97 protein-coding genes and 1 pseudogene (1 of these 98 only partly in view) are annotated in these 108937 nt (G+C 53.9%); 30 read left to right on the top strand and 68 right to left on the bottom strand.

From position 1 onward, the window contains the following. The 22 genes from MKX42_RS32430 to MKX42_RS32535 form a co-directional block, all read right to left on the bottom strand. A protein-coding gene (locus MKX42_RS32430; RefSeq protein WP_036695607.1) for a toxic anion resistance protein crosses the window boundary here: on the bottom strand, positions 1-440 show its beginning. 655 nt of this gene lie to the left of the window's left edge; only the first 440 of its 1095 coding nucleotides appear in the window; the start codon lies at positions 438-440; the stop codon falls past the left edge of the window. Between the two features lie 13 nt (positions 441-453). After that, on the bottom strand, positions 454-1152 hold the full coding sequence (locus MKX42_RS32435; RefSeq protein ID WP_340757504.1) for a hypothetical protein: 699 nt from the start codon (positions 1150-1152) through the stop codon (positions 454-456). Between the two features lie 36 nt (positions 1153-1188). Next, a complete protein-coding gene (locus MKX42_RS32440) occupies positions 1189-2244 on the bottom strand; it encodes an ATP-grasp domain-containing protein (RefSeq protein WP_340757505.1) in 1056 nt (351 codons plus the stop codon). Next, on the bottom strand, positions 2241-3077 hold the full coding sequence (locus tag MKX42_RS32445) for an HAD family hydrolase (protein WP_340757506.1): 837 nt from the start codon (positions 3075-3077) through the stop codon (positions 2241-2243). The genes MKX42_RS32440 and MKX42_RS32445 overlap by 4 nt, the downstream gene beginning before the upstream one ends. After that, a complete protein-coding gene (locus tag MKX42_RS32450; protein WP_340757507.1) occupies positions 3074-4228 on the bottom strand; it encodes a cysteine protease StiP family protein in 1155 nt (384 codons plus the stop codon). Before MKX42_RS32450 ends, MKX42_RS32445 begins: the two co-directional genes overlap by 4 nt. Further along, entirely contained in the window at positions 4225-5517 is a 1293-nt protein-coding gene (locus tag MKX42_RS32455; protein WP_340757923.1) for a phosphoribosyltransferase family protein, read from the bottom strand. The genes MKX42_RS32450 and MKX42_RS32455 overlap by 4 nt, the downstream gene beginning before the upstream one ends. Before the next feature lie 76 nt (positions 5518-5593). Next, positions 5594-6802 carry an HpcH/HpaI aldolase/citrate lyase family protein gene (locus MKX42_RS32460; protein WP_051477877.1) on the bottom strand — a complete coding sequence of 403 codons (1209 nt, stop codon included), beginning with the start codon at positions 6800-6802 and terminating at the stop codon, positions 5594-5596. A 233-nt stretch (positions 6803-7035) separates the two neighbouring features. After that, positions 7036-7779, bottom strand: coding sequence for a TerC family protein (locus MKX42_RS32465; RefSeq protein ID WP_036695602.1), 744 nt, complete (start codon positions 7777-7779; stop codon positions 7036-7038). A gap of 27 nt (positions 7780-7806) precedes the next feature. Beyond that, positions 7807-9138, bottom strand: coding sequence for a TerD family protein (locus MKX42_RS32470; RefSeq protein ID WP_340757508.1), 1332 nt, complete (start codon positions 9136-9138; stop codon positions 7807-7809). 94 nt (positions 9139-9232) lie between these two features. After that, positions 9233-9814, bottom strand: a complete 582-nt coding sequence (locus tag MKX42_RS32475) for a TerD family protein (protein WP_340757509.1) — start codon at positions 9812-9814, stop codon at positions 9233-9235. Positions 9815-9865: 51 nt separating this feature from the next. Continuing rightward, positions 9866-10441: a TerD family protein gene (locus MKX42_RS32480; protein WP_076161755.1), complete on the bottom strand. Its 576-nt coding sequence runs from the start codon at positions 10439-10441 to the stop codon at positions 9866-9868. A gap of 35 nt (positions 10442-10476) precedes the next feature. Beyond that, positions 10477-11073: a TerD family protein gene (locus tag MKX42_RS32485; RefSeq protein WP_209876309.1), complete on the bottom strand. Its 597-nt coding sequence runs from the start codon at positions 11071-11073 to the stop codon at positions 10477-10479. 111 nt (positions 11074-11184) lie between these two features. Then, positions 11185-11631, bottom strand: a complete 447-nt coding sequence (locus MKX42_RS32490; RefSeq protein ID WP_340757510.1) for a tellurite resistance TerB family protein — start codon at positions 11629-11631, stop codon at positions 11185-11187. A 257-nt stretch (positions 11632-11888) separates the two neighbouring features. Continuing rightward, positions 11889-12620, bottom strand: a complete 732-nt coding sequence (locus tag MKX42_RS32495) for an amino acid ABC transporter ATP-binding protein (protein ID WP_340757511.1) — start codon at positions 12618-12620, stop codon at positions 11889-11891. Positions 12621-12624: 4 nt separating this feature from the next. Further along, entirely contained in the window at positions 12625-13272 is a 648-nt protein-coding gene (locus MKX42_RS32500) for an amino acid ABC transporter permease (RefSeq protein WP_340757512.1), read from the bottom strand. 96 nt (positions 13273-13368) lie between these two features. Next, on the bottom strand, positions 13369-14184 hold the full coding sequence (locus tag MKX42_RS32505; RefSeq protein WP_340757513.1) for a transporter substrate-binding domain-containing protein: 816 nt from the start codon (positions 14182-14184) through the stop codon (positions 13369-13371). A 219-nt stretch (positions 14185-14403) separates the two neighbouring features. Continuing rightward, positions 14404-15279: an N-carbamoylputrescine amidase gene (aguB, locus tag MKX42_RS32510; RefSeq protein WP_340757514.1), complete on the bottom strand. Its 876-nt coding sequence runs from the start codon at positions 15277-15279 to the stop codon at positions 14404-14406. 28 nt (positions 15280-15307) lie between these two features. Then, entirely contained in the window at positions 15308-16336 is a 1029-nt protein-coding gene (locus tag MKX42_RS32515) for an agmatine deiminase family protein (RefSeq protein WP_340757925.1), read from the bottom strand. 240 nt (positions 16337-16576) lie between these two features. Beyond that, positions 16577-17128 (bottom strand): phosphodiesterase, encoded by a 552-nt coding sequence (yfcE, locus tag MKX42_RS32520; protein ID WP_340757515.1) that lies wholly within the window; start codon positions 17126-17128, stop codon positions 16577-16579. A 494-nt stretch (positions 17129-17622) separates the two neighbouring features. Further along, a complete protein-coding gene (locus tag MKX42_RS32525; RefSeq protein WP_340757516.1) occupies positions 17623-19107 on the bottom strand; it encodes a glutamate synthase subunit beta in 1485 nt (494 codons plus the stop codon). Positions 19108-19399: 292 nt separating this feature from the next. Continuing rightward, on the bottom strand, positions 19400-20380 hold the full coding sequence (locus MKX42_RS32530; protein ID WP_340757517.1) for a permease prefix domain 1-containing protein: 981 nt from the start codon (positions 20378-20380) through the stop codon (positions 19400-19402). Between the two features lie 5 nt (positions 20381-20385). Continuing rightward, complete coding sequence (locus MKX42_RS32535; RefSeq protein WP_036723569.1) at positions 20386-20712, bottom strand: PadR family transcriptional regulator; 327 nt, start codon at positions 20710-20712, stop codon at positions 20386-20388. 229 nt (positions 20713-20941) lie between these two features. Here MKX42_RS32535 and MKX42_RS32540 point away from each other — a divergent pair, with 229 nt between their 5' ends. Together MKX42_RS32540 and MKX42_RS32545 are read left to right on the top strand one after the other, a co-directional pair. After that, the gene (locus MKX42_RS32540) at positions 20942-21463 is read left to right on the top strand and encodes a TetR/AcrR family transcriptional regulator (protein ID WP_340757518.1); all 522 of its coding nucleotides are present in this window, start codon (positions 20942-20944) and stop codon (positions 21461-21463) included. Between the two features lie 113 nt (positions 21464-21576). Then, positions 21577-22425, top strand: coding sequence for a hypothetical protein (locus MKX42_RS32545; protein ID WP_340757926.1), 849 nt, complete (start codon positions 21577-21579; stop codon positions 22423-22425). Between the two features lie 64 nt (positions 22426-22489). On the opposite strand, the gene pulA is transcribed toward MKX42_RS32545, so the two are convergent. The 3 genes from pulA to MKX42_RS32560 form a co-directional block, all read right to left on the bottom strand. Further along, positions 22490-24445 (bottom strand): type I pullulanase, encoded by a 1956-nt coding sequence (gene pulA / locus MKX42_RS32550; RefSeq protein ID WP_340757519.1) that lies wholly within the window; start codon positions 24443-24445, stop codon positions 22490-22492. A gap of 562 nt (positions 24446-25007) precedes the next feature. After that, positions 25008-25634 carry a C39 family peptidase gene (locus tag MKX42_RS32555; protein ID WP_340757520.1) on the bottom strand — a complete coding sequence of 209 codons (627 nt, stop codon included), beginning with the start codon at positions 25632-25634 and terminating at the stop codon, positions 25008-25010. Beyond that, positions 25631-29104, bottom strand: coding sequence for a PAS domain S-box protein (locus MKX42_RS32560; protein ID WP_340757521.1), 3474 nt, complete (start codon positions 29102-29104; stop codon positions 25631-25633). The genes MKX42_RS32555 and MKX42_RS32560 overlap by 4 nt, the downstream gene beginning before the upstream one ends. A gap of 305 nt (positions 29105-29409) precedes the next feature. Here MKX42_RS32560 and MKX42_RS32565 point away from each other — a divergent pair, with 305 nt between their 5' ends. The 3 genes from MKX42_RS32565 (at position 29410) to MKX42_RS32575 (ending at position 32063) form a co-directional block, all read left to right on the top strand. Continuing rightward, positions 29410-30240: a hypothetical protein gene (locus MKX42_RS32565; RefSeq protein ID WP_340757522.1), complete on the top strand. Its 831-nt coding sequence runs from the start codon at positions 29410-29412 to the stop codon at positions 30238-30240. A 104-nt stretch (positions 30241-30344) separates the two neighbouring features. Beyond that, entirely contained in the window at positions 30345-31451 is a 1107-nt protein-coding gene (locus MKX42_RS32570) for a glycosyltransferase family 4 protein (protein WP_340757523.1), read from the top strand. Positions 31452-31736: 285 nt separating this feature from the next. Then, complete coding sequence (locus MKX42_RS32575; RefSeq protein ID WP_076161725.1) at positions 31737-32063, top strand: P-II family nitrogen regulator; 327 nt, start codon at positions 31737-31739, stop codon at positions 32061-32063. 128 nt (positions 32064-32191) lie between these two features. Here MKX42_RS32575 and MKX42_RS32580 read toward each other — a convergent pair whose 3' ends face one another. Further along, positions 32192-33433 carry a DUF445 domain-containing protein gene (locus MKX42_RS32580; protein WP_340757524.1) on the bottom strand — a complete coding sequence of 414 codons (1242 nt, stop codon included), beginning with the start codon at positions 33431-33433 and terminating at the stop codon, positions 32192-32194. A 263-nt stretch (positions 33434-33696) separates the two neighbouring features. Here MKX42_RS32580 and MKX42_RS32585 point away from each other — a divergent pair, with 263 nt between their 5' ends. Beyond that, positions 33697-34572: a Cof-type HAD-IIB family hydrolase gene (locus MKX42_RS32585; protein ID WP_340757525.1), complete on the top strand. Its 876-nt coding sequence runs from the start codon at positions 33697-33699 to the stop codon at positions 34570-34572. A gap of 13 nt (positions 34573-34585) precedes the next feature. Here MKX42_RS32585 and MKX42_RS32590 read toward each other — a convergent pair whose 3' ends face one another. Beyond that, positions 34586-34711 carry a hypothetical protein gene (locus tag MKX42_RS32590; RefSeq protein ID WP_340757526.1) on the bottom strand — a complete coding sequence of 42 codons (126 nt, stop codon included), beginning with the start codon at positions 34709-34711 and terminating at the stop codon, positions 34586-34588. Between the two features lie 141 nt (positions 34712-34852). On the opposite strand from MKX42_RS32590, the gene MKX42_RS32595 reads away from it, so the two are divergent. After that, positions 34853-35323 (top strand): Imm30 family immunity protein, encoded by a 471-nt coding sequence (locus MKX42_RS32595; RefSeq protein WP_340757527.1) that lies wholly within the window; start codon positions 34853-34855, stop codon positions 35321-35323. Between the two features lie 93 nt (positions 35324-35416). Further along, the gene (locus tag MKX42_RS32600; protein ID WP_340757528.1) at positions 35417-37762 is read left to right on the top strand and encodes a UvrD-helicase domain-containing protein; all 2346 of its coding nucleotides are present in this window, start codon (positions 35417-35419) and stop codon (positions 37760-37762) included. 150 nt (positions 37763-37912) lie between these two features. Here the strand turns inward: MKX42_RS32600 and MKX42_RS32605 are convergent, their stop codons facing one another. The 3 genes from MKX42_RS32605 to MKX42_RS32615 all read right to left on the bottom strand — a co-directional run bounded on the left by MKX42_RS32605 (position 37913) and on the right by MKX42_RS32615 (position 39788). Next, a complete protein-coding gene (locus tag MKX42_RS32605; protein WP_340757529.1) occupies positions 37913-38494 on the bottom strand; it encodes a 50S ribosomal protein L25 in 582 nt (193 codons plus the stop codon). Between the two features lie 84 nt (positions 38495-38578). Then, a complete protein-coding gene (locus MKX42_RS32610; RefSeq protein WP_340757530.1) occupies positions 38579-39526 on the bottom strand; it encodes a DUF1861 family protein in 948 nt (315 codons plus the stop codon). Then, positions 39492-39788, bottom strand: coding sequence for a helix-turn-helix domain-containing protein (locus MKX42_RS32615; RefSeq protein WP_211721882.1), 297 nt, complete (start codon positions 39786-39788; stop codon positions 39492-39494). Before MKX42_RS32615 ends, MKX42_RS32610 begins: the two co-directional genes overlap by 35 nt. 201 nt (positions 39789-39989) lie before the next feature. On the opposite strand from MKX42_RS32615, the gene MKX42_RS32620 reads away from it, so the two are divergent. From MKX42_RS32620 to MKX42_RS32630, 3 genes are read left to right on the top strand one after another with little or no spacing between them, the layout of a single operon-like run. Then, positions 39990-41171 carry a glycosyltransferase family 4 protein gene (locus tag MKX42_RS32620; RefSeq protein WP_340757531.1) on the top strand — a complete coding sequence of 394 codons (1182 nt, stop codon included), beginning with the start codon at positions 39990-39992 and terminating at the stop codon, positions 41169-41171. Beyond that, positions 41171-42277 carry a glycosyltransferase gene (locus MKX42_RS32625; protein WP_340757532.1) on the top strand — a complete coding sequence of 369 codons (1107 nt, stop codon included), beginning with the start codon at positions 41171-41173 and terminating at the stop codon, positions 42275-42277. The genes MKX42_RS32620 and MKX42_RS32625 overlap by 1 nt, the downstream gene beginning before the upstream one ends. Continuing rightward, the gene (locus MKX42_RS32630) at positions 42270-43352 is read left to right on the top strand and encodes a mannose-1-phosphate guanylyltransferase (protein ID WP_340757533.1); all 1083 of its coding nucleotides are present in this window, start codon (positions 42270-42272) and stop codon (positions 43350-43352) included. The genes MKX42_RS32625 and MKX42_RS32630 overlap by 8 nt, the downstream gene beginning before the upstream one ends. An 816-nt stretch (positions 43353-44168) precedes the next feature. Here the strand turns inward: MKX42_RS32630 and MKX42_RS32635 are convergent. Beyond that, complete coding sequence (locus MKX42_RS32635) at positions 44169-44405, bottom strand: DUF6953 family protein (RefSeq protein ID WP_209876251.1); 237 nt, start codon at positions 44403-44405, stop codon at positions 44169-44171. 196 nt (positions 44406-44601) lie between these two features. Here MKX42_RS32635 and MKX42_RS32640 point away from each other — a divergent pair, with 196 nt between their 5' ends. Beyond that, positions 44602-45195: an RNA polymerase sigma factor gene (locus MKX42_RS32640; RefSeq protein ID WP_340757534.1), complete on the top strand. Its 594-nt coding sequence runs from the start codon at positions 44602-44604 to the stop codon at positions 45193-45195. Next, positions 45161-46312: a DUF4179 domain-containing protein gene (locus MKX42_RS32645; protein WP_340757535.1), complete on the top strand. Its 1152-nt coding sequence runs from the start codon at positions 45161-45163 to the stop codon at positions 46310-46312. The genes MKX42_RS32640 and MKX42_RS32645 overlap by 35 nt, the downstream gene beginning before the upstream one ends. Before the next feature lie 110 nt (positions 46313-46422). Here MKX42_RS32645 and MKX42_RS32650 read toward each other — a convergent pair whose 3' ends face one another. From MKX42_RS32650 to MKX42_RS32660, 3 genes are all read right to left on the bottom strand, one after another. Further along, positions 46423-47544 (bottom strand): TolB family protein, encoded by a 1122-nt coding sequence (locus MKX42_RS32650; RefSeq protein ID WP_340757536.1) that lies wholly within the window; start codon positions 47542-47544, stop codon positions 46423-46425. Between the two features lie 103 nt (positions 47545-47647). After that, complete coding sequence (locus tag MKX42_RS32655; RefSeq protein WP_340757537.1) at positions 47648-49120, bottom strand: sensor histidine kinase; 1473 nt, start codon at positions 49118-49120, stop codon at positions 47648-47650. Further along, positions 49117-49809, bottom strand: a complete 693-nt coding sequence (locus tag MKX42_RS32660; RefSeq protein ID WP_036723597.1) for a response regulator transcription factor — start codon at positions 49807-49809, stop codon at positions 49117-49119. The genes MKX42_RS32655 and MKX42_RS32660 overlap by 4 nt, the downstream gene beginning before the upstream one ends. A 237-nt stretch (positions 49810-50046) precedes the next feature. Between MKX42_RS32660 and MKX42_RS32665 the strand changes: the two genes are divergently transcribed. Together MKX42_RS32665 and MKX42_RS32670 are read left to right on the top strand one after the other, a co-directional pair. Beyond that, positions 50047-50457, top strand: a complete 411-nt coding sequence (locus MKX42_RS32665) for a hypothetical protein (RefSeq protein ID WP_340757538.1) — start codon at positions 50047-50049, stop codon at positions 50455-50457. 108 nt (positions 50458-50565) lie between these two features. Further along, positions 50566-51009, top strand: coding sequence for an SMI1/KNR4 family protein (locus MKX42_RS32670; RefSeq protein WP_340757539.1), 444 nt, complete (start codon positions 50566-50568; stop codon positions 51007-51009). A 110-nt stretch (positions 51010-51119) separates the two neighbouring features. Here MKX42_RS32670 and MKX42_RS32675 read toward each other — a convergent pair whose 3' ends face one another. The 7 genes from MKX42_RS32675 to MKX42_RS32705 form a co-directional block, all read right to left on the bottom strand. Continuing rightward, positions 51120-51644: a helix-turn-helix transcriptional regulator gene (locus MKX42_RS32675; RefSeq protein ID WP_340757540.1), complete on the bottom strand. Its 525-nt coding sequence runs from the start codon at positions 51642-51644 to the stop codon at positions 51120-51122. Positions 51645-51753: 109 nt separating this feature from the next. After that, positions 51754-52881 carry a DUF4037 domain-containing protein gene (locus MKX42_RS32680; RefSeq protein WP_340757541.1) on the bottom strand — a complete coding sequence of 376 codons (1128 nt, stop codon included), beginning with the start codon at positions 52879-52881 and terminating at the stop codon, positions 51754-51756. A gap of 207 nt (positions 52882-53088) precedes the next feature. Next, entirely contained in the window at positions 53089-53646 is a 558-nt protein-coding gene (locus MKX42_RS32685; protein WP_340757542.1) for a hypothetical protein, read from the bottom strand. 15 nt (positions 53647-53661) lie between these two features. Then, a complete protein-coding gene (locus MKX42_RS32690) occupies positions 53662-54546 on the bottom strand; it encodes a DegV family protein (RefSeq protein ID WP_340757543.1) in 885 nt (294 codons plus the stop codon). A gap of 240 nt (positions 54547-54786) precedes the next feature. After that, positions 54787-55011 carry a hypothetical protein gene (locus MKX42_RS32695; protein ID WP_340757544.1) on the bottom strand — a complete coding sequence of 75 codons (225 nt, stop codon included), beginning with the start codon at positions 55009-55011 and terminating at the stop codon, positions 54787-54789. A gap of 70 nt (positions 55012-55081) precedes the next feature. Continuing rightward, positions 55082-56095, bottom strand: coding sequence for a S66 family peptidase (locus MKX42_RS32700; protein WP_340757545.1), 1014 nt, complete (start codon positions 56093-56095; stop codon positions 55082-55084). A gap of 100 nt (positions 56096-56195) precedes the next feature. Continuing rightward, positions 56196-57230, bottom strand: a complete 1035-nt coding sequence (locus MKX42_RS32705; RefSeq protein ID WP_340757546.1) for an AI-2E family transporter — start codon at positions 57228-57230, stop codon at positions 56196-56198. A 235-nt stretch (positions 57231-57465) separates the two neighbouring features. On the opposite strand from MKX42_RS32705, the gene MKX42_RS32710 reads away from it, so the two are divergent. Then, positions 57466-58305: an SDR family oxidoreductase gene (locus MKX42_RS32710; RefSeq protein ID WP_340757547.1), complete on the top strand. Its 840-nt coding sequence runs from the start codon at positions 57466-57468 to the stop codon at positions 58303-58305. 59 nt (positions 58306-58364) lie between these two features. Here the strand turns inward: MKX42_RS32710 and MKX42_RS32715 are convergent, their stop codons facing one another. The 8 genes from MKX42_RS32715 to MKX42_RS32750 all read right to left on the bottom strand — a co-directional run bounded on the left by MKX42_RS32715 (position 58365) and on the right by MKX42_RS32750 (position 65040). Continuing rightward, positions 58365-58811: a hypothetical protein gene (locus MKX42_RS32715; protein WP_340757548.1), complete on the bottom strand. Its 447-nt coding sequence runs from the start codon at positions 58809-58811 to the stop codon at positions 58365-58367. Between the two features lie 53 nt (positions 58812-58864). Then, positions 58865-59782 carry an ABC transporter ATP-binding protein gene (locus tag MKX42_RS32720; protein ID WP_340757549.1) on the bottom strand — a complete coding sequence of 306 codons (918 nt, stop codon included), beginning with the start codon at positions 59780-59782 and terminating at the stop codon, positions 58865-58867. After that, positions 59779-60789 (bottom strand): ABC transporter ATP-binding protein, encoded by a 1011-nt coding sequence (locus tag MKX42_RS32725; protein WP_340757550.1) that lies wholly within the window; start codon positions 60787-60789, stop codon positions 59779-59781. Before MKX42_RS32725 ends, MKX42_RS32720 begins: the two co-directional genes overlap by 4 nt. Before the next feature lie 14 nt (positions 60790-60803). Beyond that, on the bottom strand, positions 60804-61649 hold the full coding sequence (locus tag MKX42_RS32730) for an ABC transporter permease (RefSeq protein WP_340757551.1): 846 nt from the start codon (positions 61647-61649) through the stop codon (positions 60804-60806). Between the two features lie 4 nt (positions 61650-61653). After that, the gene (locus tag MKX42_RS32735) at positions 61654-62604 is read right to left on the bottom strand and encodes an ABC transporter permease (protein ID WP_340757552.1); all 951 of its coding nucleotides are present in this window, start codon (positions 62602-62604) and stop codon (positions 61654-61656) included. An 85-nt stretch (positions 62605-62689) separates the two neighbouring features. Further along, positions 62690-64303: an ABC transporter substrate-binding protein gene (locus tag MKX42_RS32740; RefSeq protein WP_340757553.1), complete on the bottom strand. Its 1614-nt coding sequence runs from the start codon at positions 64301-64303 to the stop codon at positions 62690-62692. 96 nt (positions 64304-64399) lie between these two features. Next, positions 64400-64825, bottom strand: a complete 426-nt coding sequence (locus MKX42_RS32745) for a peptidylprolyl isomerase (protein WP_340757554.1) — start codon at positions 64823-64825, stop codon at positions 64400-64402. After that, positions 64822-65040: a hypothetical protein gene (locus MKX42_RS32750; RefSeq protein ID WP_036723633.1), complete on the bottom strand. Its 219-nt coding sequence runs from the start codon at positions 65038-65040 to the stop codon at positions 64822-64824. The genes MKX42_RS32745 and MKX42_RS32750 overlap by 4 nt, the downstream gene beginning before the upstream one ends. Before the next feature lie 231 nt (positions 65041-65271). Here MKX42_RS32750 and MKX42_RS32755 point away from each other — a divergent pair, with 231 nt between their 5' ends. The 5 genes from MKX42_RS32755 (at position 65272) to MKX42_RS32775 (ending at position 69744) form a co-directional block, all read left to right on the top strand. Further along, positions 65272-67125, top strand: coding sequence for a glycosyltransferase family 2 protein (locus tag MKX42_RS32755; RefSeq protein ID WP_340757555.1), 1854 nt, complete (start codon positions 65272-65274; stop codon positions 67123-67125). 307 nt (positions 67126-67432) lie between these two features. Next, a complete protein-coding gene (locus MKX42_RS32760; RefSeq protein ID WP_340757556.1) occupies positions 67433-67774 on the top strand; it encodes a sigma factor-like helix-turn-helix DNA-binding protein in 342 nt (113 codons plus the stop codon). Then, positions 67717-67938, top strand: coding sequence for a hypothetical protein (locus MKX42_RS32765; RefSeq protein WP_340757557.1), 222 nt, complete (start codon positions 67717-67719; stop codon positions 67936-67938). The genes MKX42_RS32760 and MKX42_RS32765 overlap by 58 nt, the downstream gene beginning before the upstream one ends. A gap of 177 nt (positions 67939-68115) precedes the next feature. Further along, positions 68116-69006, top strand: coding sequence for a MerR family transcriptional regulator (locus MKX42_RS32770; protein WP_340757558.1), 891 nt, complete (start codon positions 68116-68118; stop codon positions 69004-69006). 33 nt (positions 69007-69039) lie between these two features. Beyond that, entirely contained in the window at positions 69040-69744 is a 705-nt protein-coding gene (locus tag MKX42_RS32775; protein ID WP_340757559.1) for an MBL fold metallo-hydrolase, read from the top strand. A 116-nt stretch (positions 69745-69860) separates the two neighbouring features. Here the strand turns inward: MKX42_RS32775 and MKX42_RS32780 are convergent, their stop codons facing one another. From MKX42_RS32780 to MKX42_RS32800, 5 genes are all read right to left on the bottom strand, one after another. Further along, positions 69861-70241, bottom strand: a complete 381-nt coding sequence (locus MKX42_RS32780) for a hypothetical protein (RefSeq protein ID WP_340757560.1) — start codon at positions 70239-70241, stop codon at positions 69861-69863. Positions 70242-70795: 554 nt separating this feature from the next. Then, on the bottom strand, positions 70796-73438 hold the full coding sequence (clpB, locus tag MKX42_RS32785; protein WP_340757561.1) for an ATP-dependent chaperone ClpB: 2643 nt from the start codon (positions 73436-73438) through the stop codon (positions 70796-70798). A 77-nt stretch (positions 73439-73515) separates the two neighbouring features. Beyond that, positions 73516-74511, bottom strand: a complete 996-nt coding sequence (locus tag MKX42_RS32790) for a DnaJ C-terminal domain-containing protein (protein ID WP_340757562.1) — start codon at positions 74509-74511, stop codon at positions 73516-73518. Positions 74512-74758: 247 nt separating this feature from the next. Then, the gene (locus tag MKX42_RS32795; protein ID WP_340757563.1) at positions 74759-75238 is read right to left on the bottom strand and encodes an Hsp20/alpha crystallin family protein; all 480 of its coding nucleotides are present in this window, start codon (positions 75236-75238) and stop codon (positions 74759-74761) included. A gap of 213 nt (positions 75239-75451) precedes the next feature. Beyond that, entirely contained in the window at positions 75452-76006 is a 555-nt protein-coding gene (locus MKX42_RS32800; protein ID WP_036723653.1) for a GNAT family N-acetyltransferase, read from the bottom strand. Between the two features lie 106 nt (positions 76007-76112). Here MKX42_RS32800 and pdxR point away from each other — a divergent pair, with 106 nt between their 5' ends. Further along, on the top strand, positions 76113-77570 hold the full coding sequence (gene pdxR / locus MKX42_RS32805) for a MocR-like pyridoxine biosynthesis transcription factor PdxR (RefSeq protein ID WP_340757564.1): 1458 nt from the start codon (positions 76113-76115) through the stop codon (positions 77568-77570). Positions 77571-77835: 265 nt separating this feature from the next. Here pdxR and MKX42_RS32810 read toward each other — a convergent pair whose 3' ends face one another. Beyond that, a complete protein-coding gene (locus MKX42_RS32810; RefSeq protein WP_340757565.1) occupies positions 77836-78798 on the bottom strand; it encodes a helix-turn-helix transcriptional regulator in 963 nt (320 codons plus the stop codon). Positions 78799-78912: 114 nt separating this feature from the next. Here MKX42_RS32810 and MKX42_RS32815 point away from each other — a divergent pair, with 114 nt between their 5' ends. Further along, the gene (locus MKX42_RS32815; protein WP_340757566.1) at positions 78913-79338 is read left to right on the top strand and encodes a VOC family protein; all 426 of its coding nucleotides are present in this window, start codon (positions 78913-78915) and stop codon (positions 79336-79338) included. 290 nt (positions 79339-79628) lie between these two features. Here MKX42_RS32815 and MKX42_RS32820 read toward each other — a convergent pair whose 3' ends face one another. Genes MKX42_RS32820 through MKX42_RS32830 form a run of 3 tightly spaced genes read right to left on the bottom strand, consistent with a single transcriptional unit; the run spans position 79629 to position 81664 of the window. Continuing rightward, positions 79629-80528, bottom strand: a complete 900-nt coding sequence (locus tag MKX42_RS32820) for a DNA-3-methyladenine glycosylase family protein (RefSeq protein ID WP_340757567.1) — start codon at positions 80526-80528, stop codon at positions 79629-79631. After that, positions 80509-81093 (bottom strand): methylated-DNA--[protein]-cysteine S-methyltransferase, encoded by a 585-nt coding sequence (locus tag MKX42_RS32825; RefSeq protein WP_340757568.1) that lies wholly within the window; start codon positions 81091-81093, stop codon positions 80509-80511. The genes MKX42_RS32820 and MKX42_RS32825 overlap by 20 nt, the downstream gene beginning before the upstream one ends. After that, positions 81074-81664: a bifunctional transcriptional activator/DNA repair enzyme AdaA gene (locus tag MKX42_RS32830; RefSeq protein ID WP_340757569.1), complete on the bottom strand. Its 591-nt coding sequence runs from the start codon at positions 81662-81664 to the stop codon at positions 81074-81076. The genes MKX42_RS32825 and MKX42_RS32830 overlap by 20 nt, the downstream gene beginning before the upstream one ends. Positions 81665-82055: 391 nt before the next feature. Between MKX42_RS32830 and MKX42_RS32835 the strand changes: the two genes are divergently transcribed. The 3 genes from MKX42_RS32835 to MKX42_RS32845 all read left to right on the top strand — a co-directional run bounded on the left by MKX42_RS32835 (position 82056) and on the right by MKX42_RS32845 (position 84683). After that, on the top strand, positions 82056-82907 hold the full coding sequence (locus MKX42_RS32835) for a GNAT family N-acetyltransferase (RefSeq protein ID WP_340757570.1): 852 nt from the start codon (positions 82056-82058) through the stop codon (positions 82905-82907). A gap of 322 nt (positions 82908-83229) precedes the next feature. Next, positions 83230-83616 (top strand): hypothetical protein, encoded by a 387-nt coding sequence (locus tag MKX42_RS32840; RefSeq protein WP_340757571.1) that lies wholly within the window; start codon positions 83230-83232, stop codon positions 83614-83616. A 161-nt stretch (positions 83617-83777) separates the two neighbouring features. Beyond that, positions 83778-84683 carry a copper amine oxidase N-terminal domain-containing protein gene (locus MKX42_RS32845; protein WP_340757572.1) on the top strand — a complete coding sequence of 302 codons (906 nt, stop codon included), beginning with the start codon at positions 83778-83780 and terminating at the stop codon, positions 84681-84683. A 5-nt stretch (positions 84684-84688) separates the two neighbouring features. Here MKX42_RS32845 and MKX42_RS32850 read toward each other — a convergent pair whose 3' ends face one another. After that, complete coding sequence (locus MKX42_RS32850) at positions 84689-85321, bottom strand: copper amine oxidase N-terminal domain-containing protein (RefSeq protein ID WP_340757573.1); 633 nt, start codon at positions 85319-85321, stop codon at positions 84689-84691. A 353-nt stretch (positions 85322-85674) separates the two neighbouring features. On the opposite strand from MKX42_RS32850, the gene MKX42_RS32855 reads away from it, so the two are divergent. The 3 genes from MKX42_RS32855 to MKX42_RS32865 all read left to right on the top strand — a co-directional run bounded on the left by MKX42_RS32855 (position 85675) and on the right by MKX42_RS32865 (position 91892). Then, positions 85675-86868, top strand: a complete 1194-nt coding sequence (locus MKX42_RS32855; protein WP_339249823.1) for an IS256 family transposase — start codon at positions 85675-85677, stop codon at positions 86866-86868. Positions 86869-87216: 348 nt separating this feature from the next. Continuing rightward, positions 87217-88854: an SWIM zinc finger family protein gene (locus MKX42_RS32860; RefSeq protein WP_340757574.1), complete on the top strand. Its 1638-nt coding sequence runs from the start codon at positions 87217-87219 to the stop codon at positions 88852-88854. Beyond that, positions 88851-91892 (top strand): DEAD/DEAH box helicase, encoded by a 3042-nt coding sequence (locus MKX42_RS32865; protein WP_340757575.1) that lies wholly within the window; start codon positions 88851-88853, stop codon positions 91890-91892. Before MKX42_RS32860 ends, MKX42_RS32865 begins: the two co-directional genes overlap by 4 nt. 134 nt (positions 91893-92026) lie before the next feature. On the opposite strand, the gene MKX42_RS32870 is transcribed toward MKX42_RS32865, so the two are convergent. Continuing rightward, complete coding sequence (locus tag MKX42_RS32870) at positions 92027-92821, bottom strand: hypothetical protein (protein ID WP_339312357.1); 795 nt, start codon at positions 92819-92821, stop codon at positions 92027-92029. A gap of 572 nt (positions 92822-93393) precedes the next feature. Between MKX42_RS32870 and hflX the strand changes: the two genes are divergently transcribed. Continuing rightward, a complete protein-coding gene (gene hflX / locus MKX42_RS32875; RefSeq protein WP_340757576.1) occupies positions 93394-94665 on the top strand; it encodes a GTPase HflX in 1272 nt (423 codons plus the stop codon). A 656-nt stretch (positions 94666-95321) separates the two neighbouring features. Here the strand turns inward: hflX and MKX42_RS32880 are convergent. From MKX42_RS32880 to MKX42_RS32915, 8 genes and pseudogenes are all read right to left on the bottom strand, one after another. After that, positions 95322-97445 carry a hypothetical protein gene (locus MKX42_RS32880; protein WP_340757577.1) on the bottom strand — a complete coding sequence of 708 codons (2124 nt, stop codon included), beginning with the start codon at positions 97443-97445 and terminating at the stop codon, positions 95322-95324. Continuing rightward, on the bottom strand, positions 97442-98782 hold the full coding sequence (locus tag MKX42_RS32885) for a glycoside hydrolase family 88/105 protein (RefSeq protein WP_340757578.1): 1341 nt from the start codon (positions 98780-98782) through the stop codon (positions 97442-97444). The genes MKX42_RS32880 and MKX42_RS32885 overlap by 4 nt, the downstream gene beginning before the upstream one ends. 35 nt (positions 98783-98817) lie before the next feature. After that, entirely contained in the window at positions 98818-100509 is a 1692-nt protein-coding gene (locus tag MKX42_RS32890) for a glycoside hydrolase family 3 protein (RefSeq protein ID WP_340757579.1), read from the bottom strand. 138 nt (positions 100510-100647) lie between these two features. Continuing rightward, on the bottom strand, positions 100648-104115 hold the full coding sequence (locus MKX42_RS32895) for a carbohydrate-binding domain-containing protein (protein ID WP_340757580.1): 3468 nt from the start codon (positions 104113-104115) through the stop codon (positions 100648-100650). 132 nt (positions 104116-104247) lie between these two features. Next, positions 104248-105801 carry an ABC transporter substrate-binding protein gene (locus tag MKX42_RS32900; RefSeq protein ID WP_340757581.1) on the bottom strand — a complete coding sequence of 518 codons (1554 nt, stop codon included), beginning with the start codon at positions 105799-105801 and terminating at the stop codon, positions 104248-104250. 52 nt (positions 105802-105853) lie between these two features. Beyond that, positions 105854-106747, bottom strand: a complete 894-nt coding sequence (locus MKX42_RS32905; RefSeq protein WP_340757582.1) for a carbohydrate ABC transporter permease — start codon at positions 106745-106747, stop codon at positions 105854-105856. A gap of 46 nt (positions 106748-106793) precedes the next feature. Continuing rightward, on the bottom strand, positions 106794-107783 hold the full coding sequence (locus MKX42_RS32910) for an ABC transporter permease (protein ID WP_445669351.1): 990 nt from the start codon (positions 107781-107783) through the stop codon (positions 106794-106796). Positions 107784-108375: 592 nt separating this feature from the next. Beyond that, positions 108376-108937, bottom strand: a pseudogene (locus tag MKX42_RS32915) (collagen-like protein); the annotation flags it as partial.

Below are 108937 nucleotides of genomic sequence, written 5' to 3' on the forward strand. Positions count from 1 at the left end.
CGCTTCAGCTGGCGCATATTAACGATGCTCTCCTCCAGCGTATCCCGGCCGTCACGCAGACCGGTGATAATGGCATCAATGTTGGTGCGGACCGACTGATATTTGTAGACATAATTCTTAAGCGGGCTTTTGCGCAGCATTTTGCCGAAGAAGCTGACATTCTTGCTCTGCTGAAGTGTCTCGCACTCACCCCGCAGCTTCATAATCATATTAGGCACTTCCACCCGCTTGCCGCTCATCAGGTCATTGACGGGGCGATCCAGCAGCTTCAGCGTCTGGCCTGCCTTCTCCTGTGTCTTCACCCCAAGCTTCCCGATATCATCCATCAGGGAATCCAGTGCCACCGTGTCAGTCTTGGCCACTTGCTCAATTAGCTGGGAAGCCTCCTGAACTACCTTCTGCTCATCTTCTTTTCTAAGCTCAATTAACTGCGTAGACATGGTTCTCCTCCTCCTATAATTCGGAACTGCTATATCGCTGATGTATCAGTTCCGCCTTGGTCTGAAGTTCCATCAGGTCTTTGTGCTCGATCGTGGACGCAATATCGGAAATTTTGGCATCGACATCACGCAGACCGTTCAGCAGCATTCTCCGGTTTCTTGTCTTGGCCTCGCCGCCCAGGCGCAGGAATGGGTTGATTACTCCATTAAGGTCCTTCAGCACCAGCCTGCGGACGGTATGGTTGATCTCGCCGTTACCCAGCTCCTGCAGCAGCGGAATGACGCGCTGCAGTCTGGCGAACAGTGCCAGCGACTTCTCGACAATCTCATTGTCCAGCGTATCCTTCTGCCCTTCGGAGATAATCATATCCTCCAGAATACTAAGATACTCTACCACCGGGGCGAACTCTGCCCCGATCTGTATTTCCTCCCTGTGTCCGGCTCCCGGAGGGACCGGGGAGGCCTGTCCTGCAGCAGCAGACGAAGCTTGCGGCGCGGCGGCGGATGCCGCCGGAATCGCCTTCGGCTCCTGCCCGGCAGGAATCACCTCCACCGGCAGATTCACTCTTGTACGCCTGAGCTCCGGCACTGCAAGTGCTGCCCCGATTACCGGAAGGAGCAGCGAGACCAGCTCAGGCAGGAAGCCGCTGGTCAATACGGCTACGACATAACCGGCACCGGCATACGCCAGTACTTTGAATTTAGCTTGCATTCCTTCTCACCTCTTATGAGCGTGAATGCTACACGCTCAATTCACGGAATCCGTAATGACGGATTCTCCGTTTATTCTCATGATCAGCGGCTGCTCGACATGGCTGGCCAGGACGTTATGCTCGAACGATGCAGGCAGAACCTCGCCGCCGAGCGCGCTTTTGACAGCCAAATAGGGGAAGTTGATTCCGGACAAACAGGAGATATGCAGGCCGCCGGACATCCGCGGGTTAATCTCCAGCAGCTTGGGGACGCCGCCGCTGTATTTCATCTGGATATTGAAATTGAACGGAATCCGGTACGTCTCAGCCACCCTGCGGGCCACCTCCGCAAGCTCCGGGATATACTCCATCAACCGCAGGCGCCCGCCTGCCTTCCGGCGGGGGACTGCAGCCAGCAGCCTGCCCTTCTCATCCGCCAGGCAATCAATACTATATTCATATCCTTCCAGCAGCTCCATCACCATCAGGTTAGGGAAGCTACCGGCTTCTGCAAGGATGCGGTAAGCCTCCTCGAAGGAGATCAGCGGAGTCACATGGCCGAACAGCTCCTCCACGGGACTGCGGTCATTATCTATGATCCGGAATCCGAGTCCGCCTTCCGTCTCGGTAGGCTTGAAGCAGACCTTGTGGCCTTTGGCTGCGAGATCTTCATAAGCTTCCCTGAACTGCTGCGCATTACTAACCACATGATAATCAGGAATCGTCATAATCCCGGTGGTCTTCACACTCTCATAGAACTTACCTTTGTCCATGATCATCTCCAGCAGATCCAGATCACGGCAGACCAGCACCTTCGTCCCGATCTCATCGAACAGCGAAGCATGCAGCGCGATATCGAGCATATGCAGCCGGGGGATGAAGATATCAATCTCGTTCCGGCGGCAAAAATCAACACAGAACTGCACGTATTCAATGCCTTCGAGCGCCGGCTCGGTTCCAGCTACATCCGCGCCTTGCAGCGACATATGGTGGATATCCGGGTGGGTGGCGAAGATTTGCACCGGAATCCCGTCTTCATTGCGTCGGATGAGATTCATATAATGATAGGCAACAGAGAACCAGCGGTTGAAATATATATTTACCTTTTTCATGGTGGCGGTCCAACTCCCAATGCTGTCGAATGTGTATAAATCCTGTGAACATACTGCATAATCTCATCCGCGGCAAATACTCCCGGCCGCACAGTAAACGGATACTCTAAGTGTACTAAACCCGCCTGCTGCTCGGCAAATATCTCTCCGTGGCAGGGGGCTATCGCATAGTCGGCGGCGGCGAGCAGGCTCTTGTCCAGAAGAGAGTCGCCGGAGGCGACCATCGGCTCCGAATGCACGGTGCGGCGCACATGGAGAATGGCATCGCTTTTGTTCACTGCCTCCGGCACGATATAGAGCTTGCGCCCCTGCAGGGATACTCTCCAGCCAAGCTCACCCAGCCGCTGCGCCATCCGGGCAATCTCTTCCAGCGGCAGCAGATCCCGGTGAACCACGAAGGTATAGAACAGCTCATCGCAATAACGCCGGCTAATGATCCATTCTTCCCGGACAACAGCGCGCACGATGCTCTCGGCCTCTTCCGCCGCAGCGGAGCCGCGGTCCACCGCTCTGCCGACAGCCGTCCGCCAATCCTGGTCCACTACCCCGTTCACAAGAATATTGCCGCCATTGCTGGTGATGGCATAATCCGGAATGACCGTCTCCTGGAACAGGTTAATCCGCCGGTACTGGGCAATCGTACGTGTAGTCACCGGCATGAAGACAATCTTCGCCGCCAGCTCTTTCAGTGTATCCAGAGCCTGCTGTGAGATATACGATACCGTCCTGCCGTCAACAACCTCTGCCGGAACCAGACCGGGGGTATCCTCAGGAACGCCTACCGCGCTAAGAGAGTAGATCAGCGTACGGTCCAGATCGCTGGCGTAGATCATTCACTCTCCCCTTTCAGCGGCTTGATGATTCCGCAGCAGGAGTAGGTCAGCCCGGGATAGACCTCTACCGGCACGCCCCGGTCCTCCGCCAGCAGCAGAATATGCCGCAGGTTGGGATTGTCCAGCCTGTCGACAAGGATTCTCCAGGGCACTCTGCGCAGCAGTACACGCGTCGTCTCACCCACTCCGGGCTTTACCAGATTGATATTATCAATACCGAAGGTATCCTGGATACTGCGGATATCGGCCAGCCCCTGCCAGGTAATCTCCGGCGGATGCTCCAGCATCTCCGCAGCCTGCGCAAATGCCTCTGCTGCTACTTCCGTGAAATACGGGGTAATCGCTTCAACGAATACGTTGGACAGATCACTGTCCAGCCATTCCTTGTAGAATTTGGCCCCGTGGAATTCCTCTGGCCCGATCAGATCATCGCGGAGCACCGTACGGCTCATCAGGCCCGATACCGTGGAGTTCAGGCAGGCACTTGGAATCAGATAATCCTCCCGGGTACCATAGGTTCCCGAGCAGTGACCGGGATCAGCAAGTACTGCCAGATCATCATTTAGCGTAATGCCATATTTCTTATACATACTCTCACAGGCCTCTATCAGCACCTGCCGGATGGCCCCCTTACCGGTCCAGCCATCGATGAATTGCAGTTGGGCATCCCGTCCATGCTGCTGCAGCATATAGAGCACCGCATTCTCATCAATCCCCTTGCCGCGGATAATCGAGATGCTGTAATGCGGAAGATCCGCTCCATATTTCTCAAGAATATATCGTTTGATCAATACCCCGATAGGTGTGCCCGCTCTCGCCAGAGAGACCAGCACGGTATTCGCCGTTCCCCGCCGGGCAACAATCATCTCGGACACCACAGCTACAGCCAGCGCCACCTTCCTCGCAGTCTGCTGCAGCGTCTCATGAAACAATTCGATATACTGCTCTGTCGGCTGGTATTCCACCGGAAGCATCTCCGAATAATGCACGCCGGACTGGATCGCTTCCTCCCGCTCGGCCGTCCCCCGCTCCAGAGACACATCGCTTAGATCCTTGAGCAGGAAGGTAACGTCGGAAGCAGGGTAGCTGCCCAGTGCCACCGGAGGAGATATTCTTCTATTGTGAATGGCTTCGATATCTATTCCCTTCATAGCTCTGAGCCTCCCGTAACTGGTTCTGGGCTGAGCACAACAAGATGTACCTTATTGCCCGCCAGCCTCTGTAAAATATCCGTCATCGGCGCAATCCGCTGCCGGGGCACCTCGCGCTCCAGCAGGACGAAGATATCGTCATACTGGCCGGGGTCCACATTATAGATGAAATTCGTGATCTCCGTATCGCCTGCGGACGGATAGGCAGCGGCGCTGTGCACGCCGTAATCCGCACGCCGCTCGGGATGGATCGGACTACGGGTCGAGGACTGGTACAACACGCCCTCTCCCATCTCTGCGGCGATCCGCATCGGCAGATACATGAACTCGCCTACACCCATCACCAGCGTACGGGCACCTTCACGCAGTCCCCGGAGCTGCCTGGCCACGCGGCTTACAGCTGCATCAATCTGCGCATTATCCGCAGACTCCAGACCGAAGCGGCCGCTCTGCTTCAGATATGGCGCTGGATTGATAACGCCCTGCCCATCCGCCGAGGTCACCGGAAGCCGCTCTAAGCCGTCGAATGCATAAGTGGTTACAAGCTCTGCGCCTGTGGATGCAGCGGCCCCGCTATCAGCTGCGGCTTGCAGCTGAGGTATTCCCTCAACCTTGATGCTTCCCTGAAGCAGGGACAAAGCGGTGATACGAATTCCAAGCTCCTGCTCCAGATCATGGTAAGCCTGGATATTAGCTTCACTCCGCCAGTCCAAGAGAGAGGCCACTACATAGTCCCTGCGCGGGAATTTGGACTGGATGTCCCGGATCGTATTAATCGCTGTATTCCCGGTCGTAATCTCGTCATCCACCAGTACAATCGGCTCTGTCCCCAATAACAGTTCAGCATTCAGGGCATAGCAGAGATGATCTACGGCGTGGGAATGCTCCTCTTCAAAGGTGACCACCGATTCCAGCTCAGGAATCATCTCACGCGTGGTATGAATATAAGACGCACCGCCGGCGAATGCATTATACATGCTATGGCCGAGGGCGGTAGCGGTTTCGGCGAATCCGATAAACAGAACCGGCTGCGGCAGAACCAGACGCGCAGCAAGCAGCGCATGATAAGCTTCTTCCGCAACTTCAGGATGGATCAGACCATGCACGGCCTGGTTCATCAGCGGGTCCATAACCTCCCGGTCAGCGGTATCCGCGCTCATCTCCAGATACAAAAGCAAGGCGAGTGCCGCTCCGCTGAGCAGCGGGGTATACGGTCCTACGGGAATATGCTTGCCAAGCACTTTGCTGACGAACAGGAAGGAGCGTTTCTTATTGATTCGTGCAGCCATGGAGAACAAGGACTCCACAGGCATATGAAAAGGATTCGAGGTTTCTGTTACCGTAACCTGCAGATTCTCGACGATATTAAACGTGTGTGTATTCGTTCTCGGGTAGTAATCCGACAAAATGCTGTTGTTCATGTAACACCCCGTATATTTGAGATCGTAATAAAATTCGTCTGGCCCAGTTCAAATGAGGCTTGATTTCATTCATTTTGTTATAGTATTCACTCTTGAACACGCCGCGGCTGCCATCGTTGCTGTCTACAATACTTAAGGCATCCACATACTCTTCATGCATTACCGTATACATTGCCTGCACCGGTCTGAGGTGGGAGGGGTGGATAATGGTTTTGCCTACAATGCCGTTCTCCTTGTCCAGAATCACTTCCCGGATCAGCCCGTCCATCGAGCTTGAAATGAAGCTGTTGCGCATCTCGCGGCCATGCTTGCCGTAGGTATCCTCGAAGGGCGTCTCCCGCAGCTGCGGGCGGAGGACCCGGTGTCCTTTGCTGGCAAAATACTCCCACACAGGCCCAGAGATCACGTATCCTTCCTCCACACGGCCAAAGACGTTAATGATATCCGACATGCAGTCACGGATCGGCGTCAGGTCATAAATACTGATATCCGGGCTGCGCCGCAGTCCGAACAGACTGGAGAAGTCCGTCGCCCCAATCCGGACATTCAGCACATACTCGCGGTATTGCCCGAGCAGATCCCGGACCCCAAGCAGAGTGTCCATCCGGCTCTCCCGGTAGATGATCGGCGCATTCTCCAGAATCGGCATCCCGTACAGCACCGGGGCGGAATAGCTGCGTGTGTCGTTGTAATCGGCAATAGCCTCGAAATAATCCGTACCGTTCTCTACGGAGAATTTGGGGAAGACGAAGCCGGTCAGCATGGTGATTAATGATCCCAGCCGAAAGATCAGATCCCGCAGCTGTGCAGGGTTACGTACGCGGATGAACAGCAGCGGAAGGCTGCCGCGCTGGTCCGGCTCATTCTCCGCATAAGCGGACAGGAACGCCAGATGCCTGACGATGGATTCTTCGGCATAATCCACTTCACCGTCCCCGATGGCATCCTCCAAATCTATGATTACCGTAATAAGCCCCGAGGCTCTCAGCTTAATAATATCTTCGGCAACACTGGCACGGGTGGCCGGCATATAAAGGGCTGCTCCGACGGCATAAGCCAGTAAATCCTTGCGGGTAGTATGATCAAATGAAACCGGCGGAACATGGAATAATGAGGCTTCCTGTTCTTGTGTGAGGTAATCGAAATATCTCAAGGCCCTTCCCCCTTAATGTTGTGCCAGCACAATCCAAATGGCCTCTGGCTGCGAGCAGAACCAGCTATGCCGTCCTCTCGGGGACGGTATCCGGCTTGCTTTGAACCCAAGCAAAGGCCATGCTATAAACCTATTACGATTACCCGAAAGGCGTGCCGGAGTCCACCCTTCCCGTGAACCCCGCGCCTTCCTGCACAGCTATAAAGGATAAATAGATGAAGCACGCAGATCAATCAGGCCTTGTGGTTCTCAGCCTTCTTGCGTTTGCTTGCGCTATACACGATAGTACCTGCAAACACCGCAATTAGAATACCGAAGAAAATTACATGCGGCAATTCATAGCCGAAGGCTCCGGCAAGCATTTTACCGGCAATCAGTGCAATAAGCAGGAATGCCGTTTGTTCCAGTTCAGGATATCTTGCGATCAGCTTGAGGAACACCTGTGCCACACCGCGCATCATCAGTACGCCGAGAATACCGCCCAGGAAGAGTACCCAGACTTCAGAGCTAAGACCAAATGCTGCTACCACACTATCAATACTGAAGGCAATATCCATTAATTCAACCAGGAGTACCGTCTTCCAGAAAGAGGCGCCTTTATTCTTAATCTCGCCATCTTCACCGCTGCCCTTGAACAACCCTTTGTAGGCAATATAGAAGAGATACAAGGCCCCAAGCACCTTAACCAGCGTGAATTTGACGAGATAGGTCCCCAGACCAATCGCCAGGAATCTGAATAAATAAGCGCCGAGTATCCCGTAGAACAAAGCCTTACGCTGCTGCTCCTTCGGCAAGTGCTTAACCATAACCGCCAGCACGAGCGCGTTATCCGCAGAGAGCAGACCTTCCAGCAGGATCAGACTCCCGATAATCCCCCAGCTGACAGGGTCGGATAGCGTCCCTGCAATATCACTCCATGAGAAGAAATGCCCGTAATTCTCACCGATACTCCTAAAAAAATCACTGAACCAGTCCATTCCACTTGCGCCTCCGGTAATATCAAATTATTTGCTTCCCGCTACCCAGCGAAGCCCCCAGCCATAAGCCTCATCCATCTCCCTATGACCGCTGAAATATTGCACGAGCCGTTCAATACTGAAGGTCTCATTGTCCACATTCCGGATCAGCGCGATGGCGCACATGCCTTTACGGTTGTTATGCTCGTCCAGATTAACGATAATATCCGGTCCTCCATCCTGCTTCAGGGTAACCACTCCATCCGCCTCAGACCAGTTGGTAACTCCTTTGTAAATAAAGGCAAACACCAGAATCCGTTCGATCTGGGCGACCTTACTTCCGTTTATACGCAGATTCTCGCCAGATGTTACGGAGCCGGTCCGATCATCTCCATCAAGCATCATATAAGGCTGCTGCTGCAGGTTGCCGAACGCATTGCCCAGTGCCTGCACCACGCCTTTACTGCCGTTCTTCAGCTCATACAGACAGGCCAAATCGAGATCCACCCCGCCCTTGTTACGGCTGAACAGTCCTCCGCCCTGCTTCTGGTTCCAGTTCAGGTTAATGAGCAGCTCACCCAGACCGGAGGCGGATTTCTTCAGGTTAATCGAATCGCCCTTCTTCTTCAGCTCAATCTTCTTCAGATTGAGATTCAGCGCCGGTGCGGGAGCTGCCTCCTGCTTAGGCGGTGCAGGTGCCGGTGCAGGCGGTGGCGGAATCACAATATTCGGTCTGGATGACTCTGCGCGGGGCGGCGGCACTTGAAGCGGCGGGCGTCCCGGCGGAGGCGTCTGTTCAGGCGGCTTCGGTGCCGGTGCAGGCTCGTCCTCTACTTCTATGCCATAGTTGCCGCAGAGCGCCTTAAGCCCGCCCGAGAAGCCCGCAACAATCGCACTGTATTTCCATTCTTCGCCATGTCTATATAATTCTCCAACTACAACAGCCGTTTCCACAGAGAACTGATTTCCAAGGTTACACCGCAGAAGCTGCGCACCTGTCGCCTGATTCACGATCCGGCACTCCGCTTCACTCATTTGTCCGAACATCTGCTTGCGGTTTTCTCCGTCATACAGAGTAAGCGTGAAGGCAATCTTCACTATGTTTGCCGGAATCCGCTCCAGTGAGACCTCGAACTGCTTCAGTCCGCCCGAAGCTGTACCCGGTACATCTTTATAGGTGATAAAGGGAGTAGACGGGTTATTGTAAAAGATCAGATCGTCATCACTGCTCACTTTACCGCCCGCTCCAAGCAGGAATGCGGAAGCATCAATATCCATGGAAGACGGAGCTTTCCACCCGATCTCAACCGTAATGCTACGGAGCCCCGGGTTCCCTTTGGTCAGGTCTGCTTTCTGCCCTTTGACTACTTCTGTATTCATTCTTACGCCACCTTTATACATGGATAAGAGCGCAACTTATCAGATTTTGTGTATAAAAAGGGCAGGATCGATGATGATCCCGCCTTTGAAGCTCTTATTGCGCGTCCAGCCCGTAGTTTTTGCATAATGCGCTTAGTCCGCCGGCGAAGCCGCTGCCGATCGCCTGGAATTTCCAATCCGCCCCCTGGCGGTAGAATTCACAGAAGACTACAGCCGTCTCAGTGGAGAAATCCTCGCCGAGATCGAACCGCAGAACCTCACGGTCGCTGGATGCATCCACTACGCGTACGAAAGCGTTGGAGACTTGTCCGAAGTTCTGCGCCCGGGCCTCATAATCATAGATCGTGACCGTAATCCCGATCCGCTGAATATTGGCAGGCACCAGACTGAAGTCTACGATGATCTGCTCATCGTCGCCGTCGCCTTCACCTGTACGATTATCGCCTGTATGGGTTACAGAGCCTGTACCGCCGCTTGGATTGTTATAGAATACAAAGTCATTTTCGCTTTTGGCTTTGCCGTCCTCATGCAGCAGGAATGCTGATGCATCGAGGTCGAAATCCTTGCCGCCGCTGTACTTGTTTGTATCCCAGCCCAGTCCTACAACTACTTTGGTCAGACCCGGATTGGTCTTGGTAAGATCAATCCGCTGTCCTTTGGAAAGACTGATCGTCACTGTCAAAAACCCTCTTTCCTTACAGATTTAATTCCCGAAACTATCAGAGCCTTATTGCAGGCCGTAATCACGGGTCAAGCCGGCCAGACCGTCCTTGTAGCCGCTGCCAATCGCGTTGAATTTCCATTCTGCGCCGTTACGGTACAATTCACCTACAACTACGCCTGTTTCAACGGAGAAATCTTCACCCAGGTCAAAGCGGATCAGTTCCTCGCTATTCGCATCATTGACGATACGCACATAAGAACGGGAGACTTGTCCGAAGTTCTGGCTTCTGGATTCTGCTTCATAGATGGTAATCGTGAAGGCAATCTTGTCCACATCTGCAGGAACATTAAGCAAATCGACTTGAACCTGCTCATCGTCTCCGTCGCCTTCCCCTGTGCGGTTATCGCCAGTGTGCACGACAGAAGCGTTCTCGTTCTGCTTGTTGTTGAAGAAGATGAAGTTGGACTCCTTGTCCACTTTACCGCTGGCATTGGTCAGGAACACAGACACATCAAGGTCGAAGTCCTTGCCGCCATCATATTTATTCGTATCCCATCCGAGGCCGACTGTGATTTTGGACAAGCCTGGATTCGTTTTGGTTAAATCGATTTTTTGTCCCTTGGATAAGTTAATAGCCATGAATAGAGCCCTCTTTTCTCAAATTGGATTTAGATTTAGATGTACCGTTCTGCCAGCTGGTTGATATGCGCGGCGTGGGCCGCTTCACCGATGGCTGCGAATTTCCACTCTTCGCCATGACGGTACAGCTCGCCGCAGATCAGTGCCGTGAAGCCTGTATAATTGTCTGTCAGATTAAACTTAACCAATTCTGCATTCCCTGCCGCATTAATAATGCGGATATACGCAGATTTGATCATTCCGAAATCCTGCTTGCGGTTCACCGCATCGTAGATGTTAACCACAACAAGGACCTTATGGACATCGGCAGGAATCTGCTTCAGATTCACCATGATCTGTTCGTCGTCCCCGTCGCCCTCACCCGTCAGATTATCTCCCGAGTGGACTACAGAGTTATTCGCATTCTGTTTGTTGTGAAAGCAGACGAGGTTCAGCTTGTTCGTCAGCTTGCCGTTCTCATTCAGCAGCAGCGCTGAAGCATCGCAGTCCACATTCGCCTGTTTTTTAACCCCAAAGAATCCTCTTGCCGGTTCGGCAGGGTCCCAGCCCAGTCCTACAATTACGTTAGACAGTCCGGCATTGCCTTTGGTTAAATCGATCTTCTGACCTTTTACCAGATTAATTCCAGCCAACTTGAAGTACCTCCGTTTCCAGATAGAAGTGTGCTTGCGGGTGTTACATCAGTGATACGGCGATGAATCGCCTAAAGTTTCAGTAATTAGCAAATGAAATCCAGCCTGTAATTACAGGCTGAATTCGCTTGGGCTAAGTCCCAGTACATTGCAGATATTCCGCACAACCGCTTTCTCATGCTCATCGAAGTCGCCGTCTGCTGCACCAATCGCCGAGCATACGCCCACGATTAAGCGTCCAACCTCCGGTTTGCCGTTAAACTTCCCGATGGCCTTCAGCGCTTCCTGCTTGCCGATCTCTGGCGAGAACTCGAAGTTGCTCACATAGTAATTGAACTGGGTGATGACATCTCTCATGTCAAATACCTTCAGTTCATTGCTGAGATTCATATATCCCGCCATCTTGTTCTTCTCAGCTTCCTCAATCTTGCCGTCAGCCGCAGCGACCAGTGCGCAGCCCGCTACTACCGCGTTCATAAAGTCTTTATTTTTAAATTTCTTCACTTGATCCGTCAGTCCGTTTTTGGTGGTATTCAGCCAATTCTTGAATGTGCTCATCGTATTCTCCTTCTATCATTATGGAATTATGACCAGCAGAAAGCCTATGCCGTCTTATTAAGCACCCTATCCTTTTCTGCCGGAAATATAAGGATCAATCATTATGCAGAACCGCTGACATCCTTATACTTTAAAAAAAGATATCCCCGAGCCTCCTCCCCGCCACCCTGGGCAGCTATTCACGCTTGGACTTATTGCCTATTTCTTACTCTTCTAATATAACCGATTAAATAACAATATTCTACTTTGGGCGATTCTTACAGCACCTTGGACAGAAACTCCCGAGTACGCTCATGCGACGGGCTGCCGAACAGCTGCTCCGGCGCACCCTGCTCCACTATGGCCCCTTGCTCCATAAAAAGCACCCGGTCCCCCACTTCACGGGCGAAGCCCATCTCATGGGTCACCACAACCATAGTCATCCCCTCAAGGGCCAGCTCCTTCATTACGGCCAGCACCTCGCCCACCATCTCGGGGTCCAGGGCCGAGGTCGGCTCGTCGAACAGCATGATCTTCGGCTCCATCGCCAGCGCCCGGGCAATCGCCACCCGCTGGGCCTGACCGCCGGAGAGCGAGGCAGGATACATTTCCGCCTTCTCACTGAGGCCCACCTTCTGCAGCAGCTCCACAGCCTTCTGCCTCGCTTGATCCTCCGTCCATTTCCGCACCTTCATCGGGGCCAGCATGATGTTCTCGATCACTGTGCGGTGCGGAAAAAGATTGAACTGCTGAAAGACCATCCCCACCTCGGTACGGATATCGTTAATCCTTGTGCTCTTGGCCATCAAGGAAGTACCTTCAATAATAATATCGCCCGCTTGCGGCTGCTCCAGCAGATTCAGGCAGCGCAGAAAGGTCGATTTGCCTGAGCCCGAAGGCCCGATGACCACCACAACCTCCCGGCTGTGAATGTCGATGCTGATATCCGTCAGTACCTGATGGGCACCAAATGATTTGTGCAGATGCTGGATTGAAATAACCGGTTCCATAGGGTTACACCTTCCGTTCGATATAATTAAGCAGCTTGCTGAGCGAATAAGTAAGGATGAAATAGATCAGTGCAGCGGTCAGATAAGGCTCCCAGATCCGCAGATATTGGCCTTTCATGGTATTGCTCCAGTACATAATCTCAGGGGCGGCAATCAGCGCCAGCAGCGAGGAATCCTTAACCAGCACGATGAATTCATTCCCGAAAGCGGGGACCATCCGTTTGATGGCCTGGGGCAGAATAATGAAGCGCATCGCCTGCTGCCGGGTCATTCCTAGGGATAGGGCCGCTTCCCGCTGACCGGGGTCGATGGACTGGATACCGGCGCGGAAGATCTCCGCAGAATAGGCAGCGGAATTGAGCGACAGCGCCACGAATGCACTCATCAGCGCGTAGGTTTTGCCGTAGAACAACGGGATCAGCCCGAAGTGGACGATCAGAATCTGCACATAGAGCGGCGTACCGCGGAAGAGGTTAATATACGCGTGAAACGGCCAGCGGAAATACCATCTTGGCGCCATTTTGCCGAAGCCGATAATCAGCCCCAGCAGGGAGCCGCACAGAATGGAGACCAGCGATACGCCGATGGTGAACAGGGTCCCTTTTAGCAGAACCGGTAAATAATGAATGATGATGTCGAATCTGAAATCCATAGAATTCTTCCCTTCTCTTCTGCTTGTGGCTTGCTCAAAAAAAGAAGCACGCGCAATAGCAATCATTACGCATGCTTAGTTGTTGCGGTTCTTAGGCTACTTCGCGTTCATAAGCGCCGCCGTGTCCGGCTCTTCGCCGAACCATTCCTTGTAGATCTCCGCATATTTGCCGTTCTCGATGACCTTCTTGATCGCCGGGTCCAGCTTCTCCTTCCATTCGCCGCCCTTCGGATACAGGATACCGTAGTACTCGGAGCCGAAATTCTCCTTGTCTATAATGCCTGTCAGCTTCTCCTTCGGATTATTCTTGATGTATTCGTTCACGATGGCGATATCCGCGACCACCGCATCCGCCCCGCCGCCGTTCAGCTCCATCAGCGCTACCGCATTGCTGTCGAACCTCTTCAGGTTGCCGTTGTCGACGCCCATAATGCCGCTCATCAGCTCATCTGCTGTCGTGGCTGCCTGAACCGCAACCTTCTTCCCCTTCAGGTCCAGAGCGGATTTGATATCGCTGCCTTCCTTCACCATGATCATGTTCGTAGATTCGAAATAAGGGATGGAGTAGTCATAAGTCTCCTTGCGCTCATCTGTAATCGATACCGAGGATACACCCGCCTGATATTCAGTGCCCTGCTTCACACTGGTCAACATGGTATCCCAGCCTGTGTTGGTGACCGTGTAATCAATGCCGGCCTCCGCCATCACCGCCTTAATGAAATCAATGTCAAAGCCCTTGATCGTATCAGTATCCATATACTCCATTGGTGCATAGCTGGCATCGGTAGCGATTTTGAGGCTTTGCCCGTCCGCACTGCCGCCTTTCGCATCATTATCAGAGCCACAACCCGCTATCGCCAAGACCAGGAGTGCTACCATACCTGACATCGCCCATGTTTTCCGGATTCCCATTCTCCAATCCCCCTACTTATTTGTCAAATAACTTAAGGAGATTTTATCAGATTAAAGTAGTGATGACAATTAACTTTATCCTTTTGTGTTATATAATATGACACTATTATCGATATATTGTAACATCTCATGCAAATAAGCAGCCGAAATGCCCCGGAGAGAGCTCCGGCAGCATTCTGGCTGCTTACTGAATGGTCAATGTTTATATTAGCGCATAAGTTAGAAGGTTAGATCGCCGTCATAGGAAGCAATCATCCGGTACAGCTCCGGACGGCGGTCACGGAAGATCCCCCATTCAATCCGGCCGACCTCAAGGGCATCCAGATCAAATTCGCTGACCAGCACGGCCTGCTCATTCCGTCCAGCTTCGACAATCTTGTTGCCCTGCGGACCAGCGATGAACGACGAGCCGTAGAAATCAATGCTGGAATCCTCGTCAGTCTCCTTCCCGATCCGGTTGGAGGCCACGACAGGAATCAGGTTAGCGGCCGCATGACCCAGCATGCAGGTCTGCCAGTGATCCTTGGAATCAATCGACCCATCCTGCGGCTCCGAGCCGATAGCTGTAGGGTAGAACAGAATCTCCGCACCCATCAGGCTCATCACCCGGGCAGCTTCCGGGTACCATTGGTCCCAGCATACGCCGACTCCGATTTTGGCATAGCGGGTATTCCACACCTTGAAGCCGGTATCGCCCGGGTTGAAGTAGAATTTCTCTTCATAACCTGGACCGTCAGGAATATGGCTCTTGCGGTATTTGCCCATCACGGTTCCGTCCGCATCAATGACCGCCAGCGAGTTGTACCGCGCATAATTCTTCTTCTCATAAAAGCTGATCGGCAGCACCACCGCAAGCTCCTTGGCAATAGCCTTGAAGTGGTTCACCGCCTTGTTCTGCTCCAGCTCCGTAGCATAGGAATAGTAATCCGACTTCTCCTTCTGGCAGAAATACGGCGTCTCGAACAGCTCCTGCAGCAGAATAATCTGCGCACCTTGTGCGGCCGCCTCTCTAACCAGGGTCTCCGCCTTGCGGATATTCTCATCAATGTCGCCGGAACAGCTCATTTGCGTCGCGGCTACTTTTACTTGTCTCATGGTTGTTCCTCCTTATGATTAGGTTGGTCTACTCCACCGCAGGCATCTGCTGGGTGGTGCAATGCACGTTCCCGCCTTCGCCGATCACGGCCATTCCGTTCACGGTCCGAATGCGGCGGTCTGGGAACAGCCCGGCCAGCGTCTCTTCAGCCAGCTTGTCCGTCTCAGCCGCCGTACCGCCGAAGACCGGCAGGATAATTCCGCCGTTCACAAAATAAAAGTTCAGATAGCTCAGCGTCAGACGGCTGCCCTCGAAGTCCACGCGGGGCGGCTGCTGAATGCGGATAATCTCCAGTTTCCGGCCTTTGGCATCAACTGCCTGCTCCAGAATACGCAGATTCTCCTGCGTAATCGCGTAGTTCTCATCCTGCGGGTCCTCGCAGACCTGGATAATCACCTTACCCGGTGCCGCGAAGCAGGCGATGTTATCGACATGTCCGTCCGTCTCATCCCCGCTGAGGCCGCGCTTCAGCCAGATGATGGACTCGGTCCCGGTATATTGCTTGACATATGCAGCAATCTCCTCGCGGCTTAAGCCCGGATTGCGGTTGGTGTTGAGCAGGCATTCCTCGGTGGTCAGCAGCGTGCCCTCGCCATCCGTATGAATGGAGCCGCCCTCCATCACCAGCGGAGCATCGAACGCGCTGACCTCCAGGTGCTTCAGAATCTGCGGAGCTACCTCATCATCAAGATCCCAAGGCGAGTATTTTCCGCCCCAGGCATTGAATTTCCAGTTGACCCCGGCCAGCTTCCCGTCAGGACCCGTGAGGAAGGTCGGTCCGTTGTCCCGCAACCAGGCATCATTGTGCCGGATGGGGAGCAGTGTTACATTCCCGCCGAGCGCCAATTTCTCTACCTGATCCAGCTCCTCTGGATTGACGATAACCGTCACCGGCTCGAATTCGGCAATCGCCCGGATAATCTCGGCATAGCCCCTACTAACCGCTTCATGATTATCAGGGTGTACCATAGAGTCCTTCACCGGCCAGGAAATGAAGGTCCGTTCATGCTTGGCCCATTCGGCAGGCATTGTATAGTGTAAATCACGTGGATGCATCATTTAGTTACCTCTGCTGTTTAGTTTTTGAAGCCGGGGATCTACCCGCAAGCTCCTCACCCATCATACATGAATATGCCGGCAGGCTCAATTGCTGCGCAGCAATAATCCCTCTGGAAATATCCAGAGGGACTGCCATAGAAGCATAATAATCTGCGGTACTGTAATCAGAAAAACTGTGAGACTCTAATCAGAGAGATTGCGGGACTACAATCAGAGAACCTCGGGGATGGATCGATTTTACAGAGTGATCTGCTTGATTATATTGCCCTCAAAATCCTTAATGCTGAACTCACCGTTCTCCAAAACGCCGTAGGAGTTCGGGTTGTTCTCCTTGGGTAGCGCGATCGATCCGGGGTTGAGCAGGGTAATGCCGTCCTTCACCTCTGCCACCGGCAGATGTGTATGCCCCTGAATAAATATATCCTGCGGGGACAGCGCCGGTAAGTGGTCGATGCTGAAGCCATGCCCGTGCGTGGCGTAGATTTTGCGGCCTTCATGCAGAATAAGTACATAGTCGCCCATCATCGGGAAGTGCAGCAGCATCTGATCCACCTCGGCATCACAGTTACCTCTCACCGCCGCCAGCGATTTGCCCGATTCGCTATAAGCATTCAGTCTGTCGGCGACCCCCTGCGGATTATACCCCTCCGGCAGCGGATTCCTCGGTCCGTGATACAGGAAATCCCCCAGAATAACCAGCGTGTGCGGCTGCTCCTCCTCCGCCTTCGCCAGCGCCTGCTCCAGCCAGTACAGTGATCCGTGAATATCGGAAATGAACATTAGTTTCATGTGGGTGCTTCCTCTCTGTGAATATAGATTAAATTGTAACTGCTGGTGCTACTCTAACTCCTACTTCTAATCTAGCTGCAACTTCTAATCTAACTGCAAACTATCACTAACTTCTACTATAACGCTTTTTTGCCCAACCCGTTGATGCTCTAAGCCAAAATCCTGCCAAAAATGCAACATTCTATTTACAGCCACAGGCCCAATCCAAAAATGTTGCATAAAAAGCAGCATTCCTTCTCCTCAGGGCGAAATAACAGGCTGAATCCTGCATTATGTGCAACATTAGACGCGAACGCTACACCCCACACCTGCATCCTACTATAAACGAGCAGCTGAGGCGGGGAACGCAAAGCAAGACGCCCGGGAAGGGCGTCTCTTGGGGGACATACTTGGCAAAACACACTTTATCAGGCGTTCCTTGATGGACATCGCTTGACTGAGCGCCTCACAATGGAGCACCACACTCAGACTCGCTTCCCTTACTTCGCCATGCCTCAAGGCAGATTGGACGAGCCCATCAGGAAGCGGTCTACCTCGCGGGCGGCCTGGCGGCCCTCGTTAATCGCCCAGACCACTAGACTCTGGCCGCGCCGCATATCACCAGCGGTGAAGACTCCCTCCACGTTCGTTGCCTGCGCGCCGAACTCTGCCTTAACGTTGGAACGCTCATCACGCTCCACGCCGAACTGTCCCAGCACTGTCTCCTCCGGTCCAGTGAAGCCCAGCGCCAGCAGCACGAGCTGCGCTTGAATGACTTCTTCGCTGCCCGGTACTTCTACCGGGGCCATCCGCCCGTCCTCCGTGCGCTTCCATTCAATGCGCACCGTATTCAGCTCCTGCACATGGCCGCCCGCATCGCCCACAAAGCGCTTCGTATTCACCAAATAGCGGCGCGGATCTTCTTCATACAGAGAAGCCGCCTCCTGCTGTCCGTAGTCCACCTTCAGCACCTTCGGCCATTCCGGCCAAGGATTGCCCGGCTGGCGGGTCAATGGCGACTGTGGCATAATCTCCAGCTGGATTACGCTGCGGCAGCCGTGGCGGATCGAAGTGGCTACACAGTCCGTCCCTGTATCTCCTCCGCCGATCACGACCACATCCTTGCCCGCTGCCGACAGATACTCCCCGTCAGCCAGTTCAGAATCCAGCAGGCTCTTCGTATTAAGTGTCAGGAACTCCATCGCCTGATGGATACCCCGCAGCTCCCGGCCTTCCAGCGGCAGGTCGCGCGCCTTGGTCGATCCGCCGCAGAGGACGACAGCATCATGTTCTTCCTGTAATTGAGCCGCTGCAATATCCCTGCCGATCTCAGTACGGGTGACGAAGGTCACGCCTTCCGCCGCCAGCAGATCCACCCGGCGCTGCACCTTCTTCTTATCCAGCTTCATGTTCGGAATGCCGTAGGTCAGCAGTCCGCCGATCCGGTCAGCCCGCTCATATACCGTTACACTGTGTCCCGCCTTGTTCAGCTGGGCGGCGCAGGCCAGCCCGGCAGGGCCGGAGCCGACGACAGCAACCTTTTTGCCCGTACGGGTAAGCGGCGGCTCAGGAACGATCCAGCCTTCGGCAAAACCTCTATCTACAATCGCTTTTTCGATCGATTTTATCGTTACCGAATCGCCGTTCTTCCCTACTGTGCAAGCACCTTCACATGGTGCAGGGCAGACGCGTCCTGTAAATTCAGGGAAGTTGTTCGTCTTATGCAGGCGCTTCAGCGCGACCTGCCAGTTGCCGCGATAGACCATGTCATTCCACTCGGGAATCAGATTATGCAGCGGACAGCCGCTGGCCATCCCTGACAATATACGCCCGACATGGCAGAACGGTGTTCCGCAATCCATACAGCGGGCACCCTGCTCACGCAGCTGTTCTTCCTCCATCGGAACCGAGAATTCATTCCAGTTCTTAATCCGCTCCATTGGCTCGCATTCAGCAGGCGTCCGCCGCTGATATTCTATAAATCCGGTTGTTTTACCCATCCCTGTCATCCTCCGAGTCTCTCTGATTGGCCGCCGAAATGTAATAGACGGCATTCATGCCCACACCCGGCTCCAAAAAGAAACACACTCTTCTGTCACCGTCCGTTATTCTGTCACTGTAAAGCAGCGAAGCAAGAGGCTGTAACGGGGCTTAAGATCACCCCGGTACAGGCTCTTGCACGGTTATAATAAGGGGAATAAATGCCTTCATATTATCACCTATCCGCAGAGAGGGAACATGAGCAATATCACCTTTTGTGTTAACGTTATGTGGCAAATCGCGTACACAGACTCAGGCTGCATCTTTTTTCTTGAACATATTGTAGACCGAGCTGAACACCCCGAACAGAATCCCTGTTAACGGGAAGACGATCCAGTTGATCTCCCACTGGTCGAACACGAAACCGCTGACCAAAAAAACACAGGTAACCAGCGGCCAGACCACAGCGGCAACTGCACCGACAATCCGGCCCTCCTCCTGCTTCGCCTCACTGAAATCGCCTGTCTTCAACAGCTGCTGGTACGCACTCCGGATATTCCCGTAATACACGAAGAGGAACACGGCTACAGCCACCATTATCGGCAGAACGGCCACCCCGTATGAGCTGAATTCATCTCCAAACGCAGAAGTTACAAAGATGGCAATCGGCGACAACACGCATAAACACACACCCATGATAAGCGATAACGTATACGTGGCGGCAAAAGCGGCCTGTCGCTGCTCAATATACGCCTTCAGAGGATGCGGCAGACTGAACCCGGACTCCATGTATTTGTATTTCTCCATTTTCGTGCCACTGTAGATGAATAACGCAATAGCAGGACCGAGCAGCAGTAACAGGGAGACCAGCCCGATCATACTCATCGCATCTTCAGAGAATACATTTCCCATGACCCCGTTCTCCCCAAGACCCGAGAAAAGGATAAGCAGCGCAGCACCCAGCAAAATCAGCCCTACGCCCCAGCCTACGAGCAGGCCGGATTTTCTTTTGGCAGCAATGAATTCTTCTACAGCAAGCTCATCCAGCATGGGCAGCCGTAGTCCTTCCTCCTTACGATCCTCTCCAAGCCCCAGCTCGCTGACCAGCTCATCAATGTTGCCGAACTCGGAAATAACGATGCCCACCGCCTCATTCTCCGACTTCCCTTCATGCTTCAGTTCATAGTATTTCTCTTCCATGTTGCCAAGCAGCTCCTGCTTCAGCATCGCCATCTGTTCCGTTCTGGGCAGAGATGCGAACATATTGTTCAAGTATCCAATGATGGTATCCAAGTTCCTCACAGCTCCTTTATGAATTTGTTGATAACTTCCTGCGTGATCTGCCATTCCTCGCATTTGGCACGGTAGTAGGCAAGACCCTGGGGAGTGATGCGGTAGTAGGTACGTCTCTTGCCAAACGTCTCATCCAGATAAAAGGAATCAATATAACCGTTCTTCTCCAGCCGGGTGAATGCCGAATAGAGTGTGGTTTCCTTCATAATGTACTTCTCTTCCGATAGCTTCCGTATATTTTTGGAAATCTCATAGCCGTAAGACTCCCCGTCCAGAAGCATGTAGAGGATCATCGTGTCATTGTATCCTCTAATCACATCACTGCTGATCAATTGCCTGCCTCCTATACTTCATCTGTCGTAGTAATTAGGTTCATTGTAGCATAATTACTACGACAGATGAAGTAGTGTTTATGATGAATGGAGAATTAATTTTAAAAGCGGGTTTACGGGCGTTTTCTGTACAGCGAGCTATTAGAAAGAAAAGTAATATTGACAGACAAATCATACTTTTATATGATTTATTTATCGTTCAATAAATAAATGATTGGAACTGATCACAATGGCAGCAAAGGAAGATAAAAAGCAAAAAATTATGGAAAGCGCATTAACCTTATTCGCAGAATATGACTACTACAGGACAACAACTGCAATGGTAGCTAAAGCCGCGGGAGTTACACAGCCCTATATCTTTCATTTTTTTGACAACAAAGAAGACTTATATATAGCTGTGTTAAACCGTGCCTACGATCGAATCCATGACACTTTTATGGAAGTCGAGGCACCTGCTGATCAGTTGGTTGGCGCAATGGGCAGCAGTTTTTTCAACTTAATGCAAACACACCGTTCCGAAGTATTGATGGTAATGCAGGCTTATACCATATCGGAAGCTGGGATCAAACAACATTCTGCTAAGCTCTATAAGACTATTTTTGATGAAGTGACTGTCAAATTCCAGAAAGCCGGAGTCCCTGATGCGGAAGTAAATGCAATCCGTTTTATGAGTATAGGGCTGCTAGTCACGTTATCCGAGGTGCTTGATCTGTCAGAAATAAAACAATCCATATTAATGACTAAAGAATGAAGTAAACGCAAGCAGCAAACGGATAAATTTTATCTGTTACTGCTTGCAATTATTTCGATAAATTATTTATTGATCGATAAATAAAAAAAAGGAGTGAGCTAATCTTGCATACTATGTTCAACGAGTTGATGACATCTGCCGTCTCTATTTTTAAGCGTGAAAAAGGGCTCGTTGTGCTTGGAATAGTTGGGTTCATTATTGCGGGATGTGCTGCTATCTTTATGTTCTTTCAAGGAGTAGTTGTTCTGCCGGAGGGTAATATTAAAAATGTATTCTCGTTTGCCGCAGCATTGGGAATTTTTCTGTTATCCATCGCTGCGATCTTACCTTTTGCTGACTTTACCGCCCGCATGAGAAAAGTGATTCGCCGGCTTTTTATTGCTGCTGCTTCATACAGCTATATAATTGAAACCCTGCAGAATTTCCGGGGCTTCAATCCCCGTTTCTCTAAAGCCGGCGGCCTGGTGGATACCCTTGCGGGAGCTTTATTTGGCGTCGTATCTCTTTCTTTCGTCGTCTCGGGTATCCTGCTTACTGTTCAATTTATGAGGATGAAGGCCCCATTATCGCGCCCTGTACTTATCACCGGTATCCGTTATGCCTTGCTGTCGGTATTCATAGCTAATCTGGCAGGACTGATCATGATGAGCATACAAGGCCGTTTTATCGGAGCTGGAGGCAATTATATTGTGCTACATGGAATTGGCTTTCATTCCCTCCAAACTCTACTGTTACCGGCCTGGCTGCTGGAACATTCGAATCTGCGGCCCGGCAAACAACGTATGCTCCTGCATGCAGGCTGCATAGCTTGGTTGATTGCCATTATGTTCATAGCCGTTCAGACCAGTCTTGGCCGTTCTATGTTTGAGGTTAGCTTGTTTTCGATACTTGCCCTGCTCTATTTACTGGTTTGGCTGTTCACTGTCATTTCAGCTCTAATGTCTGCCTGTAAAATTCGGTAGGGCAAGAAGCAGACCGCCCCGGCAGCCTGCTTCTGCGTAATACCTATATCGCGGCACCTATCAGTTAGTTCACAGCTAGTACAATCATTCCAACTCCTGTAGCGGTTAAAATGCCGCCCTCCAGCCCGCTGATCTGCTCCTCGCCGAATACAATGTCCCATGCTCCCAGTTCGGGCAGCTTCAGGGCTGCACCCTCCGGGTTGGCATTGTACAGAACGTACAAATGCTCCGCAGAATCTCCTCCGGCATGATCGCGGAGCGTGAAGGCCACCGCCTGTGCCGGTGCCTCCTCGAAGACCAGATGGTCACGGATCTCATCGGCGGTACGCAGCCGGAAGGCGGGGTGAGCCGCGCGCAGCGCGATCAGCCGCTTCATGTACTCCACAGATTCAGCATGCTCCGCGCAGCGTTCCCAGTCCAGCCAGTTCACTTCCACTGGTGATTTATAGCTGTTCTCCACACCGTCCTTGGTCCGCAGGAACTCCTGCCCGGCATGAATGAACGGTATCCCCTGACTCGTCAGCACCATAGCCGAGGCCAGATGGTGCATAGCACGGCGCTGTCCGTCTTCTGCTCCAGCCGTAGACAAGACCAGCTTATCCCACAGTGTATGATTGTCATGGCACTCCACGAAGTTCACACTCTGCTGCGGCTCCTGGGCGTATTGTCCAAGGCCGGGCCCATAGTAGATTGCTCCGGCAATGCCTGCCTTCACATTGCGCTCGAAGCCGATACCGCCGCTGATGAAGCCTTTTTGGTCATGCAGAAAGATGTTTCCTTTCACCGCATCGCGGAAGCCGTCATTAAAATGCCCGATGCCCGGCATCTCATTGGCCTGGCGCTGATTAGCCCGCAGCTCCTCCGCCAGCTCCGTGTCCATCACCCAGCCCTCGCCAATGGTCATAATCGAGGGGTCCAGCTCATCCAGACGGCGGCGGATCTCATTCATGGTCCCTACATCATGCAGTCCCATCAGATCAAAGCGGAAGCCGTCAATATGGTACTCCTTGGCCCAGTACAACACGGACTCCACGATGAAACGGGACATCATCTTGCGCTCAGAGGCAGTATCATTCCCGCAGCCGGAGCCGTTAGATAACCGGCCATCTGCGGTATAGCGCAGATAGTAACCGGGAACCAGCTTGGTGAAGTTCACACGGAAGCCGTCATAGACATGATTATAGACCACATCCATGATCACACGCAGGCCGCGGTCATGAAGTGCCTGAATCATCGTCTTCAGCTCCCGGATACGCAGGCCCGGAACATACGGATCTGACGCATAAGAGCCTTCAGGAGCATTATAGTTCTTGGGATCATATCCCCAATTATAATGAGGCTCCGTAAGAAGGGTCTCATCTACGCTCTCTGTCGCATAATCATAGATAGGCAGCAGCTGCACATGGGTAACGCCCAGACTGGCAATATGATCAAGACCGGTAGCAATGCCCTCAGGACCCCCGGTTCCGGCTTCAGCAAGGCCCAGGTATTGCCCTGTATGCGTAATCCCGCTGGCAGGATGAACCGATAAGTCACGCAGGTGAAGCTCATAGATCACCGCATCCACCGGGTCCGCAAGCGGCGGTTTATCCTGCGTCCAGCGCGCGGGATCGGTTTTGCGCAGATCCAGTATAGCCCCTCTGTCCCCATTCACGCCGACCGCCCGGGCGTACGGGTCCACCGCTTCATTCCATAGATCACCGATGCGCACCTTGTAAGTGTAGAACATTCCATCCAGATCGCCCGGAACGCTGAGTCTCCAGGTTCCCCGGACGTCACGCACCATGGGAATCTGCCGCTGCGCAGCATCCTCCCAGGATGCATAGAGTACCAGCTCCGCTTCCTGGGCCGTCGGGGCCCACAGACAGAACGCCGAGCCGGACACCGAATAGGTTAGGCCAAGATCCTCTCCGTCATAGCTGAACAGCTCATCGAAACTCCGGTCGAAGACGGAGATTCCGCTGGTAGCCGCCGGGTCCCCGTAATCAATCGGTTCCTTCATTTCCTTCTGTACTGACAAGGCATACCGCCTCCTTTACCCTTAACTAAATATACGGCAGGGCTCATGGATTTTATACAACTCTTCTTTTCTCTATATGAAATTTTATCCTAACCGCCATGTTTGTGCAAACGTTTGAATCACACTCTGCAAGTGGAAACAATACCGTTTCGGCGAGAAATAAAAGGATAATGATAGGGCGAAGCATATACATTCTTATCTTTCAAAAAGGCCGGGACACAGCAGATACCCTGTCCCGGCCCGGCCACTATCTTGAAGCAGACTAGTGGCGCATCAGATTAAAAAGGATGGATTAGCTTGTTAAACCCTATCCACCCAAAATCTAACGGACCGGAGAGAGCTTATCCCCATGAAAACGCCACTTTTTGCAGCGTAACGGACTCAGGGGACCTTACAGTCTCTTTATGGGACGTTTCGGAGCTGAAGTGAAAAGGATAATGCCTGTGGAGTCCGTTACTCGCCCAGTTGGCGACTTTCTTTCCAAATAGGTGCACCTCAGTCCGTTACGCTAAGCCAAACGCCCCTGAAGAACAACGCCCGCTTGGAAAAAAGATGTAATCTGTTACGGCACATCTGGAATTCCCGGCAGGTCGAGCGACACCATCGTAAGTATTCTTTTATTCGCTGAATAGGAGATCTGCCGTTCTCTTCCCGGTGTATAACCGCCGCCCGGATGTTGCACCCCGTTATCATGGACAACCAGCGTGCAGGAACCGTCCTCCTCATCCTCATAGCCGATTCCCAGCACCCAATGATAGTCATACGCATATCTTCCGCGCCAGCGGAGGCTGAGCCACTTGTCGAATTTGAGCGCGACCGGACGCCCGGCATCAATCTCGGCCCGGTAGCGTCCGATATCATTGAACACGGATACCTTAATCAGGTCGGAGCGGTTACTTAAAAGCGGCAGGGCTGCGCTGATGTACGCCCGGAGGCCTCTGACAAAGCTGCGTGTACTCATGCCCCAGGGCGTTCCGCCATGGTGGGTGTAGATGTAATTGATATGCGCGGCCATAGAATCAAAATGACGGATACCCGGAATGAACGTCCGGCCCATATACGAATGCCAATATTCCAGGAGGGCGGCCATGGTTGCCGGCCCGCACGCTGAGGAAGGCGAGGCTACGCCTGTCTCCCACTGTGTATACGCCTTAGCCTTCAGCCGCTCCCCGGAAGGCTTCCGGCTCATAGGGATACCCTATGGCTGCAATGCTCCAGTACCCGGTCAATATCGGCAGTTAAGAACGGCTTGCTGACAAAGTCATCCATACCCGCCGCGTAGCAGCGCTCCCGGTCCTCTTTTCTGGCATACGCTGTCACGGCTGTAATATACGGCTGGTGCGGAGCAGGTGCCTGTTCACGGATTCTGGCCGTTGCCGTAAGCCCGCTCATCCCCGGCATCTGAACATCCATGAATACCAGATCATACCGCTCACGGAGCACTGCCTGCACCGCCGCTTCGCCATGATCAACCAGATCGGCGGCATAGCCTCTTTTGTCCAGCATAGTCACCAGCAGCTTCTGATTCACCGGATGATCCTCCGCCACCAATATACGCAGAGGCCCAAATTCAGCAGCAGATTCGCCATCTTCCGGGATGCTAATCCGTTCAGAGGCCGACGCCGGTCCAGAGACGGTCACTGTATCCTCCCAGGCGCCTTCCGGTTCCAGCTCTATATCTGCAGGCAGGATGAAATAGAAATTGGATCCTTCCCCGACGACACTCTCTACTGTGATGGCACCGCCCATTAGCTCCACGAGCTTTTTGCAGATGGCCAGGCCCAGTCCGGTTCCCCCATACTTGCGGTTAATGGACGGGTGCAGCTGCGAGAAGGACTGGAACAGTAGCGGCTGCTTCTCAGAAGGGATTCCTATCCCTGTATCGGCCACGCTGAATTTGAGCGTCAGCTTCTTGCGGTCCCTGCTATATTCTCTGCTGAGCAGAATGGAGACCTGTCCCGTCTCGGTGAATTTCACGGCATTGCTGACGAGATTCACCAGCACCTGGCGCAGCCGGGCCGCATCTCCCATAATCAGCTCCGGCACATCCGCAGCCATGCGGCAGGACAGCTCAATATTCTTTTCACGCGCCTTCGGCATGAACAGCTCTGTGATATTGTCGAGCAATTCCGCCAGACTTACCGGTTCGCGGGTAAGCGTCATTTTACCGGCTTCGATTTTGCTGAAATCCAGAATTTCATTAAGAATATATAACAGAGATGCACTGCTCTCGCTGATAATCTGGGCATATCCCAGCTGCTCTTCTGTCAATTCCGTCTCAGCCAGCAGATCGGTCATGCCCATAATTCCGTTCATCGGTGTACGGAGCTCATGGCTCATGATGGCGAGAAATTCCGATTTGGCCTGGTCCGCCTTCTCCGCCAGCTCCTTGGCTCGGATAACTTCCTTCTCCCCGGTAGTGTCACGGAAGACAACAACTGCCCCCTTGCGCTCACCCTTGTCGAGCAGAGGGGTAACCTGGTACTCGGCCAGGAAGCTGGAGCCATCCTTGCGCCACAGCACCGCATCCAGACTCTGATGGGATTCTCCTGCCCGGACTGCCCGCATCAGCGGAGACTCCTCCGGCCGGTAATGATTACCGTCAAGCGCGGTCTGCTGGATAGGGTCCAGGTAAGGATGCCCGGTAATCTCATCACATTCGAAGCCTAGCATATGCGCTCCCGCAGGATTAATAAAGGTGACCTTCCCCTCGTTGTCCAGACCGAATATCCCTTCGGACACGGCATTGAGGATCAGGGTGTAATCATTGCTCAGCTTCTCGATCTGCTCGGTGTATCTGATATGATCTGTGATATCGCGGGAGATCCCATACACTCCAACCACCTGATGATCCACAACAATAGGAATATTAATCGTATTGATCTCCACCGGATGCCCGTCTTTGTGGATCAGCGTCAGATCATAGCTCTGCGGCTCCCCCTGGCTGGCAAGGGTGAAGTGATGCAGCGTCTTCTGAATATCTTTGTCAGCGACCAGCGGTCCGTAATGATTCCCCAGCAGTTCCTCCAGCGAGTAGCCGCTCAGCTTCTCCAGATTGGCATTCGCCGTCAGATAATCCCCCTGCAGATTCATGGAATACACCGCTGCCGGATTATATTCGAACAGGGATTTGTAGCGTTGCTCATTCTCCTGCAGCTTCGATTCGAATTGCTTGCGTTCAGTGATGTCACGGCCTACGGCAATAATCTCTGTCTTCCGGCCTTGCGCGTCAAAAATATACCGGCTGTTCGTTTCAAACCAGACATAGGTACCGTTCTTGTGGCGGTAGCGGTAGGAGGCCGGGGGAATCAATCCCGAATCTTCACTCTCTGCCATCTGATTCAGAATCATCTCCAGATCACCCGGATGCAAATAATCGTAGGCACTCGTGCCGATCATCTCTTCAGGCTCATAGCCGAGCAGAGACCGGCTGGCCGGCGAGCAATACAGGAAGATGCTGTCCTCTATCGCATGGCGGGAGATCAGGTCGAGGGAATTCTCCGACATCAGCCGGAAGTTCCGTTCACTCTCCCGCAGCTGCTCCTCCATATGCATACGCTCGGTAATATCCTGCATCATGCCGAACAGCCGGGCTGGCCTGCCTTCCGGTCCCGGGATAACGTCCCACTGGACATGCACCATCAGGACCTCCCCATCCGGCAGAATCATCCGGTAAGCCGTGTTCCCAGCCTCCCCTAGTCCCATAGCCCGTTCTACGGCATCTTGCAGAATCGGGACATCATCAGGATGGACCAGTGCCAGGAAGGCCTCCTGATTCACTTGGCCTGTCTCCACGCTGTACTGCAGAATACGCCGCAGCTCCTCGGAGAATGTAATTCTCTCCTTCACCAGATCCCAGCCCCATGAGCCTATTCTGGCTACCCGCTGAGCGGACGCAAGGGCCTCCTCGCTGTGCTTGCGCCGGGTGACGTTACGACCGATCCCCATAATCCGTGTAATTTCACCCTTCTCGTTACGGATCACATGGAAGGAGGTCTCGAACCATAGATAGTGGCCCTCCTTGTGACGCAGGCGGCGGATGGAGATATCGTTCTTCAGCAGACCGCCGGAGCTGTTGATAGCCTCAACATCGTCCAGGTGATAGAATTCTGCGCGGTTCCTGCCGATAATCTCCTCCGGATGATACCCGATTTGGGAGTAGGAAGACGGCGATATGAACGTTATCGTCCCGTCCGGCAGGGAGAAGGAGATCATACTCTGATCGTCTTTTATGAATAAATTGTACAGATCACGGCTGTCTACGGTTAGCTGATCTGCAATTTTGCGGTCTGTTACATCCTGTGCATATACAATAACAGTCTGGCCGGACAGTCCCTCTTGCGCCGGAATGAAGGTCAGGGAGAGCCAGAACGGATACCCGTCACGGCCGGAGAACCGCTGATCCATCTGGAGAGGCTGTCCTTGCTGCTGTGCAAGCTCTGTCCCGATTCGCTGAATAGAGAATTGCTCCTGCAATTCCCGGCCGGCCCCTGATAGAGTCCCTGAGAGAAACTCAGCTTCAGTGCAGCCCAGTATATTGCAAAAAGCAGGATTAATCTTCATCCATCTGCCTCCTGCCGGAGACAACACCGCCATCCCCACCGGAGATAAGTGAAAGGCTTGATCGAGAATGCTGTTATTATTAGCCAAGTTATCCATTACATAAGGCCTCCTTCATCCCGGGGCTGGCGCTCGCTTCCGCAGGCCCTCTGCTGTTCTTCATTTGCCATTTCTATCTTCACAGTATACGCCATGACTGTCACAGAATGAAATGGAAGCCCAGCCCTTGATTTCCAAAAGTTAAAATTGATATTATTGACAAAATATACGGTTATCCCTATATTTAAAAGCAAAACTATCTTCGTGACTCATTACGCCGGAAGCACCCGTAATAGAGGCCTGTTGGCCTTTACTGCGGGTGCTTTCTTTGTGTTCCGGGACATGAAGACAAGCGGAGGAATGTAATGAAAATGAACAATCTGTATAAGCCAAGTTGTCTGCTGCTGTCCCTCTTGATTGCCCTGGCCCTCAGCTTCCCGGCCGGTCCGGCTTCGGCAGCGGCGACGGTGATTACCTCATCGGTTCAGGCTTCCTTTGACCTGACTGCTGCTAAGGCGGACAGCACCGCCCGCGCCCGGATGAAGAGCCAGTTCACGGAGCTGACCGTCCTGTCTGCCGGGTATGACAGCCGGGAGGTGCAGATCAGGACGCTTCATGATCAGAATACAGAGGCGCTGAATGCAGTCCGGGAGTCCATCAAGAATATAGACCAGGCTTCCATCACTAAGCTAAGCACCTCCGTCAGCAGTGCCAAGCAGCGCTATCAGCCGCTGTTCGATCAATACAGCACGCTGAACAAGCGAATCTCCCTGCTCAAGGGGCTGAAGGACAAGACGCTGAACTCCGTCCTCAAGGCCCAGTCGGAAGCCATGAAGCTGCTGGTCCAGATAGCCCGCCAGGAGATCCGCGACAAGGAAGCGCTGCTCAAGGCCGCCAAGGATACCCGTACGCGCCGGATGGCCGCTGCCCGCAAGACCCTGGCCGGTATTGACAGACCGCAAAGCTTAATCAAATCACAGAAAAGCGCAGTCTCTGCCCTGAATAAACGGCTAACAGCAGACTGGAGCGACTTCAAAGCGGCTATCCGCAAGCAGAATCCGGCTCTGGCCGGACAATCCTTATCTTCTATGGTCGCCGGGTACAAGCAGATCGCGGCGGGGAAGCTGAAGATCCTGGAGTATGAGCAGACGATTGCCGGAGTCATTGCAGCTACTCTTAAACAGACGGGCAGCTAGGCCGCAGACGGCCGTTCCCTGCTTGCTCCTGTGACTTCTGCACGCCTGAACGCATATGTTAGGTTAAGAACCCTATCTACTATGCAGCGGGAGGAGCAGCTACAATGCACATCTGCATGATTGCACCGGAGCAGTTCACGGTTCCCGGGGACGGCTCTGTGGAGATTTGCATCTGGAATATCGCGCGCAGGCTGGCCAAGAGACATAAGGTAACCATCCTAAGCCGCAGAGCCGCCGGTCTTCCTGATACGAATGAGCTCGAGCAGGTCAAGTTCATCCGGCTGCCCTCAGGCACCCCTTCCAGGTACCGCAGCTCTGTTCTTACATTCCTGGAAGCTGCGGAACCGTTCGACCTTATTCAGATCGATAACCGGCCGCGGCTGGCGGCGGCTGTGAAGCGGCAGTACCCCGGCACTCCGGTGATGATATTCCTTCACTCTCTCACATTCGTGCCGCAGGAGCCCGGCATTGCCCGCAGCCTCGCCCTGGCCGATGCCGTCACGGCCAACAGCAGCTCCCTGGAGCAGCGGCTTATCCGGAGGTTCCCCGGCATCCGCAGCAAGCTCCGCGTGGTTCCTCTGGGAGCAGACCTGTCGCGCTTCACTCCTGCGTCTGCGCAGGAGAAGGCGCGTCTGCGCACGCTGCATGGTCTTGGCCCCGGCTTCACGCTCCTGTTCGTAGGCCGGGTCATTCCGCGCAAGGGAGTGCCTGTGCTGCTCCGGGCCATGCACCGCCTGAACCGGCATATGCCCGCACGGTTGCTGATCGCAGGCAAGGGGAAGCCGCCGTATCTCCGGCAGCTGAGAGCCCTTGCCCGGCGGCTGGGCGTACAAGTGTCTTTTCTCGGCAATATTCCCCATGAAGATATCCACAGTATGTATCAGGCTGCCGACTGCTTCATCTGCCCCTCCCAGCAGCATGAAGCCTTCGGGCTGGTGAATGTAGAGGCGATGGCCTCGGGGCTGCCGGTAATTGCCTCCAGCAACGGCGGAATCCGGGAGATTATAGATTCGGGCCGTAACGGCTTTCTGGTGAAGCAGTACAGGAACCCTGCTGCTTTTGCCAGCCGTATGCTGCAGATCGGCCGCAATCCGGACCTTGCCGCAAGGATCGGACTACAGGGAAGAAGCGATGCGCTACAGATGTATGAGTGGGAGCATACCGCAGAGCTGCTGGAGAATATTTATCTGAAGCTGACGGGATCACGTTAACCAGAGGAGACTTTCTTATTCAGAGCTCCTCTAGTTAACGAAGGGGCATAACGCTTTACCTTGTAATATTTTTCTGGATGGCGGACAGCCCCGAACTGTAAGCCCAGTCAGGATGCGACAATGTGTCATACGGATTTTGTGATCCTTCTCGCAGGATGCAGCCGAGAATTAATAATATACTACACATGTAAGCGTTGCCATTAAACAAATGCACTATACAGTAAGCCACCGAGATATTGGCAACCCCCTACAACCTATTATTCGCTGTAGAAAGGGTGCATCGTTATGTTAATGATCAAAGCCATAGTAAGACCTGAGAAAGCGGATGACGTGATGGCCGAATTGCTGCTGGCCGGCTTCCCCTCCATCAGCAAAATGGATCTGCTCGGGCGCGGCAAGCAAAAGGGCATTCAGGTCGGAACCAACCATTACAATCAAATCTCTAAAAAACTGCTGATGATCGTTATCCAGGATGAAGACAAGGATGACGTGATCAGCATTATTATGCGTACAGCTAGAACCGGTGAGCACGGCTCCTTCGGCGACGGCAAAATCTTTGTCCTGCCGGTACAGGAGGTCTTCACCATCAGTAACGGCAAAAACCAGCTATAGAGAAAGAAAACCTTCGCCCTGCTATATTGACGCATATGAAAGAGGCAGCAAAGCATCCCCCCGCTCTCCGTTATCACGGATGACCGGGGACTGCCTTGCTGCCTTTATGAATTACTGATATATCAATCTCAGATCAGCTGGATGACGGTAAGGACCAGCCCGACCACAAAGCCGCAGACGGCCCCGTTGACACGAATCCACTGCAGATCCTTGCCGACCTTCTCCTCCAGCATATTCACCAGAGCGGCATCGTCCATCTGATCGAGGTTCTCCTTGACCAGTTGCCCAATCCGGTAATGATTAGCTTCCACGAAGGAGATCAGCGTACCGCGAATCCGGTCCTCTGATGTCTGAATCCATTCCTTCTCCTGGCTAACCCGCCGGACCAGCGCGGCATACAGCGAGAACAGCCTGCGACCGCCCCGGCCCCGGTCCTCTTCCAGCAGCGTAACCGCCTTGCCGCGCAGCCCTTGGAGCTGCTGGAGCACAAATGCGGCGGCCGCTTCCCCTTGAAGCTCATTCAGCGCCCAATTCTTCAGCGAGGCAATCCGTTCTTCATCGCTCAGCAGCTGGAACAGAGCCACCCGGATCTCCCGGATGACTTCCTCCCGGTAGGGGCTATCCTCTTCCTTAAAGTCACGGATCGTAGACTGCACCATACCCTGGAGCATTTCCCCCAGCATATCGGCATCGACGAACCCGACAAAGGCCTGGAAGGCCATTCCTTTCAGTCCGCCCAGCTTAACCTCGGCCAGCTTCTCACTGGCGATCTTACCCAGCATAGCCCGCGTCTCCGGGCGTCCGCTCCAGGCGGAGATCCCCTCCAGCGCAAAATCAAGAGCTGCAATATCCTTGCCCTCATTCATCAGGCTAGTGGCAATCGTATCTGCTGCAACTCCAAGCTTAGCTTCACGCAGGTAGCTTGCCGCTGCTGATTGAATATACGGAACGGCCTGCTCTACCGGAAGCCGCAGCACGAAGCCTTTGAGCTGCTCCAGCACTTCCTGCCGCGCTTTCTTTCTGGAGAAGAACCGGGTCAGCACGGTAGCTCCGAGCGAAATTATATTGAATGTGCGCAGCTTATTTTCAATGCTCTCCTTGTTCAACAGCTCATTCTCCATCGCAGAGATCAGGGACTGGATCAGCTTATCCCGGTTCTTAAGCAGCAGCGAGGTATGCGGAATTCTCAGGCCCAGCGGATGGCGGAACAGCGCTGTCACGGCAAACCAGTCCGCGATGCCTCCGACCAGACCTGCCTCGAAGCCCCCTCTCAGCAGAATAACTGCCAGATTCTCCGGCAGAAACAACGTGAATAGAAAGCCGCAGGCCATAATAGCCAGAGAGATTGTAGCTAAATTTCTGGATTTCATCGTTATCTTTTCCCCCTTACATAGCGACCCCATGCCGCTTGCATCCCGGTCATCGTCCCTTGCACATGCAAAAGACGAACCAGGCTGTCAGGTTACAGGTCTGCCTTACATTGTACCACGTGAGTACTCTTTTCTGAAAATCCTCTAGTTGAACACTTTCATTACAAATCTTCCGGTCAATCATGATAAAATACAGGCAAAGTCTACGCGACCGCCCTTGGAGGGGAAACTAAAATATATAGATAGAACAGGAGAACAATCACATGCTTATTGCACTGGATATGGACGGAACACTGCTCAATGCGGAGGGTGAAATCAGCAACGAGAACAAAGAGGCTATTCTCCAAGCACAGCGCCTGGGGCATATCGTGATTATCGCTACGGGCCGTTCCTACATGGACGCTGAGCGGCAGCTGCGGCTGGCTGATCTGGAGTGTCCTGTGGTGAGTCTTAACGGTGCTGTAATCACGCTGGCTGACCGGACGGTGGCGGCAAGCACTCCGCTGAATAAAGAGGATATTCTCCCTGCACTGCGCTGGATGAATGAAATCCCTGAATTGTATTACGAGGTATACACTGAGGATAACGTATATGTAGAGCTGGATAAGCGGGTACAGCTGGAAAAGCTGGCTACTCATAAGGACACTGAGGTTCCCGAGGAATTGGCCTGGCTGCTTCAGGCGATGGTAGACCAGCAGTTCCAGCAGGCAGCGGTAACCTATGTGGAGAAAATGGAGGACGTCTGGAGCAAGGAAGAGAATCTGATCTATAAGACCCTGGTCTTCTCACTGAACCGTGAGCTGCTGAAGGAAGCCTCTGTGCGGTTCGCCGCCATTCCTGGACTGATTATTACCGCATCGCATGTCAACAATATCGAGATCAACCATAAGGAAGCGAATAAGGGTGCCGGTGTAAGCATGCTCGCTGCCCACTACGGAATTCCTGCGGAGCAAGTGGCCGTGATGGGCGACAGCTACAATGATCTGCCTATGTTCGAGATGGCGGGGTATAAGATTGCCATGGAAAATGCCGCCCCCGTGCTGAAGCAGACCGCCGACTTCATTACGTTAAGCCATACGGAGAATGGTGTAGCGGCTGGGCTGCGGCATCTTCTGGACAGAAGAACAGCCTTCAAATGAAGGCTGTTCTTTGCTACCTGCGGTCGGTTCCCGAGCGCCGGAAGAAGCATAATGAGATGGCTCCCAGGTTGAGGGCCAAATATAGAATGAGCATCAACCGTTCAGCATTGGTTAATTCCATAAGCACCGGAATAAACATGATATCCCTCCTCCATACCTCACTTCTATTTGTCTCTTTCTGTTATAATCAGATAGTCCTTTGTTCAATATATTAGTATTATCTGTCAAAAAGTGGACTTTATGATAAATGGCGTTATTTTCTGCTGGGAGGAATTACTCTATGAACCACCTATACCCCGGGATTGCCCGGTTATATGAGAACCGGCTGCTGCGCACCGAGCTGGAATGCGAGCAGTTCGATCAGGCACTGGAGGGTCTGGCCGGTGATACGGAGGATGCCGTCATTCACCAGATCTTCAGAGTATTCGACGATGATACGGAGCAGGAAGAGGTCATGTTCAGCCTTGTTCATTTTGTAGAGAGTGTCCAGATAGAGATGTATCTGACCCAGCTGCTGGAATCGCTGCCGGAGATGCTGGAGCATGCCCGTAACTGGGCGATTGTGCTAAACCAGAGAATTCTCCAGGACGACACTTTCCGCAGGGAATACGCTGAGATCGCTGTGCGCATGCCGCCAAGAATCCGGCAGTGCCTGGCCTTCCTGCTGGAGGAGATCAAGGAGGATCAACCGCGGCTGTACGAGCGCAAGGTGAATTCCCTGCTGGCCAAGCTGAATACATCCGGGAGATAGCCTCGTGCAGAAAAGAGTGCAGAATGGTATAGTGTATACTGGTCAAAACCGCATGACTGATTACGCATTCAGAAACAAACGAAGGTGAACATAATGAACAAGCTCTTATTTCATAATATCCCGCTGGGAGCCAGCGGTGAGAATATACCCCAGGCGAAGGTAGCCTCGGCCCGGACGAGCCGGGAGACGGTGCAGCCGGGGGACAGCGATGCAGCTTATTTCAGGCGGCTGGAGGCGGGCGGCATTCTGCTCAATCCGCCGCAGATCTCGGCGGTGCGCCATCATCTCGGGCCGCTGCTGACACTGGCTGGAGCCGGCTCCGGCAAAACCTCGGTGCTGATCTGCAGAACCGGGTATTTGCTGTCTGTGCGCAGCATCGCTCCCGGACGCCTGCTGCTGCTGACCTTCTCCAGCAAAGCAGCAGCAGAGATGCGCGAGCGGATCGCCCTGTTGCCGGGGGTGAACGAGGGGGATGCCGCGCGCCTGCAGGCGCGTACGTTCCACTCGTTCTTTCTTTATTTCCTGCGGCGGCAGGGGCTGCGTCAGGATATTTTCAGCGAGACCCGCCGCCAGCATATTCTGCTGAAGCAGATTATGCGCGAACTGGGACTGCCGAAGGATGCCTATCCGCCGGAGAATCTGCTCAGCCTGCTCTCCGCCTGGAAGATGAACATGGGCTTGCCAGCACAGCTGCCGGAGACTACAGAATCAGAGAAGGAGATTAAGGCTATCCTTGCCCTGTATGAGCAGTGGAAGACCGATCATTTCAAAATCGACTTCGACGATGTGCTGCTGCTCGCCTACCAGATGCTCAGCGAACAGCCTGCACTGCTGCGGGAGCTGCAGCAGCAATATCAATATGTGATGGTCGATGAGTTCCAGGATACGAATGCACTGCAATATGAGCTGGTAAAGATGATTGCTGCTCCGCAGGATAATCTGATGGTGGTCGGCGACGATGACCAGACGATCTATTCCTTCAACGGAGCCCGCAGCGAGTTCATCCTGGAGTTCGAGAAGCTGTATCCGCAGGCCAAGGTGATTACGCTGGATATCAACTACCGCTCCGGCCCGGCGATCATCGGGCTGGGCAACGGCATCATCCGCCATAATTCACGGCGCCGCACCAAGACGCTGCAGGCAGCCCGCAGCAGCGGCCTGCCGCCCCGTTATCTGCGTCCGCTGACGGCAGATGACGAGGCCGCGCAGATTGTGGAGCATATTGAGCGTGAGACTCAGAGCGGGACCCGGGAATTCCGTGATTTCGCCCTATTATACCGCGCGACAAGCAGCAACCGGGCGGTCCTGGAGCTGCTGCTGCTGCACGATATTCCTTATATAGACTATGGGGAAGGCCAGCTGCTCTATGAGCACTGGCTGATCTCTCCGGTGCTGGATCACCTGCGCCTGTCGGTGAACCGCCGCGACTTCGCCGCCATGGAGAATATTCTGCCGACACTCTACATGAGCCGGGATAAAGGAATGGAGCATATCCGCCGCATGGAGGCGGTGCAGGCGAAGCAGGGCCCGTTGATTCATCTGCTGTCCATGCCGGGTATGGAGGATTTCAAGGGCGTCAAGCTTCGTGAGCGGCTGGACCTGATCCGCGGCCTGCGGGAGCTGACACCGCTACAAGCGATCCGCCAGATCCGCACGGTTTTCTACGATTATTTCATCGAAGGCAGCGAGCGGCATCAGGCTACGCTGCACCGGGAGACGCTGAAGGAAATGCTCGACGAGCTGGAGTCCTCAGCGGAGCGGTTCGCTACGATTCCGCTGTTCCTCGAATTCATAGACAACGTAACAGAGCGCAATGAGCAGAACCGACAGCCGGGGTTGAAGGAGCAAGGCAACCGGGTGGCGCTGATGACCATTCACAAATCCAAGGGACTGGAGTTCCCCGTAGTCTTCCTGATCGGAGCTTCCGAAGGCATTCTGCCGCATAGCTCCGCTCTGGAGGAGAACCGTGCGAAGGACCGCAAGCCAGCGATGGCCTCGGTCAAGGTGATCAGTGCGGCTGCGGCAAGAGCCGCAGCCGCAGCAGGCATTGCCGCATTAGAAGAGGAGCGCCGGCTCGCCTATGTGGCCGTTACCCGGGCCAAGGAGGAGCTGTTCATCAGCTCGCCCGCCCGGCATCGGGGCAAGAAGGCGGAGGTCTCACGCTTCATGCTTGCGGCCTTCCGCTCGGCGGCTCGCCCGCAGGCACCGGCTCCAGCCGCCGGAGCCAGCACCCCGGGCAGAACGCATGTAACCCGCAGCAGCATCCCGGGTGCAGCCCCAGTGAGAACACATACCGTCCCGGTCTGGAAGTGCACCGGCAAAGCCTGTCCGGGCTGGACCCGTAAGAAGGCGGGCGGAGCTGAGGATCACCTGACCTCGAAGCCTTGTCCGCTGTGCAGCTCTCCGATGGAATCAAGCACCCGGGAGGTCCCGGTATAAGCGAACATCCGGCTGCTTTTTTCAGCAAACCTGCCAGATATAAGCCTCTACAACAAAAAGCCCCTTCCAGCAGACGTACCCGGAGTCATGATATCCTCATGAATTCCGGGTACGTTCTGCCCGAAGGGGCTATTATTCATTAATCTGTATTTAAGCCGGAGTCACTTCCGGTTCTTCAGCTTCTTCATGTACGGTCTTGATCTGAATCATGACGGTACTTGGATCGGTCAGCACTTCAATGCCATCCTGGAAAATCAGATCCGACACCAGCAACTGGTCGCCGATGGCAAGGCCGCTGATATCCACTTCCATGGAAGTAGGCAGATCGCCTGGCATACAGCGGACTTCTACTTCATAGATTTCCACCTGCAGTACGCCGCCTTCTTTGACGCCAACAGCTTCGCCTGCAAAATGAATGGTCACCTTGCTGTCCATGCTGATGCTCATGTTCACATGCTGGAAATCAATATGCAGCACTTTACCGGACATGGATTGCTTCTGGATGTTCTGAACCACTACCGGAACGGTTGTACCGTCGGTCAATTTCCCTTGCAGGATCGCCCGCGGATTCGTTCTCAGCACTTCCAGCAGTTCCTTCTCGTTCACTTCAAGACTAAGAGTATCTTTACCAATTCCGTACAGTACAGCCGGGATGCGGCCCTGCTTTCTTGCCACATTCAGGTTGGACTTCGTGTCAGACGTACGATTGCTTAGTTGAATAAATTTACTCATTGCTTGGTTCCCGCTCTCTTCGACCATAAATTCTTGTCACCTCAAGTGTAACATGACCATAGAATCTAGTCAAACCTGCAGCAATCAGACTTCATATTCGGCAAAAGGATCAGGGATCTCGATTCTATAGGCTTCCGCATCGCTGACGCCTACAGACAATACCGCCCGGCCGTCCGCTCCGCGTACCAGTCCGCCGCTGAAGATCACATCCTGCAGATCAGGCCGTTTACCCGGGCCGACCGGAAAATCGCTGCGGGCCGCAATGATTTTGACCGGAGTTGTCTCGAAGGTGCCCGGATTGAGCGAGAAGACCATAGCGTAATAATGCTTCTTCCCCAGAGGGTCGAAGCAGGCAATATGTCCAAGTACCCCCACATGGCCATTCTTAAGCAGATGGGCTTCATTGGCTCCGCCCCACTCTTCCGGCACGAACTGATGCTGCAGAATCTCCGCCTCCAGGAAGGTCTGTTCATGCAGCTCCTCCAGTGAATCAATAATGGTGAAGCCAATCTGTCCTCTGCCGCCTCGGTCTCCCTGTGGTCTGGTCAGTACGCCGATTCTGCCATCCTGAAGTTCAATCAGCCGGATATCCTTCATCAGCTCCGGACCGGAGGAGAAGTGATGCAGCGAGTCGATCCGGTATCCCCGGTAGAACTGGGTAACCCAGGAGATTATCTTGGGCGGATTATCCCCAGCCGTAATCACCTCAACTCCGCCGACAATCAATTCTCCCTTGACGCGGGTTACGCAAGGGTCCTGCAGATTATAGGTATGGGTATGCGCACGGGGAACCCATACACCATCTGCGCCGGATGTAAAAAAGAAGACTTGAGAGAACTCGCTATCCCGTTCCTCAACTCTTCCCAAGATCACTTCCTCCCCGTCATGCAGAAACGGAGCCGTTATATTGTAGACATCACGCCCGCCCACACCGGAGAAGACTAGCTTCTCCACGTGCACGGTACGGAGATTGGCATAAAAGGTATCCAGTAGTTCATTACAGGTTGCTGTCTTCGCCGGGCTCCTTGTCATTGCCTTCCTCCTCATATTCATTTGTCTTATCTATGTCCCAGTCATTCTCATCGGATTCCATCCGGATCAATTCTCCGGGCTGAATATTGAAATACGTACACAGCTTCAACAGCAAATCCCGGGGATACTGTACCATCTCGTCTTTGTACATCCGCCGGACGGAATCGAAATGATAATTAATGTCCTTCGCTAGCTTGCGAATCGATAATTTCGGGTCATGCTTCTCCATAACCTCACTCAATTTACTGCGTATGACTGGCATCCATACACCTCCTACATCACTATATCCGGTGATTTCAAAGGAGTCAATGAATTGACAAGATTAAATGGTCATGTTATAGTTTGGGCAGGAAATTATTTGCAGAAACAAAATTTTATACCACTCATCCCCGGAAAATAAAGCCCGCTTTATTTTCTTTTTTTGTCCCCAAAAGTTCGATAATCAATAGGGAGGCTTTCTATTATGAACCACAGCAACCGCAATAAAAACATTGTTTTCCTGTCCACCAGCCTGCCTAGAGAATGCGGAATCGCTACCTTCACCCAGGATCTGCTGGAAGAGTTCACGAAGCTTGAGGGCTTCAATAAACCGAGGGTCATTGCGATGAACAACAACGGAAATTACCATTACACGGACCAGGTCATGCGGGAAATCAATCAGCAGGAGCTATCCGATTATATAGATTCAGCCCGGGAAATTAATCAGTCGGATACCGATCTGCTGGTCATTCAGCATGAATTCGGCATCTACGGCGGGGAGAGCGGTGAATATCTGCTGCAATTCACCGAGGCGCTTCTTGTCCCCTATGTGGTGATTTTCCATACGGTATTAACCAAGCCTACTCCGAAGCAGCATGAGATCATTACCCGGCTCGCCGAAGGCAGCGTCAAGGTGGTCACGATGGCCCAGTCCACGGTAGATGATCTGATCTCTGTCTATCATATCAACGCCGCCAAAATTGCCTTCATTCATCACGGTGTGCCTTATGTCCAGACAGCTACCCGCGCGGAACTGAAGACCCAGTATCAATTCGGAGACCGCAAAATCCTGTCCACCTTCGGCTTCCTGAGTCCCGGCAAGGGGATTGAATATGCTATAGAAGCTATGAGCGGAGTAGTGAAGCAGCATCCGGACGCGCTCTATATTATCTGGGGCAAGACCCATCCGGTCGTCAAACAGGAGATAGGTGAAGTATACCGTCAAAAGCTGACCGATCTGGTGCATGAATTAGACCTGGTCAATAATGTGCTGTTCGTAGACAAGCTGCTGACCCAGGAAGAGGTCATCGAGTCCCTGGTGATGTCCGATATTTATATGACCCCTTATCTGGGCAAGGAACAGGCCGTCAGCGGAACGCTCGCTTACGGAGTCGGCTATGGCAGAGTGATTATCTCCACTCCTTACCGCTATGCCGAGGAGATGCTTGCCGGAGGCCGCGGCCTGCTGGCGGAATTCCGCGATTCGGCTTCCCTGGAAGCCAGTATTCTGGAGCTGCTGGACAATCCGGCCAAAGTCCGGGATATGGAGCAGCGTACACAAGCACTCGGCAGTACAATGATGTGGAGTGAGGTGGCGAAGACCTATGCCGCCATCTTTCAGGACATTATAGGCCTTGCCACACCGGCTGACCGGAGTGTGATTTAATGCAGACACCTATAGCGTTACAGTTCAGAACTGACTATATGCGCCGGATCACCGATGATACAGGAATCTTTCAGCATACAAAGTTCGGCGTTCCCGACCGTGCCAAAGGCTACACCACCGATGACAATGCGCGGGCTTTAATTGCAGCCGTACTGATGTACAAAAAAAATCCCGATGCCGCTGCCCTCGACCTGATTCATACGTACCTCTCGTTCGTCCATCATGCGCAGACGGAGGAAGGCAACTTCCGGAACTTCATGGATTACAGCCGTTCCTTCCTGGAGGAGCGCGGCTCCGAGGATTGCCAGGGACGCACACTCTGGGCACTGGGGTTCGTACTCTCCTACTCTTCCATTCTGCCGGATAACCTGCTGAATACCTGCCGGTATCTGATCAACCAGGCGCTGCCGCATATCGGCGGAATGCGCTCTCCCCGGGCCTTGGCCTATGCCGTTGTCGGACTTAGCTACCTGCTAAAAACTCCCGGAGCACGCACTTACTCCTTCCCTTATCCGCATACACAAAGCACTGAAGAAGAACAGGCCTTCCTGCCTGAAGCTATGGTTGGCGGGCTGATCGAATCGATCGCCGTCCGGCTGAATGAGCAATACAGGATCACACAAGGCGAAGGCTGGAATTGGTATGAAGACAGCCTTACGTACGGGAACTCGATGCTGCCGTGGGCGCTGCTCAAAGCCTATAAGATCTCCGGTAATCCGGCGCTCAAAGTCACGGCTAAGGACAGTCTGGATTTCCTGATCTCCCGCACCTTCGCACCGGAAGGCTATTACAAGCCCATTGGCAGCCACGGCTGGCTGCTGCGCGGCGGCAACCCTGCGTTATATGATGAACAGCCCATCGAAGCCTGCGAAATGCTGCTGGCCTGCGAGGAAGCGGCCGTTGTGCTGAAGGACCCGGCTTATCTGCAGCGGGCTGACCTGTGCTACGCCTGGTATACAGGGAATAATTCCTTGCAGATCTCCCTGATTGACCCCCAGTCCGGGGCTTGCTACGACGGGATTCACAGCTCGGGACTGAACCTCAATCAAGGATCGGAGAGCATTATCTCCTTCTCGATTGCCCATCTGGTGACCCATCATGGATAAATTCGCAACGATACTTGCAGGCGGGGGCGGCACCCGCTTCTGGCCGCTGTCCAGACAGGAAATCCCCAAGCAGCTGCTGAACATCAGCGGCAACGATATTATGCTGAACGATACCATCGAGCGCTTCAAGGGCATCATCCCGCAGGAGAATACCGTTATTGTAACGAACCGCACCCAGGCGGTCCTGCTGGAGAGCATTATGCACAGCAGTGTACAGAAGAGCAATATTCTGATCGAGCCTGTGGCCCGTAATACTTCAGCAAGTATTCTGTTCGCCGCCTTCTCCATAGAGCAGCTGAGTGAAGGAGATTCCTTGATGGTGGTCCTGCCTTCCGATCACTATATTACCGATGAGCCGCAGTTCCGGCTAACGCTGGATGAAGCCTGCACCGTCGCGATGGAGAGTGATGCCATCGTCACCATCGGGATCAAACCGACCTTCCCGTCCACCGGCTACGGATACATCGCTTATGACAAGGAGCCGATTGCAGTCAAGCCGGTTGCTGTATACGATGTGGCCGAATTTGTGGAGAAACCGGATTTTAAGAAGGCACAGGGGTATCTGGCCTCCGGCAATTATCTCTGGAACAGCGGGATCTTCATCTGGAAGACTTCGGTCATTATCGATAACTTCAAGCGCTACCTGCCGCGGCTGTACAATACCATGCTGCCGATCCGCGATGCACTCGGTACAGATCAGGAGCAGGAGACCCTTAACCGGATCTATCCGCTGCTGCAGAACATCTCCATTGACTACGGCATTCTCGAGCGTTCCGACGAGGTAGTGGTCCTGTCCGGCCAGTTCGGCTGGAATGACATCGGCAGCTGGGACGCACTTGGTTCCATCTTCCCGCCTGACGATGAAGGAAACATCATCAAAGCGAATCATGTCGGCATCGACACCCGCAATTCCATCATCTATGGCAACGGGCGGCTGATCACCACTATCAGCGTAGACGGCTTCATCATCGCCGACACGGGGGATGCCATCATGATCTGCCCTAAGGACAAGGCGCAGTCCGTCAAAGACATTGTGGATCTGCTCAAGGACAAGGGCATGCTGGAATATGTATAGGCGATGACACCCGCAGAATGAAGACTTCTTACTATGATGGAGAGCTTCCTAGTAGATCGTCAGATTTAAAAAGGTGGAACAGATGCAATTCCCCTTCAAAATATCATCTTTTCCAAGCGGGGGTTGTTCTTCAGGGACGTTTGGCTTAGCGTAACGGACTGAGGCGCTCTTATTAAGTAAGAAAGTCGTCACTTGGGGGGGGGGGAACGGACCCCATGAAGCTTATCTCCTGCAATTCAGCTCCGAAACGTCTCGTAGAGAGGCGATAAGGTCGCCTGAGTCCGTTACGCTGCAAAAGGTGGCGTTCTCGTGGGGATAAGGCCTCTCCGGTCCGTTAGATTTTGGGATGGAGTTTCGCAAGCTTATCCACCCTATTGAATCTGATGCTGCGATTGTGTTCCGTTTTTCGTATACATTTGGGCGGATTACCTTGGCACCAGCACAATGTGTTCTCTTTTTCGCATACATCTGGTCCAATGACTTCGCTCTTTAAGTTCTTCATACCTTATCGCTCCTACTCACCCTTTTAAATCTGACACTGTACTAGTAGCACGGTAGGCACAAATGTTGTACGTTATACAATTTTGATTCCTCTATAGCTGTGTTTTTGTTGGACTGTTGTAGAAATTGCAGGATTCGCCCTGCTAAACCGGATGAACAAGTGAAAATACTGCCTTCTTTACAACAATCTTGGATTTGGGCCAATGTAATGAGGAGAATGTTGTATTAAGGGCAGGAATATAACAAAAGGGAGCACTGCTATTACAGCATGCTCCCTTTGTTATATTCTTATGGGCAACCTCTACTCGCCCAGCCTCAGGTCCAGGCCCACAGGAACCCGTCGCGGTCCCAGGCAATCCGGCCGCCATGCAGCTTGCGGAAGGCCTTCTTCACTTCCTTAGATAACGAGGCATTGCCATTCTCATTCACGAATACAAACTGTTCACCGAAATTCGCCTTCACATATTCAATCGCAGCGGTCTGGTATAACGTCCCTGTGAACTTGATCTCCTTCACCATCCACTCCGCTACTTCCTGTGCGGTTACTTCCATTGGGGGTACTGCTCCTTCCTGTTCATCCTGCTTGCACATTCCTCCATTATACCATGAATCCCGCCGGTCGATTCCGCCATTCCAGTCCGAACAACTCCTCTTTTTGTGATTTCCCCATCACTCCTATTTCTGATTGTGTCACAATACGCTACACTTCGATTGTTATATAGGTATCCAACCACAGGAGGTGAGGTAAGTGCAATTAACCGTCCCCGGGGAAGCGGACGAACGAAGCTTAATGATCGAGCAGGCTGTAGAGGCTGTGAAGGCCGGAGACAAGCACTCGTACGAGATCATCATTAAGCGGTTTCAACGCCAGATTTATACCTATTGCTTCTATATTCTCAAAGACCATACCGAAACAGAAGATGCCGTTCAGGAAATCTTCATCCGCGCCTATGCGAACCTTCACCGCTATGGCAGCAGCACTTCCTTCTCAGCCTGGCTGTACAAGTTGGCCTACCACCATTTAATCAATTTGAAGAAAAAACAAAGCCGCTGGCTTAGATTAGTAGAGCATTACAGGGAGCAGCAGTGGCAGGAGCAGGTCCCGGCAAGTGAATCGGTAACCTCCGAGCTAATGGCCTGTCTGACCACAGAGGAACGCCACATCCTGCTGCTTAAGGCGGTAGAGCAGTACACCTTCGAAGAGATCAGCGGGATTATGGGGATCAAGGCCAACACAGTCCGCAAAAAATACGAACGGCTGCGCAAAAAGCTGCTGGAGCGTGCCGGCCAAAAAGGAGCGAGGATGCATGGAACAATATCAGGTGCGAACAAGACATCCTGAGATGGATGCCATTGAACAACAGATTCGGGAGTCCGTTAAGCCAAGACCGGAATTAAGCAGGATCATTATGAATAAGATTGGAGAGATTGAAATGAGCAGCATCACAAGATCAAGAGGTTCTAAGACCAGACCGGGGTTCATCAAAAAAACAGCTATCGCCGCCACCATCGCCGGGGTACTAGGCGCAGGCGTTCTGGGTGCAGGCTTCGTGTCACCGGCAATGGCAGATACGCTTAAGAAAATTCCGGGGATCGGCATCCTGTATCAGGGAACCAGCCCGCAGTCGGTGGAGCTGGCCATGAGTCAGGGGATCTTATCCCAGCCCGGACTGAGCGTTACCCATGACGGGGTTACCCTGAGGCTGACCGATCTGCTCTATGACGGAACGCGGCTGAGCTTCCAACTGGAGCATGAGGGTGGGCTGGATCTGTCCGGCGAAGCTTCTATGGGGCAGTTGATTGAGCCGCCGGTCGTCTTGGCTGACGGGCAGAAGATTAAGTTCACTTCGGGAGGATTCGGTGATATTCCTTATCAGGATAATGCCTATCTCGGAGAGCTGTCAGGTGATCTGAATCTGCCGGATGCCTTCACGCTGACAATTCAGGCCAAGGTCAAGCAGGTGAATGAAATCTTTGAATTCTCGGCCCCGGTCAAAATCATGGATAACGCCCTGGTGCTTACTCCGAATATCACCAAAACCGAAGGCTCCTTCAGCTACACGGTGGAGCAATTGAAGGTCACCCCGGTATCCACCCGCCTGGTTCTGAGCAGCCAGGGTGAGGTTCCGCAATCCGCAGAGCAGACCGGCGACTATCATGCCAGCATGATGTACTATGAGCTTGTAGATGACCAGGGCAATTCGATTGACCCGAATCAATACGGATTCTATAACAGCAAGCCAAAGACGGAATATCATCTGAATGAGCTGTATCCTCCTTTTGCCGCCACGCCAAAGGCCATCACGATCAAGCCGTACACACTGACGGTGAAGAACGATGACTTCAGCATTGTCGGGCAGAAGCATGACAGTATAGGTAACTTCCTGCCGGGACGCGAGAGCAAGGGCACACGGACGTATCTGAAGAATCTGGAGACCACGATCACCCTCCAGCCTTAGTACATTAGTTCCCGCCGTCAAGCTGTTCATTTTCTAAAAAAGCAAGGCTGTCCAGGTAGCCCTCATACGGCTGATCCTGGGCAGCCTTTTGCTTTTGGCGTATAAAAGAGCTACGACAGGCTGACCACGTAGGTCAGAAACTGATAGATATTATCCTTCAGCACCGTAGCTGTCGCCAGCAGCTTCTTGCCGGACGGACTCCAGTGGAGAGGGTCAGCCAGATGAAAATCATTCAGCACAGGGGTCTGCTCTCCGGTCTCCACCTCGGTAATGAACAGGTCCTGCTGGTCATCCGTTGAACCGGCCGCCGTCACTGCATAAGCCAGCAGCTTGCCGTCCGGCGACCAGCTGGTGCCGAAGATCTGCTGCCCAGAAGCTAACTTAGACTGCTCATTGCCCTCGCTGTCACAGAGCTTCAGCGTCATCTCTCCGCGTCCGATACGCTCGACAATCGCCATCTGACTTCCGTCCGGAGAAGGAACCGCCCAGATCACATTCTTTCGCAGCACCTTGGTCTGCTTCGTCGCTGTGTCATAGGTGCTAAGCTGGCTGTCTTCACCTGTAACATAGAGAATCCGGCTGCCGGTCTGAACCACCTCATGCACATACGGGATGCCCGTCTTCACGATCGTCTCCTGCTCGCCGGTTAGATCTGCACTTAGAATATTGCCTTCCATATCAGGAAAAATTACATGCGTGTCATCCGCCCACTTTCCTTCCTCCACCCGAAACTCTGCATCGCTTACCTTCACCGGTGCACCCCCGGACAGATCCATAATATAACCGAATCCTGTGATGTCATGCAGCTCCTTGAAGAAGACATGCGTCTTGTCCGGGGAGATTTGTGGTGCGCCAACATTCAGCTCTCCAACCTGGAGCGGAGCTTCCTCACCTGTGGACAGGGTATGCAGATAGAGATTCAGCGGATACCGTTCCTGTCCTTCAATCACCTGCGAGGGAAGACTACGGTTCTCCTTGGTCATTACCATTACATCCTCACCGGCAAAATCCGTCCCCCGCACACCCTCCACCTTCTGTATGCCCTCAAGCTTCAGCTTTGTGTAGACCGGTTCGCTGATATTGTCGAGGACTGTAATTTTGCGGCCTGCCTTCTCAACAACCTCACGTGTATCTGTGTTCTCAGTACTACAGGCAGTAACCGATAGCAGAACAGCTCCGCAGAGCAGAATGCTCCAGATCTTGCCCCAGGCTCTTTGGCTCAAATGATTCATTCAGGCTTCCCTCCAGCTCATCGCTCACGTTGCCTCTTCAGCATACCGGACGCTTATTTCCAGACCGCATCGCAAATATCTCCAACTTGTAAACATTATCCCTTCAGGTCACCAGCGGAAAAGACAGCTCAAACGCCGCCCCTTCGCCTGAGCCTTCCAGCAAAACAATGGTTCCGCCCTGCTTCTCCACCAGATTACGTACCAACGAGAGACCAAGCCCTGTGCCGCCCGAGGCTCTGGAACGGTCACGGTTGACCGTATAGAAGGCTTCGAAGATCTTCTCCCGTGACGCCTCCGGAATGCCGATGCCGGAATCCTGCACAGTAATCCATACCCGCTGCTCCCTGATCTCGCTGTGCAGATGAATACTCCCCTGCGGGACATTATATTTGATCGCATTGTCCAGCAGATTGATGAAGATATGCATGAAGCTCTCCCGGTCAATCCAGATATGCGCGGGCTTAATGTCAAGCGTGACTGTGAGACCGTAGCGCTCCGCCTTGCCTTTCATCCGTCCGCAGATATCGCGCAGCGTACTCTCAACCTCCAGCAGCTCTGCCTGGGATTCAAAATCATACTTCTCCAGCGCCGTCAATTGCAGCACCTTCTCCACCATCTCGTACAGCCGCTCTGTCTCCTTGGCAATACTCAGCTTGGCATCATGCAGCAGCTTGGGGTCATCGTCATACATATTCAGCAGATCAACATACGCCTTAATCGAGGTCAGCGGCGTCTTGAATTCATGGCTGATGTTCCCGATGTACTGCTTCTGCTGCTGCTCCAGCGCCTGAAGCTTCTCCACGGCCAGCTGGAGCTTGCGCCGTTCCTCATCCTTGGCGGCAATGCTGCGCTCGATCTCCCGGCTCATGAAGTAGATGCCCTCGGCCAGCTCCCCCAGCTCATCCTTACGCCGCACCGGCGGAGCCGTGATATAGTTGGCACCGCGGATATCCTCCGCCGCCTTCTTCAGCCGCCCGATGGAGGCAGCCGCACGGTTGAAATACAGATACCCGAGGATGAAGCTGAACACCAGCACCGCGCCGCCTGTCGTCAGGAACAGATTCAGCAGTGTCTGCTGGAAGCTGCGGTCGCCCTCCAGGGAATACTGCAGCTGCACCACGCCCATCTGCCCCTCCGGCCCTTGCAGCGGGGCCAGGTAGAACAGCTTGTCGCCTTCACTCTGGTAGGCGACTTTATTGCGCAGCGCGTAGTCCAGCGCTGTGCTGAGATCCGGCTTGCCCGGACCCTGCCCAGGCTCGCCTTGCGCCGAGGTGCCCGCCTGCTGGCCCTGGCTGTCGTACAGGGTCACCTCCAGGCCGGTGAATCCGGCCAGCTCGGCAGCCAGCGCCTTGCCGCGCTGCTGCATGAAGACCTGCGGCGTAAGGCGCGCACCGGTATAGTAAGTCTGCTTCACGCGCAGATTGACTGTGTTGACATGCTGGGCCAGATTATGCTCTGTCTGGCCCTGCTCATTGCGCTCCACGCCGCGCAGAACGAAGTAGCTCAGCACGCCGACGGCCAGAATCAGCAGCACCGCCAGAAACAGGCTGAACTTCAGCTTGATGCTGATTCTCATGAGTAGCTCCCCGCTGGCACTGCCTTATAGCCTACACCGTAGACGGTTTGCAGGATATTCTGATAGGGCTCGCCCAGCTTTTTGCGCAGCCGCTGGATATGAATATCTACGGTGCGCGTTCCCCCAGCATAGTCCATATCCCAGACCTGCTCCAGCAGTTCCTCGCGCATATACACCCGCTGCGGGTGCGAGAGCAGCAGATGCAGCAGATCGAATTCCTTCGGGGTCAGCTCCAGCGGCTCCCCGCCAAGCTCGGCGCTGCGCCGGTCCGGGTGAACCTGCAAGAGGCCGTATTCGATCAGCTCACTGCGGACCTCAGCCGTATTCTTCTCCAGCCGGCGCAGCAGCGCCTTCACCCGGGCCAGCAGCTCGCGAATCTCGAAGGGCTTGGTCATATAATCGTCTGCACCCAGCTCCAGACCGACAATTTTATCCACAATATCATTCTTGACAGTCAGCAGGATGATTCCAATATCATCCCGGTCCTCCAGCTTGCGGCAGACATCATAACCGCTCAGCTTCGGCATCATTACATCCAGCACCAGCACATTCGGACGGAAGGTATTCGCCTTGCTTAGCGCTTCCTCCCCGTCACCGGCAGTATCCACCTCATAGCCTTCACGCCGCAGCGCGTAGGCAATCGCACTCACAATGGCCGGTTCGTCATCGACGACCAGTATTTTTTTCATAGTCGGTTCATCCTTCCGCTCTCGCTTGTTCGGTCCGGTAATGCCCTTCAAGAATAACGCAGATGAAGAAGCCGGAGCAAGGAACCGGCAGAGCCAAGCAAAGTTTAGGTTATCTTTAAGAAGACTTAAGCTTCATTTCAGTATTATTGGGTAAACTGTACTTAGCTGAAGTTCACTAGCCGCCGTACATGATGAACCTTGATCCATATAACCAATTACGAAAAGAGGATTATACACATGAATATAAAACATATGAATATTAAACGTGTAATGATTGTAGGAACCATGATTGTAGCCATGTCGTTCGGAGGAACGGCCTGGGGCAAGCCGGCTTTACATACCCTTCCTGTCGCCAAATGGTCCACCTCTGATGTGGCCGATACCGATGAGCTGCTGGATGCCCTGAACCTGAACCCTACCTCTGACGAAGAACTGTACGACGCCTTATATGAAGGCAAGTCCCTGCGTAACATCGCAGAAGAGAATGGCGGCAACGTGACCCAGGTCATCAACCTGCAGGTTAAGCAACTGACCCAGCAGCTCGAAGCGAGACTCGCCAGCGGCAGCATCACCCCGCAGCAGTTCAACGAACAGAAGGCCGAGCTCAGGGAGATCGTGGCGCAGAGTGTCGAAACTTCGTTTGGGTGAGTGAAGCATTTGAAATAGCGAATATCCACAAGAGCGGCACCCGGGCTATTGACTCGGGTGCCGCTCTTGTTATGATGAATAGATATTCTTTAAAGAGGAGGATTAGCTATGAATGATGCGCTAATGGAACGCTTGCAGCTTTTTTTGACAAAAGAGGGGAATCAGAGTCTGCTCGGCATACCGGCAACCGAGGAACAAATCGCTGAGGCAGAGAAGCAGCTGGGTCTGAAGCTGGATCAGGATTATGTTCAATTCATCCGAAGCTTTGGCGGCGCCTATGCCGGACTATCCGTACACGCCTTCAGCAACGGTTCCTCCATCGGGCGGGAGAGTGTGACCGAGTTAACGTTGTCCTTCCGCGAGGATTACAAGGATACCCCTATGAGCGGGCTGCTTGCACGAAGCACAGTCTTCTCCATGGACGGCTCAGGCAACCCGATCCTGCTTGACCCCGAAGGCCGCGTACTGCTCATCGACCATGATAACGGGGATTACGAGGTGATCGCAGAATCGTTTGCTGCGCTGATTGAAGAGAATTTTATGGAGTGGTAGCTTTCCTTGCACCTAATTCAAATCCAGTGAATCAAACAGATAAATATGCTGACAGGCTGTTCATATACATGCCCACCAGGATGTATTGGCAAAACCCACCGGGCAGAAACCTAATCCTTACGGTTGATGTCCCACGCTCCCATAGAGCAGAACTCGACCTTAAGGCTGGATGTGCCTGTAATATCTTCGAGAATCGGTACAATCAAATTGGAATAGCGGTGATATAACCATTCTGAAGCAAAACGGCTCGGACTGTAGACGCAGTAAGTCTCCCCCAACTGCTTCCCCTTCGTGCCCTTGAACCAGGTGTTGAAGCTGGGTGGTGAGATGCGGCCTTGGATACGCTCCAAGGCCGCAGTCCAGACCTCATCCGGCAGCTCGATGGGAGGGCTTACAATTTTCTCAGAAGCTGAACCGCCGCCAACACTCCCCCCTAATAGAAGCTCCTCCACCGACACCCCGAAGACCTGTCCAAGCTTCAGCAACACCCCGATATCGGGCAGGCAGTCACCCTGCTCCCACTTGGAAACCGCCTGATGGCTTACGCCAACTAAGCTGGACAGCTCTATTTGGGTCAGGGATAGCCCCTTCCTTAAGTTCAATATATTCTGCCCGGCTTTGTTATTATCTATCAATGCGACGACACCTCCACTCTACTATCACTCAACACAGCCAATAGTAGCATAGAGGGGCAGATATCGAAATCGAGTGTAAGTTGAATAATGCTTCTCCCCCTCTGCAACCTTAGGTTGCAAAAGCTATACAATCATATCCCCCACCCCAGTTCTCTCTATCAGACCTGACACTGTATATTGACTTGAATTTGGAGTAATGATCCGCCCAGATCAAAAGCTGCTCACTTGTAATGAACTGATCCAGCGCACCCGGCATTTCAAGCTGCTGAAGTTCTTCGGGCAACGTAGCGAATAGAGCATTCTCCAAATTGATATAAGCATAGGATTGTAAGCCTCTTGCGTAGAAAATGGAGGGTTGAAGCACAATATGATCCGTCAGCTTCATCGCGTTATGTTGATTCACTAATTCCGTTAATACCTCTTCAATTTGCCCCACCGCCCTTGTAACAGAGGGTTCCAGCAAGATGGCTTCAAGCTGCTTGGTTTGCCTGCTGACCTCAGGGCTGATCTGCGCCAGCTCCCTGAACATCCATTTGTAGGTTCCAGGCCGGAGCCTTTTGTTATAGAGAAAAATCAATTGAACTGCCTGCTCCACCATGCGGTTGATGAGCAACCTGGCCGACAACGGTTCGTTCCGGAGGTCTGCAAGTCCTGCCACATACAGCTGCCGGAATGAACTCCAGGCATATTTCAATTTGTACCGCCATACCTCATCGGGCAGATAAGCCAGTCCTCTTCGCACTTCTGTCATTTCCCCAACGGAATCTGTAAACATCCTTCCCCTTGTCCACTCCAGCAATTTCTGCTCGGGAATGACTAACCATTCGTATAAGGATGGATATGGGGCTTGCAGTCCCAACTGGATGCGCATGTGCCGGGAGACGCTGGTAATTGCAATATGATGAAGGTTGTTGTGCCCATTGTAGGGTACAAGCACCTCATGAGATTCATCTACCGAAAACCGGGAGGGATACCCTTTGAACAAGGCTGGCACCTCTTCATCGAATGCTTGGTCAAGGCCTACAGCATATTTATCGTAATCCGAGTCCAGCAGCCAAATGTAGCACCTCGCCCCCCATTCATGATCTCTGGAAAGAACGTCATCATAACCTAGAACATCCGAACCATATCCTATCAATCCGGCAGCATGCTTCTCCACTAGTTGCGGGTAACGTCTGGCTATCAGCGGCCTCACAATCTCCCAATAGAACTTTTCACTCAAGTCTAAACCCTTCATTTGCAGACTCCATTTCATGTAGCAGTGCGCACTCACATTTTGTTTTACCGGTAACCTTATGTTAACACTTCGCCCATAAATTACTAGACTATTCATTTGAATTCTGTTATCATTTAGATTGAAGTCTTGATAATAATACTATTCCATTAAAAAACGGCTGGTCAGGTTCCCCTGATCCAGCCGTTTTCTGGTTACTTCGATACTACATTATCGGGCCCAGCTCCGCTCACTCAGATACCGGCTAACCGCCCCATCGCTCCAGACATGCGCTTCGACGTACCGCTCGGGACCGTATTTTCCGTCATTGTTCCAGTTCTGCGGTAACCCGTACTTGTCAATGATGCTCACAATCTCGGAATAGGTATACAGGGTGTGCCTGTACTCTTTGCCATCGTTAATCAGCGGGCTGAAGGTCGGCATGGAGTCTCCATAGGTAAAAGAAATCGTGTTCACATCAAATTCCTCAACCGGAATCTTGAGGAATGCGCCATTCTCGAACCATGTACTTAGCCACGGACTATGTTCAACTACCATATAGTGCGGGGAGGACCGCTGGACAAGACCGCCTTTACGAATAAATTCCGCCCGGATGATGGTCTCGCAGTTCCGCCGATTGTCTATATACTTATCGTTTCTTTGAGCGCTCTGGGCCTTGGGCTTGGTCTGCTTAATCGTCTCCAGCACGGCCCTCGCCTGATCGCCCGGTAAATCGGATAGGCTGACAAACGGACCCACAGATGCATCATAATAATGATATAAGAACATCGTTCCGCTCCTTTTCTAGAGCACAGACTCCAGCACTTCATCCTCAGCCTCAATACTATTCAGGGCCGTACGGTTAATCCAAGACAGCGCCAGTGTTCCCTCGCCCATATGAGCACCTACCACCGGGACAAAGGTCATAATCTCTGTACGCACCGAAGGGGACATGGCCTTAATGGCCCACTCCAGGCTTAGCGCCTCTTCTTTATTGTTGGCGTGCATAATACATACATCCTGGAAGCGGCCGATTTCCTCCTGGATGGTCTCCAGCAGCTTTTGCTTCGTCTTCTTGAAGGTGCGAATTTTATCAACGACGACAATTTTGCCCTCATCGAACCGCAGAAGCAGATGAATCCGCATCAGTTGGCCCAGCAGGAACTGAGAGCCGGAGAGCCGTCCGCTGCGGTGCAGCTGGCTCAGGCTGGCCGGGATGATATAGAAGGACATTTCCTCGATGATATTATCAATTCTGTTCTTGATCTCCTGTGCAGAACAGCCTGACTGCTGCCAGTGAATACCGCGCAGTAGCATCTCACGAATGGGGTATGCGCCTACTTTGGAATCGATACCAATTACGTTCACTCCAGCAATATCTGCCGCCTGCATCGAGGTGTTGAAGGTTCCGCTAAGCTCGGAGGAGCAGTGGATCGCAATAATCTCGTCATACTCTTCCTTCAGGCGCTCGTATAATTCCACGAATTCGCCAATCGGCGGCTGGGAGCTGCCTACCTTGTCATGCTGACGCATTTTGTCATAGAACTGATCGGCGTTAATATCTATATTTTCTCTATAACATTCATTATTGACGATTAGACGGAGGGGGACGATATACACATGGTTATTCATAGCGAATTCAGTATCAATGGTGCTGGTGCTGTCAGTCACCCAGGCGATGGATTTCATAGTCACTACTCTCTTTCGTGAGGGATTCACTGCTCAGGAATCGGCAGCTATAGCTGTCTGTATATTCATAAATTATACAGGATGCCAAGCCATTCGTAGAGCATTCCTTGAATAATCCCAGCACTTTTTTTCAACTAAATTCGACATAAATTCACATTATATATGACGAATATACCTGTTGTAGAGAGGTTTGATTATGGTATGAGAAGAGTGAAATTTAGAGTCAGTACAGGCAACATCCTAATATCCAACCAAGGTCCTTAACGTGTTCACATTCTCCTGCAGGAACGTTTGATTCTTGTCCACACCCCGGTTACGGCACCACACAATGGAGGCGAATGCATCGTATAGATCATATAACGGCAGGACTCTTTCCAGATCCAGTATAGGCCGGATTGATTGCACACCCTCTATATTTGAAACGTTCAACTTAAGCCTGTCTATAACGTGATGAATAACGCTCATAGATTACCTCCTGAAGCTAGTTTGTCAGGCTGGCCTGACTTAGCGATCTCGCGGCTCCATAGAATATCCTCTAATCCCGGAAGTACTGCGTCACCGTTCCCTTGCCTGCCCCAACCTCTACCTCTGCAAAAGCGCCGTTCACCAAAGTAACCTGCGGCGGCAGATGTCCGCAGTCGATGTCGTAGGCGACCGGCAGGCCCAGCTCATCGGCCAGTTCCTGGTAGACATCCTCAACGGTGTACCCGTCCATAGGGCGGCCTGCCGCGCTGCGGCCGAACATCAGGCCGCTGCTATGCTCGAACCAGCCGGCCAGCTTCATCTGTACGAGAGAACGGCGCAGATCGACGACCGACAGCTCGCAATTCTCTAAGTACCACAGAATCGGCTCATTATGGATATAGTGCTGCTGGAAGTACCTCACCTCTCCATATGGCGTGCCGATCAGATGACGGATAACGTCAATACAGCCGCCCAGCAGTCTTCCCTGCATGGTGATGGGCTGATTCCCCACAGTCCTCCAGCTAGTAGCTTCTGTAAGGTTGAACACATGGGGCGACGGCTCGCCTCCCCATTCCAGCTGATATTGCTGTGAGGATTGCTGAAGTACAGCGCCGCCGCTTGGCGTAGACAATACCTTGTCCCACATGGCGGTTGTCGGGTCTGTCTCTTGTCCCCGGAGATCAATGAAGTTCGTGCCATGGGCAGTGGCAATCCCCGTCTTCAGAGTGACAGCCAGCAGCAGCACACTGATATCGGAATACCCGAGAATCCATTTACACTTCATCTTGCTGAAATCCACTTGCTCCAGCATCTCGATCAGCAGCTCCCCGCCCCAGGGAGGCACGACGAGTCCGATGGACTCATCGGCCATCATCGCGTTGAATTCAGCAGCACGTACAGCAGCCGGGGCCGATTTGGCCTTCTCCTGTGTCCACGCTGTGGGTCCGCAGACTACGCCGTATCCACTTTTTTGCAGACGTTCTATAGCCAGCTCAAGCAGTTCACGAAGCTCCTCTCCCACTCCTGATGAGGGCGCGGTTACACCAATAACGGCTCCTGCTTCTAATTCCGGATATCTGATCATCTGGTTATTCCTCCTGTATCTTAATATAAAAAGGCGATACCCGAACCTTGAGCAGGTTGAATATCACCTATGCGTACTACAGTTTATATAATTGGCTGCATCATTCCAGAGAAGGCTTATTATCCCGGCTGATATCCAGGATATCCAGGAAAAAGACAAAGATCGGAATCCCGAGAATCAGTCCCCATACCCCGATATAATGCTCGGAGAACAGCAGTACTACGAGCGTGTAGAACATCGGCAGATTCATTTTGGAGGACATCAGCTTCGGGTTCAGGAAGTAGCCTTCAATGACATGCAGAATGGCAATCATCACCAGAATGTTAATCGTCAGCACCAGTCCGCCCGTGTTATAGCCGATGATACACAGCGGAATCAGTGAAATGACAAAGCCGACGACCGGAATCAGGCTAAGCATGAAGATCATAATGGAGAGGGCGAACAGATACGGGAATGGCTGGAAAAAGAAGCCAAGCACCCACAGCCCGACCACCGTAAACAAAGTATTGAACAGCGCAATCAGAATCTGCGCTTCAATGACCTTGCCGAAGGAGGAGATGAACTTTCTGCCGAAATACTCAAGCTCCACATAGAACCAGGAGATCTTGCTGTCTCTCAAACGGGAGGTGAAGCTGACGATCCGGTTCTTCTCCAGAATGAACACAAGGCTTAGAATCGTGGACAGGACGAAGGTGGTGCCCCAGTTGCTGATTTTGAAGACATATTCGATCCCCTGATTCAAATAGCTCTGATAATTGAGCTCCTTGACCTTTCGGAACAAGTACTGCATAATTTCATTCTGCGGAATATCATCGGAGGTCAGCGTACCGAGAAAGGTGGTTAACTGCTTGATCTGCGAGAATACCTTGGGCATATATTTGACGAGTGCCATGACGATCATGCTGATCAGCGCCACATACAGTATAATGATGATGACCTTGCTGTTCACCTTCACGAATTTGCCGATCCGCTTGCTCAGCAGCACCTGAAAGCTATTCATTACATAAGCAATCAGGAAGGTCAGCAGCACCAGATTCAGCATATCCCTGATACTGTACAGCAGCAGTCCAATCAATCCCAGAATCAAGAAGCGCCGGACTGTTAAATTGGCGACATAACGCTTGAATACTTCCATTGTTCCCTTGTTCCTCTCCATTCGCTGACAGATAAGATTTTTATTATAGTGTACCGTACTGAAAACAATTATAGCAACTTTGGCATCGCCCAATTCCCGCGAAATAACAAACTTTATGTCGATTTACAGGAAGCTCTATTACTATATGCTATAATGTGGGCAAAATTGGAACATTTATACCTTTGGCAACAGGTCCAAATCAGTGAAGTTCAAACTAATGGAGGCGAAAGCTAGTATGAAAAAAGTAATCTGTATCACCGGAGCATCCTCCGGCATCGGCCTTGCCACAGCACTGAAGTTCGCTCATGAGGGCTGGACGGTCTACGCCGGAACACGCCATCTGAAGCGTGAACAGGAGCTGCACCAGAATGTAGAGGGTCTGCAGTTCGTAGAGCTGGAGGTGACACAGCCGGAGAGTATTCAGCAGGTTATCGACCGGATAGAAGCGGAGCAAGGCAAGCTGGATCTATTATTCTGCAATGCCGGATTCGGCTACCTGAGAGCGCTTGGACAGGCACCGTTCCCTGAGATCGAGGATGTCTTCAATACCAACGTGTACGGGGTAATGCATACGATCCGGGCTGCACTGCCGCTGCTGCAAAAGACTGGCTATGCCCATATTGTGGCAACCTCCAGTGTCGGCGGACTGGTCGGGCAACCGATGAATGAGGTCTACTGTGCCAGCAAATTCGCAGTGGAAGGGCTCCTGGAGAGTCTGGCCACCTATTACAAGCCGCAGTTCAACATCGATATCACATTACTTGAGCCAGGGGCAATCGCTACAGAGTTCAATTCAACCGTAATGGGGCATGTCGCCAGCACAGGCGGCGTTCTGGAGGATGAGTACAAGCCGATTCTGGATGCTTACAGAGCGGCGTTCCTGGAGCGGAATGTGGAGCCGCAGAGTGCTGAATCCGTAGCGGAGGTTATGTGGGAGCTGATACAGCTTGAGACCAAGCCGCTGCGCCTGCGCACCTCGGAGCGCGCCGAAGCCTTTGTAGCCCGCAAGGTCAGCACCGACCCTACCGGACTGGAAGGCGTACTAAGCACGCGCAGAATCCAATTGAATATGTAAAATGCAAGCAGCCGCTCCCATTCCTGGAGCGGCTGCCTGTGGCTTTCCCTTATCCGATTCTAGCGCTGAATCGGCTCAATCCGGTACGTTCCGGTACTGCCGTCTCCGGCAGGCACGCCTGTGACCGCCCAGCCGTAAGACAACACTTCCTCCAGCCGTCCGCGCTCTGCCTCCGTTAATTCCGCTTCTACCGCTTCCTGCCCCTCTTCCAGCTCCAGCTTCGCTTCAATACCCAGCGCAACCTCTAGCCAGCTGCGGATTCCGCGGATGGTGTTGTATTTAATCTGGTAGCCTTCGAGAACGGCCTGCCGGAATCCCTCCGGCTGTTCCTCTGCAAGGACAGACAACTGCCCGTAATCGAACTCGTATTTACTCTCATCGGCCGGCAGATCCCCTTCGCTGACTCTGCGCAGCAGCTCTTCGTCAGACCCGGACAGCGCACGCAGCGCTTCCAGCAGAAGGGCATCCCATTGTGATAATTTGACCTTGCTAGTCGGTATTGTCATTGTATCTCCTCCTTGATTCGCAGATGTGTATCTCCTGAGATTCGTTCATAGCATTAGTCTGCATATTCCCCGGCCACATAATGCCCGGGACTCACTTCCCGCAGTGCAGCGGCTTCCTCTGTCCCGCTCGTAGCCGGGTAAGCCTCGAGCTGGATTCTGCGGCTGGCCTTCATCGGGTCTGTCTCCAGAATGGAGGACAGCAGCGCTCTGGTGTAGGGGTGGAGCGGATTATCATACAGCTCATCACTTGGAGCCACCTCCACCAGCCGGCCGCCGTACATCACGCCGATCCGGTCAGCAATATGGCGGACCATCGACAGATCATGGGCGATGAACAGATAGGTCAGCCCGAACTCAGCTTGCAGATCCTCCAGCATATTAACGACCTGTGCCTGGACAGAGACATCCAGCGCAGAGATGGGCTCATCGCAGACAACGAACTGGGGCCGGACCGACAGCGCCCGTGCGATGGAGATCCGCTGGCGTTGCCCGCCGCTGAATTCATGGGGGAACCGGTACAGATGCTCCCGCTTCAGCCCCACCTTCTCCAGCAGCTCTGCCACCGCTTCCTTGCGCTCTTCGCCCGGGTAGAGACCGTGAATCCGCATCGGCTCACTGATCAGCTCCAGTACGTTCAGGCTTGGATTAAGTGAAGAATACGGGTCCTGGAAAATCGATTGAATCCGCCTGCGGAAGGGCTTCAGCCCTTTCTCGCCCAGCTTGCCAAGCGGCTTCCCGTCGTAGAACACCTCGCCGTCCGTATAATCATACAGACGGAGCAGACAGCGTCCGACCGTGGACTTACCGCTTCCGGATTCGCCAACCAGTCCGAAGGTCTCGCCCTGACGAATCTGGAAGCTGACCCCATCCACAGCCTTAAGTACACCCTTATCCCGTCCGCGCAAATCCTTGCCCTTCGGGAAATGCTTCTTCAGATTGCTGACCTCCACAAGCACCTTGCGCTCACTCAAGTGAAATCCCTCCCCGCTGTAACTGCCGTCTTCTCTTCTGTACCTTCGGTCAGCCAGCACATCGAGCGGTGCCCCGGTGCAAACTCAACTACCGGAGGACGTTCACTGCAGCGGGCGAAGGCATGCGGACAACGGTCCATGAACGGGCAGCCGGGCGGGGGATTCAGCAGATCGGGCGGTGTGCCCTCGATCGGAATCAGCCGCTCACGTTCACCGCCGCCGCGCTTCGGTATGGAACGCAGCAAGCCCTGCGTATACGGATGCTGAGGCCGGTAGAAGATATCCTGCACCGTCCCCTCCTCCATAACCAGTCCGCCGTACATGACAATGACACGCGTGCAGACCTGGGCTACCACTCCCAGATCATGGGTTATAAGCGCAACTGCTGTATCTCTCCGTTCCTTCAGCTCTTTGAACAGATCAAGGATCTGCGCCTGGATGGTCGCATCCAGCGCGGTGGTAGGCTCATCGGCAATCAGCAGCTCCGGGCGGCAGGAGAGCGCCATCGCGATCATCACCCGCTGGCGCATCCCTCCGCTGAATTCATGCGGATATTGCTTCAGCCGCTGCTCCGGATCACGGATGCCGACCTGGCGGAGAAGCTCCGCCGCTTCGGTATATGCCGCCGCTTTATCCAGTCCCCGGTGTCTGCGGATAACCTCTGTTAATTGCTGGCCGATTCGCTTGACCGGATTCAGCGAGGTCATCGGGTCCTGGAAGACCATTGCAATCCGGTTACCGCGTAAGGACCGCCACTGCTTCTCCGTAAGCCCCTTCAGGCTCTTGCCGCGGAATTCCAGCTTCCCGGCAGTCATATGCCCCGGCGGTGTGATCAGGGACATGACCGCCTTGGCTGTAACGCTTTTACCACTGCCGGATTCCCCGACAATGCCTACGGTCTCTCCCGCATCAATATGGAAGCTAACGCCACGGACGGCCTGATTCTCCCCGTCCCGGGTAGTGAAAGAAACTTGTAAATTCTCAACAGTCAGCAGCCGTTCAGTCATGATGTTCCACTCTCCTATCTCCGGATCAGCTTGGGTTCAAAACCGACCCGCAAAATATCTCCCAGCACATTGAAGCTCAGCACAGTAAACAGGATCATCAGCCCGGGGAACAGCGCCAGATAAGGCGCCTGAGCAATATACCCCTGTGCGCTGTTCAGCATACTCCCCCATGTGGCATTCGGCGGCTGCACCCCGAAGCCGAGGAAGCTGAGCGACGATTCCATCATAATGGCCGAGGCAATATTATTCGTCGCCCCTACAATAATTACCGGGATCAGCCCTGGAAGGATATGCCGCCAGATCATGCCGAAGGCACTCTGCCCGGAGGCTCTGGCGTACAGCACGTATTCCCGTTCCTTAATCGTCAGGGTCTCCGCGCGGACGACACGGGCCACATTCATCCACATCAAGAGAGCAATAATAATGATCAGATTGCCGATGCTCGGCTTCAGATAGACGCTAAGCAGCAGCAGGATCAGGAAGGACGGGATCGACATGATAATATCCAGCATCCGCATCAGCAGATTATCGATCCAGCCGCCGAAATAACCGCTGATGACCCCAACCACTACCCCGACTAAGGTTGCCACAATCATGGAGGCGAATCCGACCAACAGTGAAACCCGTCCTCCGTATAAGGCTCTGGACAGATAGTCGCGGCCATAATCATCGGTGCCGAACAGATGCCCGGCACCGGGCTTCGTCAGGCGGGCCATGGCATCCATGGCATTCGGATCATAACCGGACAGGAAGGCAAAGACCGCTCCCAGTGTAAACACCGTCAATATGACAAGAGCAGCGACACCCAGACCGTTCGTAAACAGCTCGGACTGCAAGTTTTTCCATTTACTGCGATTCATGAGGTCACCCCTTCAGTTTGATTCTTGGATCAACAACGCTGTAGAGAATATCTGCCACCAGGTTACCGAAGATCAGCATTAAGGAAGAGAACAGGGTAATCCCCATAATGACAGGATAATCCATCCCCTTCACCGCCGTCATTCCCAGGGAGCCGATCCCCGGCCAGGAGAACACCGTCTCCGTAACAATCGCCCCGGCCACCAGATCTCCCATCGACATACCGATCAGAGTGATGACCGGCAGCAGTACATGCTTCAGCACATGGCGGAACAGAATGGTGGATTTCTTCGAGCCAAAAGCGTACTGGATCTGCACATACTCCTCCTTAAGCTGTCCGATGGTGCTGGAGCGGATATAGCGCACATACCCGGACAGGAAACTGAAGGCCAGCACCGTACAAGGTAATATCCCGTGCTTCAGCACATCAAGCGGCGATTCCACACCAATCGTGCGCATACCCATGCTCGGAAGCAGATGCAGCTTGATTGCAAACAGATACATCAGCAGGATCGCCAGCCAGAATAAGGGGATGGAGATGCCGATATAAGCGATAAAATTGATTAGCTTGTCTACCCAGCGGTTACGGTTCGCACCGGCCACGAGGCCTAGCGGAATTGCCAGGATTACCGCCAGCGCGATGGCGCTGCCCATTAGGCCCGCTGTCGCAGGCAGACGTTCCAGGATCTGGCCCAGCACAGGCTGGTGATTGACTAGTGAATAGCCGAAATTACCCTGGACCATTTCCTTGATCCAGATGAAATATTGTATATAAGCAGGTTTATCCAGCCCCAGATTATGGCGGATACGCTCAATATCATCGGCGTGCATATTGGGCGTCACAAAAGACAGCACCGGATCTCCCGGGGCCAGCTTAATCATGGTAAAACAGACCACCGATACAAAAAACAGCATCGGCAATGTTTGCAGCAACCTTCGGACGATGAGTTGTCTCATACGCAGCTTCTCCCTGCTCTTAACAGGCAAAAATAAGCTGGGGGAACCAGCTTATTTTTTTGCCTTGCTTATTTTGTGAGGCGGATTATTTCTTGTAAATCTTTGACAGGTCTTCGAAGATGACGACCGGCTTCAGGACAGCCTCATCAACTCCGCCGTAATTCTTAGAGACAGCTACAACAGTCTTCGTATAAGCGATAGGATAGATCGGTGCATCCTCGGCTACCAGTTCCTGCGCTTTCTTGTAGATCTCTGCACGCTTAGCCGGATCTGCTTCGCCTGCACCGTCATTCATCAGCTTATCGACTTCACTGTTGGAATAATGCGAGTAGTTGGACGAGCTGTCAGTAGTGAACAGGATACGATACGCATCCGGATCATAGCCCATGATATAGCCGGTCAGAGCCAGTTCATAGTCGGTCGCCTTCAGATCAATGAATTTCTGCACCCAGGCCGAGGAATCCATGTTCTGCAATTCAACCTCTACGCCGATTGCCTTCAGCTTCTGCTGCACATACAGCGAGATGGCTTCCTGCGCCTTGTTACCGCTCTGTACGATATACCGGAGCTTCAGGTTGCTCTCACCGGCAGTGGCCAGCAGTTCCTTCGCCTTGGCAGCATCATTGTCAAAGGTAGGGACATCGTTCGTGAAGTACAGTGCATCCGGCGTCAGGAAGGACTTTGCCGGATCAGCATATTCGCTGGAAGTGTACGCCGTCTGAATCAGCTCGTCGCGGCTGAGGGCCAAAGACAGGGCTTGCCGGACTTCTTTTTTGGCGAGGGCACCGGTATCGCTGTTCGCATTGAACATCAGATAGGCGAGGCGGCCTTCGCTATACGGGAGAATCTCAAAATTATTCGTCGCTTGAATGGTGGCTACATCCTTCGGATCAAGATATTGTACGTTGATCTCACCGTTCTGCAGAGCCAGATTCGCAGCATTGGTATCCTTGGCAATCCGGTAGGTGACCGAATCCAGATGCGGCTTGCCGCCAAAGTAGTTGTCGAAGCGTTCCAGCGTCAGATACTCGCCGGCCTTGTATTCCTTGAATTTGAAGGGACCGGAGCCGACAGGAGAAGCGTTCTTCGTGCTCTTCTCAATGTTGGTCTCATTCTCGTAAATGTGCTTCGGAATCGGGAATACCTGTACCAGCGTGGCTTCAAAAGCCGGGCTGACCTGCGGCAGCTTGAACTCCACAGTCAGGTCATCGACCTTGACAGCCTTAATCGCTTTGTCGCCAATCAGGAAGTTGGCCCGCAGGAAGCTGTTCTGCTTCTCGTCAAGAATGCTGTCGATGGTGAACACAACGTCATCTGCCGTCAGCTTCTCTCCATCATGCCAAGTCAATCCATCCTTAAGCTTCAATGTATACGTCAGATTATCGCTTGACGGTGTCAGGCTGTCTGCCAGATAGAAGGTCTTCTTGCCGTTGTTCACCTGGAACAGCGGAGCGTACAGCGCCTGGTCAATGGTTAAACTGACACGGTCACCCGCATAGTTCGGATTCAGCACTACCGGATCGGAAGCGACCCCTATAATCAGACTGCCTCCATCCTTCGGTTCGCCGGCAGCAGGCTCTTGTGATGCAGCCGGTGTCTGTGCGGCATTGGTAGATGAAGCGTTATTCCCATTGGAGCATGCACTGATCATCAGTGTTAATAATAGTAGAATAGCAACCCCTGTTATCCCTTTACGCATTGTCTCTTCCTCCATGTCTATGAGCATTCCCACTCGTTGTTGAGTCATTATATATCGGAATACTAGGAATTACAATGTATGAATTTACCATGGGCTTTACCAGACGCGGACCTCCTGCATGACCGCTCCGCGCCGCAGGGCATCGACATGCTCCATTCCTTCCGTAACCCTGCCGAATACCGTATGCCAGCCGTCCAGATAATCGAACGTATCATAACAGATAAAAAACTGGCAGGACCCCGTGCCTGGTCCAAAATGCGCCATAGACAGCGCCCCGCGCACATGCTTATGGGGATTCCCCTTCGTCTCACAGGGAATGGGATCTGTGCCGCCTCTGCCGTTGCGCTCCGGGCAGCCGCCCTGGGCAACAAAGCCGCGTACCACACGCTGAAAGGCCAGACCGTTGTAAAAGCCGCTGTTCGCAAGCTTTTCAAAATTGGCTACGGTTCCCGGCGCTTCCTGATCGAACAGCTCCAGCCGAACCTCCGGTCCCTGCTCCAGACGGATCAGAGCCTGTCTCATGGCGCCTCCTCCTCTACACGGGCTGCAGTGTCTGCCGGTACACCGATATAGACGGCCGTCTTGGCAGCATGCAGCGGCGCATAAATCTCCTCGATATCCTCGTCCACGAGCGGCCTAAGCTCTCCGCCCTCCATATGCAGGAACACCTCAGCGCGCGGATTCATCGCCAGGAGGACATTGATCAATTGCTGTACTTTTAACGTTGGCTTGTCCATCCTCTCACTCCTGCCAGCCCTCTTCCGGGGAATATATATATTAGCGGTATTGTACAATAGCTCAGGGCAAACGGCAATACGGCTCTCTTCTATACATGCAGGTGATTATTTCGGGAAAATGGGGAAAGTCCGGTACTTCTCTAAAAATATCGAATACATATAATTTATATCAACTATTTGCGAATCCAAGGGGATGTTCTATCATGTTGACCTTATTCTGGAGTGGCTGCTATGAATCCGAATAGAACCCGGGTGCTGCTGGGCAGCCCGATCCATCAAAAACCGGCGATCCTGGAGCAATTCCTGAACTCTCTGCTGCGTCTGAACCTGAAGGATATCGATCTTGATTTCTATCTGATTGACGATAACCCGGATGAAGCCGCAAGCCAGCTGCTGCAGCAGTTCGCCCGGAACGGCAGATCCGTCTTCCTGCAATCCTCCGGCTACCATGATGACTATATCCGAGATGAGCATACGCATGTCTGGCATTCCAATCTGGTCTGGAAGGTGGCCGGATTCAAGAATCTGATGATCCGGCGGGCGGAGGCCTTCGGCTATGACTACCTGTTCCTGATTGATTCGGACCTCATTCTGCACCCGGATACGTTGCTGCATCTGATCGGTACAGGCAAGGATATTATCTCCGAGATTTTCTGGACACAGTGGCAGCCGAATACACTGCTGCAACCGCAGGTATGGATGCATGACGAATACAACCAGTGGGAGATTCATCCGGGAGAGCAGCTCTCGCCGGAGGAGATTCAGCGCCGTTTCTATGCTTTTTTGCTGAAGATGCAGCAGCCTGGAATCTATGAGGTTGGCGGACTTGGCGCCTGCACGCTGATCAGCAGCTCAGCCCTCAGCTCCGGGATCAGCTACGACCGGGTCCGTAATATCTCCTACTGGGGAGAGGACCGTCATTTCTGCATCCGCGCAGCGGCCCTCGGCTTTCCGCTCTTCGTGGATACCCACTTCCCTGCGCTGCACCTCTACAGAGACAGTGATCTTGATCTGGTGGCGGAGTTCATCCGGCACACCCGGGGCGCGGAAGCAGAGCCTGATGCCTCACACGAAGCAGTAATCATTGAAGACAGCGTTACAACCTCTGCTGATGATCTGCCAGATTGCGCAGAGACGGCTCAGCCCCCCGCTGACAAAAGAGTGCAGGAGGCAGCAGCGCAGTGGGAGGTGCTGTGGACCGAAGCCGAAGCCCGGCAGCACTTGTCCAAGGAGCCTCTGCCCGCTGACGCAGGCGGTGACGCTACCGGAGCGGAGAAGAATAGTCCGGCAGCAGGCACCAGCACCGTCAGGGACGGAAACGCAGACTTGATAAGGTCTCAAGGGGCTTATGCAGCGTCCCCCGTCCCCCCGGCAGCTCCTGCTTCCCGCCGGCCCAAGCTGACTCTCACCATGATCGTCAAGAATGAAGGCACCAGGTTCCTGCGCCAGGTGCTGCAAGAGCACCGTAAGTACATCGATGAGGCCGTCATTATCGACGATGCAAGCACAGATAATACAGCCGATATCTGCCGCGAGGCCCTTGAGGGGATTCCGCTCCACCTGATACAGAATCCTGTCTCCCGCTTCCATAATGAATCAGAGCTGCGCAAGCAGCAGTGGGAGGCGGTGGTTAGGGCCCGGCCCGAGTGGATTCTTAATCTGGACGGGGATGAGCTGTTCGAGTCATGTTTTCCAGAAGAGGTTGATTCCCTGCTGCGGACAACGGATTGCGACTTATTCTGCTTCCGGCTCTACGACTTCTGGGATGAGGCCAGCTACCGCGAGGACAGCTACTGGCAGGCTCACCAGAGCTACCGCCCGTTCCTGCTCCGTTACCGGGAAGACTTCACCTATGCCTGGAATGATCTGCCGCAGCACTGCGGGCGGCTGCCGGAGAATATCTTCGAGCTGTCCCATCAGTTAAGCAACCTGCGCCTGAAGCATCTCGGCTGGTCGAAGCCGGAATTCCGGCTGGAGAAGTATCTGCGTTATATGCTGCTGGACCCGGACGCCCAGTACGGCTGGAAGGAGCAGTATCAATCCATCCTTGACCCTCATCCCCGGCTGGTGCCTTGGAGCGAATAAGGCGGAATATTCGTCACATGTAGAAACGACTTCGCCGTCCTTTTAAAGGGCGGTACCGTTTCAGCGAGAAATAGAAGGATAAGTTATCGTGTGAAACATATAAATTTTTATATTTTAAGAAGAGAGAAAGAAGCTCCCTATCGGGGCTTCTTCTTTTTTTGCGAATAAGCCCCAGGAAATAAATCACTATAGGTGTGCAGGCAAATATGCTAAAATAACAGAACATAAGTTCGTATTTTAGTTGTAAAATATAACCTAATATTTCCCTATTATTAGAAAGATATATAGAAGAGGAGGCGTAACGGCAATGGAACAGCAAATGATACAGCGTTACCGGCAGGAAATCTATCGAATCGGCTGGCGCTTACAATACCGTAGCAAGCGAACCCGCCGGCATGAATGTAGCTTCATGGATATCCGCCCGGCTCAGCGGGATGAAACGGAGGAGATGATTAACCGGTTGTCCGTTGAGCAGCTATTAGATACACTTCCAACCAAAGGAAAGGTGATTCTGCAGAAGATTTATCTGCAGGAAATGACAGAGGCTGAGGTCGCGGCACAGCTGCACATGAGTCAACAGGGGGTTAATAAATGGAAGCAAAAAATGCTCCATCAGCTATCACAGACAGCGAATTCACAGACCTTCTGACCGGCGTCCGTCAGAAACAGCCGGAGGCCATGCTCCAGATCATTGAGCTATTTCAGGAGGACATCGAAATGGTCAGTCAATGCATTCTTCTCCCGCGGGAGGATGCCATTTCTCATATTGTGACGGAGATTCTTAACTTCATACAGTCCGGGGACAGCACATGACAAAGCGGGCAAACGCCACCCTGCCCGCTTGTCATTCAATTAGGAATAGCTAATCTATCAGGCTAGACCAACATTCATGCCGGCTGCACCCTAGGTATTGACATTCCTGCTAGGGTAAGGTTTATGGTTACTATAAGAAGTTCCGGCCGGAATAACTTATGAAAGGGTGTTCATGCGTTGAAGATCGGAGAGTTCGCAGAACTGAATAAGGTGACCACCAAAATGCTCCGGCACTACGACGAGATCGGTCTGCTTCATCCCGCAGCGATCGATCCCGGGACAGGCTACCGCTTCTATACCCCGGAGCAATCACATCCTCTGAACTGGATCATGATTCTGAAGAGCCTCGATTTCACTCTGGGTGAAATCAGGGAGCTCTTAAGCGGACCTGTGGACAGCCTGCTCCTCATCCGCCAGCTGGTACGCAAGCGCATCGGGATTACGTCGGCTTTAAATGAACAAATCCAGAAGAAACTGGCCATAGACCGGCTGATCACCCTCATTGAGAAGGAAGGGTTCGAAATGAATAAGACCATCCATTTGCAGACGGTAGGGCTAACAGATATACATGAAATCAAAAAGAACATGCCCAATATGGAAATGTTCCTCGAAAATGCAGCCGGTATTGCAGCAGAATCTGCGGGCGGTGATATCCACTCGGTGATCCGCTTCGATATCAGCCACTTCAAACAAGTGAATGACGACTTCGGCTTCGACGTAGGAGATAAAGTCATTGTCGCCTGCTATCAATTAATTGAATCGGCCGTCCATAAGCATCTGGGTCATGCTACGATTGGACGCGCGCACGGGGATGAATTCATTGTGTTCGCCATAGCGGACAAGGATAGGGCCAGCTTGGCTGCCCAAAGCATCATAAACGAGATGAAAAGCTTCGACTTCACCGCCATCGGCTGCTTGAGGCCTATGGGATGTTACATCGGAGGTCTGGTCGGACCGTTCGGAGCCAGCACAGATATCCGCATCATTATCGAGGCTTCCATCGAGACTTTAGACCGGGCACGGAGAAATGGGGTAAACTCATTAAATATTGAATCGTACATTGTATAACTCGGATACCACAAGAAGGGGTTGAACCCATCCATGGAACTCTACGCCGTAAAATTTGGTGAATCTTCATTTCGCTTAAGCAACGTATACCGCGATATGCATCATTCGGAGGAATTAGTCCAGATTGCGTGGTCATTTTATATTGCCAAGCATAATAATAAAACAATCTTTATCGATACAGGCTTTCGCGATGAGAATGTGGCACAGCAATGGGGAATTACACTAACAGACGTAGCAGACGAGTTAAGAGGCGTCATTGGCCATCTAAGCTCCGTAGATACAGTCATCATTACGCATAGTCACTTTGACCATATTGAGAATCTTGACTTGTTTGATAAGCCTGAAATCATTATTTCAAAAACCGACTATGAAACTGCGCTACAGCAATGCTCGCCGGCCGTCAAGGAGAAGCTGCTTCAAAGCCAGGTTGTCACCGTAGACAACGAATATATTTATGACAACCAGTTCAGATTCAAGGTGATCGGCGGGCATAGCCCTGGTTCATCGGTGGTTTACTTTGAATCGGTTCATACCAACTATATAATCACCGGCGATGAATGCTACTGGTGCGATAATTTGCTAAGCAATCGGCCGAACGGGGTTTTTTCGAGTACAGAAAATAACGAACGGTTTCTAAATGAGGCTCATCACAGCGGATTCATTCCGCTCCCATTCCATGATCTGCAAATATTCGAACACTATCCGGCCGTTTCTAACAATATAGTGAGAATCCTTTAGATTTTGGATAATGCCAACATGACTTGGATTACTTCTACTAATAACAAACGCGCTCAAAGCTTCTTTGAAAACATGAACGCGGTCAAAGGGAAGGATTGGGTTCACTACTCCCTTATCTAAATCAACGCATCAAAATGACCTTCTGCGTCTACCGTCGCTGTCCGGGGATCGGTCAGACCGATGCCCTTAAAGCCTCCCTTTCCCTCAATCCCCAAGGGCGGAGTATGATCCTGAAGCGGGGGAGCCGGTACAAATGAAGCCGAAGCGGTACTCCCGCTTTTCTGCACCAGATGGGCCTCCAGCTGCCGTATTTGCCGCTGTAGCTGCTCCCGGCGATAAGGAGTCTGCATCTCTCCGCCCTGCGCCGCATTCACCTTGTCCAGCTCCATCAGCAGCCGGTTGCGCTGCTTCTCCAGAGAACTGACATCACTCTGTGTGCTGCCGTAAGCTGTAGTGGCCTGTACCGGGCTGATACCGGATACCGTCTGTGCCGCCATGATCTTTCACTCCGTTTCCTTGGCTTCTGCTTCAAATCCCGCCATATTCGAAAGTTCTAATTATTTCTATTACCCGGCACCCTCCGCCATGACAACATTTCAACCACATATTTACAAAAAATCGTCGCATAGTCTCAGTCAGATGCTGATTGGACTATACCAAAGACCTAGCCGGGAGGCCTGTAAAAGCGCCAAAGGCCCATACTAGCGTTGCCCCGCACCGCTTCCAACGGCAGTTCCAGTCCATATTTATATCATCTACAAATACAAAGATATGCTTTTGTCGCTTTCTAACGAACCTTATTTTGTTATTTGGGGGCATTTGGCTTAGCGTAACGGACTGAGGTGCTCTTATCCGGGAAGAAAGTCATCACTTGGGCGATTAGCGGACCGCATGGACCTTATCCCCTGCCATTCAGCTCCAAAACGTCTCGCAGAAAGACGATAAGGTCCACTGAGTCCGTTACGCTGCAAAAGGTGGCGTTCTCGTGGGGATAAGGTCTCTTCGGTCCGTTGACACTGTACTAGGAGGTGACGCCGTGGCCCATTACATTTCACATCGATCCTACTGTCTTCGCAGACTCTGATTTCGCTATTGCAACAGTCAGCTCGCCGTCCGCTTCATCGACCGTCATCACTGAGCCTTCCTCCGCTTCTCCGGCGATCAGCGCACGCGCTACCCGGGTCTCCAGGCTGCGCTGGATGAACCGCTTCAGCGGTCTGGCGCCATAGACGGAGTCGAAGCCTTCCTCGGCAATGAAGCGCACCGCCCGGCCGCTCAGCATGAGACCGATGTTCCGATCAGCCAGGCGCAAGCGCAGGCCATCGACCAGCTTAACTACAATTCTTTGGGTATCGCCCAGTGTCAGCGGCTTGAACATTACAATATCATCTACCCGGTTGAGGAACTCTGGACGGAAGTGCCCGCTCAGCTCCTTCATGACCCGGTCCTTCACGGCTTCGGTCAGCTCGCCGTTGTCATCCGTGCCCTGAATCAGATGCGGTGAGCCGATATTGGAGGTCATGATGATAATGGTATTCTTGAAGTCGACCATCCGGCCCTGTGAGTCGGTCAGCCGGCCGTCATCCAGCAACTGCAGAAGGATGTTGAATACATCCGGGTGCGCCTTTTCCACCTCATCCAGCAGGACTACCGTATACGGCTGGCGGCGTACCGCTTCGGTCAATTGTCCCCCTTCTTCATAGCCGACATATCCGGGAGGAGCGCCTACGAGACGGGAGACACTATGCTTCTCCATGTATTCCGACATATCGATACGGATCATACCGTCCTCGCGGTCGAACAGCGATACCGCCAGTGCTTTGGCCAGCTCTGTCTTCCCGACCCCGGTCGGTCCAAGGAACAGGAACGAGCCGATCGGACGGTTGGGGTCCTTGATGCCGGCTCTTGCCCGGAGTACGGCATCAGCTACCAGCCGGACCGCCTCATCCTGCCCGACTACCCGTTCATGCAGCGTATCCTCCAGCCGCAGCAGCTTATCCCGCTCTCCTTCCACCAGTCTGCTTACGGGAACACCCGTCCAGCGCGAGACAATATCGGCGATTTCCTCCTCTGTCACGGCTTCACGCAGCAGCCGGGTCTCCTGATCCTGCTGCGCCGCTTCCTCCGCCGCCTTAAGCTGCCGCTCCAGATCAGGAATAATGCCATAACTCAATTCAGCCGACTTATTGAGATCATAGATCTCCTGCGCATCGACCAGATCCTTGCGGGCCTGCTCCAGCCGCTTCTTCAGGTCACGGATGCCCTGAATGGCCGATTTCTCCTTCTCCCAGCGGGCTGTCATTCCCAGATGCTTCTCCTTGAGGTCAGCCAGCTCCCGCTGGAGGTTCTCCAGACGGCGCGCACTGGCGTCATCAGTTTCTTTTTTGAGCGCAGCTTCCTCTATCTCCATCTGCATCAGGCGGCGGGTCACCTCATCCATCTCGCCGGGCATGGAGTCAATCTCCGTGCGGATCATCGCGCAGGCTTCATCGACCAGGTCAATCGCCTTATCCGGCAGGAAGCGGTCGGTAATATAACGGTTAGACAGCACACCGGCTGCGACCAGGGCACTATCATAGATTTTGACCCCGTGATGCACCTCGAAGCGTTCCTTCAAGCCGCGTAGAATCGAAACGGTATCCTCGACATCCGGCTCGCTGACCAGCACCTGCTGGAAGCGGCGTTCGAGCGCCGGGTCCTTCTCAATATATTTGCGGTACTCATCCAGCGTGGTTGCCCCGATACAGTGCAGCTCACCCCGGGCCAGCATCGGCTTCAGCATGTTCCCCGCATCCATGGCCCCCTCAGTCTTACCCGCACCTACAATCGTATGCAGCTCGTCTATGAACAGAACAATCCGTCCGTCACTCTCGCGGATCTCCTTCAGCACCGCCTGCAGCCGCTCCTCAAATTCCCCGCGGTATTTCGCACCGGCAATCAGCGCACTCATATCCAACGAGAAAATCGTCTTGTCCTTCAGTCCCTCCGGCACATCCCGGCGGACAATCCGGTGGGCCAGCCCTTCGACAATCGCTGTCTTCCCGACACCCGGCTCCCCGATCAGGACAGGGTTATTCTTGGTCTTGCGGGAGAGGATGCGGATCACCCGGCGAATCTCGGCATCCCGGCCGATGACCGGATCGATCTTGCCTGCCCGTACCTCGGCTACGAGATCGCGGCCGTACTTCTCCAGCACCTCATAGGTGGCCTCCGGCTCCCGGCTGGTCACCCGCTGGTGTCCGCGAATCTCCGCTAACACTCCAAGCAGCTTCTCCCGGGTAATCCCGCGGGTAACGAATAATGCGCGCAGCTCGCGGTTCCCGCTGCTTGCATCCGAGACCATCGCCAGGACAGCATGCTCCACCGCGACGAATTCGTCCTGCATCTTGGCCGCTTCCTGCTCCGCCTGCTCCAGCATGGCAATCAGCGCAGGCGAGGCATAGCGCCGCATGGTGCCTGCTCCGCTCCCGCTTACGCTGGGTTTGCGGTGAAGCAGCGCCTCTGTTCCCTGCAGCAGCTCGGCTGCGGGAACATTCATCTTCTGCAGCAGACGGGGCAACAGGCCCTCATGCTGCTGGAGCAGTGCCTTCAGCAGATGAAGATTGTCAATCTCCTGATGCCCGCCGGAAGCCGCCAGCGACTGCGCCTCTGCCACTGCTTCCTGCAGCTTCTGGGTAAGCTTATTGAAATCCATACAATCATCGCCTTTCTAAATGTATAGGTTAATCAACCGGATGCCCGGCTGTTATATATGCTGAACTTGAATATTCTTTACCGTGTTGCCGCTCTTCGCCGCTGTGCTCCGCCTGTGGTACTCCGTTTCGCGCCGGCCTGGAAGCTGCCGGACTCCGCTAGCTGACGGTACAGCTTCTTCTCTGCCTCGGTCGTTCCGGCCGGAATGACCATCTCCATCCGGAACAGGATGTCACCATTCGTTCCGTCCGGACGTCTCAGCCCCTTGCCGGAGAGGCGCAGCGTTCCGCCGCTGGCTATCCCGGCAGGGATCTTCAGCTTCACGCTGCTGCCATCCGGCAGCGCCACCTTGGCTTCCCCGCCAAGCACAGCCTGCCAGGGGGCGATCTCAACCGTGCCGAGCAGATCCCCGCCGTCCGGCTCATAGATCTCATGCGGCAGGAGATGCAGCGAGATCAGCAGCTCGCCGCCCTGGCCCGCTCCGCTTCCGCCGCCGGGTACCCGGATGAGCGTCCCTTCCGCCGAGCGTGCCGGAATCTGTACATTCAGGTCCTTGCCTGCCGCCTGAACGCTGATATTACCGCCTCTATAAGCCTGCTCCAGCGTAATCTCAAGCTGGGCCTGCATCGTACTGAACTCATCCCCCCACGGGCTTCCGCCTGGACGGGCGCCACTGCTGCCGGAGAAGAAGCCGGCGCGGTCAGCCGCGCCCCGGCTGCCGAAGAACATCCCGAACAGATCCTCTTCGGGTATACCACCGGAAGAGGCGGCTCCGCTGCTCCAGCCCGCGCCAAACGGCGATTCCCATGACGCAGAGGAGGCTGATCCGTAGCTGCGCTGGCCCCGTGAGCCTGCTTCGGCTCCATAGCGGAGCTCCTCATCATAGATTTTGCGCTTCGCTTCATCGCCCAGCACCTCATATGCCTCGGCTGCTTCCTTGAATTTCGCCTCTGCCTCCGGCGCCTTGTTGACATCGGGGTGCCATTTTTTGGCCAGCTTCTGATAGGCCTTCTTAATCTCCTGCTTCGAGGCCTTCGGTTCTACCCCAAGACGCTCATAATAATTTGCCGCCACCGGGACCTCCTCCTTTCGTGTAATGGGAACCTTCTGCCTTCCTCCGGGAAAAGACGCATTATAGCTGGAACCCCCACTACAATGCGTCTAATATGAAGTGCTATATGAAAAGCCCGGTGAAATCCTGCTGCCGCCCGGTGAACCGGATAGGCCAGCGGCTACAGCCGCTAAGCCCGGAGCTCCTGCGGAAGCGGCAGCTTCAGCCCGACTTGGAAGTCCATCTGCCTCTTAAGGCTGCCCCTTCAGCTTACTGCTGAAGCTCTTTCCGTTCTGAAGCATCGCCGCCGCCATCCTGAATTTCGATCCGTTTGCCCTGGGACTTCTGCCGTTTCGGCACCTCCAGACTCAGCACACCGTCTTTCAGAGAAGCAAGAATGTCTTCCTCTGCAATATCCTGCACGTAGAACCGGCGTACATATTCACCATACCGCCGTTCGCGGCGCACCATCTGATGCCCCTTGTTCTCCTCATTGCTCTCTTCAGTGCGAACCGCCTTGATCGTCAAGTAAGGGCTGGAATAATCAATGTCGATTTCTTCTTTGCGGAAGCCCGGAAGCTCGGCCTCGATCAGATATGCCCCTTCACTCTCCCGGATGTCGGTCCGGAAAGACAGCGCGTTACTTGTCAGCGGTGCGAAGAAATCATCATTAAACACTTCGTTCAGCGACTTCGCCAGCACACCAAAAGCATCATCTCTGCGTTTACCAAAAGGAACCAAATCAAACATCTTTCATTCTCCTCTCATTTGACTTTTGATTTTTTGAATTCGGTCTTGCTAAGACTTTGACTTTGTCTGACCTATGGCTTTATTATAGCCTGCACCCCCGGAGAAAACAAAACCGGTATAAGCCGAAAATCCGGGAAAATCCGGCGTTTCGGCTCTTTTTTTATAATAAATTTTAACATTATTAAGGATTTGACCTTATTTGACCTTCCTGCTCTACTTCAAATAACGCTCCCGGTATTCACTCTCCAGCATGCCCATCATTATCACATCATGATACTCATGGTTATAAAACAGCGTCTGACGCCGCACCCCCTCCTGCACGAACCCGATGGACTCATATACATGCGCAGCACGGGCATTATAACTGTAGACCTCCAGCTCAATCCTGTGCAGATTCAGAATGCCGAAGCCATAATCCAGCATCAGCAGCAGCGCTTCACGCCCATATCCTTGTCCCTGATGCCGCTCGTCCCCGATGGCGATCCGCAGATTGGCATTCCGGTTATCCCCATCGATGTCCTGAATAGCGATGTCGCCGATAACCTCATCGTTCTCCTTCAGCGCGATGAGCAGCAGCACCGTGCTGTCATCTCCGGATTTACGCGCGATATAATTCTCAATCTGCTCTTTGGTGATATGCTTCTTCGTTCCTGTAAGCCTGCGGACTTCCGTGCCGTAGAACATATGGTAATACATTTCGGCATCTTCCCCGTTGAGCGGGCGCAGATATACCTTTTCCCCTGTTACAAGTTCTGAATGCCTGTTCATTCCCGTCATCTCCCACCTGTTGTTATAGCTCTTATGGTAATGCAGTGCTGCATACTATAAAATATACAAAAACGTCTAATTTCAAAGGACAGATTGAAGGTGAAGGATGCTGCTTGTCCCTGATCTGAATGAACACAGCGAGGTCCCGTACTACATACAGCTCTATAATTATCTGGCAAAAGCAATCCTGGGCGGCACCCTCCAGAGCGGGACGCGCCTGCCCTCTATCCGCCGCCTGGCGGCGTTATGCGGAATCAGCGCCACTCCGGTGGAGCTTGCATACCAGCAGCTTCTGGCAGAGGGCTTCATCGCCAGCAAGCCGCGCAGCGGCTACTATATTCTGCCCGTTCACCGGGAAGGCAGCCCTGCTGCCGCCGGGGAACGGCCCAGTCCGGCACCCCGCCCGATCACGCCCCGTGATTCACGGCACTACGCGTATGATTTCCATATGTCGCGCAATGATTTCTCCCTGTTCCCGCACAAAATATGGCGCAGCCTCTACCAGGAGCAGCTCGCGAATCCAGACCTGCTCCAGTACGGCGATCCCCAGGGGGAGCCGGCCCTCCGCGAGAGCATCGCCGCCCATCTGCGGCAATTCCGCGGGCTGCGCTGCACGGAGAAGCAGATTGTAGTCGGCGGCGACCAGTATACGCTGTGTTCTTTGCTGTGTCTGCTGCTGAAAGGACGGGTGAGCGGGCTGGGTATCGAAGATCCGGGGTACCACCTGCTGCCTGCGGCATTCCGGCGCAGCGGATATAGCATTCTGCCCATTCCGCTGGAGGAGGATGGATTGCAGATAGACAAGCTGTACAGCAGCGGGGCAGATGCTGTGTACATCTCGCCGTCCCACCAGTTTCCCCGGGGGATGACCATGCCAATCACCAAACGCCTCGCATTGCTGGAGTGGGCCCGGTCCACAGGCGGATATATAATCGAGGACGATTATGACGGGGAATTCCGCTATCACGGGCGGCCGATCCCCGCGCTGCAAGGGCTTGCTGAGGGCAGTCCGGTGATCTATATGTGCAGCTTCGCCCAGTCGGTAACCCCTGCGTTGTGTATTCACTATATGGTGCTGCCGGAGGAGCTGCTGCCAGACTATCACAGCCTGAGAAGCGAGCTGTACCTGGAGCATTCGGCCTCACGGCTTCATCAGATTGCGCTGCATTACTTTATGGAGCGGGGACATTTCGAGAAGCACCTGCGGCGGATGCGTCTGCTCTATCAGCGCAAGCATGACCTGCTGCTGCGCTCGGTCAGGCAGCATTTCGGCGATGCCGCAGTGCTCAGCGGAACGGATGCCGGATTTCATCTGCTGCTGACCTTTAAGCCGCCCGCAGCAGAAGTTGGCTCCAGCGTTAGCAACAGAGTTAGCAATAGCACCAGCGCCAGGGAGCTTGCTGCCGTAGCGGAAGCCGAGGGCATTCGCGTTACCCCCATGTCCTATACCTGGTGGTCCAAGCCGGACTACGATGAACCCGAATTCATCCTGGGCTTCGGCGGGATCGCCGAGGACCTGATCGATGAGGGCATCCGCAGATTGGCGGGGGCATGGCTGGGCTAGTAGATCATCAGATTTAAACCTCATTCTCGCGTATTCATTCGGATACTATAGGCGCTGGAACACCAGTTACTGCATTCTGTACAATGGAATGATGTCAAAACAGCTTCCAAATAGATTCTATTGTATTCGGTACAATTGATTGTTGAACAAAGGCTATTTTTCGCCCAAAATGCCATGTTCCAATGTACGAAATACAATAGAATATTATTTCACGGTCAAATATAAGCTTTCTATTGCAGGAAATACAATCAGCCAGGCTTTTAGATCAACTATACTTCTTCAGCATATCCGCAAGCGTCCGCCTCACCTCGGCCACCAGCTCCGGCGGCTCCTGCACCGTTGCCTCGCTGCACAGGCCAATCACAAACCGCGCGAAGAAGCCCAGATCGCTTCCCGGAATCTCACCCTCCAGCCAGCCTGTGCCGTCGGCACGGATATGCAGCAGCACCGGGGACCATACCTCCCCTTCGCAGGCCTGAACCCCCTCACTCCCCAGATCCACGTATAGCCGGATAAGGATCGGTTCCGCCTGCTGCGGCGGCGGGCTGCCGTATTCCTCCGTATTGTCCAAGTGGATATGACGCAGATCAAGCGCGGCCGGTCCCGCTTCATCATACCCGGCTGACTGAATCCGGTCACAGCGGAAGATACGGATGCCGCCCCGCAGGAAGCAATACGCCGGACAATACCACAGGCCGTTACTGGCATAGATGCCGACGGGCTGAATCCACCTTTGCTGCCGGCGGCCCTTCGACTGGTAATCGATCAGCAGCACTTTTTGCCCGGTGGCCGCTTCCAGCAGTTGGGGCAGATAAGGGAATTCCGCCTGCCGCGCCGGGGTCAGGAAATCAATTCTGTTCTTCATCTCGTCAATCCGGTCGCGGACATCGCCAGACATGTAGTTGTAGAACTTGTGCAGGGCGGATAAGGATTCTTCCTTGAAGGGAAGATATTTATAATGGCGCAGGGCATGGCTGGCAAAAAAAATCGCCACCGCCTCTTCCTCCATGAACGCAATCGGCGGCAGGATTCTCTCGCTTAGCACCTGATACCCTCCATGCGGCCCCACTTCGGAATAGAGCGGTACGCCCAGCTCCCCCAGCTCCTGCAAATCCCTGAGGATTGTGCGTGAAGAAACATGGAATTCGTCAGCCAGCTCCCTGACAGTAAATTTGCGCTTGCGGTTGACGGTCATCATCAGGTCCAGCAGCCTTTTGGATTTCGACACAGGGTTCACTCCATTTATATTTTAACTATGACAAGACCTGTCACTATTACAGTCTACACTATAACCATAGCCGGTTAGTACAGGCAAATATACCTTCCAAGGAGCGAACAAGACATGAAACTGCAAATGAACCCTTATATTCTGGTGGACGGATCTGCCCAGGAGGCGATAGCTTTTTATCAGGAGGCGCTTGGCGCTGTGGTGCTGTTCAAGCAAACAATGGGCGAAGGCCCGCAGAACCCGGACGCCCCGATGACGGAGCAGGAGAAGGCACAGATTGCCCATGCGGTGCTGCTGGCGGGAGAGACGAAGTTTTTTGTGGCGGATTATGAGCCGGGTATGCCGCGCAGCCGGGGCAACAGCATCAACATTTGTCTCACGGTGGAGACCGCGGCTGAAGCACAGCAGTTATTCAACTCACTGAAGGCAGGCGGCACCGTCGACATCGAGCTGGCCCCGGCCTATTACAGTCCCGCTTACGGCATGGTGACCGATAAGTTCGGCGTATGCTTCCAGATCTTCACGATGAAGGGGCGGTGAGGCCGGGAAGGCTGAGGTAACCTCGGGCCGATGGGCATTGCGGCAAATGCAATATGCTCCACAGACCTAGGCATCTTCGCGCGGGTCCAATGTAATCGGTTTTTCGATTACAATCGGCCCAGTAGCCATCGCGCCGTCCAATGTAATCGGTTTTTCGATTACATTGGGTCTACGTGGCGTGCATAGTCCAATTGTGGTCGGTTTTTCGACCACATCCGCATTGGGCAGATCAGCCGCAACAACGTAAACAAAGCAGGGTCCCGCCATACTTAAGGGGACCTTGCTTTGTTCTAATATAACGCCCGCCACAAGTAAAAGGTGGCGTATGCTTCCCAGCCTTGCCAGGGCCGGGCCAGCTCCAGCAGCTCCGCCGGTGTCGGCTTGCGGTCCATGGCGGTAAGGAACTTGATTACATTTTGCAGGCCGACATCGCCTACAGGGAACGAGGACGCATCGCGCAGGCAGCGCATACGGACGTATTGCGAGGTCCACGGGCCGATCCCGCGGATCTGCAGCAGCCGCTGCTCAGCGGCGGCCGGAGACGGAAGCGCCAGCAGCTCCTCCCGGCTTAGCTCCCCGCTTGTGATCAGCGAGGCTACGGTAAGCACTGTCTGTGCTTTGCTGCGGGTTAGCTGCAAGGCGCATAACTCCTCTACCTGCACCTCAGTGAACACCTCAGGGCCAGGGAACCGGTAGTAGTTCTGCCCCTCCCATTCCAGCGCTTCCCCGTATTCAGCGGTCAGCCGCTGCTTCAGCCTGTAGGCAAAAGCCAGATTCACCTGCTGCCCCAGAATCGCCCAGCATAACGCCTCGAACAGATCAGGGATCCCGATGATCCGCAGCCCCCGGTGCTCGCTGGCCAGCGGCCCGAGCAGCGGGTCCGCTGCCGCCAGCCTGTAGAACGGGGCAAGGTCACGGTCCAGATCAAACCATTCCACAATATAGCGGGCCAACACCTCCTGCTCCAGTGCACCGGGTATCGCCCCATGCAGCCGGGTTACACTCAGCTTGTGATCCTCGGACACACTGAGCCGCACCAGCAGCGGGCCGCCCTCTATCCTGAACATCCGGCTGACGCCTGCCTCATCCGTGCGGAACAGGCATTCCAGCGGCGAGCGGTTCATGTACTCCAGACAGGCCCCCAGGTCGAAGTCCTCCGGCAGCGGCAGCTCAAAAAGCAAATCGTTCATGACCAGCCGCCTTTACATTCAGAATCCCCTCCAGCCGGAGCAGCTCCTGCTTCATCTGGAGTCCGCCCCGGAAGCCGGTTAAGGTACCGTTCGCGCCAATCACCCGGTGGCAGGGTACAATGACCGGCACGGGGTTCTGCCCGTTGGCCGCACCGACAGCGCGAACCGCCAACGGTCTGCCGATCCGCTCAGCCAATTGCTTGTAGCTGGCCGTCTCACCATGCGGGATGGTAAGCAGCCCCCGCCACACCTCCTGCTGAAACGGTGTGCCCCACAGATCCAGCTGAACACTACTGAAATCTACCGGCTCTCCGGCAAAATACCGCTCCAGCAGCGTGATCAACCCAAGCTGCTCAAATCTTCCGGCATCCTCCATCAGCTCATGGGCAGGCGCATACATTTTCAACCAGGAGGCGGGTAATTGCCCTTCGTCCTGCGGGAAGGATACGCGGATCAGGCCTTTATCGCTGGCCCACAGGGTCCACTCCCCGTTTCCGGGATTCAGGGTATGACGATAAATCGTGATCGTATTTGTACTCCGGCTGTTATTCCGGCTTGGGTTCATGTTGGTTTCCTCCTTCGTTATGCTTGCTGCGGTACTCTGTAGGGGACAGCCCCGTCTTCTTCACGAACCAGGCGGCAAAATGAGAGGGCGTACGGAACCCCACAGCCCCGCCGACTTCAGCCATCCCAGCTGCGGTCTGTGTCAGCAGCCTGCAGGCTTCTTCTGCGCGCAACGTGTCCAGTCTGGCAGCAGGTGACAGGCCAGTAACCCGCTTATAGGTGCGCTGCAGGTGGAACGGGCTGACCTTCAGCTCTTCAGCCATCGACTTCAAGGTAAGCTTGCTGCCGAACCGTCCGTCCATAATGGCGTCCGCCTGCGCCGCCAGGACTGCGTCCGGACGGAGGGTGCCGCCTTCCTCAGGACGGCATCTTTTGCAGGGACGGAAGCCTGCCGATATAGCCTCCTGCAAGGAGCCATAGAATACAACATTCGCTGCCTTCGGCGTTCTCGCCCGGCAGGACGGACGGCAGACAATATGGGTCGTCAGCACCGCCGTATAGTAGATCCCGTCATAGGTCGGCTCACGCCGCACCACCGTTTCATAGATATGCTCGAACAATTGCAGGTCCATCCCCATCACCTCTTACCGCCAGTATAAACGATTCGTTTTGATATATGCAGCTATTGCAATAGGAGAGCAAGATTACGACAGTGATGCTGGGGGTTTCCCGCCAAGCACAACTAGAGTAGAAATCAATGAAATCGCGGATCTATAGTCCGTCGGATAGAGGAATCTCCCCCTGCAACAAACAATTGGATAAACGTCTTATCTAGCGGATTTTCGGGCAATGTGCGCAAGCAAGTGGAAAAACACCAGCTATTAATGCTAGTATTGGCTACTTGGGTTAGAATGGAACCTTTTAAGTGTTGTTTTTACAACTGTTGTTCCAAAAGGGGCGATTCGCTCATCAGCAAGTGTACGATATCCAACTACTCTCTTTATTCGGAGGACTAAGAACCCAATGAAACTATCAGACATCCGCTGCGAACGCCTAAGCAAGAAGGATTCTCTCGCAGCCGCAAAACTATTAAGCCTGGACGCGGATACTGGCCCTGACCTCCTGCAGGTGCTGGAAGAGGAGCCGGAGCTGTTTATCGCCGCTTATGTAGGTGAGACGCTTATTGCGTTAGTCCAAATGGAAGCGTCCGCACCCCAGTCTCATCTAAATGTATTCGTCGCCCCGCAATCTCGCCGACAAGGCATTGGCAGGGCGTTAATGCAGGTGGCAGAAGCTCAATTACAGGCAGGCGGGACCCAAAAGATCAGTACTTCTGTCCGGTCCGGGGTATCCTCTTCCCTTGCGTTTGCCCGCAGCCTTAGCTATACCCCATACTATTCACTTATTTATATGGAACGGACCGGAGGTTCTTTTCCTCAGGAAACGGCTTCTGCAAGATTGTATAGAGATGAGGACTTTGCGGCCGCCCATTCGCTGTATGCTACTGCTTTTCATGAAATGCGGATGCGTGTCGGCTGCTTTCCCGATTCTGTTGTTGCAGAGCCTAATGAAGGCAGACGAAATGCCTGGGCAGCGGATGCACAGGACCGGCTGGTCTATGAGCTTGACGGAGAAATTGCGGCTTACAGCCATATCCACGGGAATGAAATTAGCAGTGTTAGTGTACGTTCTGACCTTCAGGGACGCGGAATCGGACGAACCTTCGTGAAGTACTTGTGTGGTGAGATCCACCAGCGCGGCTATACAAGCGTTATCCTATCCTGCGTCGTTGGGAATGAAGCCATACATTTGTATAACAGCCTTGGATTTCAGGAAACGCATCGAATGGAGTATATGATAAAACAGGATGGTTGAAGCGGGATCCCTGCGTCCGCAGAGAAAATCTGGAACAGCGGATGATGAGCACGATGAATGTATTTGCGGGGTATGGATTCCTGTAACGAAGAAATAAAATGATTTGGACTTAAGTCTTAGTATATTTGACAGGAAACTATAAGTCTATATTTCAGCGGGAAATGCTGTTAGTCTGAGGATGACCGGTTTGTCAAAAACAGCCAGCCGCATATCCTAAGAATGTCAGCGAAACCTGCGGCATATGTGAAACAAATACAAGTATACGGACAGCAGGAGCAGTGTTATATTGCTACAGCTTTTCATATGGCACCCGGACGTTTTTTTGACAAAAGTGATCCGCAATTGTGGGGTGTTCGATTTCGATGACAGCATCTATGGCTGGTACGCTCTTGATATAGCAATCGCAGCCGTCCATGCTGTCTGGTGGGGTTCCCCCGGGAAAGACCGGCAGTCCAAGAATAATTTTGCTGCTCACTTTCTGAATGAGTTTCTGACCGGATACTCTTTGTATCATGTGTTATCCGCTTACTGGATTCAGCAGATCCCTATGCTCATGGACTACCGGAATATCTGCTCCTATTTCTGGTGGCTGGATGATTGGAACGGCGATGAATCCGGACTGTCTGAATTTCAACAAGCTGCTATTGCTCATGCAGTGATGCTAATTTCTAAGGGGCAGTGCTTTGAGGGTTGTGACTTTACCTTATAGCTGTCAGGATTCTTCGGTGATCCGTACCCTATCCTAACAAGCCTTCCCTAAGCCCTAACGGGGTCTGAAAGGCTTTTTTTCATCTGCCCGCAATCTTAACATCCTGTTAACCTCACGTTATAATCAAAAGATATACATTACTTGGAAGGAATGAGCTGCCAATGCCTATACTGAAAAGGTTAGTTCCGTTCTGTCTGATCCTCTTATTCTTATTTGCCGGCATTAGCTCCACCACTGCTGCTTCCAGCCCGGCCCGGTCAACCACAAGACCTATACAGGTTAACATCAATGGTGCTTTTATCTCTGCTGATAGCAGTCCTTTTATACAGTCTGGCCGAACGATGATTCCCATCCGCACGCTTGCTTCCCTGGGGCTCCACTATTCTTGGGACGCTATCCGCCATACGGTAACGATCACGAATTCCTCTAATGACCACTTTGAAATGACTCAGGGGCAATCTGTGGCTTACAAGAATGGCGAGCCTGTACAGATGGATAGTGAAGCCAATAATTACAACGGACGACTCATGGTTCCCGCAAAGTTTGTCAGTGAGGCATTTGGATACACTGTGTACTATGAAAAGATAAGGGAAATCATCTTCATTCAGTCCAAGAATTTTACTCCTGATGCCCAAGCCATCCATTCAGCAGATCTTAAGCAGGCCCGCCTGGCGGCCATTACGTTGCCGGTGCACTACACTTTTAAACCCGGTACAAGTCTGCAAAGTGATCAATCCCAATACTTCACCTACTCCTTTGCTTCAAAGGACGCCACACGCTATGCCTACAGCAATGGAGCAATAACCACAGTGGTTGAGATTGCAGGCACAACGGCCACAGCCATATGGCAGGCTTCGGAGGCAGCTATCCCCGGTTATCCGGCAACTACGTTCGGCGGTGTGCAGCCAGCGTATATTTCCGATCTGTTTCAGGATTCTTTTAGCTACGACAACGGAGTGTATAGCGGGTATCACAGGCTTAGCGACGGCACTGTAACAACAGCTAAATTCCCAGGTAAACACCCGGGTCTTACTGACGCTGATCTGATCCGGGCCATCCCGGAGTAGAGAACCTATATGCCGAAGTTAGCTCCCGGGAAAAGGGTGTACCGGTCCAAATATTTTGCAGTGTCCGGTACCCTGTTCACGGACTTGATTTTCCCCTGCCCAAAAACAAAATTCCACCGTTCCACTTTCACCTTATACTCATCTTCAGCAGTTACTCTCTGCACAATCCGCACGGTTAAGCTGCTATCTGTACTGGCAACAGGCTTCATATCAATAATTGTTCCCATATTATACGTTCCCGCAGGGAAGCTTTCGTTATAAATGTCCGTCTTGAAATTAGGCGTAACTGTATCGAGAACTCCTTGATAATCCCGTTCGTCATACGCCATAATCCATCTGTATGCCAGGTTCCGGTCCGCTACATAAGCCACGCTGCTGCGCTCCATTCCGAAATTCGGATCAGAATCCACATACACGGTTTTACTTTTGTTATCCCACTGGATACTGGCGTCAAACCCTTCTGAAACGGCCCGAATCGGGACATATACCGTACCATTAATTATCTTAGGCGGCGTCTGAGTTTTCACTTGGTTACCATTTACGATTATTTTTGGAGCGACTGTAGCCGCAAAGGCTCCTGCACTAAACACTAGGGTCAAAGCCAGTCCTGATATGCCTATTTTCATTATTTTTTTCATTTTTCACTCTCTCCTAGGATGATAGATTTCTATCTTAGACGCCACTCAAGCATATTTGTTTCTATAAAATCAATATTATGTAATTGTTCAGCCCGCCTATCTCTCTTCAATTCCGAGTGTTTTCTCTCACCGGCCGGTTGCTTGGAGGCGCATTGTTGCATTTTTTGCAGGATTCTTCTAAAAAATCTTATGGGCTACGGCACATTGTTGCATAATTTGCAGGAAATTCAGTGTTTAGAGCAAGTTCGCGGATGGCGTAAAGTAAGTTGTGTACCAAGATTTGGAGCCTAGTCAGGCACCAAAAAAGTAGGGTATCCTCGGGATTGCGAAACCACCAAGGAGGAACCCTACCAATGAATATTTTACCCGAAAGTTCGCTGAATAATCTATTTGAAAAACTTGTTAAAGATTTTGTGAAAGACAACATGGAACGCCTGTTGCGCGCCGAAATCCAGGGGTTTATGGAGAGTGAAGAAGCCGGCGCCAGCAATAGTCGCAATGGCTACTATACGCGAGACTTACACACGAAATATGGCCATATCGAGGATCTTCAGGTGCCCCGGGACCGCCAAAGCCTTTTCCAGACGCAGTTGTTTGAGCCGTACCAGCGGCGGGACGGATGGTTAGAAGAGGCCGTCATCCAAATGTATAAATCGGGCATGGGTACGCGGGATGTGGCCCGGTTCATTGAAAGTATGTTTGGTAGCCACTACTCCCCAACCACGGTCAGCAATATTACGGCTACAGTGCTGGACGATATCCACCAGTGGCAAAAGCGGCCACTGAGCAAACGGTATTCTGTGATCTATTTAGATGGGCTGTACGTGAAGCTGAAACGGGGCACGGTTCGTGGTGAAGTGGTCTACTTTGCGATGGGAATTGACGAGGAGGGACAGCGTCAAATTCTCGGGTTCTACGTGGGTGGCCAAGAGAGTTCGAATGGCTGGCGGGAGGTACTCAAAGACCTGTACGACCGCGGAGCGCAGGAAGTCCTGCTGGGTGTGTTTGACGGGCTACCGGGACTGGATGCGGCGTTTAAAGAGACCTATCCTCAGGCGGATGTACAGCATTGCGTAGTGCACAAAGTGCGGGCCACGTTTCATAAAATTCGGGTGGAGCACAAAACCGATGTCATGGAGGCGTTGAAAACCGTATATACAGCACCGGATGAAGTGGTAGCCCGGGCTAACTTTGATACGGTCAAAGCGAAGTGGAACAAGCTGTATCCGAAGGAAATGAGGTCCTGGGAGGAACAGTTATCCACACTCCTGACGTTCTACAACTATCCGCTGTCGATCCGTAAAGCGATCTACACGTCGAACCCCATCGAGCGGATGAACAAGGAAATCCGCAAGCGTCTGAAACCGATGAACAGTCTGACAAACATGGATGCCGCAGAGAAAATCGTGTACCTGGAGATGCTGGAATACAATGAACGTCATGCAGGGCGGGTCGCCCAAGGCTTTGGAGTGGATGCCGTTAAAAAGAAGCTAAAAGAGCTATTCGAAACACGCTACCCCTCTTTGCCCACACCGGAAGAGGCGTAGCAGATAAATCCAGTTTCTGGGAGTCGGGGTTCCCCCTCCCCCCAGAAACACTACATCCCAACCCGTAACCCGGGGGAGGCACTTCTACTCTTTTACACAAACTTCTTGACGCTACCAGTTCGCGCTGACTATATTGCATTTTGTGCAGGATTTCAGCATCGGGCGCTTCTATTGGACAGTATTGCTGCACATTTTGCAGGATTTCTCTACAATGTACGAGCATGGCCCCCCTCTGGCCGTCAGCCATATCATACCTGCCAGGATTTCAGACATTTCCGGGATACGCTATACAAAAATGATATAATGGAACGATGGATTCACCCAATCTGCTACAGGAGAACGATAGCGATGCAGTCAAACTATATGATGGATGCTGCCGGGTGGGATAAGCTCATCTCGGAGGTTGCCCATTCTTTCGATGATCTGACCCTGAAACGGGGATTTCAATATTATAAGCAGCAGCGCGTGCAGGTCTTCAGGATGATCACGCCGCACAGAATTATGTCGCTGGTCGAAGGCCGGGAGGATTATGCGGTCTCCATCGACCTGGACGATCTGCAGGAGAGCCATTGCGATTGCCCCGTACCCGGGATGTGCAAGCATATGGCGGCTGTGCTGATGCAATACGCCGAGGAGCAGGACAAGCCTGTGCATTCCATCGCGAACGCCAAGGCGCTGGTCAACCAGCCTAAGATTCATTCTGCTACGGCGTCCGCTGTCCCGGGACGGCGCGGGGAACAATTGAAGAAGCTGGCCACCCTGATTCCTGAGGCAACGGTGCAGCAGTGGCGTGAATATATGGCGCTGCTGGTGGAACCGCTTGCCCATACGGTGCGCAACCCGCAGTATGCTGACCGGGCGCTCGCCGCCATTACCGGGGGCCAGCCCAAGCTGCCTGCCGCTGCTGCACAACTGTTCAAGTTACACGCTCATCTCTGTGTGCTGGAGAGTATCCTCCGGCCTGGCGGGACATCTCTCACGGCGAACCCCTTGTCCCTTGGTTATTCCGTGGGCTACTACACCTCTATTGCGATTTCCGAGCTGCAAAAGCATGTCACAGACATGATGAAGCGGGGTCTGCCGCTGGCAGAAGCCCCTGAGGAGTGGCCGAGAGTCTACGATACGATTGCCTATCTGCGGACCGAGATGCTGAACGAAACGCGTGACCGCGCCAGAGAACAGCCTTATTTCTCTGCTTGTTACAGCCTGCTGTGGATCAACTGGATTACCCCGAATCTAAGCGGACCGGAGCTGTACACCAAGGAGCTGGCGGAGCTGCAAAAGGCCGGAGAAAAGCTAAGCGCCGCTGCTCCCCGCCATGCCCTGCTGCTGGCCGAGAGCCGGATGCATGCGCTGCTCCATGAGGATGCGGCTGCTATTGAGAAGCTGGACGCCGCGTCCGAACGGCCCGGGCTGCACCCGGAGGAGCTGATGAGCTTCCTGCCTCCGCTGGCCGAAGCCGGCCAGTGGAGACGCCTGACCCTGTGGCTGGCCGCGCTCGGCCCGCTGCTGAACAGCCGAATGTACAATCTGCTGGATTATGCAGGCTACTGGGATGAGGCGGTCCGGCACCTGCCCGAAGAAGAGCCCCTGATGTGGGAGACGCTGTCAGGGATGCTGCCGCTGTCACGCGAGATCTATGAAGTCCAGCTGCTTGCCTACGGCAAATGGCAGGATTGGATGGATATGCAGATTGCCTCCGGCCATCGGCCTGCCGACTTCCGGGTGAGCGACCTGCAGCCGATCGAGAAGAATGCGCCGGAGCTGCTTCTGCCGTTCTACCATCAGGCGGTGGAACGCTTCGTGCTGGACAAGAACCGGCACAGCTACAAAGCGGCCGTGAAGCTGCTGAAACGGCTAGCCAAGCTGTACAAAAAACTGAAACGCGAAGCACGCTGGGAAGTGTTCCTGGACGGCTTCACGGATAGGCATAGCCGCCTGCGCGCCCTTCAGGAAGAGCTGCGGAAAGGAAAACTGATTCCATGAATATGAAGATGCGCAATATTACCGTCCAGCTCGCCCTTACCCAGTATGGGGATGCGCTGATCTATGGTGTGGATGACCGCGATGATTATATGCCCGGTGTCCAGCTCAAGCAAATGCTGTTCGCCTGGCATGAGGAATCCTTCTACGGCACGGAGCTTAGCACCTCGAAGGCCGATGAGGTCGAGCTGGTGGTGCTGCCTGCCGAGCAGGTCCTGCCGTTCTTTGCGGACCTGCGGCTGCTCCGGCATGTCGGCTGGAGCTGGCAGGGCGATGCCCAGCTGTTAACCCGGCTGGCCCCGCTGCTGGCCCGAATGCTGGAGGCCCGGCAGTATGCCCCGAGCTTCGCAGCCTACCGTGAAGGCCAGCTCCGCTGGGCCTGGACAGAACAAGTGCTGGCGGAAGCCGCCGAGGCAGACTGGGACGATGCGGCCGCGCTGCATCGTCTTCAGGAGCGCAGCGGGTTCGCCGAAGGGCTGCAGGCCGCCTTCTCGGCGGCGGTCTTCCAGCGGCACTACAGCACCGAGGCGCAGGCCGGTGATCTGCGCAGTGAATTCCCGCTGCTGTTCAGCGCAGGCGGGAGAAGCGCAGCCGGTATGGACGAGGACAGCTGGCTGATGTCCATCGGCTGGAAGGCAGACACCGCGCCGTTCCGGCCGGTGCTGCAGCTGCTTGAGCCTGACGATGAGCTGCCGCACTGGCGGCTCCAGCTGCTCCTCCAGGACAAGCGCGACGAGTCCGCGCTTGTGCCGCTGCGGCTCACCGGGGACGGCGAGCCGCATGGCACTTGGCCCGCAGCGTGGACAGCGCATGTCCACGAGCGCGCGGGCGGGTGGCTGTCACGGCTGCGTGACAGCCTTCCGGAGCACATCGGGCGCGGCGCCGATGTGCTGGCAGAGCCGCTCGGCGACGAGGTCGCGTGGCGGTTCCTTACGGCCGACAGCCGCGCTCTGCTGGAGGCGGGCTGGCAGGTGCTGCTGCCGGCATGGTGGGAAGCCGCCAGCCGCAGGAAGCCGCGCCTGCGCGCGAAGATCAGCTCCGGCACGGCTGAGGGCAGCCGCGGGCAGTCGCTGTTCGGCCTGGATGCGCTCGTCGATTTCGACTGGCGCATCTCCATCGGCGACGCCGACCTGACCGAGGCGGAGTTCGCCGACCTCGTAGCGCGCGGGGAACGCCTCGTCCAGTTCCGCGGCAAGTGGATTCCGCTGGACCCTGCGCTACTGGCGCAGATTCAGCGGGCCATGGCCGGGATGGACAAGTCGCGCGGCTTGTCCTTCCAGGATGTGTTGCAGCTGCACCTGCTGAACGAAGGTGCAGACGGCGATTCGGAGGAAGCGGAAGCGCAGCGCGCCGAGGAAGAAGCGGTTCGCGTAAGGCTGGAGGTCGAACTGAACGAGCACCTCTTGAAGCTGATCGGACAGCTCGGGCAGCGTAGCCAGTGGCCGAAGCCGGAGGTGCCGGCCGGTCTGCATGCCGAGCTTCGAAGCTACCAGCATGAGGGCTTCGCCTGGCTGGTCTTCCTCCGCCGCTTCGGGCTGGGCGCTTGCCTGGCCGATGACATGGGGCTTGGCAAGACGGTGCAGCTGATCTCCTACCTGCTCCATCTGAAGGAGCAGGAGGAGGAAGCCGCAGCTTCCGGCGCACCCGTGGCCCGGCGGCAGACCGAGCCGGCCGGCTGGCCTTCGCTGATCATCTGTCCGACCTCCGTGCTGGGCAACTGGCAGAAGGAGCTGCAGCGCTTCGCGCCTTCCCTGAATGTGATGCTTCATTACGGAAGCCGGCGGCTGGATGCCGGATATTTCTACGGCGCGGCTTCGCAGGCGGATGTTGTGCTTACCTCTTACGCTACCGCTGCACTGGACCAGGAGCTGCTGAAGCAGTTCACCTGGGCAACCGTATGCCTGGATGAAGCACAGAATATCAAAAACGCCGGAACGAAGCAGTCCGCCGCCGTGCGCAGCTTCCCGGCCTTGCACCGGATCGCCCTGACTGGTACGCCGATTGAGAACAGGCTGTCCGAGCTGTGGTCGATCTACGATTTCATCACACCGGGTTATCTCGGCAGCCCGAAGGGGTTCCAGGACCGGTTCGCAAATGCCATTGAGAAGGAGCGCAATTCCGAGCGGACCGCTGATTTGCAGCGGCTGGTCAAGCCGTTCATGCTGCGCCGCAAGAAGAAGGACCCGGCGATCCAGCTTGATCTCCCGGATAAAAATGAGATGAAGACCTACATTAACCTGACGGCCGAGCAGGCCGCACTCTACGATCAGAACGTGAACAGCCTGCTTGAACGGATGCAGAAGCTGGAGGGCATCGAACGCAAGGGGGCCATTCTCGCCGCCTTGACCAGCCTGAAGCAGCTCTGTGACCATCCGATGCTGCTAACCAAGGAGGCACTGCCTGAGCCGGAAGACGGCAGCGCTCTGGACACCACCTCCTTGATCGAACGCTCCGCCAAGCTGGAACGGCTGCTCGCGATGGTGCGCGAGCTGCGCGAGGAGAACGAGCGCTGCCTGATCTTCACCCAGTATGTAGGCATGGGTAAAATGCTCCAGGCCGTACTTCAGCAGGAGCTTCAGGAACCGGTGCTGTACCTGAACGGCAGCACGCCGAAGAGCACGCGCGACCGCATGATTGAGCGGTTCCAGGCTCCCCCGCTGCCTGCGGGCGAAGCCGCTGCAGATGGAGCCGCTGGAGCGCAGACGTCCGATCAGCCGAATGTATTCATCCTCTCGCTCAAAGCGGGCGGAGTCGGCCTCAACCTGACGGCCGCCAACCATGTGTTCCATTTCGACCGCTGGTGGAATCCGGCGGTGGAGAACCAGGCCACAGACCGTGCTTACCGCATGGGCCAGACCCGGGATGTACAGGTGCATAAGTTCATCTCGCTCGGCACGCTGGAGGAGAAGATTGACGAGATGCTGGAGAGCAAGCAGCAGCTCAGCGACGACGTCATCTCCGGCTCCGAGGGCTGGATCACCGAGCTCTCCACAGACGCGCTGAAGGATCTGTTCACGCTGCGCCGGGAATGGGTGGGATAACCCGCCACTGTGGATACCGCCTGTTCCGGCTATCTTTTATCTGCTACAGGTCTGGCATCAGTCTGGCATGAGTCTGTCATCGGTCTATTACCTGTCAGCCAGCGTGGCATTACTGGACCTTCACCCTTCGGCCTTCACCATTGCTCGGACATTCTGAAGGTAGCCGCCACATTGTCCTCACCGGCAAGCGAGCTGACCACCAGCGTGACCGGCACTTGCTGAAGATCGTAGGCGAGCCGCTGATTCAGCAGATTCACCGCCACATTCTGGTAGGCTCCGGATATGCCGGAGCCGATGCCTTGAGTCAGCACCCGTCCGCCGGTGACTGTTGTACAGGTATAGTTCACCAGCAGCGCTGTTTCAGTGACTGGAATAGCCGTAGTCGGCGTAGGGTAATTCACAAAAGCTCCATTCACGGTCCCCCCGGCTATCACCTTATAGCGGATAGGGGTAGAGGCCAGAATCTCCAGCCCGTCTGGAACGATCTCGGCGGCCACTGCTTCAGGAACCGCGATCGTAGTGCTTCTGCGGAAGCTGATGGCTGCGGTGTCGCTGCTCGTTACGGGGATATTGTTACGAAACTCTGAGGTAATCCGGCTAAGCGCCACGGGCTGCAGGGTAACGGGACTCCAGAGCCCGCTGCTGTCCACAAGGAAGATCCGCACCCGTACCTGCTCCTGGGAGTAGGAGATATTGAATTGGAAAAAATTCTGCGTAATATTATACGTTTTGGTCACAACCTCCCGATAGTTCGACTCGAACAACTCCTGCGCGAACAGCGTGGAGGGACTTACATCGTTGTTGTAACCCGTCAAATAGACCGATCCCTGGGCCATCCCATTGTTTACTACCTTCACTACTGCCTGACTGATGAGTCCTGCTCCCGGGGTAGGGTTCTTTGTTAGCATATTGGTTGTCAGTATAGGCATAGTTATCACCCTCCGTTAGAGCTGTATTCAATAGGATATGCAGATGATAATGGAAGTTTCTGGTCGGTTGACAGGCCGTGGCAGTTGTCAGTTCACAGACACTGTGCTAAAATCAATGTAACTTTTTTAGAACGGAGGGTTGCGTGTGATAGACTATATCCGGATTCGCACTTTGCGCGGCTAATTATTTTCCCATAGCGCGAAAGCTCTGCCCTGTGCAGAGGACTCAGGATAAGTCTGTCCATAACACGTAACCCATAGCATACACCTGTTAATCCGCAACCCGTACGCTGATTCCCGGAACCGGTACACTGTGCCCATAGTGCATGTATCCGCTCCGCCAGAATCTGTGTTTGCCGGGAGGATTAGCTTTATATCTTTTTAAGTTGCCGGGACCCTTGTCCCTGCCGCTTGAACCTTCATGGTGTCTATGGCAAGCATGGCCGTATAGCTGCTCCCGCGCAGCGGGCTATACCAGACCTTATTCTGTTGTTCCTCCACCTACTGTTAGCACAGGCAGACTGCCTGTGCTTTTTTGATGCCCAAATTACACTATGGAGGTTGATCTATATATGGAACCCGTACAACAGAAAGCCGTTATCGTCGGCATGCAGCTGCAGAACGACACGAACTTCGCTTATTCGATGGAGGAGCTGCGCAATCTGGCAGCCGCCTGCGAGATTGAGGTCGTGGCTGAGCTTAGCCAGAAATCCAGCCGGGTGAACCCGTCGCATTACATCGGGACCGGCAAAATTCAGGAGCTGGCGCTGCTGATGGAGCAGCATGAAGCAAAGGTCGTTATTTTCAACGATGAGCTGTCTCCCTCCCAGATCCGCAATCTGGAGTCATCGCTGGACCGCCAGGTCATTGACCGGACCATTCTGATTCTGAATATCTTCGCCTCGCGGGCGAAGACCAAGGAAGCCCAGCTTCAGGTAGAGGTCGCACAGCTGCAATATATGCTGCCCCGCCTGAGCGGACTGCGTGAGTCTCTCGGCAGACAGGGCGGCGGGGCCGGCCTGAAGAACCGGGGAGCCGGGGAAACGAAGCTGGAGCTGGACCGCAGACGGATTGAAGAGCGAATCTCCGCATTGCAGTTAGAGCTGCAGACGCAGGTCGCAAGGCGCCAGATCCAGCGTAAGCAGCGGCACAAGAATGAGGTACCTGTGGTCTGTCTGGTCGGCTACACCAACACCGGCAAGTCCAGCTTAATGAACACTCTGGTGGAGACCTATCATCCCGGTTCGGGCAAAGGCGTGCTCGCCAAGGATATGCTGTTCGCTACGCTGGAGACCTCGGTGCGCAGCATCGTGCTGCCTGATCACAAAACCTTCCTGCTAACCGACACCGTAGGCTTCGTCAGCCAGCTGCCCCATCATCTGGTGAAGGCGTTCCGCTCGACCCTGGAGGAGGTAACAGAGGCCGATCTGCTGATTCATGTCGTCGATATTGCCGATCCGCAGCATGAGCAGCATATGGCTGTAACGAATGAGACCCTGAAGGCGCTGGGCGCTGACGGGATTCCTACCCTGTACGCCTACAACAAGGCTGATCTTAGGGAGGAGCCTTACCCGCAAGTGGAAGAAGACTCTGTAACCCTGTCTGCTAAGAAAAACCTCGGGATCGCCGAGCTGGTCACTCTGATCCGCAACTGCATCTTCACCGACTATGTACAGTGTGAAATCCTGGTCCCGTTCGACCGGGGCAGCATTGTCTCCTACTTCAATGAACATGCCGATGTGCAGTCCGTCAGCTACGAAGAGCAGGGCACGCGCCTGAAGCTGGAATGCCGGGCGGCCGATTATGAGCGGTTCAGAGATGATTTTGTAGAGCTGCCGCAATAAAATCGCTGGATATCACAGGAGCTGGTCCCCGCATTACTGGGCCAGCTCCTTATGTTGTCTATGAAGCTCTAGAAGCAAATCACTCTGCGGGTAAACGATGCTGGTTCCTCATCGCTTTCTGGAGACAAACCTCCAACCCATATGCCGTTTTGGCCACACACATTGTAGCCGGTTTTCGCATGCGTTCTGAAGGGGCTTCTTCCTTTCCTGGCGGTGCTCCGCCTATCTCTTGCCCATTCTGAGCGTGTTATCTCACCGACCGCTTGCATGGATCGCATTGTTGCACATCTTGCAGGATTTCTCTAAAAATGTTACTGCCCACGGTACATTGTTGCATCATTTGCAGGAATTCCGTTGTTTAGTACAACTTAGCGTTGGCTTTGTTGCATTTCATGCAGGATTTCAGCAGAAGCCGCTTCTATTGGGCAATATTGCTGCACTTCTTGCAGGATTTCTCTACGATGTTACGGGCTGCGGAGCATGGGTCCATCCCTCATCGCAGCAGCACCGATTGTGTTCAGTTTTCGCATACATTTGGTCCGTCGGCCATCGCAGCGTGTAATGTGTTCGGTTTTTCGACTACATTCGGCTTCGCGCACTTGTACCTGCCTATGATGTTCGGTATTTCGCATACGTTCAGCCTTTGAGCAGGTATGTTATGGCTCTCCCGGAGCGGGCCGCAGGTTAAGTACGAACCCGCCCCTCATGCTATTGATGTTACTCATGTTATTCATGCTGTTCACGACTCTTACACCCCGCTCTCCCTTCTCAACATTCGTTTTATTCATTTCATTCGCTCCCTTCTCATCATTCCATTCGTTGACCCTCTTCGCTCCCGCCGCCTTCCCTCCTGCAATTCCCTGCGCTCTGTCCTCTTCGTACTCTATCCCACTGCGAACCCGCAGCCCGCCCTCATCCGTCAGCTCCAGAAGCGGGGCAGAGTTCAATCTCCCCTCCTCCCCAGCCGCCAGAGAGTACACCAGCGCTGCCTGCTGCATGGAGGTGAAATTGAGGGTCCTGCGCGGACCGGCGCAGAGAATCATATCGATATTTATGCGGCTGTCTGTCCTATGAATTTCCCATGCCAAGCGGTTCTCTGCATCAGCTGGTCCGCTGAATACCGCGAACCAGGTAGTCAGGCCAAACTCCGTCCCTCCGATGCTGATCACCGCACCTTCCTCTGTTAATCCGGCTGTAACTCCCTCCAGTGCGCCGCCAACCTCCAGCCGCAGCCGCAGGTCCGAGGCTGCAATCACACCGCCGGTCCGGTCCAGATTCGGATGGGTATCCCCGCCATCTGTCATGAAATCGATCCCGAACAGCACATGGCCTGCTTCCTGCAGCGATTGGAAGCGTGCGGAGCAGTAGTCATAGCCGTCATGCAGGCAGCGGAGCCGGAGATATGAGGGCTGTCCGTTATTATTGGCATAGATCAGCAGCGGCCGTCTTTGGTTCCACAGATCACTATGGGTGAAGGAGCCCATGCTCCACTGCGGAGTCATATAAGTGACCGCCCACTTGCCGTCATACCCCTGATTCTGATTTTGCACCTGACCCTGACCTTGCTCCTGATCCCGACCTTGCACCTGCCCCTGCCCCTGACCCTGACCCTGATCCCGCCCTTGCACCTGACCCTGACCTTGCTCCTGATCCCGACCTTGCTCCCGATTCCGCTCCTGATCCCATTCCTGATCCCGCCCTTGTTCCTGGCCCAACTCCCGCTTCCGCTCTTTCCCTGTCCCCTGCTCCTGCCCTTTCTCCTCCCCTTCCAAGCGTTGCCTTATCTCCTTCGTCTCAGGAACCTTGAAGCCCTTCAGATAGGCAGGGGGACAATGAATGCCGCTCATATACCATTCCTCTTCGTAGGGCAGCTCCTCCCATGGGAAGAACATCACGGCTCCTCCTGTCGCCAGTTGCAGAAACGCCTTGCTCTGGTCCTCCAGCAGCACTCCGTAACAGCGGGAATGCGGGCCGGACCACTGGGCCGTGGCGGGGTGATAATACCCGGCCACGGTCCTCCAGGTCAGCTCTAGCAGTTCTCTGGTCCATGCCTTAACCCTGCTGTCCGAGGTCTCGGACTGAAGCTTCGACAGCTCCAGAATGGCAATGTAGGTGTAGACAGGGCTGTTAAATTCCTGAAAAGCCCCATGCTTCAGGGTATGAGCATGCAGCCTCCTGAGCCGCTCCAGCCCATAGTCCGCATAATCCTTACGCCCCAGCTTCTCCCCGGCAATTCTGGTCACGAACGCGCCAATAATCGCAATATTGGTATAATCCGGTCCGACATTGCGCCGGATAATGGCTTCGCAGGCACACTCTATGGACAAGACGGCTGCTTCCCGCAGATCGTGCGGGAAACGGTGGCCGTGGCGCGAAAGGGCCTGCACCAGTCGGCTGCCGCAGAAGTCCGCCCAATTCCAGTCCGGCGGAGCCATCTGGTCCAGCGGCTCCTCATAGAACCAGGACCAGATGCCGAAGGTATCATGCGCCGGGTCCGTATCCTGCAAGGAGATGACCTGCCGGATAATATCGAATGCCCGCTCTTCATAACAGGCCAGCTCCGTGTCGAGCAGTCCAAGCGCATAGCTGAGCGAGTCTCTGGTGGAGTGGATGAACTCCGCCTGCTTCAGCGTCGTATGATACCCCGGGCTGCTGAACGGGGAGCGCAGCATGCAAATGTCCGAGTCATAGCGGGATTCCAGTCCGGTCACCTTATGAATCAGCCGTTGCCGCTGATCTAGGCCTCCACCCGCAGCTTCTGCGTTATCCTTCACCGTCATCCCCCTGCCTCCCCTTCAACATTTAATGAACCTATCCCCTCGGATTGCTCCTGACGTCGCTGACCCCCTTGACGCTCTGGATGTTCTTCACGCCCTTGGTCCTCTTGTCCTCCCTGACGCTCCTCATGTTCTTCACGCCCTTGGTCCTCTTGTCGTCCCTGGCGCTCCTCACGTTCTTCACGCCCCTGGCCCTCTTGTCGTCCCTGGTGCTCCTGACGCTCCTCATGCTCTTGCCTCTCAAGCCGATGCTTCATTTCCCCCAGATCCAATGCCTCTGTCAGCAGTTGCATCACCAGCCCTTGCCCATACAGTGCCGGATATCTCTCAATGGTGTTATAGGCCGCTATCGACGGCATGACCGGAGTGCCTCCCGAGACCCCCTGCACCTCACCGTCTTCGCGGATGAGCGGAAGAATCCCCGCAAGTGCCGCCTCCGCGCTCTCCAGATAGGCATCCTCCAGCAGTCCGCTCTTCACCGCCTTCAGGAAGCCGCAGGCAATACCGGCGCTGGCCGAGGTCTCCTCGTAATAATCCCGCCGGTCGAGCACCGTATGCCACAAGCCGCCGGCCCCCTGCGCCTGCCGCAGGGCAGAAGCAAGCCTGCGGTAGCGGCTGTACAGCTCCTGTGGAATAGCAGTCAGGCTTCCGGTCCCGGACACAATCTCGGGGACCGCAAGTGCCACCCAGGCATTGGCCCGGGCCCAGCGGGCTGCCGACATATGGCTGCCTGCCCGGCTGTTCCAGCCATGGAATAGCAGCCCCGTCGACGGGTCCTGGAGCAGACGAAGGTGCAGCAGGGTCTGGTGCATGGCGGCGGCAGCAAGCTCCTGGTCGCCGGTCAGACCGGCAAGCCGGGCCAGGAACAGCACGGCCATATACACCGTATCGGCCCATACCTGTTCAGGGAATTCCACGGCCTCTGTCACGGTATGCTCCAGCGCGCCTTCCCGGGTCCGGGGGGCAGTATCCAGCATCCACGCGGCAACCTCCTGCGCCCGGCTGAGAAACCACGGGTCCCCGGTCAGCCGGTACAGCTCAGGAAAGACCGCGTAGGGAGCCAGGGAATTGATAACCCGAACCCCTTCGGCCTTCTGCTTATTCCGGTTCACCCAGTGCAGCAGGTAATCCGTCACCTCATCCTGACCAGTCCCTGTGCCATATTCAAGCATAGAGATGACCCCGACACCGGGCACCCAGTCCCAGTGGTTAATATCCATTCCCCAATTCCCTTGATGCCGTTCAAGACGCATATATTCAAAGATCTGGCGCAGCTTCGCCTCCAGTTCCCGCTGCCTGCCCGCTGCCCGTTTTGCCTCTGATTCCTGTTTCGCACTCAAGACGTCTGAAGCCTCCCTGAACCGTAATCGCCCTCTCAAATCTCCGCTTTCACCGGGGAGCTTCCCTGAAACGGAATCTCTCCGAACAGCGCCTTAACCGTCAGCTCTACTGTATCTTCATGCAGAGAATACGCATTCACCAGGGTATCTAAGAAGGGAATGTCCTGCAGCAGATATGGCGTAGCGAACGAAATACCGATCGGCCGGACTGTCTCCGCATGCTGCATGGCCCAGATGGCCTTGGCCGCTTCACCCACAGGACGGGCGGTGTTCATCATTCCGTGCAGCGGAAGGAAATAAGGGGCGAAGGCAGCATCCCAGCGGACCCCCGACTGCTCCCATTGCCGCAGTGTCGTCAGCGGCTCGAATTCATCCAGAATATCCACCTCTAGCCCCCTGGCCTTAAGCTGCTCCACAAAAAGATTCATCCGCTCATATCTGCGCCCCTCCGTCACCTTGTTCATCATGATGACCAGCACCCGGCGGACCTCCTGCGGATTCAGCGGCAGCTGGCCGGTGCGGTTGCGCACCAGGGTAATGCAGCGCCCGGCCAGCTCGCGGCTGAATTGTCTGACCTGCCGATCGAGACCAGGCGGCAGCTTGTCGTCCAGCAGCGCCTGGGCCTTTGCGTCCTCTCTCCCATCGCAGGCAGCATGCACACCAAGCCGTGCCTTCAGCTCCAGAATCCGCCGGACACTGGCCTTCAGCCGTTCCCGGCTGACGCGTCCGTCCTCCACCGCCTGCTCCATCACTGCGAAGTACCGTACTCCCGGCCAGAGCAGCACATCCGTACCGCAATTGAAGCAGTCTATGATGCGCTGTGTATAGTCTCCCCAGGATAAGAATCCGCCCATATCCAGCGCATCCGACAACACCACTCCGTCGAAGCCAAGCCGCTCCCGCAGCAGTCCTGTTGTAATCCGCTCCGAGACGGTTGCCGGGACCGGCCCCGATCCAGCACCGCCTGCCTCGTCTTCGATCCAGGGAAGGGCAATATGTCCGGTCATATAGGACATGACCCCCTGGCTGATCATCTCCCCGGCCACCTGCCCGTAGGTGGAGAACCATTCCTCTTCAGATAAGCTGTTCACCGTAGTAATGATATGCTGATCCCTGTAATCGACCCCGTCACCGGGAAAATGCTTGGCGCAGGCCGCAAGGCCATGCTCCTGCATGCCCCGCATAACAGCGGCAGCCAGACGCGCCGCCCGTCCCGCCTCATCGCCGAGACAACGGGTCGTAATAACGGGATTCATCCAGTTCAGCAGCAGATCGGTACCCGGGGCCAGCGCCCAGGTGAACCCCGCCGCCCGGCCTTCCAGCGCGGTATATTTGCCGTATTCATAAGCCAGGGCTTCATCATCGGCGGCAGCAAGCGCAAGGAGCGGCGGGAAGGCCGTGAGACTCCTCACGGCCGAGCCTGCCCCGAATTCCAGATCACCGGAGAACAGCAGCGGGAACCTGCTGATGCCCTGCAGCATTCCCGCCCAGTCCCGGTAATCCTCCGCTTTGCCCTCAGCCTTCTGAATAACCTCCCCGCCGATGAAGAAGCTGCCCACCGGATACTGCTCCAGATACTTGCGGAGACTTTCCTCATCATCTCCCTTGAACGGCAGTCTGCCCGCGTGGTCTTGCATCGTCTGCCCGACCAGCTCACGGAGGCTCATCGCTTCAAGCGTACCCTCTACCCATTCCTGCTCTTCCTTGCTTAACGGCTTCTGCATCATTTAAGGCTCCTCCCGGCAGGTTCTGTTCTAAATCCAGTGTACCGGATCACGAAGCTGCTCTACATACAGCCAGCTATAATTTAAGTTCAATATTCTACAAACTGCTTGCGCGGATATCCCCAGCGGCTGATTAGCCGGTCAGGGCAGGCTGATCTCCAGCGCCCGTGCCCGCTTGTTATTCTCCTTGTTCATCTCTGCATACCGCCAGATATCATTCACAAAAAAGCTGACCGTAAACTCGCCGATGGTCGGCACCGTCCACCGGGGGGTGCCCTGCGCACTGGCGTTAGCCGTCAATGTAATCTCTTCGCCCGGCTGAATCACACTGGTATTCGTGTCTGTCCACGAGACTACCCCGCCGTTGACTGAGAAGGCGCCGCCGGTAATCTGCCCGAGTCCGGTCGAAGCATTCAGCGGTGTGGGACGGACGCCGATGTTCTTCACTTTGGCCCAGAAGATCAGGGAGTCGCCCAACTGCGGTGTGCTGTGCGCGGATGGGCTTCCGTCACTGTTCACAATATGCCAGCCGATATCCGTCACTGTCAGATCCGGTCCCGGTGCGGGCAGTACAGACTCGTAGCTCTCATACTCCAGCCCGCTGACCATCACCTTTCCGCCGTTGCCTACAATCTCTATCCGGTGCAGCCCGTAATCCAGTCCCGTCAGCTTGTAGACAATTTTATGATCGCCCTCCAGCCCTGCCTGCGGAATGACTACAGTCTCCTTATACTCGCCATCGACGTAGACATCCGCACTGCCCATATCGCTCTTGATATCTGATCTCCAGCGGACACCGATGCCATTGAAGCTGAAGGCGGCTGTGGCATCCTCCCCGTAGGTCACATGGGAGACTCCATTGGGTGCAGTCGTGAATCCGGCATAATCAATGTAAGGATGATCATGTGCGGCCGGATACCAGTGAGAGAGGGGAACATACAGCCCTTCCTCCAGCTTGAAATAATCGAGATTTGCCCCCTTACCGGCGGAGGTGAAGCTGATCATGTTATAGCCCGGCTGGAGGGTAATCCCATACTGCCGTGCGGTCAGATTCGCGGTCCAGCTGCCCGTTGAAGGCAGGGTTATTGTGGACTGTTTCACGCCGTTCACGAGAATATTTTTCTTCGATTCCTCATTGGAAGCGTATACAATTGTTAAGGTGTAGCTGCCACCATTCTCGGAATGGAAGCCTTGGATCGTTAAGCCTCCGCTATGCGTCTGCTCCACGACCTTGCCGCCCGAGGCGCTGCTGTTATTGCCGGTCTTCAGTGGCAAGGCAAAGGCGGTAGCTTCGGCCTCGAACTTGGCCGGATCTCCTGCGGCATGCGGTGTAATCGGCATGACCGGTGTAGTCGCTGATACGGCTGTGCTAAGAGGCGATGCATTGCCGGAGTCATCCACGGCCTGCACTGTGTAGCTGTAAGTGGTCTGCGGCGCTACGGTATAGTCATCCCAGAAGGTCAGCCGTCCCGGAATATTCATCACCGGAGCCGCTCCGCCGTCACGGTAGACGTTATAACTGACGACAGCAGCGTTGTCTGTGGAAGCCGTCCAGGTTAGCCGGATCTGCTCATGGCTTAATGCTGTTGCCGCAGGATTGCCCGGAGAAGCAGGCAGCGTGTTGTCCTGCTCATCAAGGATATACTGGACCGTCTCCCCCGCTTCCAGTGCCACTGTAAGGGTAAGGTAGGGATCTGCCGTTAGCTCCACCCGGGAGTAGGCGGCGGCGTACGTCTCCCCTGGACCGAACCGCTCCCCGGAATACACCCCGCTGGACGGCATAGCAACCCGGACCTGCATCGTGACCGGCGTCTTCTCGAAATTCACGAAGTTCAGCAGGATTTTATCGGACGAAGCCCCGATGGCTGTAGTCCCCAGCGCCGAGGTATCCACTGCGCGGAAATACGCCTTCAGCCCGGTCAGTTCAGCTGCATTCAGTACCTCGTAGCCCAGCGGGCTTCCATGGGTGGCGTAAGCGGCGGCCAATCTGCGGAACGTCTTCAGCCGGGTCTCCCCGGATTCATTGATATTAGCCGGTACCGCTGCTGTATCCTCATAACGGTGTGTGTTCCAGTTGATCGCTGAATTGAACAGGCCAAACTCCGTCCCGTCATTGAAGAAGGCCGCGTGCTGCATAATATGGTCAGCATAACCGATATTCCCCCGCAGCTCCCGGTCAAAAGCAGAAGCGAACCTGTAAGCATACGTCCCGTATTTCGTATTGTCGGAATGATTGTCGTTGCTGCCGGTCTCGCTCATGGCCATCTCTTTGCCGAAGCCTTCCTCTGAATCACTGTACACCCGCAGATTCTCATACAGGCTTCCGCCCGGCAACGGCTGGACGCCGGTCCCGCCATAGCTGTGTCCGTTGGTCACATCCGACAGCGCTTCAATCGGCGCACGCTGGGCAGCATCCCGTTCCCAGCCGTCTGGGGCGCCGTTATACGGCCAGTAGGCCCACCCGGGAGCAACAATTTTCAAGTAAGGCTGGCTGTTCGTCTGCCTCTCCTCGTCCATCATTTCATGAAGCGCCAGCACTGCCTTCTGTGCCCAGCCGAACAATCCCGGCTCATTGCCTGTCTCGGCATACTGGTACAGATCACCGAATTTGCTGACAAATCCGCTGTAATAGCTCCTCAGCGCAGAGCTGATCGTCCCTGCCGCCAGCTCGCTGTTAGTCTTCCAGTTGCCGCCGATGATATTAACCATGGGCGCAAGGTTGAGGTCGCGCAGCGTCTCCAGGTACTTCCGCCCCTGCGGGTCCCAGCCTGCGCTGGTATCGGACCAGAAGGAGGTGCGCATCCAGTTGCCGCTGTAGGCAATGCCCAGCCACTTAGCCATCGGGGCCAGATGGCGGATCGCATGCTCGTCATACCGGAAGGTTGAGGCGGCAATCGTGCTTCCCAGGTGGACATACCGTCCGTGAATAGGCTCAGCGGCCGGCTCAGTTAATACACTCAGCCTGAGATAATCCCATTCAAACCACAGATACTTGTCACCGTCATATCCGGGCGACAGCGGATCAGCGTATAGCCCGCGGTCCACGGTCAGCTTCAGCTCATTGCTGCCGGTCTTCAGCTGTTCTGAGGGAATATAGAGTCTATAGGTTTCTTTCCATGTGTTCGTAAGGGGGGTCTCTCCGTCGTTCAGCCCGGTAATCTGAATCAGCCCGCTGAAGCTGCCATTGGTGAATACGGCCAGCTGCGGAATAGCGGTGCTTGCATCCAGTACCTTGAAGCTGAACTCCACACCATAGAGGGGGACTTCCGTAAGATCGAAGCTTAGCTCCATCGCCGCATTGCGGTCCAGCTTCATGCCGCGGGAGATCGTATTCCAGTTCAGGGGATTGACGGGGAGGGTAATATTCTCACTGTACACATCCTGATACACTGTAAATTCTGCGGAGCTGTTATCCTGCTCACCCACCTGCCAGAGCAGCGGAGACGGCTGGTAGGTATCCTCTGTGACCGTACTGTTATTTGAGTTTACTTCCACAACCGCCTGTGCAGGCGGCATTTCGGCGGAGCTGATCTGTGCTCCGGGCAGTGAAGCGGACATCCATACTAGAGCTGCAATGAGCAATTTGCCTGTGATTCTCTGAATTCGCATAGTAACACCCTCTCTTGATCAGATAGGGGCTCCCCAAAGGCTGGATTAGCGAAAGAGAATACCCGGTACCTGCCGCAGGCGGCCGCGTGACTGCTTGCTGCCGGGTACCGGGCGTGCTATGGCCTCTACTGCTTATTTGGCGGCCAGAAAAGCGTCGAGCTGACTCTGAATTTCCGTAATCACAGCGTCCAGGCCTGCGGCCTTCAGCTTGCTGTTCATCTCCTTCAGGACCGGCTCAGGGTCCTTTTCTCCGGAGAACAGGGTATTCTTATACTGCTTCGTGATGTTGATCAGCGCCCCGATCTGCGACTGCACCTTAGTTGAATCGAACACAAACCCGATGACCGGTGAAATATTCGAATTCTTATTCCAGTCTGTATAGAGCTGCACGCGCTTCGGATCTTCATCCTTATTTAGGTAGTTCAACAGCACATTGCCGATCATCCAGGAGGATACGGAGTTATAGCCGCTGTCCGCAATGAACTCTACGGTATTGTTCTCCAGCTTCTTGTAGTGCTTGCCCTCAATGCCGAAGGTCAGCAGGTTGTAGAGCACCGGATCGGTGTGAATCAGGTTCATGAACATCATGGCCCGCTCGGGGTTCTTCGAGGTTCTGGAGATGGCGAGCATCGAGCCCTGCAGACTCTTGGTGCTGACCTGAACAGGCAGCAGCGTCTTGATGATCATCGGCTTCTCGGCGAGCCGGGTCCAGTCATTGGTGGAGGTCGGATTCATGTTGCCGTAGACGAACCAGGCTTTGCCGCTTTTGACCGCATCCTTCAGCTCGGTCTTGTCTGTAGCTCCGTTCTTGTTGATATAGCCCGCTTCATACCAGCTGCGGATCAGCTTCAGCCGCTGCGTCATGGCCGGCGTGTCATATTCGTTGAACACCTTCATGGTCTTGTAATCCAGCAGGGTCGGGATATCATTGCTGCCGTCTAAGTCCTCGCTGTCAGGATACGCAGTGAACCAGTGCAGGCTGTCGGTATGGTTCATGAACAGCGGAGAGAGGGCCGGCTCCTTCTCCTTAATCGTCTTCAGCATCGGTTCAATATCCTCCAGCTTCTGGAGGCTGTTCACATCGAAGCCGTATTTATCCACAATCGCCTTGTCAAAAGCGAACCCGACCGACTGCCCCAGCTCCTTCTCGGTTGGAACCGCATACAAATGTCCGTTGACGGTAGCTGCCTGCAGGTAAGCGGGATTGATCTGTGCCTTCGTCTCCTTGGCATAGGTGTCCAGCAGCTCCTCCAGCGGCAGATACGCCCCCTTCGCGGCGTTGGTCATGAAGTTCCAGGTATAGACCATATCGAACACCTCGCCGGACTGGATCATCAGGTTGACCTTGTCAGCCGGTTTATCCCAGCTCAGCTGGTTAATCTTGATTGTGGCATTGATTTTGTCCTTCAGATAAGCATTGATCTCCTGCTCCACGGACGCCACGTCCTTATCCGGCCCGCCGGGCAGATACAGGGACAGCTCCACCGGCTCAAGCGCATCCGGCGCTTTGGTCCCGGGCGCTTCCGTTGCTGTAGCTTCCTTCGTTGCTGCCGGAGCTGTGGTACTCTCTCCCGTTTTCTCTGTAGGCGCAGCCGTATTGTTGTTATTGCCGGAGCATCCGGCCAGGGTGAACCCCGCCATAAGCACAAATGACAGCAGCAGACCTGTGACTTTTTTACTTGCCATACTTTTTCCTCCCCTTGATGGACAAATATATGCTAATCGGTAGGTTCCGAGGTTAGCCTTTGATAGAGCCGAGCGTCAGTCCTTTGATGAAATACCGCTGGAAGAACGGATAGGCCAGTACAATCGGCCCGATGCCGATCAGCGCCATTGCCATACGGATCGTTTCCCCCGGTAATTTGGCCAGCTCGGTGGCCGAGCCTTGAATGAGTGCCCCGTTGCGGCTCAGGTAGTCTGCCTGGGAGATCATTTTGTACATGAGATATTGGAGGGAATAGAGGTCTGTGTCGGTAATGAAAATCATGCTGTTAAACCAGTCATTCCAGTAATGCAGCGTGTTAAAGAGCCCAATGGTCGCGAAGACCGGCAGAGACAGCGGGAAAACAATCCGGAAGAACGTCCTTAGCTCCCCCGCTCCGTCAATGGTAGAGGCTTCAATCAGCGCGGGCGGCACGCTCATCTGGAAGTATGTCTTCATGATCAGCACATTGAATGGGGACAGCAGCATCGGCACTACCAGCGCCCAGATGGAGTTCTTGAGGTCCAGCACCTGAGTGTAGACCATATACCACGGCACCAGCCCGCCGCCGAACAGCATGGTGAAAAAGATCAGAAAAGCGAACACCCCCCGGTACCGGAAATCCGCCCGCGATATCGGATACGCATACAGGGAAGAGAGGAACACACTGGCCAGCGTTCCGGTGATCGTGACGAAGAACGAGATGCCATAGGCCCGCAGCACCACACTGTAATCCTTGAATATATAGGTGTAAGCCTCCAGGCTAAGCTTCTCCGGAAAGAACTGATAGCCATTACGGACGATGTAATCGTAATCAGTTATGGAGATCATGAACACAAGTACAATCGGCAGCAGGCAGGCCAGGGACAGGATGATAAAAATAATATGGAGGAGAACGTTAGTAAATCGGGATATTTCGTTATTAGCCACGGATTTCCACTCCTTCTACAGGGTACGTGCGCCGCCTGACTTTTAGCTAGAAAACCGCCTGATCCTTATCAACCTTGCGCACGATCCAGTTCGAGCCGAGGACCAGGAAAAAGCCGACCACCGATTGGTATAATCCGGCTGCTGCGGACATCCCCAGGTTACCCATATTAATCAGCGCGTTATAGACGTAGGTGTCGATGACCAGTGTGGTCGGGTACAGCGCCCCGGAGTTCAGTGTCGTCTGGTAGAACAGCCCGAAGTCGGAACGGAAGATGCCCCCGATCGCCAGAATCGTTGTAATAATAATGACCGGCCGGATGAGCGGAATCGTGATGTGCAGAATCTGCTTCCACTTGCTGGCACCGTCGATCAGAGCCGCTTCATAGTACTCGTTGTCAATGCCGATGATCGCCGCCAGATAGATGACACAGCCATAGCCCACCCCTTTCCAGAGATTAATCAGCGGCAGAATGAACGGCCAATACTTCGGCTCCGAATACCAGCTGAGCTCATCCAGCCCGAACAGGGCGAAGACCCCTTTATTGATGAAACCGTATTCAACATTCAGAAAAGCGAATACCAGATAGCTCACCACCACCATCGACAGGAAGTAGGGGAAGAACATGATGCTCTGATAGAATTTGGCGGCCAGCTTGTTCCTCAGCTCATTCAGGGCCACCGCGATGGATACGGCGAAGAGCAGATTGAGCACAATGAACACGAAGTTGTAGAGCACCGTATTGCGTGTGATAATCCAGGCATCCGAGGTGGCGAACAGGAATTTGAAGTTATCCAGCCCCACCCACGGACTGCCGAGAATCCCGTCTACATAGTTGATGTTCTTGAACGCAATCACAATTCCGAACATCGGCAGATAGTTGTTGATCAGTAAAAATACTACGCCCGGCAGCAGCATCAGCAGCAGTATCTTATGCTTCAGCAGATGCTTCAGCCTGTGTCTCTTCTGCGTGTTCCGGCCTACAGGCAAGCTGCTGCCACCTGTACCCGCCACACTTCTCTTCGTCTTCATAACCATTGTCTTCCGCCTCCCGGTTCCTTCAGCAGTCCCTCTCTTCCCTGACTTCAGTGTACCCGCAGGAGGCCCCATGCTAAATAAGGCCATCTATAATAAAAGTTCAAAATCCTACGGAGTTTGGAAGGGCCTCGCTTCTGCTTCTGGACATCTGCGAATTCAGGGGCAGTAATGCTCCCCGTGCTCCCTTCTAGATTGCATCCCGCCCACGCATCTTCGCGGCAACGCATTGTGCTCGGTTTTTCACATACATTTTGTCCACTCGCCTTCTCACCGGCCGCTTTTAAGGAGCAGTAATGTTGCACTTGTGGCAGGATTCACCTATACCTTTTACTGGTTGCAAGTACAATGTTGCATTATTTGCACAAATTTCGGTGCTTCGAGCAAGTTAGCACTGAATTTGTTGCAGTTCGTGCAGGATTTCAGCATTGACCGCTTCTTTGGGGCAGTATTTGTTGCACTTATTGCAGGATTCCTCTTAAAATGTTACTGCCGAAAATCATAATTTCCTAAACAGCAACAAAAAAGGCGCTCCACAATGATTGCTGTGGAACGCTCTTTTGGCTGAGCTGATGGGTCTATCCGCCTGCCGGGACTAGGTCAGTCTGTGAACAGACCATACGACCCCCGACGAGGAGCCGCCAAGATCAAGCGGAATAGTTAATCCGTCTGCTACATAGAACAGTCCGATTACATCGCCTGCTGTCAGTTCAACTTCACCTGCCAATGTTACCGTACCATTACCAAGGATTGTTCGCAGAGACAGCAGAAGCGCAATGTTAACATTCAGCAGCGGGAACAATCCGGTTACCAGATCTGTCACTGTCGGGGATGTTCTCCGCACTACAAAAGCCGGATCAATTCCCGCTCCCAATGCAACGGAGATGGCAGCCGTAGTGCTGTAGTTAATGGTTGCTTCAAACGAATATCTGCCGGATACCGGTATCGTGTAGTTGCCCGTAGTCTCATTAAATGTCGCACTATCATAGTACGGCGTAGTCACAGTCCAGCCTGTAAGCTGCGTACTGGCCGAGGCGGAGAACGTTGGCAGGAAGGCGGAGAATCCTTCTGTTGCAATATTCGGGCCGGTTGCTCCGGTCACTCCTACTCCCGTTGCCCCAGTCGCCCCGGTCACTCCTACTCCCGTTGCTCCAGTC

The organism is Paenibacillus sp. FSL R7-0204 (assembly GCF_038002225.1).
In the GTDB taxonomy this organism is placed as follows: Bacteria; Bacillota; Bacilli; order Paenibacillales; family Paenibacillaceae; genus Paenibacillus_AQ.

What these genes read in the sequence shown, in the direction of transcription:
- MKX42_RS32685 (WP_340757542.1), bottom strand. Translation starts at nt 53,646, where the DNA reads ATGTTCTTATATCATTATTATGATGCATCTGTGGGTCCGTTTGTCAGC.
- MKX42_RS32855 (WP_339249823.1), top strand. Translation starts at nt 85,675, where the DNA reads ATGAATATTTTACCCGAAAGTTCGCTGAATAATCTATTTGAAAAACTT.
- MKX42_RS32680 (WP_340757541.1), bottom strand. Translation starts at nt 52,881, where the DNA reads ATGAAGGGTTTAGACTTGAGTGAAAAGTTCTATTGGGAGATTGTGAGG.
- MKX42_RS32735 (WP_340757552.1), bottom strand. Translation starts at nt 62,604, where the DNA reads ATGAGACAACTCATCGTCCGAAGGTTGCTGCAAACATTGCCGATGCTG.
- MKX42_RS32825 (WP_340757568.1), bottom strand. Translation starts at nt 81,093, where the DNA reads ATGAACCCAAGCCGGAATAACAGCCGGAGTACAAATACGATCACGATT.
- MKX42_RS32710 (WP_340757547.1), top strand. Translation starts at nt 57,466, where the DNA reads ATGAAAAAAGTAATCTGTATCACCGGAGCATCCTCCGGCATCGGCCTT.
- MKX42_RS32890 (WP_340757579.1), bottom strand. Translation starts at nt 100,509, where the DNA reads ATGATGCAGAAGCCGTTAAGCAAGGAAGAGCAGGAATGGGTAGAGGGT.
- MKX42_RS32545 (WP_340757926.1), top strand. Translation starts at nt 21,577, where the DNA reads ATGTTCAACGAGTTGATGACATCTGCCGTCTCTATTTTTAAGCGTGAA.
- MKX42_RS32665 (WP_340757538.1), top strand. Translation starts at nt 50,047, where the DNA reads ATGAATATAAAACATATGAATATTAAACGTGTAATGATTGTAGGAACC.
- MKX42_RS32780 (WP_340757560.1), bottom strand. Translation starts at nt 70,241, where the DNA reads ATGGCGGCACAGACGGTATCCGGTATCAGCCCGGTACAGGCCACTACA.
- MKX42_RS32690 (WP_340757543.1), bottom strand. Translation starts at nt 54,546, where the DNA reads ATGAAATCCATCGCCTGGGTGACTGACAGCACCAGCACCATTGATACT.
- MKX42_RS32495 (WP_340757511.1), bottom strand. Translation starts at nt 12,620, where the DNA reads ATGGAACCGGTTATTTCAATCCAGCATCTGCACAAATCATTTGGTGCC.
- pdxR (WP_340757564.1), top strand. Translation starts at nt 76,113, where the DNA reads ATGCTGCTTGTCCCTGATCTGAATGAACACAGCGAGGTCCCGTACTAC.
- MKX42_RS32575 (WP_076161725.1), top strand. Translation starts at nt 31,737, where the DNA reads ATGTTAATGATCAAAGCCATAGTAAGACCTGAGAAAGCGGATGACGTG.
- MKX42_RS32865 (WP_340757575.1), top strand. Translation starts at nt 88,851, where the DNA reads ATGAATATGAAGATGCGCAATATTACCGTCCAGCTCGCCCTTACCCAG.
- MKX42_RS32440 (WP_340757505.1), bottom strand. Translation starts at nt 2,244, where the DNA reads ATGAAAAAGGTAAATATATATTTCAACCGCTGGTTCTCTGTTGCCTAT.
- MKX42_RS32715 (WP_340757548.1), bottom strand. Translation starts at nt 58,811, where the DNA reads ATGACAATACCGACTAGCAAGGTCAAATTATCACAATGGGATGCCCTT.
- MKX42_RS32585 (WP_340757525.1), top strand. Translation starts at nt 33,697, where the DNA reads ATGCTTATTGCACTGGATATGGACGGAACACTGCTCAATGCGGAGGGT.
- MKX42_RS32635 (WP_209876251.1), bottom strand. Translation starts at nt 44,405, where the DNA reads ATGGAAGTAACCGCACAGGAAGTAGCGGAGTGGATGGTGAAGGAGATC.
- MKX42_RS32745 (WP_340757554.1), bottom strand. Translation starts at nt 64,825, where the DNA reads ATGAGACAGGCTCTGATCCGTCTGGAGCAGGGACCGGAGGTTCGGCTG.
- MKX42_RS32705 (WP_340757546.1), bottom strand. Translation starts at nt 57,230, where the DNA reads ATGGAAGTATTCAAGCGTTATGTCGCCAATTTAACAGTCCGGCGCTTC.
- MKX42_RS32525 (WP_340757516.1), bottom strand. Translation starts at nt 19,107, where the DNA reads ATGGGTAAAACAACCGGATTTATAGAATATCAGCGGCGGACGCCTGCT.
- MKX42_RS32450 (WP_340757507.1), bottom strand. Translation starts at nt 4,228, where the DNA reads ATGAAGGGAATAGATATCGAAGCCATTCACAATAGAAGAATATCTCCT.
- MKX42_RS32795 (WP_340757563.1), bottom strand. Translation starts at nt 75,238, where the DNA reads ATGTTTGATTTGGTTCCTTTTGGTAAACGCAGAGATGATGCTTTTGGT.
- MKX42_RS32900 (WP_340757581.1), bottom strand. Translation starts at nt 105,801, where the DNA reads ATGGCAAGTAAAAAAGTCACAGGTCTGCTGCTGTCATTTGTGCTTATG.
- MKX42_RS32835 (WP_340757570.1), top strand. Translation starts at nt 82,056, where the DNA reads ATGAAACTATCAGACATCCGCTGCGAACGCCTAAGCAAGAAGGATTCT.
- MKX42_RS32605 (WP_340757529.1), bottom strand. Translation starts at nt 38,494, where the DNA reads ATGAGTAAATTTATTCAACTAAGCAATCGTACGTCTGACACGAAGTCC.
- MKX42_RS32645 (WP_340757535.1), top strand. Translation starts at nt 45,161, where the DNA reads ATGGAACAATATCAGGTGCGAACAAGACATCCTGAGATGGATGCCATT.
- MKX42_RS32630 (WP_340757533.1), top strand. Translation starts at nt 42,270, where the DNA reads ATGGATAAATTCGCAACGATACTTGCAGGCGGGGGCGGCACCCGCTTC.
- MKX42_RS32740 (WP_340757553.1), bottom strand. Translation starts at nt 64,303, where the DNA reads ATGCGTAAAGGGATAACAGGGGTTGCTATTCTACTATTATTAACACTG.
- MKX42_RS32620 (WP_340757531.1), top strand. Translation starts at nt 39,990, where the DNA reads ATGAACCACAGCAACCGCAATAAAAACATTGTTTTCCTGTCCACCAGC.
- MKX42_RS32590 (WP_340757526.1), bottom strand. Translation starts at nt 34,711, where the DNA reads ATGTTTATTCCGGTGCTTATGGAATTAACCAATGCTGAACGGTTGATG.
- MKX42_RS32490 (WP_340757510.1), bottom strand. Translation starts at nt 11,631, where the DNA reads ATGAGCACATTCAAGAATTGGCTGAATACCACCAAAAACGGACTGACG.
- MKX42_RS32870 (WP_339312357.1), bottom strand. Translation starts at nt 92,821, where the DNA reads ATGCCTATACTGACAACCAATATGCTAACAAAGAACCCTACCCCGGGA.
- MKX42_RS32505 (WP_340757513.1), bottom strand. Translation starts at nt 14,184, where the DNA reads ATGGGAATCCGGAAAACATGGGCGATGTCAGGTATGGTAGCACTCCTG.
- MKX42_RS32850 (WP_340757573.1), bottom strand. Translation starts at nt 85,321, where the DNA reads ATGAAAAAAATAATGAAAATAGGCATATCAGGACTGGCTTTGACCCTA.
- hflX (WP_340757576.1), top strand. Translation starts at nt 93,394, where the DNA reads ATGGAACCCGTACAACAGAAAGCCGTTATCGTCGGCATGCAGCTGCAG.
- MKX42_RS32655 (WP_340757537.1), bottom strand. Translation starts at nt 49,120, where the DNA reads ATGAGAATCAGCATCAAGCTGAAGTTCAGCCTGTTTCTGGCGGTGCTG.
- MKX42_RS32570 (WP_340757523.1), top strand. Translation starts at nt 30,345, where the DNA reads ATGCACATCTGCATGATTGCACCGGAGCAGTTCACGGTTCCCGGGGAC.
- MKX42_RS32500 (WP_340757512.1), bottom strand. Translation starts at nt 13,272, where the DNA reads ATGGATTTCAGATTCGACATCATCATTCATTATTTACCGGTTCTGCTA.
- MKX42_RS32895 (WP_340757580.1), bottom strand. Translation starts at nt 104,115, where the DNA reads ATGCGAATTCAGAGAATCACAGGCAAATTGCTCATTGCAGCTCTAGTA.
- MKX42_RS32730 (WP_340757551.1), bottom strand. Translation starts at nt 61,649, where the DNA reads ATGAATCGCAGTAAATGGAAAAACTTGCAGTCCGAGCTGTTTACGAAC.
- MKX42_RS32455 (WP_340757923.1), bottom strand. Translation starts at nt 5,517, where the DNA reads ATGGCTGCACGAATCAATAAGAAACGCTCCTTCCTGTTCGTCAGCAAA.
- MKX42_RS32800 (WP_036723653.1), bottom strand. Translation starts at nt 76,006, where the DNA reads ATGAACAGGCATTCAGAACTTGTAACAGGGGAAAAGGTATATCTGCGC.
- MKX42_RS32820 (WP_340757567.1), bottom strand. Translation starts at nt 80,528, where the DNA reads ATGAACGATTTGCTTTTTGAGCTGCCGCTGCCGGAGGACTTCGACCTG.
- MKX42_RS32660 (WP_036723597.1), bottom strand. Translation starts at nt 49,809, where the DNA reads ATGAAAAAAATACTGGTCGTCGATGACGAACCGGCCATTGTGAGTGCG.
- MKX42_RS32540 (WP_340757518.1), top strand. Translation starts at nt 20,942, where the DNA reads ATGGCAGCAAAGGAAGATAAAAAGCAAAAAATTATGGAAAGCGCATTA.
- MKX42_RS32560 (WP_340757521.1), bottom strand. Translation starts at nt 29,104, where the DNA reads ATGGATAACTTGGCTAATAATAACAGCATTCTCGATCAAGCCTTTCAC.
- MKX42_RS32515 (WP_340757925.1), bottom strand. Translation starts at nt 16,336, where the DNA reads ATGCATCCACGTGATTTACACTATACAATGCCTGCCGAATGGGCCAAG.
- MKX42_RS32725 (WP_340757550.1), bottom strand. Translation starts at nt 60,789, where the DNA reads ATGACTGAACGGCTGCTGACTGTTGAGAATTTACAAGTTTCTTTCACT.
- MKX42_RS32695 (WP_340757544.1), bottom strand. Translation starts at nt 55,011, where the DNA reads ATGAGCGTTATTCATCACGTTATAGACAGGCTTAAGTTGAACGTTTCA.
- MKX42_RS32555 (WP_340757520.1), bottom strand. Translation starts at nt 25,634, where the DNA reads ATGAGCCGGAAGCCTTCCGGGGAGCGGCTGAAGGCTAAGGCGTATACA.
- MKX42_RS32610 (WP_340757530.1), bottom strand. Translation starts at nt 39,526, where the DNA reads ATGACAAGGAGCCCGGCGAAGACAGCAACCTGTAATGAACTACTGGAT.
- MKX42_RS32445 (WP_340757506.1), bottom strand. Translation starts at nt 3,077, where the DNA reads ATGATCTACGCCAGCGATCTGGACCGTACGCTGATCTACTCTCTTAGC.
- yfcE (WP_340757515.1), bottom strand. Translation starts at nt 17,128, where the DNA reads ATGAAACTAATGTTCATTTCCGATATTCACGGATCACTGTACTGGCTG.
- MKX42_RS32765 (WP_340757557.1), top strand. Translation starts at nt 67,717, where the DNA reads ATGGAAGCAAAAAATGCTCCATCAGCTATCACAGACAGCGAATTCACA.
- MKX42_RS32815 (WP_340757566.1), top strand. Translation starts at nt 78,913, where the DNA reads ATGAAACTGCAAATGAACCCTTATATTCTGGTGGACGGATCTGCCCAG.
- MKX42_RS32625 (WP_340757532.1), top strand. Translation starts at nt 41,171, where the DNA reads ATGCAGACACCTATAGCGTTACAGTTCAGAACTGACTATATGCGCCGG.
- clpB (WP_340757561.1), bottom strand. Translation starts at nt 73,438, where the DNA reads ATGGATTTCAATAAGCTTACCCAGAAGCTGCAGGAAGCAGTGGCAGAG.
- MKX42_RS32650 (WP_340757536.1), bottom strand. Translation starts at nt 47,544, where the DNA reads ATGAATCATTTGAGCCAAAGAGCCTGGGGCAAGATCTGGAGCATTCTG.
- MKX42_RS32670 (WP_340757539.1), top strand. Translation starts at nt 50,566, where the DNA reads ATGAATGATGCGCTAATGGAACGCTTGCAGCTTTTTTTGACAAAAGAG.
- MKX42_RS32600 (WP_340757528.1), top strand. Translation starts at nt 35,417, where the DNA reads ATGAACAAGCTCTTATTTCATAATATCCCGCTGGGAGCCAGCGGTGAG.
- MKX42_RS32750 (WP_036723633.1), bottom strand. Translation starts at nt 65,040, where the DNA reads ATGGACAAGCCAACGTTAAAAGTACAGCAATTGATCAATGTCCTCCTG.
- MKX42_RS32580 (WP_340757524.1), bottom strand. Translation starts at nt 33,433, where the DNA reads ATGAAATCCAGAAATTTAGCTACAATCTCTCTGGCTATTATGGCCTGC.
- MKX42_RS32860 (WP_340757574.1), top strand. Translation starts at nt 87,217, where the DNA reads ATGCAGTCAAACTATATGATGGATGCTGCCGGGTGGGATAAGCTCATC.
- MKX42_RS32700 (WP_340757545.1), bottom strand. Translation starts at nt 56,095, where the DNA reads ATGATCAGATATCCGGAATTAGAAGCAGGAGCCGTTATTGGTGTAACC.
- MKX42_RS32775 (WP_340757559.1), top strand. Translation starts at nt 69,040, where the DNA reads ATGGAACTCTACGCCGTAAAATTTGGTGAATCTTCATTTCGCTTAAGC.
- MKX42_RS32615 (WP_211721882.1), bottom strand. Translation starts at nt 39,788, where the DNA reads ATGCCAGTCATACGCAGTAAATTGAGTGAGGTTATGGAGAAGCATGAC.
- MKX42_RS32760 (WP_340757556.1), top strand. Translation starts at nt 67,433, where the DNA reads ATGGAACAGCAAATGATACAGCGTTACCGGCAGGAAATCTATCGAATC.
- MKX42_RS32880 (WP_340757577.1), bottom strand. Translation starts at nt 97,445, where the DNA reads ATGACGGTGAAGGATAACGCAGAAGCTGCGGGTGGAGGCCTAGATCAG.
- MKX42_RS32910 (WP_445669351.1), bottom strand. Translation starts at nt 107,783, where the DNA reads ATGGTTATGAAGACGAAGAGAAGTGTGGCGGGTACAGGTGGCAGCAGC.
- MKX42_RS32595 (WP_340757527.1), top strand. Translation starts at nt 34,853, where the DNA reads ATGAACCACCTATACCCCGGGATTGCCCGGTTATATGAGAACCGGCTG.
- MKX42_RS32465 (WP_036695602.1), bottom strand. Translation starts at nt 7,779, where the DNA reads ATGGACTGGTTCAGTGATTTTTTTAGGAGTATCGGTGAGAATTACGGG.
- MKX42_RS32435 (WP_340757504.1), bottom strand. Translation starts at nt 1,152, where the DNA reads ATGCAAGCTAAATTCAAAGTACTGGCGTATGCCGGTGCCGGTTATGTC.
- MKX42_RS32565 (WP_340757522.1), top strand. Translation starts at nt 29,410, where the DNA reads ATGAAAATGAACAATCTGTATAAGCCAAGTTGTCTGCTGCTGTCCCTC.
- MKX42_RS32470 (WP_340757508.1), bottom strand. Translation starts at nt 9,138, where the DNA reads ATGAATACAGAAGTAGTCAAAGGGCAGAAAGCAGACCTGACCAAAGGG.
- aguB (WP_340757514.1), bottom strand. Translation starts at nt 15,279, where the DNA reads ATGAGACAAGTAAAAGTAGCCGCGACGCAAATGAGCTGTTCCGGCGAC.
- MKX42_RS32845 (WP_340757572.1), top strand. Translation starts at nt 83,778, where the DNA reads ATGCCTATACTGAAAAGGTTAGTTCCGTTCTGTCTGATCCTCTTATTC.
- MKX42_RS32480 (WP_076161755.1), bottom strand. Translation starts at nt 10,441, where the DNA reads ATGGCTATTAACTTATCCAAGGGACAAAAAATCGATTTAACCAAAACG.
- MKX42_RS32755 (WP_340757555.1), top strand. Translation starts at nt 65,272, where the DNA reads ATGAATCCGAATAGAACCCGGGTGCTGCTGGGCAGCCCGATCCATCAA.
- MKX42_RS32830 (WP_340757569.1), bottom strand. Translation starts at nt 81,664, where the DNA reads ATGGACCTGCAATTGTTCGAGCATATCTATGAAACGGTGGTGCGGCGT.